This window comes from Burkholderia sp. GW821-FHT14F03 (assembly GCF_058803765.1).
On record NZ_JBXAPG010000001.1, the window covers coordinates 24,176 to 135,714 of the forward strand.

The following is a 111,539-nucleotide window of genomic DNA, read 5'->3' on the forward strand; positions in this document are numbered from 1 at the left end:
TAACCCGAACCCGAACCCGAACCCGAACCCGAACCCGAACCCGAACCCGAACCCGAACCCGAACCCGAACCCGAACCCGAACCCGGGACCGGCGGGCGTCGCCTCAGGAATGCTCAGGCAAAGCCGCATAGGTCCTCGCGGCCCCGCGCTGCGATCATCGCGCCTTGGATGCCGTCACAAGGAGAGGCGCATGCATGTCGAGCCGGCCGCGATCGTCGCGAGCGTGTTCCTGCTGGCGGGCCTCGTGAAAGGGCTGGTCGGGCTCGGGCTGCCGACCATCGCGATGGGCCTGCTGAGTTTCGCGATGCCGCCCGCGGCGGCGGCGAGCCTGTTGCTGGTGCCGTCGTTCGTGACCAATGTCTGGCAATTGCTGCTCGGGCCGTCGGTGCGCGCGCTGCTGCGCCGGTTGTGGACGCTGATCGCGGGCCTCGTCGCCGGGATGCTCGTCGGCGGGCTGCCGACCCTTGCCGCCGCACCCGCGTGGACCCACGCGGCGCTGGGCGCGGTGCTGGCCGCCTACGGCGCCTGGGGCCTCGCGGCCGCACGCCTGCCCGAACCGGGCCGCCATGAGATCTGGCTGTCGCCGCTCGTGGGCTACCTGACCGGCGCGGTCACGGCCGCGACCGGCGTGTTCGTGATTCCCGCCGTGCCGTATCTGCAGTCGCTGCGGTTCGGCCGGGACGATCTGATTCAGGCGCTGGGCCTGTCGTTTACCGCCTCGACGCTCGCGCTCGCGGTCCAACTGGGCCTGTCGTCGAGCCTGCAGCCGGTCGATCTCGGCCTGTCGGCGCTCGCGCTCGTGCCCGCGCTGGCCGGCATGGCGCTGGGCCAGGCCCTGCGGCGCGTGATCAGCGAACGCGCATTCCGGCGCTGCTTCTTCGCGGGGCTCGCCGCGCTCGGCGTATACATGATGCTGGCCGCGCGCGCATGACGGCGGCCGCGCCTCACTGCGGCGGGTTCGACAGGAATGCGATGAAATCGCGCGTATGCCGGGGCAAGTCCTCGAAGCGCCGCGCGCAGAGCGTGAGCTTGCGGTGCGCCCAGCTGTCCGTCAGTTCCACCAAGCGAAGTTCGTCCATGGTCGCGCGCGCCCGCAGCGCCGCGTGCCGCGACACCACGCCGATGCCGACGCCGCTCGCGACCAGCCGGCAGATCGCGTCGAAGCTCTTCAGCTGGACCCGGTAGTGGATCCGCTTGCCGAGCGCCTTCGCCTGCTCGGCGAGGTGCACCTGCAGCGCGCTGCCGTCCGTCATGCCGATGAAATCCGTGTCGATGAGATCCGCGAACGCGATCTGTTCGTGGCGCGCGAGCGGATGGCCGGCGGCCGCGATCCCGATCAGCCAATCCTCGCGGAACGGGATCTGTTCGAGCCCGTCGAGCCCGACCGAATCGGCGACGATGCCGAATTCGGCGACCCGGTTGCGGATCGCATGGACGATGTCCTGGCTGGAGCGCTCCTCGACGCTGATCGTCAGCTTGGGATGGCGGGGCAGGTAGGCGGCGAGGGCTTCGGGCAGGTATTCGCTCAGCGACGCGGTGTTGCACAGCAGCCGGATATGGCCGCGCAGGCCCTCGCCGTACTGCTGCAGCTCGCCGCGCATCTGCTCGATCTGCTGCAGCACCGCGCGTGCGTGGTGTTCGAGCGAGCGGCCCGCATCGGTAGGCTGCGCGCCGTTCCGGGTGCGATGCAGGAGCGGCACGCCCAGTTCGTCTTCCATGCCGCGAATCCGCTCGCTCGCGGATTGCAGCGTGATATGGGTGCGCTCGGCGCCGCCCGTGATGCTGCCCGCTTCGCAGACGTGCATGAACAGGCGCAGATCGGTCAGATCGAATCGCATGGTGTTGGGGCGGGATGAGTGTTGTTCGGCCGATACGGTAACAGGAATGCGCGCCCGCGCGTTCAGTCTGTGCCTGAGCGGCGCTTCGCCGCTTCCGCATGTTGCGCGCATCGACGCGGCCGCATGATGAGAACCGTTCGCCAGCCTGGAGCTTTCTATGCGCAACGATCCGTCCTGGTTCGCGTCGTTCAAGATCGCGCTGCACCTGTTCTTCCTCTGCGTGGGCGCCGCGGTCGCCTATTCTGTACTGATCGAGCCGTATTGCTGAGCGGGCGGCGTTCCTCCGCCCGCCGCCGCTCGACACATAAGCATTCCGATAATCTCGGGATGTGAAGTAAACCATAGCCGCTTGCCGGCGCGCTGCGCGATAATGCGCGCCTTTGCGAGCCGGCCCCCACAACGGCTCGTGTTTCTGAGACGGCCGCCCGCGGGCGGGCGCGGTGCGCATGGCGCGCCGCAGTAGGAGGATTCCATGAGAAAACACGGCCTGTCGCGGCGTGCTTTTCTGAAAGCCAGCGTGCTGGCTGGCGTGACGGTGTACGTCGCGCCGATCGGCAGCCGCGCATTTGCGGCGCTATTCGAAGAGAAAATCCTGACGCCGGTGCAATGGAACAGCGCCACCGGCCAAGCCAAATTCCGCATCGACGGCATCGCGAAAGTCACCGGCGCGAAGGTGTTCGCGCGCGACATCCGCGCGTCCGACATGCCGCACTGGCCGAAGGAACAGGCCCATGCGCTGGTGCTGCGCGCCACGCGGGCCGACAGTGTGTACCAGGGCTTCGACCTGACGTCGCTCGGCGACGACCTGCAACCCGACCGGATCGTGACGGCCGACGACCTGGCGCGCGACGGCCTCGCGTTTCCGGCGTTCTACGGCGACGACATGCTGCTGCCGGCCGGCAAGACGCCCGCGTATCTCGGCCATGCGGTCGCGATCCTCATCTATCACGATTTCGCGCGCTTCAGTTTCGCCAAGAGCACGCTGAAATTCCGTGACGACGTGATCCGCTACGGCGCGAGCACCGGGCCGCTCGAACGCGACCCGTGGGGCACCTTCCGCTACGTGCGGGTGGGCGGCGCGACGCCGTACGACGACGACGTGTTCTCGAGCCTCAAGGACGCGCCGATCTTTCCGAGCATGATGCGCAAGCACGAGCCCGTCTGGCCGGACGGCAAGGAACACGGCAAGCTCGACGAGCAGGGCATGTTCCACGCGGCCGGGATCGCGCACGAACTCGACCAGCCGGATGCCGGCTGGCTCGTGTTCGACCGCGAATACCAGACCCAGTCCGTCGACACCGCCGCGCTCGAACCCGACAACGCGAACTGCTGGTACGACGCGGCGACCCAGACCCTGCACCTCGTGGTGCCGACCCAGTCGCCGCTCGAAGTGGTCGAGAACGCGGCCGGCATGGCCGCGAAGTGCCGCTTCCCGGTCAGGCAGATGTTCGTGCACCCGTGCTACACGGTCGGCTACGGCTCGAAGGACCACTGCAACATGCCGTTCTACGGGCTCGTGGCCGCGCTGTATGGCGACGGGCGGCCGGTGCGGCTCGCGAACGACCGCTTCGAACAGTTCCAGACCTCGCTCAAGCGGCATGCGTTCAAGATGCATTACCGCATCGCGGTCGAGCGCGAAACCGGCTTGCTCAAGTCGTTCAAGGGCGACTTCGAGGCGAACGGCGGCGGGCGCTGCAATTTCTCGCCGTCGGTGGCGATGGTCGGCGCGACCGCCGCGCAATCGATCTATTACTTCCCGAAGAACGACTTCACCGCCGTCGCGATCGCCTCGCGCGCGATCGACGCGGGTTCCGCGCGCGGCTACGGCACGCTGCAGAGCATGGCGGCGACCGAGATGGCGATCGACGAGATCGCGGCGCAATTGCGGATCGATCCGATCGAATTCCGGCTGCGCAACGTGCTGCGCTCCGGGATGAAGAACACGCAGGGCGCGATTCCGGCCGGTGCGGTGCGCGCCGACGAAGTGCTCGAGCGCGCGAAGAAGCATCCGCTGTGGACTCAGCGCGAGAAGAAGAAGGCCGATTACGAAGCCGCGCATCCGGGGCGGCGCTATGGCGTCGGCTTCGCGTGCGTGCAGAAAGACTTCGGCACGGGCGCCGAGGCGTCGCTGGCGAAAGTCGAGTTCGACGAGAACGGCGCGATCACGCTGCATCACACGGGCGCGGAGATCGGCACCGGGATGTCGACCTCGCAGGCCGTCGCGGTCGCGAAGTGGCTTGGGCGGCCGGCTGCCGAGGTGCGCGTCGCGGTGACCGAATGGCCGGATCTGCCGGTCGTCACGAGCGGCGATCCGTACCTGATGTCGCAGGCCGATCAGGACCGGCTGAGCGCGAACCCGCGTTGGACGCCGAGCTATGCGTCGCCGTCGAGCGCGACCAATTCCGCGTTCTATTTCACGCACAGCACGCAGGAAGCCGCGCGCGCGGTGTTCCGCTACGGCCTGTGGCCGGCGGCGCTCGCGATCTGGGGGCAAGGCATCGGCGGCGGCCAGGCCGCGCCGCTCGTCGTGCGCTTCGAGGACGCGCGCTGGGTCGACGGCAGTCTGACGGCCGCCGGGCTCGAGGCGCTGCCGTATGAGCGGCTCGTGAAGAAGGCCTATGAACTGGGCCTGCCGACGGGCGCGGTCGTCCACGTGTTCAACCGCTGGCAATGGACCGAGGCCGAGTTCGAGGTCGGCGGGACCGTGGATCGGCTGCCGATCGACGGGCTGTCGCTGCGCTATGGCGCGGGCGGCGGGACGCCGGCGGGTGCCGCGGCGAGCGGTGCGGCGGCGGCGCCTGCGCCTGCGTCGCGCAAGCCGGCCGCGGCGGTTGCGAAGTCCACGTTGCCGACGACTGCGAACGGTTATCACGTGCTCGACCGTCGGCGTGTGTTCATTCCGCCCGTGCAACGCAACAACGCGGCCGTGACCTATTACACGGCGGTCGGCACGCTGGTCGAGCTGACCGTGCATGAAGCGAGCGGGCAGGTCGAGCTGCTGACGCACCACTCGATCATGGAGTGCGGCAACCAGATTTCGCCGCAACTCGTGTCGGGGCAGTTGCAAGGCGGCCTCGCGATGGGCATCGGTCACGCGCTGCACGAATATCTGCCGCTTTACGAGGACGGCCCCGGCAACGGTACGTGGAACTTCAACCGCTACCAGCTGCCGCGCGCGAAGGACGTCGCCGTCTGGTCGCAGACCGGCGAAACCCTGCCGCCGCTGTCCGAAACCGATCCGCCGAAGGGCGTCGCCGAGGTCGTGATGATTCCGGTCGTCGGCGCGATCGTCAACGGCATCGCGCACGCGATCGGCCACCGTTTCACCGATTTGCCGGTGACCCCGCAGAACATTCAGGAGGTACTTGCATGACGGCCGCCCAACCTGCCGCATCGGCGACCCAGGGCGCCGCCGGCGCGCCGACGGCTTCCCAGGTTCAAAACGCTTCGGCCGCGAGTGCGGCTGCGGCCGCGCCGGCCAGCGGCGCGTCTGCGGCCGCGCCGGTCGAGCGTCCGCTCGTTCAGTATCGGCCGCAGCCGCTCAGCATGACGGTCAATGGCCAGTCGGTCGGGCCGATGCCGGTGCCGGCCGGGATCATGATGATCGATTTCCTGCACGAGTATCTCGGCCTGACCGGCTCGCGGCTCGGGTGCGGGCAGGGTATTTGTCACGCGTGCGTCGTGATCGTCGATCAGCCGGACGGCAGCAGCGAGGAAGTGCGCACGTGTATTACCGGCGCGCATTTCTTCGACGGCCGACGGGTGCGGACGGTCGAGGGGCACGCGAAGCGCAACGACGCGGGTGACGTGGTCGAACTTTCGCCGATCCAGCAGAAGTTCCTGGAGCACTTCAGTTTCCAGTGCGGGTACTGCACGCCGGGGTTCGTCAATGCGGCGACCGTGCTGCTCGAACGGCTGAAGCTCGCGCCGATCGCGCGCGCCGATGTCGAGAGCGTGATTACCGAGGCCTTGAATCCGCATCTGTGCCGTTGCACGGGGTATGTGCGCTATTACGAGGCGGTGAAGGATCTCGTGCTCGGCACGCCCGGACTCGTGAAGGACGCGGCATGAGCACGATGACGACACTGGGGGCCCGGTTCGCGCGCGCGGCGCGCCATGCGACGCTGCTTGGTCTGTGCGCGGCGGCGCTCGCCGCGTGCGGCTCGCACGATACGCCGAGCGTTGCGGCCGTGCCGACGCCCGAATTGATCGCGCGCGGCCGATATCTCGTGAAGGCGGCCGACTGTGCGGCCTGTCACACCGCGAAGGACGGCGCGCCGTTTGCGGGCGGGGTGAAGCTCGATTCGCCGTATGGCGCGTTTTATGGCTCGAACATCACGCCGGACAAGGATGACGGGATCGGCAAGTGGAGCGCGGCGGAGTTTTATGCCGCGCTGCATGATGGGAAAGCGCCGGGCAAGCAGTTGTATCCGTCGATGCCTTATACGTCGTATCGGCAGCTGAGCCGCGCGGATACCGACGCGATGTATGCGTATCTGATGACGGTGAAGCCGGTGGCGGTCGAGAGCCGCGCGCACGAGCTGAGCTTCCCGTACAACATGCGCTTCGGGATGGCGGTCTGGAACATGATGTTCCTGTCGGACACGCTGCCCGATGCGTCGCGGGGGAAGTCGGCGGATTGGCAGCGCGGGCGGTATCTGGCGAATGCGCTGGGGCATTGCGCGGAGTGTCATACGCCGCGCGGGGTGTTCGGGCAGCTGGATAAGGCCAAGCCGCTGCATGGCGCGGCGCTCGGGCGCGTGATCGCGCCGGATATCACGCCGACGGGGCTGGCCGCGCGTGGCTGGACCGGGGCCGATCTGCAGACGCTGTTCGGTGTCGGGATCGCGCAGCAAGGGTCGGCGTTCGGCGAGATGTATCCGGTCGTGCATCTGAGCACGCAATATATGACGCAGGATGATTTGCGCGCGTTGTCGGTGTATTTGATGGGCGATACGCCGCCCGCGCCGGAACCGCTCAAGGCTGTTTCGGCGGATGCCGCGCAGCTCGCGGCGGGGCGTTCGGTGTATCTCGCGGTGTGTGCGGGGTGTCATGGACTGTCCGGCGAGGGCAAGCCGCATGTGGCCGTGCCGATGCGCGGGAATTCGACGCTCAGACAGGCCGATCCGCACAACCTGCTGGTCGCGATGCTCGATGGGATCGAGGAGCAGCGGTTCGCCGGGGTCGAGAACATGCAGGCGATGCCGGGGTTCGCGCGGACGCTCGGCGATCAGGATCTGGCGTTGCTCGCGAATTACCTCAGGGCAAGCTGGGGCGGGCAGCCGGCGAATGTCAGTGCGGGGGATGTGAAGGCGTTGCGCTGAGGATGGGGTGTAGGGCTGGTTGGATTGAGACGGCGGGGTCCCGGTGGGGGCTCCGCCGTTTTTGCTTTAGGGGGATTGGCGGTTAACAAGGTAAGCCGTCTCGCTTCCAAGCGCGTTTGTGCGACAGCAATCAAAATTAAACGGCGCGAAGAAGTAAATTGGCGATTTATTAAAAATTAGATATCCGAAGTGCATAAAGTCGCAATTGGAAAGAAGTGTGTCGTATTGCTTATGCTTTCTCGGGTGATTAGAAATTATTTTGAAATGGTGTTGAGGCGTATTTGAAAGTGTTTTTGCGCCCCCTTCACAATCGCGGTGTCATTCGTTGTGATGTTCAGGAATTATAAGGGCCATGAAAGTATAATTCAAGGAGTGTTTAATCATGCCGAGGCTATCGTCATTGGTGTCTGCTCTGGTTTTTTGGGGTGCCCTGCTTTTTGGATCGACGGCGGCAATGGCAGGTCCGCCCATTTTTGCTCAAGATGGTCCTCCGGCCAATGCTGGCGGAGTGCCTGGTCAAGTATTATTGGTTAGCGTCAAATATAAGCTGACCGTTCCCGGCTCGGATCCCATTCATTTTGGACGGGAGCCTTTGGATGTGATATTCACGGCGCCTCCCAATACGTTTACTTTCTTGCCTCAATACACGGTTGCTGTTGTGAGCAACAGTATCAGCTTGGCGACCAATTGCAAGACAAATGCCAGCAATACCGAGTTGCAGTGCAAGATTGATCCTCAGGCAAATGGCGTGGTTAACGTAAAAGGGGATATCGAGTTTCGGCCATTGGTCCAAATCTCGCCAAAAAGCACGGCTGGGAGTATCTTTTTGGGCGGGAGCGTCATTTATTATCAAGACCCAAGCCTTCTTCCGCCTAATACGCCTCCAAGTGTTCCTATCCCGGTGCTGACAGGTAGCGTCAATTATTACGTGACGGTGAAATGACGCCTTCCTGCTGAATTGCGGCGAAGGTGCCGCGAAGAACCATGGGCGAATTAATTTCGACCGGAAGACTTGAATTTCCCGTCGCCGGGCACTCAATTCAAAATTTGCATGGGTAGCGGGATTCTTTGAGCCGCGAAGAAGGCGCATGCCGCCGCCGGGCGGCCAAGGTGTTTTTTAATAAAAAGGGATCGATATGAATGACGTAAAAATTGCCTTTTCGGCATTGATTTTTTCTCAATTATTTATTTTCGATGTGATGGCTGCCTCAAATTTTTCCACCTCGAAGTTTGAGGATATCGGCCTGGCATGCGCGGACGCGAATAAACTGGCGTCCCAGAATAAAGGAAAAATGGCGTGCTCGTATACCAGGACATCGATTGCATCATCTCCCTCCGATGACGGAGTGCCAAACAACGGAAAGAATCTAAATTACGCCAGCATGTCTGGCGAGATTGTCAGCGTTATCTGGAAGGGTAGCGACGGTATCCCAAGGTTGGCCGTTCAAGTTCTTGGAAATGCCTACAAGCAGTGCAGTGGAGATGTCCTCTATCAAAAAAGGGGTAATAGCGCGGGTCAATCAAATCCGAAAGGTGAGTGCAATGCGTCAAACACACTCTCGAAATCTGTCGGCATCAGAGTTTTCGCGCATGATTCCGGCCTGGATAAATTGCGGGTCTATAGTGATTCATCCGACGAGAACACATACAAGGATCCGAAATTTGCTTGCTTCGTCAGTGGCGGAAGAGCGCCGTCCTTGCCATACGAATGTACAAGTCTTGGCGGCGTATCTGTCTCTACAGTCACGCCATCAAGTTCGGTGGGGACGATTGGCTACAATGACGGATTCAGTTTTGGCGGGTCGATTGATCCCAAGGGCGCGGTTAGCCTGTCTCCCTCGTTTAGTTTCGGTTCGTCGAGATCCATGCCGAATCTGAGCGTTGACCAGCGCCAAAATGGCCAGGCGAATGTCTCGTGGATTTATACGGCTGACAAATACACTGGAAGTATTCCAAATGGTGAGTTTGTCGTTTTTCAGCTTCCGGTTTCGGTGATCGAGGCTGAAAAAGTTACGGTCGGATTCGGTATGGAGTACACGATGTGGATGTACTCGACAACGGGGAAGCCGTTTATGAAAACGCTCTTCAGCACCATTCCAACCAAGGGCCTTTGATTGATGGATGGGGCACTCGGTTTGATTTGATCGAGGGCCCCATATCGCAAGCTGTCGCCGGCTGCGCGGCAGCGCTGCGCGCCGGACAATCATGCCGAAGCTGGCCGGTCTGGTCGCGGTCAACGGCTTGGTCACGCCACGAAACAGGTCATCGACGATTTTCGCCCGGCGGGCAGTTCGCAATTCATGGACGGCCGTCATATCGATGACAATCGCTTCGATGCGCCCGGCCGCCGTCGGGATGGCGATGTCGCGTGCGTGGCTCTGATCGATCCAGAGCATTTTAGGACCGGGAACTCGGCAACAACCCGCACGCTGGCGGGCATCGGCAAGATCCCGCAAGCCCAGGCAAACCGTGCGGTGGCCCAATGGTCGCGCCCCGGTCAGTCCAGTTTCATCAACTGGTGGGGCCACAGTGTTCGCACCGGAATGAACCGCACCGGGAATCGTGGAGGCTGGTTGGTTTAAGTTAATGCGGACACGTCAGCGGCATTTCTGAATTGCCTGTAGTAGTTTGCCTCAGCTTCAGCAGGCGGGATATAGCCGAGCGGTTCCATCAGGCGATGATGGTTGTACCAGGCCACCCATTCCAGCGTTGCCAGTTCGACGGATTCCCTCGTTTTCCAAGGGGCGCGCCGATGAATCAGTTCCGTCTTGCACAGGCCGTCGATCGTTTCAGCCAGCGCATTGTCGTAGCTGTCGCCCCGGCTGCCAATGACACGGCCCGTGCTCAGAATGACCGCGATGGCGTCGTCCGTCAGCTCCGCGTAGCGGATCGCGGTGGATGTCAGCGATGTCTTGCATGCCTCGCGTGCGAACTCGATATCGGCGAGGCCGAGGGGGCCCGGCCCATAGCTGAACGGCATTACCGTGTTTACCCCATTTTACAGATCGGTCGGCACATCGTATCTTCCGCACATGGTAACGATGCCACATAAAAGACTGACGATCCGTGATATTGCGACGCTCTCTGGTGTATCGACGTCGACGGTTTCGCGGGTACTGAATAACTCCGGATATGTGAAGGCCGAGGTGCGCGAGCGCATCGAAGCCGTGATATCGCAGACGCATTACACGCCGTCGGAACTGGCGAAGCAGCTAAAATCCCATCGGTCCGGGCTGATCGGCGTGATCATTCCAAAGATCAACTCGTATACGACGGGGGAGGTCGTCGCCGGCATTTCGTCGACACTCGAGCCGCTACGGTACCAGATGCTGCTGGCCAACACGGACAATTCGGTGGCGGAAGAAGAGGCCGCCTACGATCTGTTCCGCAGGCAGCGGGTCGCGGGCGTGCTGCATCTGGCGACGACCGTCAACGGCGGTCTGATCAATGCGATCCGCGAGGCGGGCCTCCCGATCGTGATGATCGGGCAGGACGCGAGCCATCTGGGCGTCACGAGCGTGATTCAGAACGAACGCTCGGCGGCACGCCAGATGACCGAGCATCTGCTCAATTGCGGGCATACGCGGATCGGGTTGGTGACGGTGGGCGAAGAGGATTTTCAGGTCGGCGGAGAGCGAACGGCCGGCTATGTCGATGCGTTGCAGGCGCATGGATTACTGGTCGATCCGGATTTGGTCGTCCGCGTGAGCTTCCGGGCCGAAGCAGGCGAGGAAGCGGTGGAGCGTCTCTTGCGAGCGACGGGCAAGGCGCGCTGCACCGCGATTCTGGCCGTGACCGACCGGCTCGCGGTTGGCGTGATGGCGTGTTTGCACGACCACGGCATCCGGGTACCCGACGGCATGGCGGTCGCGGGAATGGGCGATAGTGACATGGCGCGGATGGTGCGTCCTGCGTTGACGACCGTCCATTACAACTATGCGGACACGGGCGCGAAGGCTGCCCGCCTGATGCTGGACATGCGCGAAGCCAAGAGCGGCGACGTTGCGCGGGTGGTGATGCCGTATCGGCTCGTATTGCGGCGGAGCACCTGAGCCGGTCCCATTACGATGGTGTTTGACCGAAGATGCGGGTCGCGAACGAGCCGGTTGAACTATTCGGTAATGTGGTATCGATACCATATGGCACCGATACCATGACAACCAGGAAGTGGAGGAGACAAATGACTGAAATCGACACCGCACAGGCGCTGCTGCCGTTGGTGGGCGGTCCCGCGAACATTGCGCGGCTCTCGCACTGCGCGACCCGACTGAGGCTCGTCGTTCATGACGCCGAGCAGGTCGACCATACGGCGATCGGCGCGCTCGGTCTCGTGAAAGGGTCGTTCAGCGGCGCCGGACAGGTGCAGATCATCATCGGCCAGGGCACCGTCGAGAAGGTTCACGATGCGCTGCAAGCGCTGCTGGGTGCGTCGGCAACCGGATCGCTCGAGGACGTGAAGCAGGCCGCCGTCGCCCAGCAGAACGCCGCGCAGAAGCTCGCGCGCACGCTGTCGAACATCTTCGTGCCGATCATTCCGGTGATCGTCGCATCGGGCTTGCTGATGGGCCTGCTCGGCATGCTGAAGAGCATGGGGTGGATCACCGGCGACAGCGCCGTGTTCCAGATCCTGAACATCTTCGCGAGCACGGCGTTCGTGTTCCTGCCGATCCTGATCGCATTCTCGGCGGCCCGCGATTTCGGCGTATCGCCATTCCTGGCGGCGGCACTCGCCGGGATCATGATCCACCCGGACCTGCAGAACGCCTGGACGCTCGGCAGCGGCGTGCACGAATACTGGGATCTGTTCGGCCTGCACGTGGCGAAAGTCGGTTATCAGGGCACGGTGCTGCCGATCCTGCTGGCGGTCTGGATGATGTCGTGGATCGAGCGTGGCGTGAAGCGATTCATGCCGAACGCGATCGATCTGATCTTCACGCCGTTCCTGACGCTGCTGATCTCGGGCGCGATCGCGCTGACGGTGGTCGGCCCGATCGGGCGCGCGCTTGGCGATGGCCTGTCGTTCGGCCTGCAGGCGATCTATCAGCATGGTGGCGCGCTCGCCGGCGTGGTGTTCGGTGGCCTCTATTCGTCGATCGTCGTCACGGGCATCCATCACAGTTTCCATGCGATCGAGACGGGTCTGCTCACTAATCCGTCGATCGGGGTTAATTTCCTGCTGCCGATCTGGTCGATGGCCAATGTCGCGCAAGGTGGCGCGGCGCTCGCCGTGTTTTTCACGACGCGCGACGAGAAGATCCGGCAAATCGCGGTGCCCTCTGCGCTGTCGTGCCTGATGGGGATCACCGAAGCCGCGATTTTCGGCGTCAACCTGCGGTTCTTCTGGCCGTTCGTGTTCGCGGCGATCGGCGGTGCGGTCGGCGGCGGCTGGGTGGTTGCGACGCACGTCGGCATGACGGGCATCGGCCTGACCGGCCTGCCGGGGCTGGCAATCGTCCGCCCGGACGGCATTCTGAACTACCTGATCGGCGGCGTGCTCGCATTCTCGGTTGCATTTGCCGGTACGTGGCTGCGCGGCGTCAAGGCGAAGGTGGCATACGGAGAGATCGCCGGTGCCTAACGTGACCGATCTCGATGTCATCGCCGATCGCTGGCGGCCGTCGTTCCATCTGTGTCCGCCGCAAGGGCTGATCAACGATCCGAATGGACTGATCTACTGGCAAGGCGCGTATCACGTGTTCTATCAATGGAATCCGAGTGGTTGCGTGCATCTGAACAAGCACTGGGCTCACGCGAAAAGCACGGACCTGATTCATTGGGAGTCCATGCCGATCGCGCTCGCGCCGGACATGCCGTACGACGCGCAGGGCTGCTATTCCGGCAGCGCGATCGACGACGGCGGTGCGATGGTGCTGATGTATACCGGCAACGTGCGCGATGACGCGGGCGGCCGCTCGAGCTATCAGTGTCTCGCACGGTCGTCCGACGGCGAGCGGTTCGACAAGCTCGGGCCAGTGATCGACGGCGCGCCACCCGGCTATACGGACCATTTCCGCGACCCGAAGGTGTGGCGGCAAAACGATGCATGGTACGCAGTGATCGGTGCGCAGCGGGACGATCTGACCGGGACCGTCGTGCTCGCCAAGAGCGCGGATCTGCGTTCTTGGCGCATCGTCGGTGAACTGGTCGAGTCGGTTGCATCCTGCTACATGGTCGAGTGCCCGGATCTGTTCGAGCTCGGTGGCAGCACGGTGTTGATTGGCTGCTGGCAGAGCGAGGAAACCCGTGGCGGCGAGACGCGCCGCGATGATGTTGCTGGTTATTTGGTCGGCGACGTGGACTTGGACGCGCCGAAATTTTCGTATGGCGCCTTTCGCGTGCTCGACCGCGGCTTCGATTTTTACGCACCCCAGACGCTGCTTGCGCCGGATGGGCGACGGCTGATGATCGGCTGGATGGGGCTGCCGTTACAGCCGGATACGCCGACAATCGCGTCTGGCTGGACTCACTGCTTGACGATCCCGCGCGAACTGAGTCTCGAAGGCAGGCGGCTACGGCAGCGGCCGCTGCGCGAACTCGAGCGTCTGCGTGGGGCGGCCGTCACGATGCCTGAGACCGCCCTCGCGGCGGGCGAATCCGCGGCGCTGCCGCGGGCGCCGGGCGCGGCATGGGAACTGGACGTGTCGATCCACGCGGGCTCCGGAGCGGACTGGGTGCTGCACGTCTTCGAAAGCGACGAGCAAACTCTGCGCATCGTGCACGACGGACGTCGCGGCACGCTCACGCTCATTCGGCATTGCCCGATGGCCGGGCATTTCGACGACCTCGCGGAGTGCGAGAGCGCATCGGACGTCACGCGGCTTCGGCTATTTGTCGACAGTAGTTCGGTCGAGATCTTCGTGAACGATGGCGAAGAGGTGTTCACGACGCGCTGTTACCCCACGTCGGAGCTGGCTTTGCCACGAGTGAGCGCCATGCATCCGCTGACGCTGCATCGCACCTGCATGTGGCCTTTACAAAAAAGAGACGCGTAGCGAAGACGTTCTCGAATATTTAAATCAATAATTATTTGGAGACTTTCATGAAAACGTGGATCAGCACGCTGATCGCGGTGGCTTCGCTTTGCCCGTGCACAAGGGCTTTCGCGGTGGATCTCGGCGACGACTTCAATTTCAACGGCTACGTTCGCGCGGGCTTCGTGTCCGGGCACAAGACGGATACTGGCGGTGTCAACAAATACGCGCTCGGTAACGGTGCCGAATTGTTCCGCCTCGGCAACGAAGGCGACACCTACGCGGAACTCACTTTCAAGAAGACGTTTCATTTCGACGGCGGTATCACATGGTCGGCGGCCTATACTGCGACCTACTGGAACCCGCAGGCGAACTTCCGCGGGATGCAGGGCCAGGGCCAGTATTTCGGCAAGGAAATGTACGTCGCGACGAGCGGCTACGCATTCTCGCCGCAAACGGAATTCTGGGCTGGTCGGCGCTATATCGAGCGCGAGGACGTGCATATCGTCGACCACTTCTTCTACAGTGTTGGCGGCCCGACGATCGATCCGGGCATCGGCGCGACCAACATCCCGTTCATCGGATCGAGCAAGCTTGGCGTCAGCCTGTTCCGCAGCGAACAGCATTACAGCCCGACGCTGAACCGGAAGGACGCGACCCGGATGAACGTCGACGTCTACGACATTCCCGTCACGCAGGGCGGCAAGCTGCGCGTAATCGGCGAAGTGATGCGCGGAGATTTCCCCGGCGGCAGTTCGGGCGCCGCACTGACGTTCAAATATGACCACGCGAATTTCCTGCTGCCCGGCGTGACGAATTCGGTATGGCTGCAGGGCAGCACCGGTTATGCGTCGCTTGAGACGGGATTCGGCGGGCTCGAGAACCCGAGCGGCACGCGCAGCGTGCGCTTGGTCGATTCGGTAAACTGGCAATTCGGACGCTTCGGCGGTCAGGCGCTGGCGGTGTACCAGCGTAGTCAGGGTCAGCACGATTCCGGCAGCGCTACGGGCACGTCGTTCGGAGGCCGCCTGTCGTATGCGGTCGCGCACAACGTAAAGCTATTGACGGAATGCGGCTGGACGACGCTGCGCGCCAACGGTGGGCCGCTTCAGAAGCTAGACAAATATACAGCGGCGCTTGCATTCAGTACGGGGCCCGAGTTGATGACGCGCCCCGAGCTGCGCCTTTACGCGACCCATGTCGCGTGGAATCAGGCGGCGCTCGACGCGCAGGGGATGAACTGGGGTTCGTGGTCGGCGGGCCGGAATTCGACGAACATGATCGGTGCGCAAGTCGAAAGCTGGTGGTGATCCGGGGCTTCCAGCGTGTCGTTTTCAACGTTGCGATTTTCAGGAGTGCGTATGTTGTCTAAACAAATTCAGATGAGCGTGCTTGCGCCGCTGTCGGGCACGGTCGTGCCGATCGAAGCGGTCCCGGATCCCGCGTTCGCGCAGAAGATGGTCGGCGACGGCCTGTCGATCAATCCGCAGACCAATATCGTGCTGTCGCCGATCGCAGGGCGCGTGATCGATCTTCACGCATCGAGGCATGCGGTCGTCGTCGAGGGCGAATGGGGCGTCAGGGTGATGGTGCATGTCGGCATCGACACGGTCATGCTCGACGGCGAGGGCTTCGACGCGCTCGTCGCGAAGGGGGACGACGTGCTCGCCGGTCAACCGCTGCTGCGTTTCGACTTGGCGCACGTGGCCGCGTATGCGGCGAGCATGCTCACGGAAATCGTCGTCGTGAATAGCGAGTGCGTGTCGCGGATGGACAAGAGCGTGGGCGCCGTCGAAGCGGGAAAGAGCGTGCTGCTGACGCTGCATCTCGCATCGCAGACCACCGGCGGTGCAGTGCCCGAGCAGGACGGGGAGTGGTTGTATTCCCCGTTTATCCTACTGCCGAACCCCGCGGGCTTGCATGCTCGGCCTGCCTCGGTACTCGCGCGGGAGGCGCGGCAGTTCTCCGCGCACGTCGTGCTGTCGTGCGGGGCGCTCGACGCCGATGCGAAATCGGCGGTCGACGTGATGGCACTCGCAACGGGGCAGGGTGACGAAGTGTGCGTGAGCGCGCGCGGCGGCGATGCCGCGCAGGCGCTCGAGCGCCTCGTGGGTGTGCTGCTGGATGGGTGCGGCGAGCGTATCGACCATGTCGCCGCGTCCGGTCCACGGTGGCAGGACACGGCGCGCGCCGCAGCCGCGGATGCGGCGGTGGGAACGTTCGCGGGCGTCGGCGCGTCGCCTGGGCTCGCCGTCGGCAGTATCGTACAGTGGCGCGGAGCCGAGCTCGAGTTCGACGAAGCGGGCGGTACGTTTGACGACGAGCGTCCGCGCCTGTCCACGGCGCTGCGGCTCGCGGGCGAGCAGATTCAGGCGCTTGTGGCCGGTGGCGGCGAATCGGCCGCGTGTCGGGCTGAGATCATGGATGCGCATCTCGCGTTGCTCGAGGATCCGGTGCTGCTTGATGCCGCGGAAGCCAATCTGCGCACCGGTGCGAGCGCACCGGGGGCGTGGTACCAAGCGTGCCAGGCCGTCGCCCGGCGGCTGGCCGGCCACCCGAGTCCGTTGCTGCGCGAGAGGGCGACGGACATCCGTGACGTCGGCACGCGCGTACTGTCGTTGCTGACCGGCGTTCGGCGCGCAATGCCAGTCTTCGGAGACCGGTCGATCGTTCTCGCCGATGACCTGACGCCATCGGACACGGTATCGTTGGACCGCAGCAAGGTCATCGGCCTGTGCACGGTATCCGGCGGCCCGACGAGCCACGTGGCGATCCTCGCGCGGTCGATGGGGATTCCGGCGATCTGCGGAATCGACGCGGAGGCGCTGTCCCTGAGCGACGGTGCGGCCGCGGTGCTCGACGGCACGGCGGGGCTGCTACGGATCGATCCCGATCCCGAACTGCTCGCCGACGTGACGCGGCGCATGGATGCCGAAGTCGCTGAGCGGCGGGCGAACGAGCAGGCCGCACATCGGATCGGCAGCACACGCGACGGTCATCGCGTGGAAGTTGTCGCGAACGTGCGGGATGTGGTGGAAGCGAAGGAGGCGGTTGCGTCGGGCGCCGAAGGAGTCGGACTGCTGCGTTCCGAATTCCTGTTCGAAGATCGCGCGACCGCGCCCGACGAAAACGAGCAGGCCGCCGCCTACGAGGCCATTGCGGCCGAACTCGGGCGAGCGCGGAAGTTCGTCGTACGTACGCTTGACGTCGGCGGCGACAAGCCGCTGCGCTACCTGCCGCTCCCGAAGGAAGCCAATCCATTCCTCGGCCTGCGCGGCATTCGCGTCAGCCTCGCGTATCCCGAGCTGTTCCGCAATCAGTTGCGCGCGATGCTGCGCGCGGCGCCGCACGGAGACCTTCACATCATGTTCCCGATGGTTTCGGATCTCAACGAGGTGCTGGCCGCGAAGTGCATCCTGCAGGACGAGCAGCAGAAATATCCGCATCCGGTCAAAATCGGCGTGATGGTCGAAGTGCCTGCGGCGGTGGCGATCGTCGAGGCGCTGGCGCGGGAGGTCGACTTCTTTTCGATCGGCACCAACGATCTCGCACAATACACGCTTGCGATCGATCGTGGGCATGCGAAGCTGTCGTCTCAGGTCGATACACTGCATCCGGCCGTGCTGAAGATGATCGACCTGACGGTGGCGGGCGCGCACGCCCACGGGAAGTGGGTCGGCGTATGCGGCGCGATGGCCTCCGATCCTGCCACGACGGCGATTCTCGTCGGGCTGGGCGTCGATGAGTTATCGGTGAGCGTGCCCGCGATTGCCGCGATCAAGGCGGAACTGGCGAAGCTCGACTTCGACGCGTGCCGCGCATTGGCCCGGCGCGTGCTGAAGCTCGGCAGTGCTAGGCAGGTGCGCGACGCGATCGTCGGCGGGCCGGCTGACTGACTGACGCCGCGAACATCGACGATGCGCCTGTTAGGCGTGCCGGTCCCCCGGTTTGCCAACCATTGATTCACCAAGTAGACGATGAACACGCACGCCTTTTCTTCCGCGCCCGAGCGGCCGCTCGACATGGTGATTTTCGGCGGCGCCGGCGATCTGGCCGCGCGCAAGCCGCTTCCGGCGCTCTACATGGCGCATCTGCACAGCAGCCTGCCCCCCGAGACGCGCATCATTGCCGTTGGCCGCAGCGGCTGGACGCGTGAACGGTATCTGACCTTCGAATTGAAACATGGCGATTGCGATATCGATTGTGCGAGTATCGAGCGTCGCTTGTCTCCACATTGACCCACCACGGGAAGAAAAATGAAAGAAGCAACATCAGACAATACAGCCCGGTTATGGCAGGACATCACGGTTGTCGATAATTTTTTGCCTGGCGCAGAGCAATCAGCGATCTACCACACGCTGTCCAACGGAGCATGGACTCACGGGTGGCGTTCACGCAGTGGCGAGGGTGCACAGCCATTCTGGCATCAACATTTTGTTGGCCCGAAAGGCTCCTTGCAAACCGGGCAGGAGGAACAAGGCGAGGAGAAACTCGCTCGTGACGCGCCGCTGTTGCACGCGTTCTGGGGGAGGTTGTCAACGTCGTATCTGAGCGCGCATGACCTGCATAGCTGCTATGCAAATGGTTTGCCATATGGCACCGACGGTGCACTTCACACTGACTCGCTTGCTCCAGGCGCCTGCACGGCGGTGTACTACCCGCACACCGAGTGGGATCCGGATTGGGGTGGCGAGACCATCCTGTTTAACGAGCAGAAGGACGACATTCTGGCAGCGATCTATCCAAAGCCAAACCGGTTGCTGATTTTTCCGGGATTCGTCCACCACGTTGCGCGTGGCGTGTCGCGAACCTGCCCGGTCATGCGGATCACCTTGATGTTCAAGACACAGATCAATGCTGCCTCGATCCGGTAATCTGAAACATCGTCTGCCAGGGAACGCCGCTCGGTCAAGGCCTGTTGTCTGCGACCGCCATCGATCATCCATTGTCGAAACGGCTCAGGCCCAATTGTGTCGATTCGCGACATTTCTCGACATTTCTTGACGCCAGTCATCATTTTGATCTCTTAGCTTCTCAGCAGCCCTCGCTATTTGATGCCGGGTGTTACAGGGGGAGCCTCCCCTTGACAGATGATGGGGTAAAAGATCAAAAATGAATAACTTAGCTCACCATAATATATCATTTAATAATTCGGGGTTGCGTGCGATTTCAGTGGGCGTGATGGCCTTGTTCGCCATTATTACTCCCGCGGCGCACGCACAAGGCTACGTTGATCCGGGGCGACTCGGAGATCCGGGTAGCTGGAAAACACCGGAATTCAAGGCCGATTGGGGATTGAATCAGATGAATGCCGAGTACGCCTACGCCCAAGGCTATAACGGAGGAAACGTCAAGGCTGGCGTGCTGGATTCCGGGATTTATATTCAACACCCTGAATTTTCATCAGATCGCTTCCATCCTGTTTCGACAGTCGGCACCTACTCTTCCAATGGGTCTTTGAGTGATGGATCGGATGACGCCAATGGTTTGAGCTACGATCCGAAATACACCAAGGATGATATAACTGGCGCGTTTAAAAAGGGACAACCATTCAATGTTCCTGGAACGTTCATTGATGAAGTCAACAACACGCACGGAACTCATGTGAGCGGTACCATTGGCGCGACGCGCGATGGTGTTGGGATGCACGGGGTCGCCTTTGGATCGCAGGTATATGTCGCGAATACCAATGGTACGGACGACAATGCCATGCAGGGGCCAGATTTTCTTGATTATGGCTATTTCAAGGCGGCCTATCAGGCGCTTGCCAGTCAAGGTGTCCGTATGGTTAATAATTCCTGGGGACAAAATTCGGCAAATCCTTTGGACAACGACATGAGCAGTGTCCAGAGTATGACGACTGCATACCGTCGGTTCTGGGATAAAAATCAGGCAGGACAGAAAACGTGGCTGGAGGCCATGACCGAAGCGGTCAAGGAGCACGGATTTATTCAGGTCGTTTCGGCGGGCAACAGTGGCGATGGAACGTCGAGTGCAGGTATTGGCGCCAACCCGGACATGAATGCCAGCATTCCATATTTCCGGCCCGATGTGGAAGGTCGCTGGCTGGCGGTGGCGGCATCAGACCCGCCTCCGTCAACGTCACCCGGTGGACAGACGGCTGACTCGACGATTGCATCGTATTCGAATCGCTGCGGTGTTGCCAAATACTGGTGTGTGGATGCACCGGGGAGTCGCATCAAAAGCACAGTCAATCCCAATTATCCATTTGATGGCTCGCATAAAGGGAGGCTGTATGAATCAGTTGACGGCACATCGATGTCGGCACCGCATGCATCGGGAGCCCTGGCCGTCATCATGCAACGATTTCCCTACATGACGAATGAGCAGGCCCTCAGCGTTCTGCTGACTACTGCGGGTCATAACGGAGTGCTCACGCAAAAGCCGAACGAAATCGATGGGTGGGGGAATATCGATCTTCGTGCTGCGATGAAAGGCCCGGGGCAGTTGACCGGCCTCTTTGAAGCAAAGCTGGACAAGGGCGTCAGCGATACCTGGTCTAACAACATCACGGACAACGCACTCGTTCAGCGCAAGCAGGAAGATGGCGCGGAACACGCGCAGTGGGTGGAAACGCTCAAGGACAAGGGCTGGCAGAATGGTCTCCCCGCCAATGCCAGCGCCGACGACCGATTCATATTCGAGGTCGGTACGATCCGTGAGTATGCGTATCAACATCGCGCCTACGAGGGCAGTTTGACGAAGTCCGGTGATGGCCTGCTGACACTCTCGGGTGCCAATACATATCGCGGGTTGACGACGGTCAATGGCGGAGAGTTGAGAATCAACGGGTCCGTCACTTCGGGCACGGTAGTCAATCCTAACGGCCTCCTGACTGTGAACGGCACGAGTGCCGATGTCGCGGTCAACGGTGGGCTGGCATCGATCTCAGGCACGAGCGCGAACGTATCGATTACGGCGCAGGGCACTGCGAGGATCACTGGCAAGAGTGCGGACGTCACCGTGAACGGCGGACGGGCGTGGCTGGACGGAGCGAGCGGTGCGGTATCGGTGGGCAACGGCGGAGTCGTCAGCGGCAACGGTTCACTGCAGTCGCTGAGCGCGCAAGCCGGCGGTACAGTAGCGCCGGGCCACTCGATCGGCAGCCTGAACGTGGCGCATGACGCCAGCTTTGCGCCGGGTTCCACCTATGCGGTGGAAGTATCGCCGAACGGAAGCAGCGACCGCATCGATGTAGGCGGCCGCGCACGCCTCTCGGGTGGCACGGTGAACGCAGCGCTGGAGAGTCTGCCTCCGCCGCTGAGCCTGTCGCAGATGGGCACGCTGCTGGGCCGCAGCTTCACGATCCTGAACGCGGCCGGCGGTATCGATGGCCGGTTCGACGCGATGCCGCAGCGTTACCTGTTCGTCGGCACGGCGCTGACCTATGGCCCGAACAGCGTGAATCTCTCCGTGAACCGCAACGCGACACCGTTTGCGAGCGTGGCAGACACGACCAACGGTCGCAGCGTGGCAAACGCGCTGGAGACGGTGAACGGGAACAACGCGGTGTACCGGAGCGTGCTGCTGGCTTCGGACGCGGCAGTGCCGCAGGCGGCGTTCCATCAGCTTTCGGGTGAGATTTACCCGGCGGCATACGGGATGCTGATCAACGAGAGCCGCAAGGTGCGCGATGCAGCGCTGGACCGTCTGTGGACGGTAATTCGCGATGCGGTACCCGGGGCGAGCCGTACGGGGGCATGGGCGCAGGTACTGGGCTCGTGGGGCAGCACGGGAGGCAATGGCAACGCAAGTGGTTATAAGAGCTCGACGGGGGGCTTCCTGGCCGGGGTCGACGGTGCGGTTCGCGAGGACCTGCGCGTGGGGGCGCTGGCAGGATATAGCCACAACTCGGTGAGTCTGGACGACCAGCCTGCATCGGCTTCGTTCGACAGCTTCCATCTCGGGGCGTACGCGGGCTGGCAGCCGGGGCCATTCGGCCTGCGGATCGGCGCGATCCATTCGTGGCACCGGGGCGGGGTGGACCGGGCCGTGCAGTACGGCGCTGCGCCGGAGAGCGAGACAGGGACGCTGGAAGCCGAAACGACCCAGGTATTCGGCGAGACAGGGTACAGGCTGAACGTGGGGGCTGCCTCGGTGGTCGAGCCGTTCGCGCGGGTAGCATTCGTGCATCTGAACAACCACGGAATGACGGAGAGCGGCGGAGCGGCGGCCCTGCAGGTGCAGGGCGGCAACAACGACGTGACGTTCTCGACGCTGGGGTTGCGGGGGACGACGCAGCTGGACCTGTGCGCGAAGGTCCAGCTGACGCTGCGCGGATCGGCGGGCTGGCAGCATGCGCTGGGCGATGGGAAGCCGGTAGGCACGCTGTCGTTCGTGGCGGGCAGCTCGCCGTTTAGCGTGTCGGGCGTACCGGTGGCGAAGGACGCAGCGGTGGTGAACGTGAGTGCGGGACTGGCCCTCGGCAAGAACGGCATGCTGAGTGTGGGATATGCAGGTTCGCTGGCGAGTCGTGAATCCGATCATGCCGTGACGGGCAATCTGAACTGGAAGTTTTAAAGGCAGACACCCGGTTCGGCCAGTTTTATCGGCCGGACCGGTTGGCCGGTTATCTTGACGTACAGCGCCCCGACATCGGTGATATTGCGCAGCGCCAGCCAGATGAGCTTCGCTGCTGCGTCATCGGTCGGGAAGTGCCCGCGCGTCGTGATGATCTTGCGCAGTGGCGAATTGATATTCTCAATGGCATTCGTGTGTATATAACCTTGCGGATATCCGGCGCAAATGCAAGGAACGGAATCCCGCGATCCCAGGCCTTGCGCCAGGCGATACTGACAGGCGGAATTTCTGGCCCCAGGGACCTTCAGCAAACGCATCAAGCGGCCTGAGCGGCTTTCGCACTGGGGGGGCCGTGCAGAGATGGTTTGATCGCGGCAGCCAGCCCCTTACGGTCCTTCCAGCTTGCGTAATCGAGGCTGTTTCGAATCAGGTGGACGATGCAGGTTTGCAGCGTGGTCGCCGGGAACACGGCAGCCAGGGCCTCGGGCATCCCTTTGAGACCGTCGGTCACCGCGATCAGGACATCGTGGACGCCGCGTGTTTTAAGTTCGTTGAACACCTTCATCCAGAGCGCGGAGTTGGAGCTCACCGCCCTCCGCCAGAAGATATGAGTAGGCGCGATGCAAACTATAAGACGCACCCGCTACCAAATCCAACGCACGCCACCGATGTTTGCCCAGGCGTCACTTTCTGAAACGCAACGCTATTGTTCCGCGATCAACGCGATCGCAACCATCAAGTCATCAACGACCCGGTCGAATGCGTCGGCGCTGGGTCCTCGCGCGCCGGCGTGCGCACGTAGCCGACCAGCACTTTGCGCTTGACGCGCTCTAGCGCACGGGCCCGGCCGCTTCGGCTCGATGTGCAGCGTCACTAGGCCGCGCGGCAGCGTCGACTCCTTGAAAAGGATGCATCTTCTGCTCGATGATCGAAGATCGGCATCAAAAAATAAAGGCGGCGTGTTTTATATTCCGTATCAGTGGCGATCATAATTTTCTTTAATTTGTATATTAATGTACTGGAAATTTATACATTTCTGCACAATTAAATTGCGGATCAATAATTTATTGAGAACTACTATCACACGTGCATAGCTGCTTCTGCCATACATCGGCGTTGTTGCATAAATCCTTCGTGATGACGAGGTGGAGCCTTTGTTCATGATTTCATGTGATGCGTACGGAGTGCAGGCGGGCGAGCTCAGTCATGCGATTGAGTACGCCCACGCGGATCGCGACGTCGGCCGCCTGCGAGTCGGTTCGGCGTGCCTACAGATAAAAACCCGTGAACGTTTTGAGCCGAGGCATCGCATTCTCGGCCAACGAACGACAGTAATAGCCGCCGCAGCCCTTCTTCCATTCCCGGCGGCCGAGCCGTACGATCGCGTCGCTCGCTCCGTTGCACCTTGCGGCGCCCGACACGGTCGCCTTCCAGTGACCGGCGCCCTCGCGCGGCATGGCACGGCTTCGAGTCGTACGCACCATCGCCTCGTGCGCTATCAAATCGTTCGTCGGCCGGAATCCAGTCGATCGATTGGCCAAGACATTGCCGTCAGCAACGTCATGATGCGTCATCAGCGCGGCCTGCACCTGACGGGTGCGTGTGTCGAGCGCGAGATACACCTCGCGCCACGTGCAGCGTTTCGAATAGCCATACTGGCGGACCTCATTCGCCTTCGCCGTGTCGACCTCCAAATGAATTGGGTCGCCGTCGCGAACGATCGGCAGTTGTACATCAAGCGTTTGTGCGCGGCGAGTCGGCGTTGCGTAGTTCGGTATCGGCAAGGTGGCGAAGGCCAGGTCGTGCAAACTTTGCGCAAAACCCTGCAGGGCGCGCAGTGGCAAGCGAAACACGGTCTATGAATCAGAGGCATCGTCCCAGTCGTTGCGCGAAAACGTCACCGCCACGTGTCCGGATTGATATAACACTGCCATCCGGCGGTGGGCGTATTTCGTCAGTGTTAATTTTGGAGCGAGTGCGCCGTCTGCAAAAATATATTGACCGTAGAGATGGGGGTTGAATGTTTAAAGGTCGAATTCATCGTCGGTATTTTTATTTGGTTAAATATTTTCTATTTTTGGGTTTTGCTATGCTGCCGCCGAGCGACGTGATGGCTAAATTTACTTCATTTTTAAAAAATCAGCAGCAAATAAATTCTGCGAAAGTGATTATCGTTGATCCGAGTTTGAATTTTCGGGTGCGTATAAGCGAAGAAAAAATGCAGGAAGTAGGTAAATTGTATGGCACGGAAGATCGCGATCGAATTTCTGGTCTTATAAAAATCATTGAGGAGTCCGATGTTCATGATCGCGTTGGTTCCGGTGTCGCTGCATCCGATATTTCGAGTAATGATTTTGAGCCGAGAGAGGGGATTTATTTATTTTCAAAAGATGGTGAAATTTATAAGTTTCTTTTTTCAAAAAAATATGAAGGCGCTTCGACGGTGCAAGGGTCGTTTAATGGAAGGCCGATTACGGCAAGAAGTTCGATTCCGCGCGCACTTCAGTCTTGGGTGGATGAATAATCTCAATCATATGAATTAAATCAGATTATTTGATTTGCGAGTATGCAAATTTGAGTGCGCAAGAAAGGCTGTGCACTCAACTGGCGTCACTCGATCTCAAGTGAATCGAGTGATTTTTTTGGCCAACATGAACTTTGGCCAGTTTATGTCGAAGGAGCATTGCCTTGTTGACGACCAAAGATTTCGAAGCGACTGCTTTCTCTCTGGAAGATTTCCTCAAGAGCCATGGGAGATCAGGTTTTCCTCCGAAAGTGTCAGAGGGAATTTTTCCGAAGGCGAATCCAATCAACCTCGAGCGAGTAGCGAACACAGCAGCAACGGCTATCACTGCTGATGATTTCGTGGTGAAGGGCGCTACAGCCCAAGACATTGCTGATCTAAATACCAGTCTCGCTTATCTCGAAACCAGTGCGAATGCCCTAAAAATCATTCAGGGTATGAAGGCCAACAAGGTGGCAATCGAGATTATTCACAACGGCGACGATCATTATTCCCCTGACAGCAATACTATTGCCTGGGATCCCCACTCGGCACTGACGGTCCAAGATAACGCAACAGGACAGGCCGTGGGCGTCCAATCCGCAGCGCTCGGTCTGGCTCATGAAGGTGCGCATTCGACGGATCCCGATCTGGCAACGCATAGTGGGACCCTTAATGCGCAGTACGACAATGATGCCGAAAAATACGCGGTGGCCAAAGAGGATCTCATCGCCACCGACCTGGGGGAGACGTTACGCTACAACCATCTCGGGTTCGGGTTGCCAAACGAAGTGAACCCGACAGAACACAGCACGCCCAAGGGTGATGGAACCTACACCTATGCCGAATGGAGCGGCGGCAAGATCATCACGGGTGACACTTACCAGATGGGAATGTCGCCCGCCAATCTCCCTGACGTCAGTGCTGGCCAGACATTGGCCGCCCGGACGCTCAGCAACCTGATCAGCGCGATGGGAGCTTTCGAGCCTCAAGCTGCAGTTGTCAGCCACCTGAGTGCGATAAATGATTCGCACGCAACGCTGCAATTGGCAGTTGGCCGCTAAGCCGGTCCGGTAGTTATGCAGCCTCCCCTGTATCGGCAGGGGAGGTATTGTCCTCCTGAAACGCTGACGCGATTTCCACGCATGTATGCTCCTCAGCAAGAATTGCCGCAGCCGCCGGACGATCCCGGCCTGTCGGCGCTTGTATTGATTGCACAGTTTCACGGTATCGCGGCAAACGCCGCGCAAATAAGGCATGCCTCGGGATCAACGGGCGATCAGCTTTCAGTCAGCGATCTCCTATTAGCGGCACGCAGCCTTGGTCTCAAGATCCGCCAGGTTCGGATCACTGAAAGTCGGTTGCCCAAGACCCCGTTGCCTGCCCTGGTGATCGACGAGCGCGGCAAACATTTTATTCTCGCAAAATGCGATGAGAATAAAGCGCTGGTTCTCGATGCCGGGGCGTCCGGGCCATCAATTTGCGAGCCCGCCTCAGTGATCTCCCGATCCGGCGGCCAGATGCTGCTGTTTGCGTCGAGGGCATCGCTTACCGGGGCGTTGGCGCATTTCGACTTCTCATGGTTCGTCCCAGCTGTCGTCAAGTACCGGAAGCTCCTGCTGGAAGTTCTGCTGGTCTCGGCCGTGCTGCAATTGTTTGGCCTGGTCTCGCCGCTGATGTTCCAGGTCGTGATGGACAAGGTATTAGTCAACCGTGCCTTCACTACCCTCAATGTCGTCTGCATTGCCTTACTGGTAAGCGCGATCTTTGAGGTGGTGCTGTCGGGCGTACGCAATTATGTGTTCGCACACACCGCGAGCCGCATCGACGTCGAACTTGGCGCGAAGCTGTTCAGGCATCTGCTGACGCTGCCACTTGCCTACTTCGGTGTGCGCCGCGTCGGGGATACGGTCGCCCGGGTCAGGGAACTGGAGAACATCCGCAGCTTCCTGACGGGACAGGCAGTCACTGCCGTAATCGATCTATTCTTCTCGATCATCTTCCTCGGGGTCATGTGCCTGTACAGCGTGTGGTTGACGCTGGTCGTAGTCATTTCATTGCCGGTGTATGCAGCGATTTCCATGACGATCACGCCGATTCTGCGCACCAGGCTGAACGAGAAGTTCGCCCGGACCGCCGACAATCAGTCCTTTCTGGTGGAAACCGTGTCAAGTGTCGAAACCGTGAAGTCGATGGCTGTCGAGCCGCAATTCACACGGCGCTGGGACAATCAACTTGCCGGCTATGTGTCGGCGGGGTTTCGTGTCAGTGCGCTTGGCAACGTCGGCCAGCAGCTGATCCAACTCGTCGGAAAGCTTGTTACGCTGGTGACGCTTTATCTCGGTGCGCGCTTTGTGATCGAAGGCAAATTGTCGGTCGGTCAGCTCGTTGCCTTCAACATGATGTCGCAGCACGTCGCGGTGCCCGTGCTGCGGCTCGCCCAGCTCTGGCAGGATTTCCAGCAGGTGGGTATTTCGATGGGGCGGCTGGGAGATATTCTCAATACCCGGACCGAACTGCCTCAAAGTCGCCAGGCCCTGCCCACGGTTCGAGGCGACATCAGTTTCCAGAACATCCGATTTCGTTATCGCCCCGATGGTCCGACTATCCTCAATGACATTTCACTCGACATTTCTGCGGGTGAAATCGTTGGCATCGTCGGACGATCCGGCTCCGGCAAGAGCACGCTGACCAAACTGGCACAGCGGCTCTACTTACCCGAACAGGGACGCGTGCGGGTCGACGGCATCGATCTCGCACTTGCCGATCCTGCCTGGTTGCGCAGGCAGATCGGCGTCGTGTTGCAGGAGAACCAGCTGTTCAATCGGTCGATTCGCGAGAACATCGCCGTCACGGATCCGGGTATTGCCCTCGACGTCGTCATGCACGCAGCGCAGCTCGCTGGCGCGCACGATTTCATTTCCGAGATGCCAGAAGGTTATGACACGATCATCGGCGAACATGGTTCGAATCTGTCTGGCGGCCAGCGCCAACGGCTCGCGATTGCCCGCGCACTCGTCACCAATCCGCGCATCTTGATTTTCGATGAGGCGACTAGCGCGCTGGACTTCGAAACCGAACACATCATCCAGAGGAACATGCGGGCGATGTGTAACGGCCGGACAGTGATCATCATCGCCCACCGTCTCAGTTCCGTACGGCACGCCAATCACATCGTCGCGATGGACAAGGGCCGCATTGTGGAGCGCGGCACGCACGACAGCCTGTTGGCGCAACAAGGGTACTACGCACATCTGGTATCGCTCCAGAACGCCTGACTCTTCCTCTTCTTCCGGTTGCTGTCCATGAAATCAATACTCCCAGGGGTCAGCACGCTGCTGGGCCGCTACGTCGCGGTTTTCCGAGAATCGTGGCTGATTCGCCGCGAGCTCGACACCCAACCACGCCTCGAACACGAGCGCGCCTTCCTGCCCGCCAGTCTCGAGCTGGTCGAAACACCGGTTCACCCGCTGCCACTCTGGACGATGCGCGTCTTCGTGGCGCTCAGTGCGGTGGTGGTATTGATCGCGTTTTTCGGGAAACTCGATATTGTCGCCACCGCGCCGGGCAAGCTGATTCCCCGCGAGGAGGTCAAGACCATTCAACCGGCGTTGACGGGCGTTGTCCGTCAGATCATGGTCCGTGACGGACAACGGGTCGAGGCCGGGCAATTGCTGATGGAGCTTGATACGACCCAGGCGGCGGCGGATTCCGACAAGGCACGGCTAAGCCGGATCGATGCCGCGCTAACAGCGGAGCGGTCGCGCGCGCTGCTATTGGCACAGGTCCACGCACAGGCGCCGACGCTCGGCCTGGTGGAGGGTGCCAGCGAACAGCAGCAATCGGAGGCCCAGCATTTCGCAGAGGGTTTCTATAACGAATATCGCGACAAGCTGAATAGTGCTCGGGCAGAACTGATGAAACGCGAGGCCGAATTCGGCACAACGCAACAGCAGATTGCCAAATTGGTCGCGACCGCGCCTTTGGCACGCCAGCAAGCGGATGATTATCGCGCGTTGGCATCGGACAAATATGTCGCGCGGACGGAGTATCTCGATAAGGAGCAAACCGCATTGGGCCAGGAACACGAACTCGCTGCCCAGCGCAGCCATGCCCGGGAACTGACGGCTGGTATTGCGCAGCAGCGTGCAGAAATCGCCTCGGTCACATCGGATTTCAGGCGCGCGCAGCTTGATCTGCTGGACAAGGCCACGCAGCAATTGGCGCAAAGTCGAAACGACGAAACCAAGGCCGATACGCGGCAGAAGCTGCTCAGTCTGACCGCGCCGGTTGACGGGACCGTCCAGCAGTTGCGGGTTCACACCCTCGGCGGTGTCGCGACGGCGGCCAATCCAGTCATGGAGATCGTGCCGGATGACGTGCTTGAAGTCGCGGCCAATATCGAGAACAAGGATATCGGCTTCGTGAAGGTCGGGCAGCTGGCGATCGTCAAGATCGAGGCGTTTCCGTACACCCGCTATGGCTATCTGAAAGGTACGGTCGAGACCGTGTCGAACGATGCCGTGCAGGAAAGTAAGCGCGGGCTGACCTTCGTCACGCGGATTCGGCTGGAGACCAATCGGATCCGAGCAAACGATACCTGGATCAACCTCACGCCGGGGATGACGGTCACCGCCGAAGTCAAGACCGGAAAGCGCAGCGTCGCACACTACTTCCTGGATCCCGTCATCCAGACGGGGCAGGAGAGTTTGCGTGAGCGTTAAGTCCATCGATGAACATGTCGGCGTGTGGTGGACAAGATGCGTGCTGGCGCTTGTTGGCCTGGCTTCCACGGGCGCATGGGCATTGGACCCGCTGCTGACAAACGGCGCGGTTCCGGCAACCGCGGCTGTCGACATGCTGGCCGCTTCCGCGAAGCTGTGCACGTTCACTGATCTGCCAACGCCGCTGCGTTTGCAGGATGCCGTCGAGCGGGCACTTTGCAATCATCCGAAAACGCGGCAAGCATGGGCGAACGTGAAAATTCAGGCGGCGGCGGTCGGCTTGGGCCGGGCCGCGTTCCTGCCTACCGTGAACGGCAGCTGGCAAGGTACGCGCGACAACGCGACGAATCACATCACGGGCTATCCACAATACGATTCGAACTATCAGGCCAACCTGCAGAATGCCAGCGTTTCGCTCAGCTGGGTGCTCTACGATTTCGGCGGGCGCTCGGCGGCGTTGCGCAACGCCGCCGAATTGCTGGCGGCAGCACAGGCGAACCAGCAAGCCGTCCTCGAAACGGTTTTCGCGTCGGTCGCGAAGGACTTCTATGCAGCCCAAGCCGCCCAAGGCGCACTCGCGGCCGCGCGTGAAATCGAGCGGACCGCACGTACGAGTGCTGATGCGGCGACTCGACGAGTCGACCGCGGTGTGGCAGCAATCAGCGATCAACTTCAGGCGCAGACTTCGTATGCCGAGGCGACCGTGAGCCGCACGAAGGTGGAGGGCGAATGGCTGGGCGCGATGGGTACGCTGGCGTCGGATATGAATCTGGCGCCGACGATCGCGATCGTGCTGCCGGATGTTGGTGATGGCGTTACGCCGACGCCGGAGTTCAGCGATTCGGTAGTGGCCTTGATCGACGAGGCGAAACGCACCTATCCCGGCGTCGTGGCGGCGCAGGCGCAGGTCGCTGCTGCGCAGGCCAAGGCGGCCCAGACCCGGGCCGAAGGCCTGCCGCGTTTGAGCCTCGTCGTTCAATATAACTACAACAACCAGCCAACCAGCCTGCAACTGGGATACCCCGTGTTCCCCGCGACGCATCGAGAGTGGTATCTCGGCTTTCAGGTGACGATCCCGATTTTCGAGGGTTTCATGCGGACTTATCAGGTCCGGCAGGCCGAAGCTCAGATTGAACTGCAGCGGAGCATACTGGATGAAATTCGGCAACAGGTGGGACTTGATGTCTGGACCAGCTACCAGACGCTGCAAAGCACCACGAAAAATCTCGACAACAGTGAGAGGCTACTCACGCTGGCGCAACGATCTTATGACGCAGCAGAGCGCCGTTATCGGACTGGGATCGGTCAGATTTTGGAATTGCTCAACGCGCAGTCGTCAATGGCCAGCGCGAAGCGGCAGCGGATTCAAGCGCTGACCGATTGGCGTTCGGCTCGCCTGCAATTGGCGTCGAAGCTCGGTAAGCTGGGAATGTGGAACCTATCGAGCGACGAATCGAAACCGTGAATGAACGGTCTGACGACGGCACGTGCGGTGCCAAGCCATCAGGATGTTCGAGAGCGGTGTCAATGCCGATAACTGGATCAATCTCCACCGTCGCGGTAGCTGCTGCCTCTCCAACGGGTTCGCGTCGATCGCCGGAATTGCCACACGCCACGCTGACCGCACGATTGGTGGCGGCCGCCGGGGCTTGTCGACGAACCACGTCGTCAGCTGTCGCGGTGGGGCTGTGTGCAAAGCCCGCGCAGGCGTCGCGTCGTCCGTTGCACTGCAGGCGGCCCGATTAACGGTGATCGCGCCCGCATGCTCGTACGTCTCCGCTACCGAATCGCTTCCCGCGCCGTCGCGACGAATCGATCGAAAAATGCGCGCAGCTTGGGCGGCATGTTGGACCACATGTTCCAGCGCAGCGTGACCTTTCCGTCGTCGGGCGCAAGTTCGATTGGGGTGAGTGAGCAGGCTGGAGAGGGCGGGAGATACCTTTTCAAGTGCTCGCTGGAGCGTTTGCGAAGCTGGAAACAGCCGACATGGGTGCCTCGATGTTCGGCTGTTTCTTTGCCGCTGAATGTGGCTGGCGTCGCAAGCGCTGGTTCAGCGTGGTGGAACTCCGGCTCAACCTTGAGCTTCCGGGGCGAGTGCGTGTTGCTCCAGGACAGCGATCACCACCCCTGCTAGATCCCGATTTTCCCGTAATCGCTCGATCGTTATTTCCTGTAAGCGGCGTAGCGCAGCATTTCGCGTTTCGTTTCCGTGCGCCATCACGTATCTCATGGAGGCCTGCGCGTTCTCGTGGCTCAGTTCCTTGATTGCGTCGAGAATGATGGGCAGGCGCATGCAGATTTCCACGACGACTTGATCCTCCGGGAGCCCTCGTCCCATCATGTCGTTCCCGATGATCGCTGCAGATTTTTGAAAGCCAATGCCAAGTGCATTGGCCGCGTGCCGGATCATGGTATGGACATTGGGGTCTGCTCCGGCCTGAGATAAAGAGCACGCCGCGCTAATCGCGGCGAGTATCAGTGCGATCGCGCTTTCTTTTGTGAGTTTCGTTCTGCGAGGGGGATTTGTTTTTCGCTTTCGTGGTCTGTTATTAGCCATTTTGATGAAGTCGTCGTTGAACAATCGGAATTTATCGGATTGAGACTCAATCGGGACAGCCTTCGGGGAAAACAATCTCAGTTTCACACGGCTCGATGGCTACCGTCACGCAGAAATGCTTCGAGCGTTGGAGCTAAGTAGGCTTCCCTGATTGAACGGCGGCCGCCTATTCGCTCGTGTCGAATCATGAGTGCGTGTTAGTTGAGCTTTTGATCACAGTCATCACCCTGTTCGACGCATCGCCCCGATTCTTACCACTTCCATCAACCCAACCCCACGCAAACCGGCAAAACTGACCGCCCCGGCCTAAAGTTTTCCCTTCCCGGGCCGTACTTACATCCACGGGGCGCGCTCCGGAGGGGGCTTGTCACCAATGCTTTCATCCGGTTACAGGCGGGCCGGCCTAATTTTGAGATGCTTGGCGGGTTGCACGCGGGGAGTTGGATCGAGCATGAAGAAAGGCGGAATGACGAAGCGCGCGGCATGGCTGCCGGGCATGGCGGTTGCGTTTGTCCTCGCGGGTTGCGCGGGGCCGCAGACCACGACGCCGCCCGACGAGGCGAGTGCGTCGGCGGCGCAGCCCGCCTCGGCGGCTGCGCCGGACGCCGCCTCGGCCGCCGGCGTCGCAGCAGCGGCCAAACCCGCGCCGATCCGCTATGTGATCAAGCGCGGCGACACGCTGACGACGATCGCGAAAGCCAACAACTGCAGCGTTCAAGACCTTCGCGCATGGAACCGGCTCGGCCGTCGCAGCCGGCTCGCGGCAGGGCAGGTACTCAGGATCGTCCCGCGCGTCCAAGTCCAGCAAACCGCGCAAGCCACCCCCGCAGCCGCCCCGACAACTACACCCGCCACCGCCACCGCCACCGCCACCGCCACCGCCACCGCCGTCCCCGTCGAGCGCGGCGCCGCGCGCCGCATCGCGCAAGATGCCACCCGTCACGCCCAGCGCGTCGCACTCGCGTGGCCGGCGCAGGGTTCGGTCATCGAAGGTTTCACACCGGGCCGCAATCGCGGCATCCAGATCTCCGGCCGCCCCGGCGATCCGATCCGTGCGGCGGCGGCCGGCCGGGTGATGTACGCGGGCGTGGGCCTGAACGGCTACGGCACGTTGATCCTGGTTCAACACAACGCGGATTTCCTCACGGCCTACGCGCACAGCCGCAAGCTGCTCGTAAAAACCGGCGACGTCGTGCGCCAGGGCGACGCGATCGCCGAAATGGGCGACGTCGACAACGGTCAGGTCGCGGTGCTGTTCGAAGTCCGTCGCGACGGCCGCCCGGTCGACCCGATGCCGTACCTGCCGGGCAAGCAAAGCCAAAGCTAGACGCCGCGGCACACGCCGGCTCGCGCAATCTTTTCGTTTCGCTTATCGTGACGATCCAAGCGCGCCCACCCGCACGCGTCCCGCTTCACGTTTTCCGCTTGCCGCCATGCGTCGTCTTCCTCCGCTGAACGCCCTGCAAATCTTCGTTGCGGCGGCGCGCCACCGCAGCTTCACGCGCGCGGCCGATGCCCTGTGCCTCACACAGGGCGCGGTCAGTCGGCAGATCCAGTCATTGGAGGCGCATTACGGTTTCCCGCTGTTCCGCCGCCAGGCGAAGGGCCTGACGTTGACGGCGGAAGGGGAGCAACTGCTGCCGGTCGTCGCCGACAGCTTCGCGCGCATCGAGGAGATTTCCCTGCGGCTCACGCGTCAACACGCGGGCCTGGCGCTGAAGGTGCCAACCTGCGTGATGCGCTGGATCCTGCCGCGCATGACGCGCTTCCAGGGCGAGCATCCCGATCCGCAGGTGCAGATGACCACCAGCTGGCAGCACGAAGTCGACTTCCAGCGCGAGCCGTTCGACGCGGCGATCGTCTATGGCGTGTCGCCCGGCGCCGGCGTGCGCGCGGTGCCGCTGTTCGACGAGCGCCTGACACCCGTCTGCACGCCCGAACTGCTCGCCGAAAAGCCGCTCGTCGGCCCGGCCGACCTCGCGCAACACACGCTGCTTCACCCAACCCGAGACCACCGCGACTGGCGCATGTGGCTCGACCACGCCGCCGTGACGAACGTCGATCCCGCTCACGGGCCCAGTTTCGAAACGCTGGACCTGGCCACCCAAGCCGCCCTGCAGGGTTTCGGCGTGGCGATCAGCGACGTCACGCTGAGCGACGACGACGTCATTGCTCGGAGGCTCGTGAAGCCGTTCGACATCGAACTGCGCACGGGCGCGCGCTATTACTTCGTCTATCCGGACAGCGCCGCCCGCTCGCGCCAGGTCGCGCTGCTCAGCGAGTGGCTCGCCGCCCACCGTGCATAGCAGGCGCCGAGCCGTCGAGATTACTGATAGGTAACGACCGCGATCAGGCGTTGGCCGCGATCGTGCTGGTTCGCGGGCACGCCGATCGGCTGGCTGGCTTCGGTGAAGCGGACGGTGCGCAGGACCTTCTGATTGTCGTTGTCGACGAACGCGACGTTGCCGGAGGCGGGGCGCGGGCACGCCGAGCGCAGTTGAAGCCGATCCGCCGGCGCGGCGGCGAGGCTGAAGTTGCAGGGCGGTTCGACGATCATGCCGGAGAAGCGGATCATGCCGCTTTGTGCGAGTGCCGCGCCGCACAGGCTCAGCAACGTGGCGGCAACGGCGAAAGACGCGAGGGTCGGGCGGCGTAGCATGTGTAGCTCCTTCGATTGTGCGCAGCGCGGCCAAGGTTCTCGACGAACAGCAGTCCGATACGCCACGGTGCTCTCTGCGTAAACGACATTTCCCGGAGAAACTTAAGCAGTATTCAGTGAAGCTGACGGTTCGATCATACTTGTCCGAATCACAAGTGAAAGATAGAAATGCGAATGATCGAGGGCAAGTCAGGAGACTACGTACGCGTTTAAGCGGATGGTCGGCGTCGACGGATGGCGTTGTGCCGAGACAGGCAAAAAAAACGGCCTTCCGAACAGGAAGGCCGCGGCTTGCAGCGGTATGCGCGCGAGGCGCGCCGTGCTTCAGCGCATCACGTCGCGCGCTTGCGGATCGCGCCGTAGGCGAACAGCAGCACGATCGCGCCGATGATCGACGCGATCCAGCCCGCGCCCTGGCCGGGCTGATACCAGCCGGCCGCACGGCCGAGGTAGCCGGCGATCACGGAGCCCGCGACGCCGAGCAGGATGGTCGTCAGGAAGCCCATCTTGTCGTCGCCGGGCTTGATGGCGCGCGCGAGCAGCCCGACGACGAAGCCGACGATCAGTGTTTCGATGAGTTGGATCATGAAAAAAAGCCCCCCATTGTTGACAACAGCAGATCATCATAGACCGTTGCGCGGCCGCGGAGTTCAGCGGCGCGCATCGCGTCAGGCGGCCGATGCCGCATGCCGACGGTAACCCTGGGTCGCGCGCAGCAACCCGCGCGTGTAATCGCTCGCCACGCGCCCCGCGCGAATCGCATCGACGTCGAGTTGCTCGACGAGCGCGCCGTCGCGCATCACCGCCACCCGCCCGCACAGAAACCCCACCACCGCGAGGTTGTGGCTCACGAGCAGCATCGTCAGCGCGCGTTCGCGATGCAGGCGTCGCAGCAGGTTCAGAATTTCCGCTTGAACGGAAACATCGAGCGCGGATGTCGGTTCGTCGAGCAGCAGCACGCGCGGCTCGACGATCAGCGCCCGCGCGATCGCGACGCGCTGCCGCTGCCCGCCCGACAGCTGATGCGGATAGCGGAACCGGAACGACGGATCCAGGCCGACTTCCTCGAGCGCGCGCCCGATGCGCGCATCCGGATCCGGCAGGCGCTGGATCGCGAGCGGCTCGCGCAGCGTGGTATCGACCGTGAAGCGCGGATGCAGCGACGCATACGGATCCTGGAACACCATCTGGACGTCGCGCCGTAGCGCGCGATCGCGTGCGCCGTCGGGCGTGCGGCCGTCGATGGCCAGGGTGCCGGCCGACAACGGCGCGAGGCCCGTCAGCGCGCGCAGCAGCGTCGACTTGCCGGAGCCGGATTCCCCGACGAGGCCGAATGCCTCGCCGCGCGCGATGTCGAGGCTGACGTCGCGCACTGCGTCGACGTGGCCGCCGCGGGTCGGGAAGCGTACCGAGGCATGGCGGATTTCGATCATCGCGGTTCTCCCGTGAGCCAGGCCGGATCGCGCCGCAGCACCGGCAGCGCGTCGGGCGGATCGACGAGCGGCGGCGTCGCGGCGAGCAAGCCGCGCGTATACGGATGGCTGGCATGCGCGAGGTCGCGCGCCGCGCAGGTCTCGACGACGCGCCCCGCATACATCACCGCCACCCGATCGCAGAACGACATCACGAGCGGCAGGTCGTGGCTGATGAACAGCAGCCCGGTGTCGTGGCGCGCGACCAGCGCGTCGAGCACCGCCAGCACCTGCATCGAGACCGCCACGTCGAGCGCGGAGGTCGGCTCGTCGGCGACCAGGAGGCGCGGCCCGGTCGACACCATCATCGCGATCATCACGCGCTGCCCCATGCCGCCCGACAGTTCATGCGGATACGCGGCCGCCACCCGGCGCGGCTCGCGGATCTCGACGGCGGCCAGCGCGTCCTCGATCCGCGCGCGCAGCGCGACGCCGCGCAGGCGCGGCTCGCGCAGCCGGAACGCCTCCGCGAGCTGCGCGCCCACCGTCATCACGGGATTCAGCGAGAACTTCGGATCCTGGAGGATCATGCCCATTTCACTGCCGCACAGCCGGCGGCGTTCGCGCGGGGAGAGCGCGAGCAGGTCGCGGCCGGCGAAGCGCAGGCCGCGCGCGCGCCAGTGCGCGCTGTCCGGGAGCAGGCCGAGCAGCGCGCGGCCGGTCAGCGATTTGCCGGAGCCCGATTCGCCGACGATGCCGAGCCGTTCGCCGGGCGCGAGCGTGAGCGACAGGTCGCGCACGGCCTCGATCTCGCGGCCGTCATGGCCGCGAAAGCTGACTTGCAGCCCGTCGATCTCGCATAGCGGCGGCGGGGCGGGCGTTGATGGATGCGTCATGTCAGGCTCCATGGCGCGGGTCGAGGACGTCGCGCAAGCCGTCGCCGAGCAGGTTGAAGGCGATGCTCACGAGCAGGATCGCGCAGCCGGGCAGCGTCGCGACCCACCAGGCGTCGAGCAGCACGTTGCGGCCCGAGGCGACCATGAAGCCCCATTCGGGGCTCGGCGGCTGCGCGCCGAGCCCGAGGAAGCCGAGCCCGGCGACGGTCAGGATGATGCCCGCCATGTCGAGCGTGGCGCGCACGATCACCGACGACAGGCACAGCGGCATCACGTAGCGCAGCAGCAGGCGCGGGCCGGACGCGCCTTGCAGGCGCGCCGCGTGCAGGAAGTCGGCCTGCGCGATGCGCAGCGTCTCGGCGCGCGAGAGGCGCGCATAGGCGGGCCACGCGGTCAGAGAGATCGCCACCACCGCATTGAGCACGCCCGGCCCGAGCGCGGCGGCGAACGCGAGCGCGAGCACGATCTTCGGGAACGCGAGCGCGATGTCGGTGAGGCGCATCAGCACGCTGTCGATCCAGCCGCCGCACAGGCCGGCCGTGGTGCCGATCAGCAGGCCGATCGGCACCACGATCGCGACCACCAGGAAGGCGATGCCGAGCGTCAGCCGCGCGCCGTCCATCAGCCGGGACAGGATGTCGCGGCCGAGCTGGTCGGTGCCGAGCCAGTGCGCGGGCGTGCCGGGCGGCAGGAGCCGATCGGGCAGCACCTGCTGGAGCGGGTCGTGCGGCATCGCGAACGGCGCGATCAGCGCGACCACGACGAGCGCGGTGAGGATCGCGAGGCCGAACAGGTTGAGCGGGTTCGCGGCGAAGCGCCGCCAGCGCCGGTAGGCGAGACCGAGCGCGGCCTGGCGGCGCGAGCGCGGCGCGTCGGTGAGCAGCCAGGCGCGCAGGCCGGGAGGCGCGGGCGGCGGGACGGGGGAGTCGGGAAGCGTGGCCATGAGGGTCGACGTAGGCGGAGAGGCGGGCGCGGCCGGTTCAGCGGGCGCGCGGATCGAACACGCGATACAGCGCGTCGGTCAGGAGGTTGACGGTGATGAACATCGCGCCGATCACGAGCGTGGCGCCGAGCACGGCGTTCATGTCGGCGTTCAGCAGGGCGCCCGTCAGGTAGGAGCCGATGCCGGGCCACGCGAACACGATCTCGGTCAGCACCGAGCCTTCGAGCAGGTTGCTGTAGGTGAGCGCGATCACCGTGAGCAGCGGCACCGCGATGTTGCCGAACGCATGACGCCAGATCACGCGGCGCTCGGATACGCCTTTCGCGCGCGCGGTGACGATGTATTCCTGGCTCAACTGGTCGAGCATGAAGGAGCGGGTCATCCGGCTCAGGTAGGCGACGGAGTAGTAGCCGAGGATCGCGGCGGGCAGCGCGATGTGCGACAGCGCGTTGCGGAACACCTCCCACTCGCCGGCCAGCGCCGCGTCGACGAGCAGGCCGCCGGTGCGCGGCTCGACCATGCCGTCGTACAGCGGATCGAGCCGGCCGGGGCCGCCGACCCAGTGCAGTTTCGCGTAGAACAGCAGCAGGCCCATCAGGCCGAGCCAGAACACCGGCACCGAATTGCCGATCAGGCCGACGAACCGGGCGACGTGGTCGAGCGGCCGGTTGTGGCGGACCGCGGCCGCGACGCCGAGCGGCACGCCGAGCGCGATGCCGATCAGGGTGGCCAGCGTCGCGAGTTCGAGGGTCGCGGGGAACACGCGGCGGATGTCGTCGAGCACCGGGTTCGCGGTCAGGAGCGAGATGCCGAGTTGGCCGTGCAGCACGTCGCGCGCATAGATCATGAACTGCGTCGCGAGCGGCTGGTCGAGGCCGAGCGCGATGCGCTGGGCCGCATAGGCGTCGGCCGACGCGCGATCGCCGAGGATCGCGAGCACGGGATCGATCGGCACCTTGCGGCCGATCACGAAGGTCAGCGCGAGCAGGCCGGCGAACGTGACGGCGAGCGTCAGCGCCCAGCGCAGCGCGCGCAGCAGCGCGCGCGCGGCGGGCCGGCTGCGCGGCGAGCGGGGAACCGGGTCGGGCGCGGGCGTCATGGCTGCTTGTTCAGGTTGCGGTACGAGACGAGATCGTTGATCGGCCCGATCGCGAGGCCGCCGACGCCGGGCCGGGTCGCGACCTGCGCGACCTTCTGGAACAGGATCACGAACGGCGAGTGCGCGAGCACGTCCTGCTGCATCGCCTGGTACAGCTGCGCGCGCCGCGCGGCCGACGGCTCGGCGAGCGCGGCCTGGGTCCGCGCGGTGAGCTGCGGGATGGCCCAGGCGTTGCGCCACGCGAGCATCCGGTAGCTCGACCGGTCCGAGTTGTCCGGGTTCCAGGCGAAGCCCTGCGCGTTGCTGTGCGGGTCGATGTAGTCGGCCGACCATTCGCCGATGTAGATGTCATGCTGGCGGGCGCGGTACTTCGCGAGCGTCTGCTTGTTGTCGCCGGGGATCAGCCGCACCTTCACGCCCGCCTGCGCGAAATTCGCCTGCACGGCCTGCGCGATGTCGGTGTACGGGTAATCGTTGCGCACGTCCATCGTGACCGTGAAGCCGTCCGGCACGCCGGCCTTGGCGAGCAGCGCCTTGGCCTTCGCGACGTCGAGCCGGTATGGATTGCGCGCGAGCGCGCCGAGGAAACCGTCGGGCAGGAAGGTCTGGTGCACCTGGTAGGTCGTCTCGACGACGTGGCTCTGGATGCCGCTGTAGTCGACCAGCCACTTCAGCGCCTCCTGCACCTCGGGTTTCGCCAGCGTCGGGTTCTTCGTGTTCAGGCCGAGATAGAGCAGCGTGGCCTGCGGCGAGGGCGTGACCTTCGCCTTGCCGCTTTTCTGCACCGCGAAGAGATCGTCGGGGCTCAGGTCGCGCGCCGCGTCCACGTCGCCGTTTTCGAGCAGCAGGCGCTGGCTGGCCGCTTCGGGCACGTGGCGCAGCACGATGCGCTTCATCGCGAGCGGCAGCCGATAGCCGTCGAAGCGCTGCAGCACGAGGCTGTCGTTCGCGGTCCACTTGACGAGCCGGTACGCACCCGAGCCCGCCTCGTTGGTCTTCAGCCAGCCGCTGCCGAAGTCGCCGCCCTGCTGGTGCGAGAGCAGCAGCTTGCGGTCGAGCACCGACGCGGGCCAGGCGCCGAGCACGTTGAGCACGAAGGTCGGCGCGTATTTCTGGTCGGTGGTGATCGAGACCGTCGTGTCGTCGAGCTTCTTCACGCGTTGCAGCACGTTCGCCTTGGTGAGCCCGAGGCCCGCCAGCACCGCGGCCGGCCCCTTGTCGAGCAGCACCGTGCGCTGGATCGACCAGGCGACGTCGTCGGCCGTGAGCGGGTTGCCCGAATGGAACGCGAGGCCCGGGCGCAGCTTGAACGTGTAGGTGAGGCCGTCGGGGCTCACCTGCCACGATTGCGCGACGTCGCCGTTGAATTTCGCCGGGTCGGCGAGATCGACGCGCACGAGGCGGTCATAGGTGTTCGCGACGTATTCCTCCGGCACCAGCTCGTAGATCTCGCCCGGATCGAGCGAGGTGAATTCGTCGAGCAGGGTCGCCATCACGAACATGTCCTTCGGCGTGGCGGCGCGCGCGGGGGGCGGCGCGGCAAGGCAGGCGGACGCGACGGCCAGCGCGAGGGCGAGCCTGGGCAGCAGGGGCTTCATGCGAACTCCGGAAGTCGGTGAATCATGGGCGGGACATGGCCGGGGCGGCGCGGCTTCACATCAGCCGCCACGGGCCGCAGTCGGCATGGCCGATCTGCGGCAGGGCGCGCGCGTCGGGCAGTTCGTAATGCCACCACTCGCCGGCGATATGCGCGAAGCCGGCCGCGCGCATCACGCCGAGCAGCAGCAGGCGGTTGCGCTGCACGGCCTCGGGCAGCCCGTCGCGGAAATGCTGCGAGTCGGGCGTCATCTCGTCGAAGCCGGTGCCCATGTCGAGCGCGTGGCCGTCCGCGCCGACCAGCGTCAGGTCGAGCGCCGCGCCGCGGCTGTGATTGGAGCCGCGCGCGGGATCGGCGATGTAGGCTGGATCGGGCAGCCAGTTCCACAGGATGCGTTGTGCTTCGGGCGGGCGGTACGCGTCGTAGAGGCGCAGCCGGAGGCCGGCCTGCGCGGCGATCCGCACCGCGCGGCGCAGCGCCGCCGCGGCGGCGGGCAGCAGCAGGCAATGCGCATGCCGGTAGATCGGCCGGCCGGTCAGGTTGCGGTCGGTCGCGTAGACGAGATCGAGCTCGACGTCGTGCGCGGCGGGGGTGATTTCGACGAGGCGGGATGGGGTCATGGCGCGGTGCCTCAGGATTCGAACTGATCGAAGGCGCGCTGCAACGCGCGGTTGCGGGCGACCCGGGCGTCGACGGCGGGACCGAGCCGGTCCACCACCGCCGTGATCAGCAGGTTGAAGAGACAGGTGAGCGGCGCGAGCGAATCCCAGAACTGGCCCACGTCGGTCTTGACCTGCAACAGGTCGCAGCGCAGCTCGCGCGCCCAGGCGCAGTACGGGTCGGTGACGAGCGCGAACGGCACGCCGCGTTCGGCGGCCGCCGTGCAATAGCGCCGCGCGATCCGTGCGTAGGCGCGGATGTCGGTGACGATGCAATAAGGCTGCGCGAATTCCGAATTCAGCGCATCGACGTAGGCGCCCGACAGGCCGTCGACATAGAACACGCGCGGGCGCAGGTATTCGAGGTAGCTCTGGAACGCATTGCTGACGCCGCGCGTCGACTGGATGCCGAGGATGTATACCGCGTCGGCCTGCGCGATGCGGTCGGCGACGCGCGCGAAGACCGGGCCGTCGGCCAACTGGTAGACGTGGCGGATCGCGTCCAGCTCGCGCGCGAGCGAGGCGTCGAGCGTGCGGGCCTCCATCGCGGGCGCCGTGCGCCGGTGAGCGTCGAGGCGGTCGGTGATGAGCCAGGGCCGCTCGGCGTCGCCGCGCAGCTCGCGCTTGAGGTGATCCAGGTTCCGGTAGCCCACGCTGCGCAGGAAACGGCCGACCGAGATGCCGCTGGTGCCGGTTTGCTGCGCGATCTGGTCAGCCGTCTCCAGACCGAGGCGATCCAGGTTCGCGAGCATGTAGCTCGCGATGCGCTTCGCCGTGGGCGTCAGGTCGGCAAAGCGGGCTTCGACGGTCTCGGCGAAGGCGGGCGGCATGAGGGTGTGTTAGATATTTGTCGTGTGTGGCGAAAATGTCATTCATCTAACGAAGTCAAAATAATGCGCGCCAGCTTAAAAAAACTATGGTGCGGGGACGATGATAGCGTCTCGCGTGTGCTCGCGGGCGACGGGGGCGCTACAGCAAGGGCATCTCGCCCATGCGGGGCGGACGCCGGCACAGCTCGCGGCGGCTGCCGCGGCCGCGCAGCACGATCTGGATGAATCCGCTGTGCGGCGCATAGGGCGCGAAGAATTCGTCCATCACGACGGCGAACGTATGCAGGCTGCTCGCGACGAAGGCGGCTTCGTCGAGCGTGAGCGTGATCTCGACGCCGCGCACGAAGGTGGAAACGGGCTTCACGGCCATCCACTGCATGACCGCGCGGTGCGTGAGATCGACGATGCCCTCGATCTGCGGCGCGTCGCCCGCGTTGCCGCGCAGCAGCAGACCCTTGAGCGCGGCAAGCCCGGCGGGCAGCAGCATGACGACGTGCGGCGCGAGGCCGGCGATGAGCCGCCAGTGCGCACCGCGGCCTTGGCGCGGCGACTGCCGGGGCGAGGCGGGGCGCAGCATCGCGATGCGCGCGGCGAGGTTGTCCTTTTCGTTGAGCAGGTCGCCGTCCGGCGCGCCGTAGGGCAGCGTGCGCGGCCGGTCGCCGTTGGAGCAGGTCAGCCTCAGGCTCAGTTGATCCGCGTCGGGCGCGGTCGGTTTGCCGTCGAGGTCGACGAGCGTGATCGCGAGCGCGCAGTCCGCCGGCCCTTGTGTTTCGGCGATCCAGAAGCACGCGCTGCGCGACGCGGCGCGGCCGTGCCCGAGCGACCAGTAAGGCGGCACGGGCGTGCCCGCGTCGCTGCCGGGCGCGCTCCGGCGCAGCATGCCGACCGCGTCGACCGAATGCACGTCGACGCCGCTCGCGCGCAGCGTCTGCGGCGCCACCGGGTAGTGTGCGACGCCCGGCTTGACGGCGATCGGCGCGCCGTCCAGTTCGAACAGGTTCACGATCGGCGTGCAGAACAGGTTCAGGTGCGCGGCCGCGACGGCGTCGAGCGCGCGCAGGGCGGGCGCGTCGTCGGCCGCGCCGCTGATCGGCAGATGCAGCGTGAGGTGGCGGCACGGGCCGGCCGCGCGCGCGAGCCGCGCGAAATCGAGATCGACGAAGGCGAACTTGGCCGGGAAGGCGAGATATTCGCCGAGCAGGCGCGCGGCCGGGTGCGAGTACTCGGGGGGCGTCGCGAGCGCGTCGTGCGCATCGAAGCCGGCCGCGGCGAGCGGCACCTTGGCGAGGGGCTTCCAGCGGCCGTCGCGGTCCACCTCGATGAAGGAGGCGGAGGCCCTCAGCAGCAGCGCATCGTTGAGCGCGGCCACGAGCATCGGGTCGCCGTGCAGATGCAGGCGCACGGTCGGCGCCACGCTCGCGGGGAACGGGCGTTCGGCCTGCGACGGCGTGAAGCCGATCGACAGGATCCCGGCGGTGCGCTCCGGCAGGCGTGCATGCGAGGGCGCGTTCGAGGGCGGCCCGTAACGCGCGTCGGCAACCGTCAGCGCGGTCAGCACGACGTCGTAGGCGGTGCGGAAACGGCAGGCGCCCACCCGGCTTTCGAGCTGCGTGCCGCGCGGCACGGTCATGTCGGTCGTCAGTTGGCCGGCTGCATCGCCGGGCTCGAACCGGGCGATCGAACAGGCGGGAAACGGGCGCAGCGTGGCGGGATCGAGCGTGCCGAGCAGGGCGTGGGTGAAGGCGGGGATGTCGTCGTCGAGCACCTCGCCGATGCGCGCGCCGAGCAGCGCGAACGATTGCACGAGGCGCTCGACATGGATGTCCTCGGCATGGCCGTCGCTCACCGCGAAGCGCGCGGCGATCTTCGGGTGCCGCAGCGCGAACGCGCCGAGCGACTCGCGCAGCAGCGCGAGTTCGCGTTCGTAGTAGGGCAGCAGGTTATCCATGTGGGCGTTCGCGGATCGGGGCGGGGTGGTGGCTTCGGGCGCGGTCGACGTCAATGGCCGCTCATGCGCCGCGCCGACGGTTCCCATTCGCACGGCGGCGCGTCATGCCGACGCCGACGTGGAACGCGCAGCCGGCGACGGTCGCCCGACGCGGCGCGCCCGGCGGGCGGTTGCCGGGACGCTCGGGCGCGGCGGCGTGGGGCACACGATCCGTCATGGGGCGTTTCCAGGGGGAGGGCTGAGCCCGGCGCGGAATCGCAGCGGGCGGCGCGCAACGGGGCGCGCCGGACTGCGGCTGCTCGGGCGCGTGCAGGTACGCGGGATGAGGGGGAGCCTGGGATCGAGCGGCCGCCCGAGGTTCGCGCCGGCGGGGTGGTCGATTCGAGGCGCGCGGCATTCACGCCGTCGAACTCAAGCGCGCCGGATTGACGGCTTGCGACGCGCGCGGCGCAATTCGATAAATGGCATTCCGCTTTGAAACGGCGGCAATACGATTCCCGGAAAGCGGGGGACTTCGGCATGATTCGAACGTAACCCGGTGAAAGGTAAATGTCGGCGCGGCATGCATCACGTTACGGCTCATCAATATAATGCGCGGTTCAATTTAAGGCCATTCGGTCGATCGAGGTTCGGATTTCCGGATATTTTGCGGAATTAATGTTGCCAGGCAAGAAAGCTTGAATTATTTACCTTTCCGAAAAATTATGATCTGGCTCGATTTGTCGAATTTACCGGATCGTATCGGCTGGTGCTGGCGGTTGCGTTGCTCGACGAAATGGCAGTGGTTTTAAAGGCGGCGCGGCGCTATGATGCGTCGTCTTAATCGGCGCCAATAATTCGATATTCGGGGGCGATAATGCAAATGTCAGATATTGCGGGTTTCCTGAATCTGCAAAGCAGTCGCCCGCTGACGATCAAGACATGGCTTTCCGGAACCGTCGCATGGGAGTTCGGCGATTTTCAGTGCGCCGAGGGATTATCGACGCCGTTCGACGTGCGGCGCGGTCCGGTTCCGCGCGATTCCAACATAACGGTGAAGCCGTTGATCGGGCCGCCCGCGACGGTTTCGCCGCAAGCATCGAGCGGCAGGTCCGGCGGTTCGGCGCGGCATTGTCACGGCTGCGCCGCGCCGTTCACGCACGAAGACGCCGAGGGCGGGCCGCGCGGCTTTGATTCCTCCGGTCGGGGCGACGAACCGACGTGCTTCCGGTTCGACGCCCCGGCCACGAGCGCGGCAAGGCGACGCTGATTCTCGACAGCAGCGGCCCTTTTCCCGCACGGGGCGCGCATCGCGTTCGACGGGGCGGCGCCGATCCGCATCAACGGCAACAAGGTGGACATCCATTCGCAGCACCGACGGGCGACGGTCCGGACAACGGGGAGAGGTTCCATGGGCAAGATCGAGAGACTGCACGTGCTGGACGAACACGCGGAGGCGCGTACCGATGGCGACATCGCGATCGGTACGATCACGTGCGTCGATGCGCTGCGCGGCGTGTACGTCGACTACCCGGGCAATCCAGCGGGCACGCCGCTCGCGGCGCTGTGCGCCGCGGCGCTCGATGCGGCGGCGGTGGGGCGTCAGGCTGCGCTGCTGTTCCAGCAGGCGGACCCGCTGCGCCCGATCGTGCTGGGCCTGATCCGACGATCCGTCGAGCCGGCGGGCGCGCTCGCGGGGTCGCTCGCGTTCCAGTCCGCGCATGACCTGTCCTTGCGGTGCGGGGCCGCGAGCCTGTCGCTGAGCCGCGACGGGCGCATCGTCTTGCGCGGCAGCACGATCGCGAGCTATGCCACCGGCACGCAGCGCCTGCGCGGCGCGACGGTCGAGATCAACTAGGCGCGCGCGTGCTGCAGATCGTCAACGCGACGCCGTTCGCTGCGGAGCGCGCGGTCGTGTACAACGCGGCCGGCGACCACATCTGGGTGGTCGTGATCAAGGCGACCTACCGCGTCGAACCGGATGGTTCGATCGAGCTGGCCGACGCGCAGGAGCCGGTGATGCGCGCGCCCGAGTACTTCGGCGAGGCCGGCGCTTCCACGCTGCGACGCGACGCCGAACTGGTCTATGCGCATCCCGGGACGGCCGTGATCGTCAACGCATCCGCTCATGCGCCGGACGGTGCGCCAGTGCGGCGGCTCGACGTGGGTGTCGAGGTGGGGCCGCTCGCGCAGCGGCTGCGCGTGTTCGGCAGCCGCCGCTGGGAGCGGCGCTTTACCGGAGTGCGCAGCTCCGAGCCGGAACCGTTCGCGCGGGTGCCGCTGCGCTACGAACAGGCGTTCGGCGGCGTGTGCGCGGACGACGACAGCGTCTACGAACCTAATCCTGTCGGGTGCGGCTACTATGCGAACGCTGCTTCCGCCGTCGATCGGCCGTTGCCGCAGGTCGAGGCGCCTGCGTCGCTGATCCGCAGTTGGCGGGATCGACCGCCCCCTGCCGGTTGGGCTGCGATTCCGCCGGCATGGGCGGCGCGCAAGCGGCTGGCGGGTACGGCGGACGAACAGTGGATGCGGACCCGCGCACCGTTGGTTCCGGACGACTTCCAGCCCGCCTTTTTCAATGCGGGCGCGCCGGGCATGCGCACCGACGCGCCCCTGGTCGGCGGCGAGCGGGCGGTGCTGTCGCACCTCGCGCCGCAGGCGCGGCTTGCGTTCACGCTGCCGCGGGTGTTCTTCAATATCCAGTCCTACCTCGGGAAGCAACGCGTGCGGCAGGATGTGCAGCTCGATCGCGTCATGCTCGAACCCGACGATGCGCGCCTGATCCTCGTGTGGCGCAGCACGCTCAATTGCGGACGCGACGCGCGCATCGTGGACGTCACGCACATCGACACCAAACGCCATGCCTACGATCGCACCCGCTTCGGTATCTGAGCCGGCGTCCACGGCGACCGCGCCGGTGGCGTTCGCCGGATTCGGCGCGATCTGCGCGGCGGGCTTGAACGCGGCGGAAGCGGCCAACGCCGTATTGGCCGGATGCCCGCGCATCGCGCATTCACGGCGTCATCCGAGCGCGTGGCTCGGCGCGGACCTCGTCGTCGCGAAGCTCGACTGCCTGGACGACGACCTGCCGGTCGGCGAGCGCATCGTCGAACTCGGCCGGACGGCGCTCGCGCAGGCGCTGCGCGAGGGCGCTGGCGACCTCGACGCCGCGCGCGCGCTGCGCGCCGGCGTGCCGTTGCTGCTGGCCTTGCCGCCGCATCGCGTCGGCTTGCCGAAGACGAGCATGGGATCGATCGCGCGCGCGATCATCGCAGCTTACGAGGGCGCGGATCGCGAGGCGAGCCGTGTGTTCGATACGGGGCATGTCGGTTTCATCTCGGCGCTCGCGCTGGCCGCGCACTGGATCGGCGAGGGGCGATACGAGGCCTGTGTCGTCGGCGCGGCGGATTCGCTCGTGGATCTCGACTATTTGCACTGGCTGGAACAAGGGCGGCGCGTGAAGGCGCGCGATACGCCGCATGGCTTCACGCCCGGCGAGGGCGCCGCGTTCGCCGTCGTGCGACGGGACCAGGGCGTCGCGGGCAGCGGCCGTCCGGGCGTGGTGCTGGGCGGCGTCGGCTTCGGCGCCGAGCCCGATCTGTGGTTCGAGGGCAAGGCGACGCAAGGGCGCGGCTTGACGCTGGCGCTGGCTCAGACTCAGGCGTCGGCGCCTGCCGGGGCGGCGCGCATCGATTGCTGCTACGCCGACTTGAACGGCGAGACATGGCGCAGCGCGGAGTGGGACTTCGCATTCCTGCGCAATGGGCATGCGTTCCGCAGTCCGCTCGACTTGCGGCACCCGGCCGAGGTGTGGGGAGATACCGGCGCGGCCTCGGCGGCGCTGAACTGTCTGCTCGCGCACCACGACCTGCTGGATGGGCTGGACGGCTATCGCCGCGCGATGGTGGCGGCCTCGTCCGATGTCAAACCGTGGCGCGCGGCGGTCCGGCTGGACTTGCGAGGCGCGGGAGCAAGCGATGATTCCGACAGTGATTGTCAATAACCTCACGATCGTGCATCAGCACAGCGACGGCTCGGTCATGAGCGCCGGGCCGGATTTCTGCAAGACGCCGGGCGCGGGCGTCGTGCCTTACGTGAATACCGCGTTCTCGAAGGATCTCGTGAACGGCTCGCGAACCGTGACGACGAACGGCGTGCCTGCCGCGCTGAAGGAATCCGAGTTCCGGCCGAGCTATGGCAACGAGCCGGGCGCGGGGGGCGGCGTGGTGTCCGGGGTCAACCGGGGCTGGGCGAAGTTCACGAACTACAGCTTCGACGTGAAGATCGAGCAGCGCAATGCGGCCCGCCTGTCCGATCCGATGATGATGAACGGCAATGGGCCGAACACCGGTAGCCCGGCAGAAACGCAGGGCAACCTGCTCGCGCAGGGTGGGTTGCTGTGCCGGATTTTTTGCTGGTGCGATCAGGACAAGGCGGACGAGGCCATGGGGAAGGATTTCGTGCAAAGGATGGGCGGGATCAGCGGCAGTATGGAAGCCTAGGAGAACATGATGGTGGACGACGAAGACAAGCCGCAAGGCAAGATGTCGGACAAGGAAAAGTGTTTCCAGGCGGCGTGGGAGGCGGTCAAGGGGGTCACGGACGTCGGCGGAATGAAGGTGGCGCCGCAGAGAGCGTGGGGGCTGGAAAGCGGCGGCTGGGTGTCCGGCTATGGCAACTGGTGGCAGGCGATCCGGAGCCTCATGGGCAAGGTCGCGAAACAGGTGCGCCGGCCCGACCTGACGATCACCGAGAACGGCAACACGAGCGTGGTGGATCTCAAGTTCACACGGGCCGACAAGACGCCGGACAAGTGGGGGACCAAGGTGGGGGCGAATGGAAACACGCAGCTCGATGACTACAACGACATCAATACCCAGGAAAACGGCGGCAAGGATCCTTATGGTGGGAAGCCGGAGCTGAGCGCAAAAAGCTGCGGATGCGGCGAAGGAACCAAAGTGGAGGCGCTCGTCGTGGCACCCGATGAGTCTTATGCGAAAGACAAGCTGCTGTTCCAGGGCATGGACCCACGGACGGTGGAGGCGATGCAGCAGGGGCTTGCAGCGGCAGGGCGCGGACTGCAGGGGCTCGGCGAGTTGCTGGGCGGGATGGGCGGGCGCGGCGTGATGGAAGGCGAGCCGATATTCGAGCTTCCCTGAAGAACGGACGAGTGAGATTCTCTATTCGATACCGATATGACGATTCTGGAAAACCTGACTTACGAAGAAGATGGCCTACGGCTTGCGGGGCCTTGTTTATGGTTCGAAATATTTTTCGAGCATGCTCAAGGCCCGGAAGTCCTCGACTTCTACGAGAAAGCGCGAGCACTGCTCGGCACGCGCCTGTCGCACTACGATCTCGGTGACGGCCGCACGAAGCGCTGGTCGGCGCGCGCGGAAACCTTGGTGCCGACCTGGTGCGGCAATCCGACCTATGCGCGCGGCAAGCAATATTTCATGTTGCTCGGCGGTGCGCCGGAGGGGACGAGCGACGCGCAAATCAAGATCGCATTCTGGCCGCGCAAACCGGATACGGAGCCTGAACCGGGCGATGTCTATCCCTATTCGTCGGTGGCGTGCTCGATTCCGCTGGACCATCCGCTGCTCGTCGAGGACGGGGTGATCGACTGGCTCGGCGAACTCGACATCGTGGCGAATCAAGCCTTCATTTCAGGGTCGTGTGGAATCGCCATGAATTTCTCGATCGACCTCCCTACGATGGAGCAGACCAACGAGGCGCGACGGCGTGTTGCCGCCGCGATCCAGCGTTACCCGGGCCTCGATGTGCCGGGCTACGGGATCGGCATCAAGAACCGCTTGCTGAGAATCGAAGCCCAGACCGGCGGCGATGCCCCACGATATGCGCGGAGAACCTTCGTCAAGCGTGTGAACTGGCTGACCTTTCTGAACCGGGATCAGGTCGCGTTGCTGGATGAGCAGAACCAATTCAGCAGCCGGATAGCAAACCTGCCGGATGTGATGGTCCGCGAGCTGAAGCACGGCATAGCTATCCGGGCGGGGGAACGGCCCAGCATCGGTGACACGGCGAAGGGCGACTGGGTGTCGGTTTACCAGTCGGTCGGCGCGTTGGTGAGGCCGGTGCGCGTCGAATCGGTGACCGGATCGACACTCGTTTACGCGCTCGAGCAGGATGGCGTCGCGCGATGGCTTGGCGCATTCGACACCCCGCAATGAATCCGGCCCCTTCCTGACGGAGGCAAGACGTGAAAGTCGATGTGCACGCAACGGGCGCGAAGCTCGGCGAGTTGCTCGAAGTCGATGACCTGCCGGTCGACGTTCGCGATCCGGTGCGGATGTTCGTGGATCTGGTCGACGCGGGATTTTGCATTCCCGCCACGCAGGGCGCTGCGACCCCGGGCACGCCCGCGCCGCGCGTAGGCTGGCTCGCCGAGCGCAGCGACGACGCGCCGCACCGCATCGCATGGCGTCTCGATGTCCCGGACGGCCTGCTCGGGCATCTGTTGATCGCGCGGAATCTGCTGCGCATGCGCGGCGTCGATGCCGCGTTCCTCGACGGCGACGCCGCGCACGGGACGCCGCTGACGATCGGGCGGGACTACCCGCGCTTGCCCGCCGCGCCGCCGTACCCGTTCCAGCTCGAACTCGACGAGTCGGCGCCCATTCCAGGCTGCACCGTCTCCGTGCAGTACCATGCACCGCTCGACGCGGCTCGAGCGCGCCAGCTGTGCGAGCAATTCTCCGTGTGGGGCAAGGTCGCGATGTGCGGCGGCTTCGCGCCCCCCGACGTCGATCCGTCCGCCGCCGGAACCCTGTTCGTCGCCGCGTTCCAGCAAGATCCGCGCACCATCGCGCTCGAATTCGACGTGTGCTTCGCCGTGGATTTCGCCTGTTTCGACCTGCTCAACGCCCGCTTGCTCCACGGGCATGCGGCGGGCGAAACCGTCGTCGACGTGATTGCCGAGTAGGTCATGACGGCGCTGTCACACGACGCCTTCGCGCAGGGCTTTTGCGAGGATCACTTCGACGAGCTGTTGCATCTCGCGCCGATGCGGATGCGCGGCTTGGAGACATGGGCGGTTCCGTCCGCGGAGCGCTTGCGCGTCGACAAGCGTTTGCTGGGCCACCTGCGCGGGCTGGTGTCGAGGCCGGAGGCCGCGTGGCGCCGCCTGGACGCATGGGTCGAGCAGAACGGTCCCGGCGAGGTTCCGATGCTCGTCGCGGGATTGCTGGTGGGTTTCGACGCCCGCGCTGCCTGGCGCGATGCGCTCGCCGCGTGGCTCGATCATTGCGCGTCGCCGTATGCGCTGGCGCGGGAGTGGCAGCGCTGGGCGCGGCATGTGGCGAAGGACGCGGTATTCCAGCCGCCCGCCTCCGACGATGCCGCGATCGCGACCCAGCTCAGGCTGGCGGCCGCCGTCACGCCCGAGGCCGCGGACGCCGCGGTCGCATCGATTCCGCATGTGTCGCCTGACAGTGTGCTGGAGGCGGTCGCGCGCACGGTCCTGGCCTTCGGCCTGCCGCGTTTCGAGCCGGACCTCGTCGCGCTCACGCGCGCGGACGCCGCGCCGGTTCGCGAAGCGGCGCAAGCCGCGCTGCTGCGTATCGCGCCGCACCGTGCGGCGGCTGCCGTCGATGCGCCGGCATGGGCGCATATCGACACGCCGGAGTGGTTCCTGCGCGCGGCGCTGGCGTTGCCCGGCCACCGGGTCGAAAGCTGGGTCGCCCGGCTCGACGCGGACGACAGGGCGCGCGAGGCGCTGTGGTGCGCGGCGGCCTCAGGATGCGCGTCGCTGCTCGGCTATGTGGAAGGCAAGACCGCAGACCCGGTGCTCGGGCCGCTCGCCGTACTGTGTCGCACCGCGCTGGCGGGCGAGGCGCCCGGGTCGGCGCGCCGCGAGAGCAGGGCGGACGCCGCGACGGAACACGCGCCGGCGCCCACCCACCTGCTCGATGGCCGCCCGGCCAGCGTCGCGCATGCCTGCGCGCTGCTGCGCGACGGCACGCAGTTGCAGCGCGTCATCGCCGGTTACTGGCTCGAAAGCCGGCACCCGGGCTATCACGCCGATCCCTGCGCCCCGGCCTTTGCCCGGCCGTCGCCGCCGCGCGCGCCCGTCACGGCTTGGCCAGCGTCCGATACGACACGAAGTCGTTGATCGGCCCGATCTCCGGCCCCGTCACGCCGGGCCGCGTCGCGACCTGCACGACCTTCTCGAACATCACGATGAACGGCGAGCGATCGAGCACGTCCTGCTGCAAGCCCTGGTAAAGCTTCGCGCGCTTGGCCGGCGACGGCTCGACGAGCGCGGCCTCGGTCCGCGTGGTCAACTGCGGAATATCCCAGCTGTTGCGCCATGCGAGCATCTTGGTCTTCGACTGTTCCGAGTTGTCCGGATTCCACGCGAAGCCGCGCGCGTTGCTGTTGGGATCCATGTAGTCCGGCGACCACTCGCCGATGAAGATGTCATGCTGGCGCGCGCGATACTTGCCGATCGCCTGCTTCGCATCGCCGGGAATCAGCTGAACCTTGATGCCGCCCTGCGCGAAATTCGCCTGGAGCGCCTGCGCGATTTCGATGAACGGATAGTCGTTCGGCATGTCCATCGCCACCGAGAACCCGTTCGGCAGCCCGGCCTTGGCGAGCAGCGCCTTCGCCTTCGCGACGTTCTGCCGGTACGGGTTCGCATCGAGCGCGCCGAGGAAGCCGTCGGGCAGGAAGGTCTGGTGAACCTTGTACGTCGTGCTGACGATGTTGTGCTGGATGCCGTCGTAGTCGACCAGCCATTTCATCGCCTGCTGCACCTCGGGTTTCGCGAGGTTCGGATTCTTCGTGTTGAGGCTCAGATACAGCAGCGCGGCGACCGGCCACGACGCCACCTTGATCTTGCCCGCCTTCGACAGCGTGGCCAGGCTGTCGGGGCTCAGGTTGCGCGCGGCGTCGACATCGCCGTTCTCGAGCAGCAGGCGCTGCGCCGACGCCTCCGGCACATGACGCAGCACGACGCGCTTCATCGGATACGGCGCGCGATAAGCCTCGAAGCGCTGCAATACGAGACTTTCGTTGGGCGTCCACTTGACCAGCTGATACGGACCGGAGCCGGCGTCGTTGCTCTTGAGCCATGCGTTGCCGAAGTCGCCGCCGCTTGCGTGCGACATCAGCAGCCTGCGATCGAGGACCGAGCCGGGCCCCGCGCTCAGCACGTTCAGCACGAAGCTGGGCGCGTACTTGCGGTCGGTTTCGAGCGACACGGTGAGGTCGTCGATCTTCTTCACCTTGCGCGCCACGTTGTCCTTCGCGAGACCGAGGTCGGCGAGCACGCCGGCCGGGCCCTTGTCGAGCAGCACCGTGCGCTGCAGCGACCACGCGACGTCGTCGGCCGTCAGCGGATTGCCGGAATGGAAGGTGAGCCCGGGGCGCAGCTTGAACGTATAGGTGAGGCCGTCGGCGCTCACGCTCCACGCCTGCGCGATGCGGCCTTCGAACTTGGTCGGGTCGCGCAGGTCGACGCGCACCAGGCGTTCATAGGTGTTCGCAACGTACTCGGACGGCACCAGCTCGTAGATCTCGCTCGGATCGAGCGTCGTGAATTCGCCGATCTGGGTGGCGATCACGAAGATGCCGGGGGGCGTCGCGGCGCGCGCGGCCAGCGTGGGGACGAGTGCGGCGCACGCGGCGGCCACGAGCAGTTTGGACAGCAGGTGCTTCATGCAGGCTCCGACAGTCATGAGAAATCGTTTCGCGATTCTCTCATCCCGGCGCGCGAAATCGAAAATCGGCGCGGGCGTCGCCGCGCGCCGCCCGCGCCGCGAAGATTACATATTTAAAGGAAATCACATTAACTCATCGGTTTATCTCGACAAATCATTTAAATAAGTACTGATTTTGTATTTAACTTGTCGGGCGGCGCGGGTGATCTGAAGAAAATCGAATCGACGCGCCGGGAAATCATTTCAATTAACCGATGGAGCATGATCCATGACGAATCTTTCCCGACGCAAAATGCTGGCGGGTACGGCCGGCGCGCTTGCCGCGGCGGGCGTGGCGATCTCGGCGCGGGCCGCGTCGTTCGGCAATCCCGATCAGCCGCCCGAAGGCGCGGTGAATGCCCGCAATCCGCAAAGCCTGACGGACCCCGGTCCGAAAAACCAGGCGGTAATGAATCAATTTCCTTCATTCCAGGATCCACCAGCCACTGATATCAACGGCATGCCGTTATTCTGGGCCTCGTTCAATAATTCACATAAACGCATCCAGGACGGCGGCTGGGCGCGCGAGGTGACCCAGGACGATTTCGCGATTTCCGACACCATTTCGGGCGTCAACATGCGGCTCACGCGCGGCGGCATCCGCGAGATGCACTGGCATCAGCAGGCCGAGTGGGCGTTCATGCTCGACGGCCGTTGCCGGATCACGGTGCTCGACGAGGCGGGGCGGCCCTCGGTGCAGGACGTGAAAGCGGGCGACCTGTGGTATTTCCCGCCCGGCCTGCCGCATTCGCTGCAGGGCGTCGGCGTCGACGGCGCGGAATTCCTGCTCGCCTTCGATAACGGCCGCGCCTCCGAATTCAACACGCTGCTGCTGACCGACTGGATCGCGCATACGCCGCCCGAGGTGCTCGCGCTGAACTTCGGCGTGCCGGCGAGCGCGTTCGCGAAGATCCCGCTCGAGAACCTGTGGATCTTCCAGGGCGGCGATCCCGGCCCGCTCGCGGACGCGCAGCGCGCGGCCGCGTCGCCGAAGGGTGAGCCGAAGCAGCCGTTCATCTTCTCGATGGGCGACATGAAGCCGCTGATCCGCACGCGCGGCGGCGAGGTGCGGATCGTCGACAGCGGCAACTTCGGCGTCTCGAAGACCGTCGCGGCGGCGCTCGTCACCGTGCATCCGGGCGGGATGCGCGAGCTGCACTGGCATCCGAACGCCGACGAATGGCAGTACTACATCCAGGGCGAGGCGCGCATGACGGTGTTCGACACCGGCCCGAAGGCGCAGACCGCCGATTTCCGCGCGGGCGACGTCGGCTACGTGAAGAAGAGCCTCGGACACTACGTGCAGAACACCGGGAAGACCGATCTCGTGTTCCTGGAGATCTTCAAGGCCGACCACTACGCGGAGGTCTCGCTGACCGACTGGCTCGCGCATACGCCGCCGCGGCTCGTCGAGGCGCACCTGAATCTCGCGCCCGGGATCCTCGCGGGCCTGCCGCGCACCCGCCCCGACGTGGTGCCGCTGTGATGCGACGCGCGGCCGGCGCGTCGCCGGCCGCGATTTTTCTTCCCCGCACGAAGGAATCCGCCATGCCTCCTGTCTCGAATCCCTCCGCCGACGGCTTCGCCCTGTCGGGCGCGTCGACGACGCGCACCGAAGCGGCGGCGCGCGCCGCGCTGGAAGGCCGCCGCACCGGCATCGCCGCGCTGCTGCCGTTCGTCGGTCCTGCCGTGATCGCCTCGATCGGCTACATGGACCCCGGCAATTTCGCGACCAACATCCAGGCGGGCGCGGCTTACGGCAACCGCCTGCTGTGGGTGGTGCTGGCCGCGAACCTGGTCGCGATGCTGTTCCAGGCGATGTCCGCGAAACTCGGCATCGTCACGGGCCGCAATCTCGCGGAGCTGTGCCGCGAGCATTTTCCCGCGCCGCTCGTCTGGACGATGTGGGGCGCGTCCGAGATCGCCGCGATGGCGACCGATCTCGCCGAATTCCTCGGCGGCGCGCTCGCGTTCGGCCTGTTGTGCCATGTGCCGCTGCTGGTGGGCATGGTGGCGACCGCGCTTGCCACCTGCGCGATCCTGATGCTGGAGCGGCGCGGCTTCAGGCCGCTGGAGGCGGCGATCGCCACGCTCGTCGGCGTGATCGGCGCGAGCTACCTCGGCGAACTGCTGATCGCGCCGCAGGACTGGGGCGCGGTGGCCTATCACCTGGTGGTGCCGCAGCTTGGCGATCGCACGGCGCTCACGCTCGCGGTCGGGATCATCGGCGCGACCATCATGCCGCACACGCTGTATCTGCACTCGGGGCTCACGCAGGGGCGCACCGCGCCGCGCAACGAGGCCGAGCGGCGGCGCCTGCTGCGCTTCTCGAATCGCGAGGTCGCCGTCGCGCTCGGGCTCGCGGGCTTCGTCAATCTCGCGATGGTGATGACCGCGTCGTCGGCGTTCCATCGTACGGCCCCCGGGATGGCCGATATCGGCGAGGCCTATCACGCGCTGATTCCGGTGCTCGGGCCGGCCGCGGGCGGCTTGTTCCTGGTCGCGCTGCTGACGTCGGGGGTGTCCAGTTCGGTGGTGGGGACGCTGGCGGGACAGGTGGTGATGCAGGGCTTCATCCGGCAGCGGGTGCCGGTGTGGGTGCGCCGCGCGGTCACGATCGCGCCCGCGTTCGCGGTGGTCGCGGCGGGCTGCGACGTGACTCGGGCGATGGTGCTGAGCCAGGTGGTGCTGAGCTTCGTGCTGCCGATGCCGATGATCGCGTTGTGCGTGCTGTCGGCGCGCGTCGACGTGATGGGCGCGCACGTGCAGCATCGCGCGCTGCGGGTCGTGGCCGGGGTGGCCGCGGCGGTCATACTCGCGTTGAACGCGTACCTGATCCGGGCCGCGTTCCAATGAGCGTTGATGCGCGCCGCGGCGGCGCGCATCAGGCGATCAGGCGATCAGGCGATCAGGCGATCAGGCGATCAGGCTGCGATGACGTCGATGCGCAGCGCCGGCGCGCCCGCGGCGATCGCGAGCAGGCGGTCGACGTTCGGATGCGCGCCCGGACGGTTGCGCGCATCGGCGGTGTGCTCGCCGAACACCGCGAGGCCGTGCTCGGCGGCGCGCGCGTCGAGCGTGCCGAAGGCCTGCTGGAGATAATGATAGAGCGCGAGCGAGCCTTGCTTGCCCGGCTGGTTCTCGATGCTGGCCACCACCGCGCCGGCGGCGTCGACGAGATCGATGCGCGCGATGGCGTCGATCGCGGGCAGTTGGGCGAGGTTGTCCTTGAATACGGGGGTCGGTTGAATCACGGGAATCACTCCGGTAAGCGGAAGTTGCGAGGCGGGCGTATCTTAGCCGATCAGGCGGGCCGGGCGTGTTTCTGCCAGGGCCAGGCAGGACGGCCCGGCGGCTGTCATCGACGTTTCATCGCCCGTGCGGCAGAGTTTTCGTGGTGTCCTTCACTCGACGACAAGGAGCGCGCTTTCATGGTCACGCAACGAATCCGCGTCGCGTGCGCGGGCCTTCTGATCGGGGCGGCGGCGCTCGCGCCGGCCTGCCGCGCGCAATACGCGACCGACTGGCTCGCGAATACCTTCGGCACGCTGGCGACCCACGTCGGCAACGGCGCGCGCGCGTTGTGGGTCGCGCCCGACGGCGCCGTCTACACCGCCTCGTTCTGGGATGAAAACGAGGGCGGCGTCGCGATCTACCGGAACGGGCGCAGCCTGGGCTCGATCGGCACCCACGCGGAATTCCAGGGTGGGGCGATCACCGGCAACGCGACCTCGATCTTCGCCGCGTTGCAGGTCAGTACGAAGCCGGGCAGCGGCTCGGTCGGGCGCTACGACCGGGCCACGCTCAAGCGCGATCTCGTGATTCCGGTCAGCGTGTGGAACGCGGTCAGCCGGGCGGACGTGATCACGGGCCTCGCGACCGCCGGCACCCAGCTGTACGCCAGCGATTTCTTCGGCAACCGCGTGCGCTTGTTCACGACCGACGGCGTCTGGCAGCGCGATCTCGCGGTGACGGGGCCGGGCGCGCTCGCGCTCGACGGCGCGGGCAACCTGTGGGTCGCGCGCCGGGCCGCGGCCGAGATCGACGGCTTCACGCCGTCCGGCGCGCCGCTCGCGACGATCAGGATGGATCCCGCCGCGCGGCCGTCCGCGCTCTACTACGATGCCGCCGCCGGCCTGCTGATGGTCGGCGACCAGGGGCCGGACATGAACATCAAGCGCTACGACCTGCGCGCCGCGCCCACGCTCCTCGACACCTTCGGCGTGACGGGCGGCTATCTCGACGCCACGACCGGGATCCGCGGCCAGGTGGGCGCGCGCCGCTTCACGCGGGTGGCGGGGATCGGCAGGGACGCGACGGGCACGTTGTACGTGCTGAACAACCCGTGGGGCGGCGGCTGGGACCTCGGGCGCAACGGCACGACCGACCTGCATGCCTACGACGGCGCGGGCAACCTGCTATGGACGCTGCAGGCGCTCAACTTCGAGGGCGTCGCCGCGCCCGACCCGGTGACGGACGGCGCGTATTTCTACAGCGGCATGAATCTCTATGCGGGCGGGGCGGGCGGCGGATTCGTCGCCAATACGGTGGATCCGTTCACCTATCCGCGCGATCCGCGCCTCGACATGAACGACTACCAGCGCGGCCAGCATTTCGGCCAGCTCGCGAGCGTCGGCGGGCGGCGGATCCTCGTGGCGTCGGGCCAGAACCCGGGCAACTTCAACTTCTATCACTTCAATGCGGCGAGCGGCTATATCGCGATTCCGGACGCCTCCCTGCCCGGGCCGGCGTTCGGCACGCAGCTGCAGGTGACGAACGGCTTCTGCCTCGACGACAACGGCGACGTATGGGCGGGCCTCGCCGGCACCAACGCGCTGACCCGCTATCCGCTGGCCGGCTTCGACGCGAACGGCGTGCCGTCATGGGGCGCGCCGCAGACGAGCGCGGTGCCGGCGAGCGTCGCGCCGCTCACGCGCGTGATCTATCTGGCCGGACGCGACACGATGATTCTCGCGCAGGGGCTCGCGAACAACTGGGACTGGACCGCGATGAACGGCCATATCGAGGTGTATCCGGGCTGGCGCGCGGGCAACACGACCACGCCCGGCGTGGTGATCCAGCTGGCCAGGCCGAATCCGAAGTCGATCGCGGCGGCGGGCGGCTATCTGTTCGTCGGCTATGTGCATACGGTGCCGGACGTCGACGTATTCGACCTCGCGACGGGCAGCCTCGTGACCACGCTGGCCAACTCGAACCCGGCGGCGCTCGACGTCGGCAACGACGTCGATTCGATGTACGGCCTGCGCGCCTATCAGCGCGCGAGCGGCGAATACCTGATCACCAAGGACAACTACAACGGTTCCAGCCTCGTGGTCTATCGCTGGACGCCGGCCGCCGCGCGGCGTCAGTGAAGGCGGAAGTCGGCGTCGACGCGGATCTCGCCGGGCAGCGGCTCGCCGGCCGTTTCGAGGATCGAGCGCTCGATCGTGCGGGTCAGCGCGTCGAGCGGCAGGTGGTTCGGCCCGGGGCCGAACGGCTCGGCGATGTCGCCCGAGATCGCGTCGAGCCCGATCAGCGTGTAGGCGACGAACATCGACACGAACGGCGTCGCGTAGCCGATCGAGTCGACGAGCCCGAACGGCAGCATCACGCAGTACACATAGACGGTCCGGTGCAGCAGCACGTGATACGCGAAGGGGATCGGCGTCGACGCGATCCGTTCGCAGCCGGCCAGCTTCGCGCCGAGTTCGTTGAGCTGCGCGTCGAGCATCCACAGCTGCGTGTCGCTGAGCGCGCCGGCGCGCTGCTGCTCGGCGAGCATGCCGCGCAGCGCGTGCAGCACGGCGACCGGCCGGTAGTGGGCGGCGGCGAGCGCGGGCAGGAGCGGGGCGGGGAGGTAGCGCGCGAGATCGGCGGCGGGATCGGTTCCGCGCAACTGGTGCTTGAGCGCGTAGGCGAAGGCGATCGTCAGGTTGACGAAACCGGGGCGGTCGAAGCCGGCGGTGCGCGGCGAAGTTGCGGTCGACGTGGCCGCCACACCCGGCGTGGCGACGCTCGACGTGGCGACGCCCGGCGCAGCGACGCCCGGCACGACATAACACAGCGCCTGCGAGGTCAACGCGCGCGCGGCGGTCAGGACACCGCCCCACAGCTTGCGGCCTTCCCAATAGCGGTCGTAGCTCGCGGTATTGCGAAAGCCCGCGAACAGCGCGAGCGCGAGGCCGGCGAGCGTGAACGGCGTCGGGTTCAGCGTGACCTTCTCGCCGAAGATGCGGCCGCCCGTGCGCAGCGCGAGCAAGCTGATCGCGGTCAGCAGCACGAGCTGCGGCAGGATCTGGCGCAGCACGGAGCCGCGCCAGACGAACAGCATCCGCAGCCAGTGCTCGCGCGGTCGGACGATCATCGGGGCCTCCCGGGGTCAGGCGGCCGTCGCCAGGGCCGCCGAGCGGTGCATCAGCACCGGAATCGATTTCGAGGTGGGCGTGTTGCAGATGTCGCCGACGCTGTCGAGCGGCACCAGCGGGTTGGTCTCCGGATAGTACGCGCCGAGGCAGCCGCGCGGAATATCGTAGGCGACCAGCAGGAAGTCGTTCGCGCGGCGCTCGACGCCGTCGTCCCACACGGTCTCGAGGTCGACCCGTTCGCCCGCCGCGAAGCCGAGCATCGCGAGGTCGTCCGGGTTCGCGAACACCACGCGCCGCTGGCCATACACGCCGCGGTAGCGGTCGTCGAGCGCGTAGATCGTCGTATTGTACTGATCGTGCGAACGCGTGGTCATGAGCGTCATCAGGCGCTCGCCGTGGCGCGCGCGGGCGCGCTGGATCGGCGTGTCGGCCGGCAGCGGGTGCGCGATGAAGTTGGCCTTGCCGGTCGGCGTCAGCCACTCGCGCTCGCGCGACGCGACCCGCAGGTGGAAGCCGCCCGGCTTCGCGATCCGCTCGTTGTAATGCTCGAAGCCGTCGAAGGTCTGCTCGATCGCATCGCGCACCTTCGCGTAGTCGTTCATGTAGCCGGGCCAGTCGATCTCGCCGCTGCCGAGCACCGCGTCCGCCAGACGCGCGACGATCGCCGTCTCCGACAGCAGGTTCGGCGAGGCCGGCCGGTTCATGCCGTACGACACGTGCACCATGCTCATCGAATCCTCGACCGTCACGCCTTGCGCGACGCCGTTCTGCAGGTCGATCTCGGTGCGGCCGAGGGTCGGCAGGATCAGCGCGTCGCGGCCGTGGATCAGGTGGCTGCGGTTGAGCTTGGTCGTGATGTGCACGGTCAGGTCGCAGCGGCGCAGGCCTTCCCAGGTGCGCGGCGTGTCGGGCGTGGCCATCGCGAAGTTGCCGCCGAGCCCGATGAACACCTTGACGTGGCCTTCGCGCATCGCCTCGATGGTCTCGACGACGTCGTAGCCGTGATGGCGGGGCGGCTCGAAGCCGAACACGCGGCCGAGCCGGTCGAGGAACGCCTGGCTCGGCTTTTCCTCGATCCCGACCGTGCGGTTGCCCTGCACGTTCGAGTGGCCGCGCACCGGGCACAGGCCCGCGCCCTCGCGGCCGATGTTGCCGCGCATCAGCATCAGGTTCGACAGCATGTGCACGGTCTGGACCGAGTGCTTGTGCTGCGTGATGCCCATCCCCCAGGTGGCGATCGTGCGCTCGCCGCGCACGTAGACCTGCGCGAGCGCGTCGATCTGCGCGTAGGACACGCCGCTTTCGGCGGTCAGCGCGCCCCAGCGCTCGGCGCGCAGGTCATCGGCGAACGCGTCGAAGCCGTGCGTGTGGGCTTCGATGAACGCGACGTCGAGCACCCGGGGCGCATCGTTCTCGCGCGCCGCGTCGTCGAGTTCGAGCACGCGCTTGGCCACGCCCTTGATCAGCGCGAAATCGCCGCCGAGGGTCGGCTGGATGAACATCGACGCGATCGCGGTGCCCGACATCGACATCATCTCCAGCGGGCTTTGCGGATCGGCGAAGCGCACGAGGCCGCGTTCCTTGAGCGGGTTGATCGACACGATCGTCGCGCCGCGCTTGGCGCATTCGCGCAGCTCGCCGAGCATGCGCGGGTGGTTCGTCGCCGGGTTCTGGCCGAAGATCAGCAGCGTGTCCGCGTGCTCGAAGTCGTCGAGCGTGACGGTGCCCTTGCCGACCCCGACCGTGGCCGGCAGGCCGCGGCTCGTCGCCTCGTGGCACATGTTCGAGCAATCGGGGAAGTTGTTGGTGCCGAAGCGGCGCACGAACAGCTGGTACAGGAACGCCGCCTCGTTGCTCGCGCGGCCCGAGGTGTAGAACGCGGCGCGGTTCGGATCGTCGAGCGCGCGCAGGTGCCGCGCCATCAGCGCGAACGCCTCGTTCCAGGCGATCGGCACGTAGCGGTCGGACGCCGCGTCGTAGACCATCGGGTCGGTGAGGCGGCCGTGCTGCTCCAGTTCGAAGTCGGATTGGTCGAGCAGCGCGGTGACGGTATGCGCCGCGAAGAACGCGGGCGTGACGCGCTTGCCCGTCGCCTCGGCGGCCACCGCCTTCACGCCGTTCTCGCAGAACTCGAAGGTGGACGCGTGCGCGCGGTCCGGCCAGGCGCAGCCCGGGCAGTCGAAGCCGTCCGGCTGGTTCTGCTTGAACAGCAGGCGGTAGTCGCGGCCGGGAACCTTCTCCTTGATCAGGTTGATCGCGACGTACTTGAGCGCGCCCCAGCCCGCGGCGGGGTGGGTGTACGGCTCGATGCGGGCGTTGGCTTGCTTCTTTTTCATGATGCGGTGAGGTTGGGGCGACGATGACAGGCACAGGGTACGTGCAGGTCGGCGCGCCCTGCGTGCACACCTTGCGGTGCAAAAAAAGAGTACAGTTCGCGGTTTGGATGAGCCGGATCAAGGAACTGTGTCTCTGAAAGATATTCGACAGGGAGCGGCGTGAAGCGCTACGAGAAACTGGCCGACGATATCGACGGGATGATCCGGCGCGGGGTGTACCAGCCGGGCGAGCGGATTCCGTCGGTGCGGCACACCGCGCGCCAGCAGCAGCTGAGCGCAACGACGGTGGTGCGCGCCTATCTGGTGCTGGAGAGCCGCGGGGCGATCGAGAGCCGGCCTCAGTCCGGCTATTTCGTGCGCGCGCGGACGGCGGAGCCGGCCGCATCCGAGCTGCACGCGTCGGCGCCGCTCGCGGTGTCGGCGCGGGTGGACGTGAGCCGTCTCGTGCTGTCGACGCTGCGTTCGATCGCGCGCGACGACGCGGTGCCGTTCGGCTCGCCCTATCCCGACTCGACGCCGTTCCCGTCGGCGCGGATCGCCCGCCACGCGCAGGCGATCGCGCGGCAGCGCAGCCGCTGGGGCGTGATCGACGACCTGCCGCCGGGCAATCCCGAGCTGATCCGGCAGATCGCGCGCCGTTACCACGAGCATGGCGTGCCGGTCGAGCCGGACGAGATCGTCGTGACGATCGGCGCGACCGAGGCGATCAATCTGTGCCTGCAGGCGGTGGCCAGGCCGGGCGATACGATCGCGGTCGAGTCGCCGACCTTCTACGCGATGCTGCATGCGATCGAACGGCTCGGCATGCGCGCGATCGAGGTCGCGACGCATCCGTCGGACGGCATCGACCTCGACGCGCTCGCGGAGATACTCGGGCGCGAGCGGATCGCCGCCTGCATGGTGATGCCGAACTTCCAGAATCCACTCGGCTTCCAGATGCCGGACGCGCGCAAGCGCGCGCTGGTCGAGCTGCTTGCGCGCCACGACGTGCCGGCCATCGAGAACGACGTCTATCACGAGCTGTACTACGGCGACGCGCGGCCGAGCGCGTTGAAGACCTACGACCGGCAAGGGCTGGTGCTGCATTGCGCGTCGTTCTCGAAGAGCCTGTCGCCCGCCTACCGGATCGGCTGGGCGATGCCGGGGCGCTACCGCGACGAAGTCGAGAAGCTCAAGTTCCTGAACACGCTCGCGACGCCCGCGATCGATCAACTGGCGATCGCGGAATACCTGCGCCACGACGGCTACGATCATCATCTGCGCCGCATCCGCCGCGCCTATGCGCAGCAGGCGAAGCTGATGGCCGCGATGGTGCGGCGTTTCTTCCCGGAAGGCACGCGGCTGTCGCAGCCGATGGGCGGCTACGTGCTGTGGGTCGAGCTGCCGCCGACGGTCGACGCGATGCGGCTCTACGAACTGGCGCTCGCGCAGCGCATCACGATCGGGCCGGGGCGGATGTTCTCGACCACCGACGGTTATCGGCATTTCATCCGGCTCAACTACAGCGCGCCGTGGTCGGCGCAGATCGAGCAGGCGCTCAAGACGCTCGGCGAACTGGCCGCGCGCTGCGCGCGCATGCACGCATGAAGGGGAAGGAGAGGATGAACGATCAGGCGGATGCGCCGCCCGAAGGCGGCGACGAAGACGGACTGGACCCGGCGCTGGCGGCGCTGCTCGCGTGCCTCCACGAGGCGGCGGCGGACGGCGCGGGCAAGCCCTGGTCGCTCGCGAAGCTGAGCAAGCGCGCGCGGGCGCCGATGAGCAGCCTGCGGCGGATGCTGACCCAGCTCGACGCAGCGGGGCTGACCGTCACCACGCTGCGCGACGACGGTACGGGCAGCGCGGCGCTGACCGACGAAGGGCGCGCGCTGTGCGCCGCGCTGTTCGACGCGGGCTGACGCGCCGCGTCGAGCCGCGCCGGCAACGCGCTACCAGCGCGCGGTCACGCCCGCCATCAGCGAGTGATTGTAGGTCTGGTCGTTGAGCCCGCGCCGGTAGCCGACGTCGAGATCGAGCCAGGGGCGCGGCGTGTAGATCGCGCCCGCGATCAGGAACGCGGGAGAGGTGTGATGGTCGCGATCCGGATTGCGCGACGCGCCGATGTCGAGCGCGAGCTGGAGCCGGTCGGTCACGCGGTACAGCATCGCGCCCGACACCTGCCATAGCGAGGTCCGGTCGTCGTGGCTGTTGGGCTGGTAGGCGACGCCCGCGTTGACGAGGAACGTGAACGCGGCCACGTCGTACTGCGCGAGCAGCGTCGCGCCGGCGTTCACGCGGCCGTTGCCGAGCCCGTGATGGTCGTCGCCGGTCGGCACGTTGATGCGCGGTTTCAGCGCGATGCTGAGCGGGCCGCGCTCGAGCACGCGCCACTTCGCGCCGATCTCGACGTCGCCGAAGCCGGAGCTGGCCTCGTCCGAGCGGGTCTGCACGTGCGTGTAGGGCGCGTTCACATAGAGATCGAACGACGGGCCGAAGCCGCGCGTGAGCGTGGTGTTCCAGAGCTGCTGGCGGCCGGTGTCGGACTGGCGCGAGGTCTGCTCCATGTTGAGTTCGTATTGCCAGTTGCCGTCGCCCTGGGTGCCGGTGTCGTCGGAAACGAGCGGATGGGTGGCGTACGCGCCGGCCGGTGACAGCAGCGAGCAGGCGGTCGCGAAACGGAGAATCTTTTTCATGTCGATGACTGCAGGAGAGGAGCGGGGTCGCCCGCCCGCGCGGCGTGCGCGGACGGGCCCGGAGTCAGCGGGCGCGGTTCAGAACCACTGCCGGTAGCGCTTCACGTAGATCGTCTTCACGACCTGCGCGAGCGCGATGTAGCCGATCATGGTGGCGATCAGCCACATCCAGTAGCTGCTCGGCAGGTGGATGAAGCCGAGCGACTCGGCGAACGGCGAGAACGGCAGCCAGCAGCCGATCCCGATCGCGACCGCGGTCGACAGCAGCACCGGCAGCGCCGCGGTGCTTTGCAGGAACGGGATCTTCTGAGTGCGCAGCAGATGCACGACGAGCGTCTGCGACACGAGCCCTTCGATGAACCAGCCCGAGTTCATCACGACCTGGCCGGCGGCGCCGCCATGCAGGTGGTACAGCGCGCCCGCGCCGAACACCGACCACATCAGCGCGTAGGTGGTGATGTCGAACACCGACGAGGTCGGCCCGATCCACAGCATGAAGCGGCCGATATTGCCCGCTTCCCACTTGCGCGGCTTCTTCAGGAACTCGGGGTCCATCTTGTCCCACGGCAGCAGCATCTGCGAGGTGTCGTAGATCAGGTTCTGGATCAGCAGCTGCGTCGCGAGCATCGGCTCCCACGGCAGGAATGCGCTCGCCACCAGCACCGAGAACACGTTGCCGAAGTTCGAGCTGGCCGTCATGTTCAGGTACTTGAGGATGTTGCCGAAGGTCTCGCGGCCCTTGATCACGCCTTCCTCCAGCACCATCAGGCTCTTTTCGAGCAGGATGATGTCGGCGGTTTCCTTCGCGATGTCGGCGCCGCTGTCGACCGAGATGCCGACGTCGGCGTCGCGCAGCGCGGGGGCGTCGTTGATGCCGTCGCCGAGGAAGCCGACCGTGTGGCCGTTCGCCTGCAGGGCCTTGACGATGCGCGCCTTCTGCAGCGGCGTGAGCTTCGCGAACACGGTCGCGCGTTCGACCACCTGCGACAGCGTCGCGTCGTCGAGCGTGTCGATCTCGGGGCCGAGGATCGGCTTGCCGGGATTGAGGCCGACCTGGCGGCACACCTTCATCGTGACGGTCGGGTTGTCGCCCGTCAGCACCTTCACCGCGACACCGTTCTCGCGCAGCGCGGCGAGCGCCGGCGCGGCCGATTCCTTGGGCGGATCGAGGAAGGTCAGGAAGCCGCGCACCGTGAGGTCGCGCTCGTCGGCGGTGCGATACTGCTCGCGCTCGTCGCCGCGCGGGATCGCGCGCGTCGCGAGCACCAGCACGCGGAAGCCGTCCTCGTTGTACGCATTCGCCTGTTCGAGCAGGCGCTTGCGGGCCACGTAGTCGAGCGGCCGCACGCCGTCCTCGTCCTGCACGTGCGTGGACACCGCGAGCATCTCCTCGACCGCCCCCTTGCAGACGAGGAGATGCTCGCCGCGCGGATCCTCGACCACCACCGACAGACGGCGGCGCACGAAGTCGAACGGCAGTTCGTCGATCTTCTTGTATTCCTTCGGCTTCACCCGGTCGCCCAGCTCGTTCGCGCGATTGACGACCGCGATGTCGATCAGGTTCTTCTGGCCGCTCTGGTGATAGCTGTTGAGCCAGCCGAGGCGCAGGATGTCCTCGTTCTTCTGGCCGAGGATGTCGAGGTGATGCTCGAGGATGATCTTGTCCTGCGTCAGCGTGCCGGTCTTGTCGGTGCACAGCACGTCCATCGCGCCGAAGTTCTGCACCGAGTTCAGGCGTTTGACGACGACCTTGCGGCGCGCCATCGCGACCGCGCCGCGCGCGAGGTTCGCGCTGACGATCATCGGCAGCATTTCCGGCGTGAGGCCGACCGCGACCGCGAGCGCGAAGGTGAGGGCGCTGAGCCAGTCGCCCTTGGTCAGGCCGTTGATCATGAACACCACCGGCACCATCACGAGCATGAAGCGGATCAGCAGCCAGCTGACGCTCGATACGCCGCGATCGAAGCTGGTCTCGATGCGCTTGTGGCTGACCACGTTCTTCGCGAGCGAGCCGAAGTAGGTGTCTTCGCCCGTCGCGACCACGACCGCGATCGCGGTGCCGCTCACGACGTTGGTGCCCATGAAGCAGACGTTCGCGAGATCGAGCAGCGCGCCTTCCGGCTCGCGCGCCTCGGCGCTCGCCTCGGTCTCGGTGGCCGGATGATGCGCGGACTTCTGCGCGACCGCGCCGAGCGTGTCGTACTTCTCGACGGGCAGCGCTTCGCCCGTCAGCACGGCCTGGCTGATGAACAGGTCGCGCGACGACAGCAGCCGCACGTCGGCGGGAATCATGTCGCCCGCCGACAGGTGCACGATGTCGCCGACGACGACCTCGCGCATCGGCACTTCGGTGCGCGTGGGTTCGCCGGCCTCGGTGATGCGCCGCTGCACCGTGGCGGTGGTGCGCACCATCGCCTTCAGCTTCTCGGCGGCGCGCAGCGAACGGAATTCCTGGAAGAAGCGCAGCAGCGCGCTGATGCCGACCATCGCCATCAGGATCGAGATCTTGACGTAATCCTGGTCGCCGGGCTCGGCGAAATAGATGTCGGTGAAGTAGCTGATGGCGGCGAGCACCAGCAGCACGTAGATGAACGGATTGTTGAACGATTGCAACAACTGCCGGGTCCAGTGCGGCGGCTTGTCGTGCGCGATCTCGTTCGGGCCGTCGAGCAGCAGGCGGTCTTCGGCCTGGGCGAAGGTGAGACCGCCGGTGGTGGTGCGCAGGTTCTTCAGCGTGGCTTCGAGCGGCTGGGCGGCTTCGCGGACGATGCGCATGGACTGCGCGTCGTCGTCGCGTTGACGCGCGCCGTAATTGAGAAAACCGCGCTGCTTGTTCTTCGGGTTCGTGCGTTGTGTCATGGGACGCTCCATGGCCGGGCGGACCGGCGAGGGGCGTCCGTCGCGTTAACGCGGCGCGAGCGTCCCCCGCCGCGTCGCGTCTGGCGCGTTCGGCTGAGATTCGAGGTCTATGGGGTCGCTCGCCGGCGCGCGACGATCGGCAGGCACACGCTGGAGGTGCGCGCCGGCGAGCCATAATCGGCTACTGTCGTCTGCTTCCATCAGAACTCCTGTCGATTGCGGGCAAAGGCGCAAGGCCTTCGCGATCGGGGCGCAAGCCGCTGCGCGTGCGCGGTCGCGCACGCGCCAGGCGTCGTGCGGGCGCGTTCGCCGGGCGGCGCAAGGCCGCACGGCGCGGACGAACACAGGCGCGCGCATGGGGCGCGTCGTTCGTTCAATGAAATTCGGGCGGGAAGATCGGGCCGGGAAGGCCGGAAGGACACCGCATCCTGCGATCGAGGATGCGGCAGGAGATGAAGCTCTGCGCGTTTCCTCAGTCAGCAGTCAAAGTTGGTGCAGGACCAACTACAACTCGCATCGGTGTTCACAGAACACTCCATGTATTTAGACGGGGCCGATGGTAAAGGCCCGGCAAGCAAAACGTCAACCCCTTTACGCAAGGTTTACGCAGATTCGTTCCGGTCCGCCGCGCCGGATGCCGCGCGCGCCACGCAGGCGCGGCGATATCGATACGCGAAATGCGGATTTGTGGAGCGGAACGCGGCCGATATAGTCGCCGTGTTTCGCCGTCCGCCACAGTGCGAGGGAGTGTGCGGCATGTCTATCGTGATTCTCGACCCGGCGGCGTCCGCCGCGCGCGACGTTCCGTCCGGCGCGCCCGCCGTGATCCGCTCGGCCGCGGACGTCGCGCGGCTCGCGAACCAGGGCGCGCCGTTCGGCAAGGCGCGCGCGGTGATCGTGATCGCGCTCGGCGGCGTGTTTCTCGATGCGTACGACCTGACCTCGCTCGCGTACGGCATCAAGGACATCGCGAAGCCGTTCGCGCTCACGCCGGCCGAAGTGGGCTTCGTGTCGTCGGCGGTCGTGTCGAGTTTTTCGGCCGCGCTGGCGCTGGCGCGCGGCGGCCGGTTCGTCGCCTGCGTGCCGGGGCGCCAGACCCGTCAGGGCCGGGACGGCCTGCATACGTTCGAGCTGCCGGTCGAGACCGAGGGCGTCACGGTGTCGATGATGTGGCATCCGCGCGTCGAGCACGATGCCGCGCATCGCCGGCTGCGCGAGCGGATCCGGATGGCGTGCGCGGCGTGAGCCGGTGCGGCGGACGCGGTGTCGGGGGCGCGCCCTCGGACCGATGAGCGGCGCGTTGCGCCTGCGCCAGGTTGCGGCGCGCGCGTCATGCAACGGTTCTCCCGACGCAAAAACGGCGGCGCATCACGCGCCGCCGCCGTTCATCTCTCCCGCAAGCATGACGCGGCGACCCCGTGCCGGAATCGCCGCACCACGCGTCCTGCTCAGTTCGACGTCGCGGCGGTCACCGCGGCCTTCGCATCGAGGATCCCCGCGCCGGGCGGCAAGGCGCTGCATGTCGCGGTGGCGGCGACGGGCGACGGACGGGCCGTGGCCGCGAGCTTCTGCGCGATCTGCGCGGGCGTCAGCGTCGGGTTCATCGACAGCATCAGCGAGATCACGCCCGCCACCTGCGGCGCGGCGAGGCTCGTGCCGCTGTCGGTCGCGTAGGTGTCCGCCACCGGCGAGGTGGTGCCCGTGTTCGAGGTCGACAGGATGACCGAGCCCGGCGCGCTCAGGGTGATCTCCGAGCCGAAGTTGCTGTACCACGCGCGACGGCCGGTGTTGTCGGTCGCGGCGACCGCGATCACGCCCTTGCAGTTCGCGGGGCGATCCTGCGCGGTCGACTGACCGTTGTTGCCGGCCGCGACCACGACGCTCACGCCGACCGCATTGACGTCGTTGATCGCCTGCTGGAAGGTGTCGCCGCACGGGCCGGTGCCGCCGAGGCTCAGGTTGATGACCTTGGCCGGATGCGTGTTGTTCGGCACGCCGGCGACCGGGATCCCGGCGGCCCAGCGCATGGCGTCCGCGATGTCGCTGGTGGCGCCGCCGCACTTGCCGAGCACGCGCACGGGCAGGATCTGGCTGTTCCAGTTCACGCCCGCGATGCCGATGCCGTTGTTGGCCGACGCGCCGATGAGGCCCGCTACCTTGGTGCCGTGCCAGCTGCTGTTGTTCGGCGACGTTTCGCAGTTGTAGAACGGGCCGGTCGAATCGTTGATTTCGGCCTGCGTGACCCAGTCGCCCGGATCGGTGGCGTCCGGGCCGCGCGTCTTGCCGTTGTTGCTGGTCGCGACGCTCGTGATGAAGCTGTAGCCGGGCAGCAGGTTCGGCGTGATGTCGGGATGCGGGCGGTAGCCGGTGTCGAGCACGGCGGTCACGAGGCCGGGCGCGCCCGTGGTCAGGTTCCAGGCGAGCGGCAGGTCGATGCCAACGGACGGGTCGGTCAGGTTCCATTGTTGCGAGAACATCGGATCGGTCGGCACGGTCCGCGTGAACACGCGGCGATCCGGTTCCGCGTAGGCGACGTCGGGGTCGGCCGCGAAGGCTTGCGCGAGCGCGGTCGCGTCGGCGGCGGCCATCCGGCGGCCGAGCGACAGCAGCGAGGAGCCGTCCGACAGCGTGCGCTCCATCTGCACGGCGGCCGGCTGCGCGGCGCTGGCCGCGTAATTGCGCGCCTGGCTGTTCTGCGCGCTCGGCGCGTTCCAGTTGGTCATCACGCGCTGGATCACGGCGCTGACGCGGGCCGGATCGCTGACGCTCGCCGCCATGATGCGGGCTCCGGAAGCGGACGACATGGTGGTCGGCTGCAGCTTGATGATCACGTGGTCGACCGGCACGTCCTGCGCGGTGGTGCCGGGCGTCGTGCTCGACGACGCGGACGACGAGGTCTGGGCGGCGCAGGACGCATTCGAATTCGGCGAGGTCGACGTGCCGGGCGTCGGCGTCGGCGTGGTCGGGGTCGGGGTGGTCGGCGTCGCGGTCGACGGGGTGGGGGACGGAGTGCCATCACCGCCGCCGCCGCCGCCGCCGCAACCGGCGAGGGGAATCAGCAGGGAAACGGAAAGGATGCCTGCGAGCGTACGCGTCTGGCTGAGCCGTGCGGGGGGGAGGTTGAAACGTTTGACTCTCATGTTGGCTCTCGGTCCTATGGTTCGAAACCGCTATCCCACGGTTAAGGCGGGCGGAATCCGATGGAATCGGCGAGCCGGAAGCGCCCTCGTATTAATTCGCAGTCCGACACATCCAACGGATTTTTCCCGTGTCCCCGCCGGATTTGGTCCTGCTTCGGCGAGGCTCATGGATGTGGGTAACGGCTGCTTTTAACAATTCTTAATAGTTGGCCGGAAATGATTTGATGGGGGTCTATTTCCGAGAGGTCGGCCCGGCGCGGACGGGCGGCGTTGAGAGGGATTAAGTCTGAGGTTTAGTGGGGATTATCTTTTGGTGGTGGTTAATCAGATGTGGACGTAAAAAATTAACGATCGGGACGATCGTAAAAATGTGAACGCATGCGTGGTCGTGTCGCATGCGAGGAGTGAAGTGGCCCGTGCGCGTCGAGAGGGCGCGTGTGGGTTGGGGATGTCACGCGTCACGGGCGTTTCGTATCGAAACGAGGGGTAACATCACGACCATGGTTCGATTTTTTTGCGAAGTTTTTCTATTAATTGGCTGTAAATTCCATAATTTATGAATTTACGAAATTTAAATTTCACTCACTCGAACCCGGGTACCTGGCACTTTCCCTGCAGCTACCTCCGGGCCGCATCTGCGGCACAACCTGGAAAAGGTCAAACATGGAACGCGTCTTCAAACGGAGGCATCTGGCGCTGGTCGTCCTGACGGGATTCGCGCTGGCGGCGAGCGTGACCGCCCGGGCGGGGGCGAGCGGAGATCGTGCAACGGAGGTGCCCGGCCTGGGGCTGACCGTGTATGGGATCCCGACGCCGGCGGCAGGGAGCGGAACCGGAGGCAATCCGCTCGCGCCGGTGAGCAAGGTGGTGAACGAGATCATTGGCGCCCTGGCGACGCCGCCGGCGAATCCGGTCATGCCGATCAGTCCGATTGCCACGCTGCATGGCGTGATCGGGTCGGTGACGGAAATATTGGGCGAGGCAGGCGGTCTGCTTGGGCGGTCGACCGGGGGGAGCGGACGCGCGGCCGGGCTCGCGAAGCCGGCCGGCCGGCTTGAAGGCGTGAGCGTGGTGTCCTTGGCGGGGGCCGGCGGCAGCGACGCGGCTCAGACGATCACGGTAGTGACCGGAGGCCCGGGAACGGCGGCGAATGCGGGCGCGCACGGCGTGGGCCCGCTCGGACCGGTGACGTCGCTGATCTCGAATCTGGCCAAGAGGCTGCCGAAATGAGCAACTGATCAAGCAATGAGCATTAAACGAGGCGGAGAAGCGTCGCTTCGACGTGATGGGGCAAGCGCGCCGACGCGGGATGCCTGCGCCAGGGTCTCGATACCGCGCTCATCCCCGCGCGCGACCACTCGGCGGCGGGCGCGCCCCGCCCCGGACCTTGCCGGCTGGCCGCTCAGGTCAGCCGGATCTTTGGCTGCACCCAACTGTTGATCCGCTCGGCGGTCCACAGCAGCGTGGCCTTGGGAAACCCGTGCAGCGCCTGCTGGTGGTGGCGATAGAGCATCGCGTGGCTCAACTGGGCGAAACGGCCCTTGATGAACGCGCCGCGGAAGAAGCCGAAGCGGCCGAGCGTGCCGAAGGCGTTGTAGTCGCTGATCGACACGAGCGAGCCGAAATCGTGAAACGCGAAGTCGGGCAGCGGCCGGCCGTCGAGCCAGGCGGGCAGATGTTTGGCGAGGAATTCGGCCTGCTGCGTCGCCACCTGGGCGGTCGGCGCAAGCGGGCGCTCGGCGCCGTCGGGCGTCAGGCTCGATGCATCGCCGAGCGCGAAGACCGCGTCGTCGTCCTGCGCCTGCAGCGTCGGCCGGATCAGGATCTGGTTCGTGCGCGTGCTCGCGAGGCCGCCGAGGCCGTTCGCGAAATCCGCACCCTTGACGCCGGCCGCCCACACCATCAGGTTGGCAGGCGCGAAGCCGCCGTCGCCGTAGTGAAAACCGCTCGCGTCGGCGGACGTGACGCGCGTGGAGGTCAGCACCCGGAACCCGATGTTGCGGAGCTGCTGTTCGGCCGACGCGGAGATCCCGGGCGGAAACGCGGCCAGGATGCGCGGGCCGCTTTCCAGCAGGGTGAGGTCGAGGCGCTCGCGTGCGCGCGGATCGCCGTAGCTCGACGCGAGTTCGAGCAGGCGGCTCAACTCCGCCGCAAGCTCGACGCCGGTTGCGCCGCCGCCGACGATCGCGACGCGCAACGGCTCGTCTTCCGCGACGCTGCGGAAGATGCGCGTGCGCAATGCGACATTGAAGGTTTCGGCTTCGGACTGGCTGTCGATGAAATAGCAATGCTCGCGCACCCCGGGCGTGCCGAAATCGTTCGCATGACTACCGATGGCGAGGATTAGCACGTCGTAGCCGAGGCTGCGCGCGCCGAGGATCAGTTCGCCGTCGGGCGTATGCAGGTCGGCGAGGTGGATTTCACGCCGCTCGCGATCGAGGCCGCACAGTTCGCCGGGTTGGTAGGCGAAGCCGTGTTCGCTGGCATGCGCGAGGAAGACGACCTGCTGCTGCTGGATATTGCGCGTGCCGGCCGCGATCGTGTGCAGCATGGGTTTCCAGATATGCGTGGGACTTTTATCGAGCAGCGTGACCGAGGCGCGGCCCGAACGCCCCAACTGGTTGCCGAGCCGCGTGGCCAGCAATAAACCGGCGATGCCGCCGCCGACGATGACAATTCTCGGGGGATGCGCGCTCATCGATTCAGTCCTCCGTGTGGCGTGATGGCTGCGGACGATGGTAGGGGGCGGGTTGGACGGGTGTCAATGTCGGCCGGGGCATCGGGCGGGCCAGAGCGGGTTCGGCGCGAGGAGGCGGGGCCAGGCATGGGCCGTCGCCGCGGGATTACGTGCAATACGGCCGGGATGCTTGCGCCGACCTCCTGTTTTACCGCGCTGGACGCAGGCAATCGACGCGGAATGTGGATAAGAGACGCAATGCTGTATTTCTGTTACGAGCCAAGACCGGTCCGAAGCGGTTCGGGCATGCGCGGCGCGTCGTGCGGGCTAGAATGCCGGCACCTCCGCTCCCGCATCCCACGCGCGCCGTTCTCCATGCACCTGCCAGTCTTCTCGTCCGAACACGAACTGTTCAAGCCGGTTGCGCGCGACTATCCCGACGGTTATGCATTGAGTGACCACTGGCACGACGCCGCGCAGCTGATCTACGCGCTTCACGGCGTGATGGAACTGAAGTGCGGCGACGCCTGCTGGATCATCTCGCCCCAGCAGGCGCTGTGGATGCCCGCGCAACTGCCGCATGCGCTGCGCGCGCGGGGGGCGGTGACGCTGCGCAGCGTCTATGTCGCGCCGCGCCTGTGCGCGAAGCGCCTGCCCGACGCGCCGCGCAGCCTGGCGGCGACGCCGCTGCTGCGCGAACTGATCCGGCAGGCGCAGGCGGTGACCGACGACACGCCCGCGTCCGGCTACGACGCCCACCTGATGCAACTGCTGCTCGACGAGATCGAGCGCGCCCGGGTGATGCCGCTCGACATCCCGCTGCCCGGCGACCACCGTTTGCGCAACGTCTGCCTGCGTCTGCTCGACGATCCGGCGGACGACCGGGGGCTCGATGCATGGGGCGCGCTCGTCGGCGCTTCGGCGCGGACCTTGTCGCGGCTGTTCCGCGCCGAACTGGGCACGAGCTTCCTGCTGTGGCGCCAGCAAGTGCGCGTGGCGGCCGCGATTCCCCGGCTGGCGGACGGCGAACCGGTCACGCGGATCGCGGCCGATCTCGGCTACGACTCGCCGGGCGCGTTCATCGCGGTGTTTCGCCGCCTGACCGGTCACACGCCGCGCGCGTTCGCCATGCAGGCCGAATGAGGCGGGGCGGCCTCGATGCGCCCGCGCCGCGCTGCGAAGACATGCCGCTTTACTGCCACACGCGCGTCACGCAGGCGGCGCGCGCCGCGGCATGCTCGACGCCTTGCGCGCCGCGCATGCAATCCGCGTAGCGCGTGACCTGCGCCTCGAAAAGCCGTCCCGCCTCGTCAGGCGATGCGCGAGCCAGCCGTTGCGCGAAGCCGCGCGAGCCGATCTCGAAGTGCTGGTAGTCGATCGGGAAATTCCAGTATCCGCCCCAGCCGATGAAGCCGTTGTCGGCGAACACATCGACGACGGCCTCGGCCATGCCCGGTCGTTTCGGCTTGTCGGGCCGATCGTCGAAGCGGTTGACCGAGGTTCTCGCGGCAGCGGGCGGGCGAACCGACGCGACGCCGTCGGTTCCGAGCACGATGTAGGGATTCTGGATCGGATTGAGGTCGATCGCGGCGCCGAACGCGTGCAGCGACCATGCGCTGCCGCCTGAGATCGGCCGCGCATTGAAGGCGGACGTGTTATTCGCATTCATCGACGCATCGTCGTCGCCGGAGAAATGCTCGATCGGTACGGCTTGCTGAAGCGGGAAATCCAGCTTGCGGAGCGCGTCGAAGATCGCCTGCACGCGCGGCGCAAGCGCGTCGAGCACGACGATCGTCCCCATGCGCGGCTCGTTCTCGAAACCGAGGTACTGGAACGAGACGTTGCGCAGGCGATCGCAGCCCACCGGCGCGTCGGCGGGCATCACGCCGCTCGCCTGCATCTGCCGGCATTGGTCGCGGGAGACGGGCGCGATCTCGGCGCGGGCGCCGCCGCTCAGCAACGCGAGGGACATCAGCATGGAGAGTGTCATCCGGCGCGGGCGCGGCTGTCGGGCGGAGGAAATCGGGTGGAGGGGCATGGCGAATGGGCTCAGGTCGAGAAAGACGCGTTCGATGGCGGGTGCAGGGGCTGTCGGTGATTTCCGGGATCGGGACGCCGATGCGAGGCCGCCGGACGACGGGATGGAATGAGGTAGCGACGTATCTATGAAAGCGATATGCGCCGGTGGTTCCATGATGAAGACATGGCGGGTCGCGTCGAGCGGCGAATGACGGCCGTCGCGACGGCCGTCCGGGCGGCCGGAGGATGACGGCCTGACCGTCCCGCGGCATGCGTCGCGCCGTTCCCGGGCCGGCGCGCCACCGTCTCGCGCCGCCAACCTGTCCGATGCGCGCGATCCACTGGCGTACCGGAGGCGGCGCGGGCCGCTCGCCCGCGCTACGCTTCGCCTCTTCCGAACCCCTCTCCAGATGGAGCATGGCATGAGCGACGACTATGTACGCGTATCCCGCCGTATCGCGGCGGGCGGTGTCGAACTGGATGGCTGGCTGTACACCCCGACGCGCCCCGGTCCCGCGCCCTTGATCGTGATGAGCCCCGGCTTCGCCGCGCTCAAGCGCCACTACCTGACGGATTTCGCCGAACGCTTCGCGCAGGCGGGCTTCGCGGTGGTGCTCTACGATCATCGCAACTTCGGCGCGAGCGGCGGCGACGTGCGCGGCGAAATCGATCCTCACCAGCAGATCGCGGACATGCGCGACGTGGTGAGCTGGGCCGGCACGCTGCCGGAAGTCGACGCCGACCGGATCGGCGTATGGGGTTCCAGCTACAGCGGGGGCCACGCGATCATGATGGGCGCGCTCGATCGGCGCGTGCGCTGCGTCGTCAGCCAGGTGCCGACCATCAGTGGCTACCAGAGCCTGTTGCGCCGCGCGGGCGAGCGGCTGCACGCGGTGCGCGCCGATTTCGAGCGCGACCGGGCCGCGCGCTATGCGGGCGAGGCGCCGGGCGAACGGCGGGTCTGCTCGGAGGACGGTGTCGCCGGCCTCTACGCGGGCGACGATGCGCGCGCGTTCTATACGATGGCGGCGGCGCGCGACGCCGGCTGGGAAAACCGCGTCACGCTCAGATCGAGCGAACTCGCGAGCGCGTACGAGCCCGGTAGCTGGATCGACCGGGTCAGTCCGACGCCGCTGCTGATGCTGGTCGCCGAACGCGACACCGTGACGCCGGCCGACCTCGCGCTGGCCGCGTATGAGCGCGCGCTCGAACCGAAACGGCTGGAGATCCTGCCGGGCGGGCACTTCGATCCCTACGTCGCGCAGGCGGAGCGGGCGATCCAGGCGGCCGTCGGCTGGTTCGCCGCGCATCTGGGCGACCGGGCCTGAGCGCCGCCCAGGCGACGGCGCGGGGCGCTCAGCCGGATTCGACGAGACGCAGCACGATCGCGCGCGCCGAATCGAGATGCGCGGCGGTCAACGCCTGCGCGCGGCGCGCATTGCGCGCGCGGCAGGCGTCGAGGATCTGCGCGTGTTCATGCTGGAACGCCGGTGTATCCGCAAGCAGCGTATGGTGCAGGCGCTCGTAGCGCTCGACCTGCGCGCGCAGTTCATGGATCGCGACGAGCTGACGCGCATTGCCGCAGGGCGCGTAAAGCAGTTCGTGGAATTCGCGATTGAGCGCGCCCTGGCGCGCGGGGGTGTCGGCCGTGCCGAGCAGTTGATGCACGAGCGTGGCGCGCGCGAGCGCCTCGTCGTCCATCCGTTTCACGGCGCGCCGGATCGCGTCGCCTTCCAGCAGCACGCGCAAGTCGTAGATTTCGCCGACGTCGGCGGCCGAGAGTTCGCGCACGGTCGCGCCGCGATTGCGCTGCAGGGTCACGAGCCCCTCGCGCGCGAGCTGCTGGATCGCTTCGCGCAGCGGAATCCGGCTCACCTCGAAGCGGTCGGCGAGATCGCGCTCGACGAGCCGCTCGCCGCTCGCGAGCGTGCCGTCGACGATCAGTTCGCGCAGCGAGGCGGCGATCGCGCCCGCCGTGGAGTCGAATGAGCTGTTCATGGTCGATGAAGGTTGATTGGAATAATGGTATACCAAATTGCCGATCGCTGGCAGAATCGCGGCGGGTCGACATTCGACGGAGGACTCATGGGATACGGCGAACACCACTATCGCGTGACCGTGCGCTGGACCGGCAACCGGGGCAGCGGCACGTCGGGCTACCGGCAGTACGGGCGCGACCATCTGATCGAGGCGGACGGCAAGCCGCCGATCGCGGGCTCGTCCGATCCCGCGTTTCTCGGCGACGCCGCGCGCTGGAATCCCGAGGATCTGCTGCTCGCGTCGGCGTCGGCGTGCCACAAGCTGTGGTATCTGCATCTGTGCGCGGAGGCCGGCGTGACCGTGCTCGACTATGTCGACGAGGCGCAGGGCACGATGCTCGACGGCCCGGAGGCGGGGCGCTTCACCGACATCGTGCTGCGGCCGCGCGTGACGATCCGCGCCGGCGACGATCCCGCGCTGGCGGAGCGCCTGCATCACGTCGCGCATGCGCGCTGCTATATCGCCAACTCGGTCAATTTCCCGATCCGCTGCGAGCCGCGCATCGACGATTCGGGCGCGTGAGAATTTTGGCCGGATTACGATGCGGGCCTGTTCGACCACTAGACAGGAGGAAGACATGCATCGTCGTCTTGGCTGGCTCGCCGCGGCCGCCGCACTGTGTTTCGCGGGCGGCGCGGCGCACGCGCAGGCGCTGACCGGCACGCTGAAGAAGATCAAGGACACCGGCGTCGTGGGCCTCGGCATCCGCGAATCGTCCGTGCCGTTCTCGTATTCGGACAACCAGCAGAAGAACATCGGCTACTCGCGCGACATCGCCGCGCGCATCGTCGACGCGCTGCGCACGCGGCTGAGCCTGCCGGGGCTGGTCGTCAAGGAAATCCCGATCACCTCGCAGAACCGGATCCCGCTGGTGCAGAACGGCACGATCGACTTCGAATGCGGGTCGACCACCAACACGCTGGAACGGCAGCGGCAGGCGGCCTTCTCGAACAGCATCTTTCTCTATGGGAGATTGCTTTCTGGATGCCGCCTTATCTGAAGCGGATCCCCGCGTGTCGTCCAAAATTCGTCCAAAATTCGTCCAAAACTAGCCGCGATTTGAGACTTTGATTTCTGTCCAATCTTGCCCCCTGGAGTCTCGGTAGACTGCCGTCATAGCGGCCGATTTGTGACCGAGCAACGATTGAGCAAAGTCCTTTCCATACTGATCTGAATACAGCCGCGCAGCCAACGAGCGAAGCTCATGGAAGGTTGGCGGCGTCCGATCCTTCAGTGCCCCTATCCTTGCATCATCGCGAACCGCAGTGAATGCACGACTCAGCGTAGATGCCACGACTGCCGATCCTGGCTTCGCTTTCGAGATGGCATGTGAGAAATGGATGAGATGCTTCGATACGACTCGATCTCGGCATTGCTTCACCACATCGCCCAGAACAAGGCCTACGATTGGCAGCGAAAGCGTGAGTGGAATGCATAGCTTGGGCTTATGCGGACCGCGTCCTTTGGTTTGCTCGACCCATAGAAATCCATCATGCACGTTGTCGAAAGTCATCCGGGACACGTCCTCCAGTCGCTGACCGGTTACAAGCGCAAGCTCGATAGCGTTGGCTACCCATTGACGCTGCGGATGACTCTTGGCTTCGGCGAGAATGGCTCGATAGGTTTCGATCGTTAGCCGGCTTCTCTTGACGATTACTTGTGGCTTGTACGTGACTTCAACTGGATTCCTTCCTACCTCAATAGCGCCTCGCTCCATTGCCAGACGAAAAACGTCTCGTAGCCGCGAGCGAATTTTGGCGGCCATCGGCGCTCCGCGATTTTGTTCGCAGCGCTCGATGAAGGAGACCACATCGCGCGGAGTAATGTGGACGAGGATCATCGTCCCGATCCCTTCGTCGTTGCGAATCGCAGTGAGTTGCGATTTCACCGATCTCAGCGAATTCGGCTTAAGGCCCATCGCACCTTCTTCGTATAGGTCACACCATCGCGAAAGAAGATTGTCGCCGCCATCCATGCGTGCGAGCAACGTGGTGTCACCGCGGCGACGTTCGATGTCTGCGTTTGCCGTCTTGGCTTGCGAGATAGCCGCCTCCTTATTCCTCCCAAGACCGAACGTTTCCTTTGTGATGGGATTTCGATACCAGAAATAGCCATCCTTCTTCTGGTACAAATTCGAAGGCAATGGTCGGTTACGCGCGTTTCGTGGTCTGGCGGCCATAGATCATCCTGTTGATTCGCTCAGCAGTCTCGTCGACATATTTAGCGTCTGGCTGGCAGAAATATCCGCGCCCGACTTTCATTGGGCGCGGCAGGATCTTTCCTCCATGCACCCAGCGCATGAGCGTATTTTGATGTGGAGCGTGTTCACCAAAAACGCGCTCGGCCCATGTGGCGATAGGGATCAGTTGTGCAGCCATCTCAGCTCCTTCCGCTAGCGATCTCAATCTTCCTGAACTCGACAACCCACACCCACGGATTAGCGTCCCAGCCTGTACCGGCCGCAGCGTTCAATCCATCCCAAAGCTCGCGGAACGCACGAATGCTCGGCGGCCGATCGGCACCGTGACCGGGCCCCAGGCAGTAGCCGACTTTGTGGCGTTCCTCGATCGTGACGCCTTCCTGGCGTGCGTCTGACTCGTTGATGCTCTGCAGGCGCTCGACGCGTACATCGGCCACTTCGAGCAGCGCTCGCGAAGCGCTGCGCGGCATGAAGATAGATGGCCGACGCCACCAGGCCGGCGTCGCGGCATCACGTGCCACGTTCGGCACCGCGCCATCGAATCGGTACTCGTGGCTGGTCTCGAGCGTCATATCAACGAAGTGCCACTGGTCGCGGCCTTTCTTCTCGCTGAAGCGCATTTCCCATCGGCCAAATGCGATATACATCTCGCGTACCCACAGTCGGTCGCCAGGCTCTCCATAAGGTGATTTACATCCCCATTCTCCGTCATCGCTGAACGCGCCGAAGATTTCGGCTCCGGGTGCTTCTTCGCCGCAGCGGTCGATGATCGTCGGGTGATAGCGTGAGACGCTGATTGACGCGACGTCGTCTGGCGGCTGGCACTTCACGACGCGTCGCGTCTGCGTCTTGCGACCGTCGAAGATGGCCCGTACCATCAAGGTAGATAACAAAATCGGGAATTCGCGCATGAGCTGGCACCGTGGAGATTGGTTTTCGTTTGCGCAAGCCGCTGTATCGGTGCTTGCAATTGCTGGCGCATATGGAGTTGTGTTCTTCCAACGCAGCCTTGAAAAATCGCGCAGTCGACATCGACTCAATTCAGTCCGAGCAGCGATTGTCGAAGTGACGAAAAAATGTCGTGATCTTACTTACGAGGTCTACGATCCTATGTATGTTTTCGAGAAGGTCGGAACATGGGACCAATACCGATCTTTCCGATCGCGCCAATTCAGTGAATATCGAGATATTGTCGGAGCGCTATCCACTCAAGATATTGTGGATTTGAAATTGCTCGATGTTGCCATGAAGTTACGTGTTAATTTGAGCGATATGGCATCAGTCATCGGAAAGTCCAACTTCCATTCAACCGATGATTGGATCAACTCACGACGCATTATTACGCAATGCAAGAATAACTTCGATGCGATTTCAGAAGTGCTCGACACGCCTTAATCTGATGTAGATGTGGCTCGCGAACGGTATCGCGACGCAATGACTTGTTCGATCCATTCAACCGTGTCATCCGGAGACCCGAGCGCACCAATAACGCGGCGCCGCTTGTTCATCGCGCCTGAGGCGATCGCCGCCGCGCTTGCTGATGTCATCAGCGATCTTCATTGCCATCTCCAACCAGCAGATACACACCAGCAAAAGCCAGCGACAGTGCGCAGAGAACGGACCCGAGCGTAACGACCGGATGGACCCAATACATCACGCCGAGGGACGAACCGATCAGCCCGACGGGGAGCAGCTTGTCACGCATTACCGTCTCCCGTACCAATTTCCCGTGCCACAAATAAATCCTTGTTGTCTCGAATTAAGCGTGCTACATTTAAATCAACGCAGCGCCGCGCCTCGGGATCCAGGGGTAGGAGATGAAAATGTCGATCGCTCAACAAATCGCCTCGCAATTCGCTGACTTCGCTGACGCAACGAATGAGGCCGATCGCGTTGCGACGGAGCGGGATCAGGACTGGGAGTCCGAGACAACGGTGTTCAAGTTCGGTGACGGATCGGCACTGAAGGCATGCCATCCGTTCGTCGAAGTGATCACGGAGTAATAGCGATGAACGCCGAAGCCCCGCGCCGCGGGCGCCCTCCGTTGCCACCGGACGCCCCGCGTTCGCCGAAGACGGAGGTGTACCGAGCACGGCTTGAACCTCAGCACAAGGCGAAGCTCCAGCGCCTCGGGACCGACTGGCTCGTGCAGCAGATCGAGCGCGCGAAAGAGCCGTCATGATTCCTCTCCCGCGCGAGCGGCATCGTATTTGGCCCGAGCCTCGCGATAGTGCTCATCGCAGCAGAAGCCTTGCCCCATCCAGAGCGACGACGATGGATTTCCGCAAAAGCATGCCGGCATCGGATTCGCCTGATGTGCGTTGAACCAGAACTGCGCGTTCTTGCCGTGTGGCGCGTCGAAATCCGGGAGGTGTCCGGGGCCCTCCAGTGTGTTGACGATCCAGCTCATACCCGCTTCGACGCCATTGCCATGCCGCCACTCGATAATCGCTGACTGCATAGCGACGGTCTGATCGTGGATGATGTCCGACAGCGTTTTGATGAGATCCTTCGTCTCGTCTCGCTTGTCTTTGTCCGTCGCCTCGGCACACGTTTCCATCAGCTCTTTGAGCATCCGCGTCACGATTCCGATTTTCTCGGCCGAGTTTCCGCCATCGGCTCGTGTGTCGCCGTATGCCTGGACTGCGTAGATGATGTCGGTCAGCTTATCGTTCATGTCCATTCCTCACGCGAGCGGCATCGACAGGGCCCGCAGGTTTGCGCTTCCAGTGCGTGTATTCCGGAAATCTGTCGGTGACGTAGCGGGCTTCGACAAACCCCGGGAAGCCCTCGACGTTCCACGTGAGTACGCCTTCACCATGCGCGATCCCGGCGTCGAGAGGCCGCTGAACGCTGACGGGGATCCAGTCGTCCGTCGCCTCGGCGCGCGCCTCCCCATTGAGCCACTCCCGGATCTCCGCTGCCCGACATGCGCGCACACGATCGTCACGCGAGCTCTCGGCCATCGTGATGTTGATCTCGTCGCGGTTCGTAGGGGCGCGTTCATCGGTCAACCGGTAGAGAAGTCCGCCCGACTGGAGCCAGCCCCCTGTGCGGTTCTCCGCAGCTATCTCTTTTGCCAACTCCGGATTGCAAACTTCGCAGCCATCCCCGACGAGTCGAGTTCGAATGTCGCAGCTGCATATCGGTTCGCTTTTGAGCACGTAGTCGAGGATCTTCGCGGCCTGGTCGTCGGTGATGGCGAGGCCGTCACATTCACCCTCGACAGCCGCTTTCAAGCGATCGGTCAGCTTGTCATTCATGGTGGTCTCCATCATTCGCTCTGTTCACGAAGTATCCGACCGCAGCAAGCAACCAGCGGGGTAGATACCATTCCCGAATTGCACGGCCGTGGTCGACTTCCAGAAGCGGCATTAAATAGCCCGGAACCCAATAGCACTTGCTGGTGTAGTCGATGCCATTTATTTCTTGGCCGCACGACAGGATCACCGTGGTAGTCGGCTCAAGGCGCTTGTCAGCCATCGCGGTCTCCGTCTGTGGGTTCGAGATCGCTGGCATGGATATAGCCGGGGAAATGAAATTCGAGTTTTCTGCCGTTTTTCGGGAACGTGACGAAAACCCGGTTGGGGTTTCTTCCTGCATGTCCGGTGACAAGTCCTTCGCGGCCGCGCAAGCGTGCTTCAAGCGACTTCGGGTAGCCGTCGAGCGCGCTTTCCTTCACCCGCACGCGGTCGCCCTTGTTGAACGTGTTCATGCTGCATCTTCCTCAATCGCATGCAGTTGCGGCCAAGCGCCCCAGCCGTATGCCCGTTTATCCCCTGTCGGGTGCTTGTCTGTGCGCGGTCGGCTAGGGCAATCCCACGAGCGGCCACGGACGTCCCATAGATGGACCCAGCCGGCCGCGCGCAGGCTGGCTCCGTCCTCGCTTGAGAGGATGTAGGTCAGCCCGCGTCGGAATCCCTTGTCGATCGCCACGCGCCGAGCAGCTGCGTAGAGCATCGAGCACGCGTTCGGCGTTCCATCCGTGCAGAGCCGCGTAACTTCGGCCGTGAGGCCGTCGTCGAGCGCGCGAGCGACGGGGCGCCCAGTGATCGCGACACCCGCTAGGCGGCCGCCGTCGTCATGAACTGCCTGCCACCATAGGCCGCCAACCGGTACGTCATGATGACGATGCTCGGCTCGGATGAAATCGAACGCTTCTTTCTGTCCGATCGGTCGGAGTTCGATCACGCTCCACCTCCTGCACTGCCTTGCTGAGCGCGCGCATAGTCCGCGATCTTCTTCGCCAACTCCTCGTCGTCCATGCCGATCGCGTTCGCGATTGCCCGGCAGATCTGGCTCGCGTCGCAACGTGAAAGCGTGGGGAGCGTGATCCCGAGTCGATCGTCGTACGTGCCGCCGAACTGACGTATGAAATCGCAAGCTTCGGTGTACGGGTAGCGGCTCATTTGCTGTCTCCCTGGAGAATGGCGCGGAGGTGCGCAAGCAACCCATCGTCGCAAATCGTTTTCTCTTTGAATAAAGAGATTGCGTATTCAAGCGCTCTGCGCTGCTCGTCGGTCAGGCTCGGCACCTTCGCTGCGGCCGGTTCGCGCGCTGCGGCAGATGCAGCAGCCGGCGCGGGCCAAACTCCAGTTCCTCCGCATTCAATACAGTCTGGACCGCTATGTGCTTGGCACTGTATCGTGTCGGCCTGCGCGGCCGGCTGCGGGGTGGCGAATAGATCGCGCACTTCATAGTCGTCATCCGTGTCGTCAGGAACTTTCGTCACTTCGAACTCGCGATCCGCATACCATGCAGCCTTCAGCGTGAAGTGTTCGCCAAGCTTGCGCCCGGATACGATTTCCATATCGTCGGGGCACTCGAAGCCGTGCTCGTGATCACCGAAGAAATACAGATCCGGCGATGCCATTGCTTCCGCCGCCGGAGCGGGCGATTGCGGGGCGGCGAATACCGGCACCGTGAAAGTACCCTTCGAATTGATCCGGCACCTATCCCAATACTTCGGTTCGGTCGATAGATAGGCGATCGGTTTCGCCTCGTCCGCCGGCGCGGAGGATGCGGCCAGCGCGCGCTTCGCCGCCTTGAGCAACGCGCAAAGCTTCTCATGCGACCCACCGACTATCAAGCCGGGAATGCCGATGGACTTCAGCGTGTCGATGACTTGCTGGGCGAGTGCAGGCACTGCTGCCGTTTGATCGACAGATGCAGCGCGGGCTTCGTCGCGCTCGTTGATGAGGTCGCTCACGATTTCGACCGGGGATTCGTTCCAGCAATAGTCGGGCGCCATCCGCGTAATCTGTTTGAGCAACGCCGCCCGCTCGTCCGCCGGCGCGGGGGCCTCGCTGCCCGCAGGAAGGCCCAGCAGCGAGCGTAGATAGTCGGATCGGAACAGCTCGACCGGCGCTGCTGCGGGCCACTCACTGGAGTAACCGCCGAACACATGCGCGATGAACTCGGTGATGATGAAACGATCCTCGGCGGTCGCTTCGCGCGAATCGTTGTTCTCGCCGACGATTTCGAACGTCTCGATTGCGGCAAGCGCGGCTTGCGCGGTCAACCGTGCGGGCGCGTCGGCAGGGGCCGCCGAGAATGACGCGCACTTGAAAGCGTTGCGGATCGCTTTAACAACATTGTCGATAGTCGCAGCCTTTTTCCAACTGCCACTAGCCCATATTTGGACGTCGCATGCATTTTCGGCGATCGCACGAAAATGTTCGTCCGTCGGCATACTCAACGCATCGGTACAAACTGACCCATCCTCGTCGATTCGCATGGCGTCGCTAACAGCCAAGGCATCTTCACTGACGACGTGCTCAACCGACGCTGATACTGCCGACTGATCGGCAGGGGATGCGGCGAGAAGCAATCGCTGCGCAAAATCCAACGCAGCGGGTTCATATTCTGGAGGGATGTGGCATTCGTAGATCAAATCGATGATCCGCTCGTCCGTCAGCGCATCAGCGCGGCTATCAGTTGTCATTGCTGTTCTCCGTGGTTTCAAAAACGAGCTCGCTTTGTTGCAGGCGTATCTCTTGCATCTCGTGGCAGGCCGGATCAAGCTCGCAGCCGATCCAGTGCCGACCACTTCGCAACGCTGCGAGCGCGGTGCTTCCGCTGCCCATGAACGGATCGAGCACGCAGCCGCCCGGCGGCACGCTGTAGCGGATAAGCGGATCGAGGATGTCGACGGGTTTCTGTGTCGGATGGAGCGCGCGGCCGTGATCATTCGGTACGGCGATAACGCTGCGCATCAGTCGAGGTCCGCCGTCCTCACTGCTGTAATTTGCCGCCCCGATCGCGCCGGTATGCATCGGCTGCGCAGTGCGTCGCACCCGCTTCGCTATCGCATCGAGCGTGACCTGGGGTGACTTATAGACGTCCGCCCACGCACCGCGATAGAACAGCACGGCATGCTCGTGGACGCGGCGGAACCGATCGTTCTGGAAGCCGGTGCCATTTTGCTTCTGCCAGACGATGTCCTGCGAATACTGGAAGCCATTGCGCTCCATCGCATCGAACAGCGGTACGAGAGAGCGCATGCTGCCGAATACCCAGATCGAGGCGGTTGCTTTCAGCACGTGGCCGACTGTCTCGATCCAGCCATCGACGCGACGATCCCACACGAGCGACGTATCGCCATATGGCGGGTCTGTCACGATAGCGTCCGCGACCGCCGCGGGAAGCGTCGGCAGAATCTCGCGGCAATCGCCGAAGTGGCAGCGATCGATCCAATCATTCATCGTTTGTCTCAGTAGGTCGCCGCATTGGCCGGGGCTCGAACGCAGTGGATGAATCAGCATGAAGCAGCCACGTGCTGTATTGCCCGAGCACCCGCCGATGCAGCGAAAAAATGGGCGTCGTGAGGACCGCCCCAAAAGCCCCGATCCGAGGAAGTGACCCGGGGCCGGCCAATTCAAACGTCTTTTCACCCATCCGGTATGGAGCGGATCATGTGCCTTCCTTTTTCCGGAAGGTTTTCGTGAAATCGTGATCAATCGAATGGCCCCGCGAACGCAGCACGTTGGCAAGCTGTGCGCGGTCTTCATGACTAGCGGTGGCTTGACGGAGAAGCCCGAAATACGAATTAGCGACCGGCATCAGATCGGCCGCTGGTGCCGCGGCGACACGGCGCAGAGCTTCGTTGCGGGTTCGTTTCCGGGTCTCTCGTCGCCACGGTTTGATGACCTGGCCCACAAAGTCGATGCCACGGTCGACCGGCTGCAGGATCGTCTTGCGCGGATTGAGACATGCGCCGAGGCGCGCCGGCAGGAATGCCGTCACGTCCGCTAGGATTTCGTTCAGACGCGCCGGTGATTCGTGCAGGAACAGAAAGTCGTCGACGTACCGAATGTAATGTCGCGCGCCGAGCACATGCTTCACGCGCTGGTCGAGCACATCGAGATAGACGTTCGCGAAGAACTGGCTAGACAAGTTGCCGATTGGAAGTCCGAAGTGCGGATCTTGCTCCATCAGCCGTTTGTGAGGCGGCACGAGCTGCATCATCACGGGATCGCCGTGGTATTCGAAGTCGGCCCGTGGATCGTGCATCAGCACGCACTCGGCCAGCGCGCGCCAGAACGGCTCGGAGATCTTCGGGAGCAGCAGGTCGAGAAGAATGCGCTTGTCGATGCTGACGAAGAAGTTCGCGAGATCGCATTTCAGATAGAACGCGCGCTTCGACCAGTTTTGCGTAATCGAGCGTACTTTCGATTCGAGGCGCTGCGCGGCGTACAGCGTGCCGCGACCTTTGATACACGCGCACGAATCGGCGATGAACGACTGCTCGAAACGAGGCCCGATCCGGTTGTAAAGGAGGTGGTGCACAATGCGATCGCGGAACGCTGCTGCCCACACCTCACGCGGTTTCGGTCGCGTCACGACAAAGCATATCGAGCGGCCCGGATAATACGAGCCGTCGACAAGTTCATCGTAGAGGTGACCAAGGCTACGCTCGAGTTTCTGTTCGAAATCGAGCGCGTTGCGCGTGTTGCGTTTCGTGCGTCGGCAATCGAAATAAGCCGCGACGAGTTCTTCGAACGAAAGGTGATCCTCTGCATCGAACTGATTTGCGGAAGGCGCGAACCCGACCGTTGTTGTCCTTGTTCGTGTTGTTCTGGTCGCCATCACCGAAGTAATGGCCCCAGGCGTAGCAGGCCGAGTACTGCGTCGAATCTCGCTATATACGTCACCGCACCAACGGACAAAGCCAATCAGAGCGGCAACTGCGCAGGACCTCTTTGCACGCCGGCAGTAGGTTTCCTTGTTGCGCGTGGCGGTTTCCTTGTGAGAAAGCGGCGAGACCAGATCAATTAATCACACAGGCATCACGGCCGTGACCGTGATGCAACGGGCGACGATGCGGAGTGCTTACGCCAACCGCCAGCCTGCTTCCCAACCTGATCCGTGAGCGCAATCGCAGCGGCATACTGCTTCGTCGAGATCAAGCGCTTGTCACGCGCGAGACGCAGAAGCAGATTGATCACTTCAAGACGCTCTAGTAATTCGCTCAGGTGCGGCACCTTGTTGGCTGCTGCGTTCGCACGGAAGATCAGGGTTACGATGTCCATCGCTTCCGTCGCGACTCGCGAGCCCACCAGCTGTTTCACGTCGCGCGGCATATTGCGAACCGCGTCGGTGACTACACCGAACAGGTCATATGCGACCTTGTAAATGGGAAGATTGTTGGCGGCGACCATGGTTAATTGTTAAAGACTAAATGCGAATCTGCGGAAGGCGCGAACCCGACCGAGGCAGTCCTTGCCCGCGCAGTCCTGGCCGCCACCACCGAAGTCCTGGCCCCAGGCGTAGTCGGCCGAGTACTGCGTGCTCGACCAATACCAGGCAGATGCGAACTTGCGTGCACACGTGGCCCCCGCGAGGGCCAATTCGCGTTGCGCCGGCAGGAAGAAATCGCGATGGCCGTCCTTCGTGTATGCTGACGCCCACTCGGCCGCCGGATGCGACGTGCTGGCCGCCAGCAGAGCGAGCGTGTTTGCGCGGCCGTCGAGCTTGTCGTCGGCACCATCAACGCATGTGCCGTATGCACCCCACGAGAGATCTTCGGCTTCATCGATCGATGCGATCAGATGATGCACACCGCCGTTCTTCTCATCCGGAATCGGACCCACATAGATGCCGCCTTGGCCGGGCCAGTACTCGCCGAATTGCACCGGCAGATTCGCCGACGCGATGGATTGCCCCTGCGGCGCAAGCACTTTATCGAGCCATGCGCGCGCAGCTTCTTCTTGCGGCACAACCAGTTTGCCGCCGTGAAACGGAATGGTGATTTCGCTCATCTGATTCTCTTGGATGTGATCGGTGGGTCGATGCCGTCGAAATGATTGAATGATTAAAGTTTGATGCTGCGGAAGGCGCGAACCCGACCGTCGTAGTCCTTGCCCGTGCCGTCCTGGTCGCCATCACCGAAGTAATGGCCCCAGGCGTAGCAGGCCGAGTACTGCGTGCTCGACCAATACCAGGCAGATGCGAACTTGCGTGCACACGTGGCCCCCGCGAGGGCCAATTCGCGTTGCGCCGGCAGGAAGAAATCGCGATGGCCGTCCTTCGTGTATGCTGACGCCCACTCGGCCGCCGGATGCGACGTGCTGGCCGCCAGCAGAGCGAGCGTGTTTGCGCGGCCGTCGAGCTTGTCGTCGGCACCATCAACGCATGTGCCGTATGCACCCCACGAGAGATCTTCGGCTTCATCGATCGATGCGATCAGATGATGCACACCGCCGTTCTTCTCATCCGGAATCGGACCCACATAGATGCCGCCTTGGCCGGGCCAGTACTCGCCGAATTGCACCGGCAGATTCGCCGACGCGATGGATTGCCCCTGCGGCGCAAGCACTTTATCGAGCCATGCGCGCGCAGCTTCTTCTTGCGGCACAACCAGTTTGCCGCCGTGAAACGGAATGGTGATTTCGCTCATCTGATTCTCTTGGATGTGATCGGTGGGTCGATGCCGTCGAAATGATTGAATGATTAAAGTTTGATGCTGCGGAAGGCGCGAACCCGACCGTTGCCGTCCTTGTCCGTGAGGCCCTGGTAGCCATCATCGAAGTGCTGGCCCCAGGCGAAGTAGGCCGAGTACTGCGTGCTGGTCCAGTAGCGATCGTCATCAAACGCTTCGGCGCCATCTTTCCGGAAGAGTTCGACGGACGTCTGGCCGGGCAAATGGATCGTGTACGGGTAGCCGGGCGGCAGACTGCTCGGGTTGTCGCCGCTGCGATAAACCCAGTTCTCTTCGTCGGTCGGTTTGAAACCCCGATATGCAAGTTCGAGTTGATCGCGAGCGGGGATGAACCAGTCATTGAAGCCACCGATGCGCAAGTCGAGCACCAGTTCGGCGATCACGAGCCCAGCTTCGGCCATTGCCTTCGTGTTCGAGTGACCATCGAAGAAGCTGGCTGCGCCCGCGATCTCGGTGCCGTACTTGCCCCACTGATGACGGCCGGGCAGCTGGCCGGCAGCCTTTGGTGCGACCACTTGGGCGTATACGTCGCCGTTGTAACTGATCAGGCCAATGTAGTGGCCGCCTTCCCAGGGCGTACCGAATGCGGTGGGGATGTCATTGCTGATTGCTGATGCATTGGTGAGCGTGCTCATTTCAGCTTTTCCTTGTGATGTGATCTCTCGATCGGACTATTGCGTTGTCGGAATAGATGAATAAATCAAAGAATGAATCTGCTGACGGCGACGCCGCGGATCGCGACGCTCTTGGGGCCGTTGTACTGGCGGCCGTGGTAGTAGTTCTGACACCAGGCGTAAGCGGAATTCCACTCAACGTCGTCGTCTGTCCAATACAATTCGGGCTTCACGAGATCGCGATGCTCGTTGTAGACATAGAGGGCATCGATACGGTTGTAGAGCACGCCACCGACGCTCTTTGCCCACTTGCGCTGCAAATCGCGCGGCAAACATTCATCGTTCACAGCGATGATCACGGTGTGCTCGATGTCTCCATTCCTGTTGGAGCTGCCACGTAGGTATGTCTGCCCTTCGGCGATCGGGGGAAGCTGGATCTGTTGCATGTCGATTTCCCAAAAAAATCGCTGGCCCATACAGGTACCAGCAGAAGAAGCCGCGCTATCCGAGGGTGAAATTTGCGCGGCAGTGGAGACATGTTCGGGATCAGCGCGCTCTATGCCCGTTTTACGGACGCTGCGCGCTCAATCTGTTCAGAGTGGTGCTGAATGACGCCTTGGAGGCAAAGGAAGATGACGAGTGCAACGAACGCCCCGAGCCAGATTTTCAGAATGACCATGTCAGCGCTCCAGCGCGATAAGCGACGCATAAAAACCAGAGCACCCCGACAGCTGCGCCGTAAGCCGCGGCGGCCGCAGCTCCGATCGGGACATAACTGCGAGTAGGGCCACAGGATGCGAGCAGGGGGTTGTCACGCGGAGCATGCTTGAGCGGCTTCATGTTGTCATGATCCAAACTCAGATCCCGCCGAGCAGGCTTGCGACGCCGGGCGCGATGATGTTGAGCGCGTATTCGCGCAGGAGAAGTTCGACAAGACCGCCGAGCTTGCCGTCGTCATTGCGCGGCATCGACAGCAGGTCCAGCAAATCGCGTGCTGCTTGGCTCATGATGTGCCCCATGTGATGCCCGCCGTAGCGGGCGCGGTTGGTCAGTAGTCGCCCGCAATGAGCAGGGTGCCCATTGCACGCAGACAAGCGCGTTCTTGCTCCCATTCGGCTTTCAATGCGTTGTAGCTCCTCATCGAACGCTCACCGAGCCGATCGAAAAGGTTCGTCACTTTTGCGCGCTGCATGGAGATAATTAGCGACCAGTCCATCGTCGTTCCCCTTCGCGATTGCGCTGGTCAGGCCGCTTCGTACTTCGCGATCACTGCGAGCGCTTGCCGTGCAACTGCGTCCCGCCCCGCGAGTTTTGCGATGAGCAGCACAGTGCGCGCCTGCTCTGCGTTTGTGACTGTGTAGCCCATCAGCGTGTATGCGGTTTGCATCGTCGATCCCCTTCGTGATTGCGTATATAGAAAAGGAGTACTAAATTAATCCCCGTCTTTCCGGGGTGTCCGATGAATCACGCTAACGGAGAACATGCGGAGCGAAGCGCTTCATCTGCCGGTGTTTTGCGCCACCGCCGGCCGGGCGAACTGCACTCAAGGAATGGCGCTGTTTCCAACGCCATTCGATCAACGCAGTTTTCACCGGTGACGCCTCGGAGGATCGAAACGCCACCGGTCAAAACTGCAGGGCGCCACGTTTTGGTGCGGCGCCCTGATCGGCTCTGTCGCGTCCCCGGCTCCTTCGCCGGCTCATCCGGTCCACCCAGTTTCAGCCTGGGCTAGGCATTCCCTTCTCACGCGGGCAGGCTTCACGGGCGATTTGTTCTGCGCGGCCATGCGCATTACTTCTGAGACTTCCCCGGGAGAACCCCCGCCGGGGCGGTGGCGCAGCTCGTTGTGTGCTGCGTTGAGTTGAATATTAGGCTGCTAATTTTTCCATGTCAATAGAAAACTAATAGATGAGGACGAACGAAACTGCTGTCTTTGATTTCTCGTACATGCATCCCCCGTCTCCCAGGCCAAACACTGTATGCGCGTACAGTAGTTTGCCAAGAATGAAGTACCTGAGCAACAGGTTATGCGGCTGCTTAATTTGTCTAACGAATGATTGGCCTCTGACCGGTGTTAGGGTCTGAGGTCGCTTGCTCCGGTTTGAGCGGCGGCACACCGGTGACGGCGATAGGCATACGCTCTGCAGCGTGAAATTCGCAGCGTGAATTTGTCACAGCAATTTCGACATAGGTGCCGTTACCCCCTTGAAATCGCGCCTGTGATGCCGATAATTGACTCGCAGGCTCTGAAATTTCGGTGCCTCGCCTGCACGTGCAGAAATTCGCGGGTACAATTCGCCGACACAGTTTCGCAATGCAACAATCCCGTTGCGCCTCTTGGAGAGTCCATATGAGCATCAAGGGTAAGACCGGGACCATCCACGGAGTGGAGGTTCGGGCGCGCCAGTCCGTCCAACAACCGACCGTGAAGGTGACCACTCAGTCGCCGGCCGGCCGGAAAGCGATCCTCAACGCCGCTAAGACCGTGTACGAACAACACCACTCGGTCATCCAGGCTCTCGCCAATCGATGAACCTAGAAGCGGATATGGTCGTATTGGTACACGACTACATCCTTTCTCGCGAGCCAGGCCTGACCGGCCACACGAACAGGGGCGCCTTAGAGGGCGCCCTTGGTCGTATTGAGAATCTATTACGAAGGCCTTGGCGACGTGTTCGAAATCGCTGGCATGTATGCGGAAGCGATCGCCCGTGGGCATGCTTTCTCGGACGCGAACAAGCGAACTGCCCTCGTTTGCGCGCTCGCTTATCTCTTCATCGAGGGATATGGGATCGCCCGCACCCAAGCCCTCGAAGAAATCATGGTCGACGTCGCCGAGGGGAAACTCAACTATCTCGACCTCGCGAACATCTTCTCGTCGCTTGCGCAACCGGCCCAAGCCTAGACGTCCAGGGCAGCCGTCGCGGGGTTTTTCATTTCCGGCGACGTTAGAACGCAGTCACGTTCTTGACTTTGACTGTGTCAACGTCCTGCTGCAACAACGGTGACTTGAACTTCCAATGCCCGTGCGCCTCTAGGTTGTTGATATTTACTATATCACTTCCGATTTGCGCGCCACTCTTGTCATATACGTTCAGTTCGATCTGAACATATGTCTCATCGGGTGATAGCGAGGCGATCCGAGGAGGTGAAGAACCTATGGTATGAGAGATTTCGGAACTTCGGGGGTGAAGGTCGGGATGTCGGACTTCTTGAAGTCGGGGCACGATCCAGAGATGTATCGAGACGCTACATACCTCGCATCGCTAGTGCCGTCATGTGCAAAATCAAGAAACATGACGCCAACCCAGCCATCTGGCGTCGCGATTTCACCAGCCCGCCGCCGCTTGAACGTGAAGCCCCGCTTTGGGTCAGTCATAAGGGAACATCCCGATTCGTGAAGAATCTGCTTGTTATATGACTCATTCATCTTTGCCGTATTGAGCCCGAATGCCTTATATGCATACGCAGCGCTCTTGGCGTCTTGGCAGAGGATGATGGTGGAAGCGGCTACGTGGCACTCGGCCGATGCGGGCGGCATAGCAAGAAGGCATGTCGAGGCGAGAGCGCCCAAGACGCCCACGCGGAAAATCGTGTTCCGCAGCTGCTTTGTCATGTTCTTCCCCGTTTATATGCGCTCAGTTTGTGCGTGGACAATGCGTCCAAGGATGAATGTGTTTTCATGGCACCGCTTCCTCGGGAAGCGGCGAGAATCTATGTTGTCCGACGAAAGCCACCACTCACCGCTGTCGCGGATGAGGCGCTTTACGACGAACTCTCCCTCGTAGTTCACGGCAAACGCTTCGCCGTCTCTTGGTTCGACATCCCCCGTATTGACCACAATCACGTCACCATCTTTAAGGGTTGGCTCCATGCTGTCTCCCGCAACTTTCGCAGCATAAAGCAAGTCGGGATCGAAACCCCTTTGGCTGAACCATCGAGACTGGAAAAAGAGTGGCGCGCCGTCGCCGTCGTCCAGAAACTCGATAGCGAACCCCGAGACCCCAGCGCTAATTCTAAAATTCACCTTGCGGATTGCAATGAAGTCGCCTGTCTCACCAGGCAAGACGGCGGGGTTTTTTATGCGGCCGCGTTCGCCAATGCCGGTGCCTAGCCAATCGACGGAAACGCCGAGGGCTCGTGCAATAGCAGGTAAGTACTTGGACGATTGTAAGGGATTGTTCTCTAACTGGCTGATAGTACCTTGAGATATGCCAGCCCTTGCCGCGAGCGCGGGCTGCGACAGTTTGAGTTCCGTGCGGACCTCACGGATTCGGGTTCCGATGCTCATAGCTGCGAAGATTATTAGTTTTCTCAATGAGATAGCTATTGACTTGATCCATTAGCCTGCTAATATTCAGCAATGGACTGGAAAACCATCATCGCCGACTGCCTCGCCACGGGACTTAGCCAAGCCGACATCGCTCGCCAGATTGGGGTGACGCAGTCGGCAATCAGCCACGTCGTGAAGGGGAACCAACGGGGGTTCTTATATGAGCCTGGCCGAAAACTCATCGAGTTGCGCGAGCGCTTGACGAAGCATGGGGGCGCAATTGAGGCATCCGACGACGTCCAACCGCCGACCGGAACGGCAGATCGAATGGAGGGAGCATGAGGCGTTTGATTGCGGCCGTCGAGCGCTGGACCTGGCGGAGCTTGCTCAACAGAGGGATGAGGCATGAATGACACCGGCAACTTTGTGCGGAAATCACTTCCCGGAGGCATCGTTGCGCTTCCGGGAAGCGGGGCGCCAGACAACCTCGTATATCGCTCGGTCAAGGTGGTCATGTTAGTTGACGGCGCCATTCCCTCGGTTGGGATCGAGAAACGAAACATTTCTGATCAGCGAGGTGATTTCGGTTGCAATCGTACGTGCGTCACGAGGGGCGATTTCGTAGGCAAGCCAGCCGAATCCGGGGTGGCGAAGGGCAAGCGTTACAAATCCATCTGGCGTCAGTTGTTCACCAAGGCCGATTCTCACGCCGCCTGCTGCAGTCCAAGGAACTTCGGGGCAAGTCGCTGGAATAGGCGGGTTCATTTCGTGACGCGCTTGCGCGAGCTGACGAAGCAACTCATCAACCTCATTCGCCGAAAAGGTTCCGCTCGGAATTGACAGCGTTCCATCTTCGTTGATTTTTAGTTTCGATTCAGAAGTTTTCATGAGGGTTTCTTCCGTGAGTGGAACTGAAAAGCTTGGTGTGAGAACCATTGATTCTGTGACGAAAGCTGAGGCCTTCGCCCCAAAGATCGGCCCGGAACTCGCCGGCAAGGGGGCTCGCTGATGACGGTTCCCATCAGGGCTTCACGATCTGGGCTCACTACGCTTACGAGCGAGTTGGCGTGCCCGGATCTCTGGGCGCAAAGGGATGTTGGCTCTCTGCAAGATCCGCCCATTGCTGAAGAGCGACCGCAAGTTGTTGGACAAGTTGTTCGTCGGCACCGTTTTGTCCGCGCAGCGATGCGTTTATTGCGCGTCGGTCCAGCACGTCGGCCGTAGCTTGAGCCGGCAGGATTCCATGGTCGTGAAGCGCTCGTATTAGCGCCATGACGGTAAGCATTGTTGCATCGCGTGTAGGTTGTTCGGTCATGCGAACCCCGTTGTGTGATGGTTGAAGAGGTCAGAGGCTTCGATTTTCTCATGGTGGTGGTTCGCATCCAGGTTGGTAGGTGACTTCAGATTACGCAGCTTGATCTGCAATAGCACTCAGGCATTTTTGATTCGTATGGGGATTGAATGAGCACGATTGAAGTGGTTCGAAGGCCCAGCATTGAGCGGGCGTTTCGTGAGGGGTTGAGTGACCCGCGCACGCGTGGCCCGATAGCCGAGGCACTCGGCTGGGACGACTCGCAGGTCAGCCGGTTCCAGTCAGGGCAGTTGGGTATTCCCATCAACAAGATCGACGCGGCGATCGCTGCTCTTGAGCTTCGCGTCGTTTCGCGTGAGTACCTGGACGGGTTGTCGACGATGAGCAAGGTGGGTGTGAACTGCCGTTGCGCGCGCGAGGGGCTCGGGGAGTGCGGCGGCCGTTGGTGAAGTAGGCGGTAGGAGTCACGTCACAAGCATTTTCGCTGAAAGTGTTTATGTCTTGATTTCGTAGTCCTAAGCGGTTATGCCGCGAGGAGATACCGCATGTCCGATTTCTACAGTCCGCGGAGCGGCCATCGCGTCGCGGAGACGCAGCAGGATTCATTTCACTCGATCCCGGTGCGCCAGCTTTGCGCGACGCAACAGATGGTGATGGATTGCTTCGGATCGCGCGATCTGCTGTTGACGCGCGAGGACATCTCAGCGCGCACGAACCTCAAACTTTCGAGCGTGTGCGGTCGCGCACGTGAACTGCTCGATGCCGGGCGCCTGGTGAAGCGTGGGCGCCGCGATTGCGCCGCGACGGGCAAATCCCAGGAGCTGTTGGGTCTTCCGGTCGCCTGATATGGCGCGCTATCACTGCCGCTGTCGCAACTGTGGCCGCCGTCGAGTGCTCGTCGATAAGCCTGACGTGCTCGAGCAAGCGGCGTATCCGGCATGCGCGTGTGGCTCAAAGAACTGGCGCATCGACAAACACATGATGCGCCGCGACACCGGCGCAACGCGATGCGACTGCCCGGGTTATTGGTTCCCTCATCGCATGGGTTGCTTCTACTGCCAGCATCGCGCAGATGGGAGCGATCGACTGCCTGGCGATCCTGATTTTTGGGACCGCGACATGACGCAAGAGCAGCATGACGCGCTTGTTGCTCAGCACCGGGCGTGCGGACAAGAAAATCTCGTGCCGCAACTCGCGGCCGCATAGGAGAAATGTATGGCGAAGGATTCAGTAGAAGCCTATCGCGCGACGGGGAAGTGTGCCGCGCTGTTCTTCGATCCCGATGATTTGGTCATCGTCACGGACCCGAATCATGCGTTGTTCGATCGTCGTGCACTCGTGCCGTTCGAAGAACCGATGGTGCTCAACATCATGGTCGAAGGTGTTCATCAGTCGATCACGGTGACGAAGGACGTGGAGACGGGCCAGACGATCGTAGTTGACGGTCGGCGCCGCGTCATCAATGCACGTGAGGCAAATCGGCGCCTGCGTGAAGCTGGGAAGGATGTGCGTCGCGTTCCGGCGATCCCGCGGCGCGACGGCATCGCAGCGCTGACGAGTGTGATGGTCAGCACGAACGAAATTCGCCGGGCCGATTCGCCGATGAACCGCGCGGAGAAAATGGCGGTGATGCGTTCGCAGGGCAGAACGAACGAGGAGATCGCGCTGTCGTTCGGCATGGAACCGTCGTCGATCGACGGACAATTCCGCTTGCTGGAGTGCTGCGCAGACGTGCGTGACGCGCTGGAGCGCGACGAGATCACCGTGACACACGCGTTGCGCCTGTCCAAGCTCGAACCAGCCCTGCAGCGTTTGAAGGTGGCTGAGTTGCGCGCGGCTGCGGAAGGGAAAACCGGTCACGCGAAGTCCAGGGCTCAAAGGGCGGCGCTTGCCGGCGATGGGTTCAAGTCCAAGACGAAGGCTGAAATCAAGCGTGAGTTGGCGATCTGCACGGGCGAGCGCGCGGCAGCGCTCCGGTGGGTGCTTGGGTTGGATGAGGACGATACAGCGCCCGAGGTTGATCCGCGGCAATTGACAATCATCGAGGCGCAATGAGCACGATGATCATGTCGCAGTGCTGGCCGCTCGATGGAATGTCCATCGCGCAGAAGGCAGTGCTGATTTCGCTCGCCGACAACGCTAATGACCAGGGCGTTTGCTGGCCGTCGATCCCGACGATCGCGAAGCGTGTCTGCGCATCCGAACGGGCTGTTCAGAATGCAGTGAAATGGCTGGAAGACGCGAGGATCGTAACTGCAAATCGCAGCAATGGCCGCCACACCAGCTACACAATCACCCCCGCAGCATATTCACCCCCGCAGCATATTCACCCCAGCACCAAATGCACCCCCGCAGGAGATGCACCCCCGCACGGCGTGCACCACACCCCCGCAGGAGATGCGGGGGACCCCCGCACGGCGTGCACCACACCCCCGCACCATGTGCCGTCTAACCGTAAAGAACCGTCAGAAGAACCGTCATTGAACCATCAACCCGCGCGGCGGCCGCCGCGAGTTGCGTTGCTTGGCGAACTGCGTGCAACGACTCGACCCTCCTGGCTGCCTGAGGACGCATGGCTCGATTGGTGTGAGCACCGCGAAGCGAAGGCTGGCGACAAGCTTGCGCCATGGACCGCGGGCGCTGCCAAGGCATCGATCAATTGCCTGACGAGATTGCGCGAGAAGGGGCATGATCCGGCCGCTGTGATCGAGGCATCGGTGCTGCGCGGATGGACGGGATTGTTCCCGCTCAAGCCCGAATCGCAAGACTCGGGGGGCACGCAGGCCGTGCCGTTCGATTGGTGGAAGACGGCGCCTGGGATTCGTGAGCGCGGCAAGCAGCTTGGCGTCGAGGAGAGGCCCAATCAGGTATTCGAGCAATTCAAGGCGCGCGTGTTTAGGGCGGCTGGCCCAGGTGAGTGGATGGAAGACATGCTCAGCACGGTCAATCGCGAGAGCCCGGAACGTTACGCAGCGCTTTTCGCATACTTCAACGACATTCCGCGTGACCTGGTCACGGAAGCGGCGCCGGCATGACGAAGCGGACGCCTTGGCCGATGCGCATCGACTCCGGTACGAAGACTGTCGGAACTGCACGTGTGCGTGATGAGTTGATCCCGGCGATGACTGCTGCGCAGCGCGCGATCTATAAGGCGACGGGCAATCCGCCGCAAGCTAGCGCCCTGGATGACGTGGATCCGCTCGACCCATTCACGGCAAAGCCAGTGATCCAGCAACCTCAAGTACCGGCCATCGCGGCGAAGAAGCCGCCGAAATATCGAAACACTCGATGCGAGCACGAGGGAATCAAGTTCGACAGCCTCCGAGAGCGTGATCGCTGGATCGAGCTGAGCCGTCTCGAAGCGGCGGGCGACATTTCGGATTTGGAGCGTCAAGTTGTATTTGTCCTCGCCGATCCGGTCATGATCGATGGGCGCAGGAAGCCGCCGCTTCGTTACATCGCCGACTTTGTCTATGAGCGCGCTGGTCAGACGGTGATCGAGGACGTGAAGGGAGTTGTTACCGCAGGCTACCGAATCAAGAGGCATCTGATGGCTGCTCGTGGGCTACAGATCACGGAGGTCAAATGAATAAGCGCCCTTGGCATAAGTGGACCGAGAGCGAGGATGTGGATCTTGAGCGCGTTTGGACGGCTCCTGGCCCAATGAAATTGTATGTGCACCTCTTTAATGGGCGGAGCGTCGAGTCGGTGCTTTCGTATGGATATGCGCGTGGGCTCGGCACCCGTCCAAATCGAAATTCATTCGTCGGTCGACCCAGTATGTCCGCGATTCTGAGGGTATTGGCTGGGGCAGCCATGGATTCTACGGAAATCGCAGCAAAAACAGGCCTATCGCGCCGCGTGGTGATGAAGCACCTCAACGTGCTGCATGCAAACGGTTCGATCTATATCGAGCGCTGGGAGCGATTTGGCGTGAGCGGCTATCCCGCGCGCTTGTTTGCCATCGGGAGCCGGAGGGATGCTCCCCGACCAACTGCACGTTCGCCGGGCCAGAAGTGGCGCGACAGGATGGAAGACCTCAAAAAAAATCGCCCCGACGAATATGCCCGACTATTGACTCGCCGTCGCGCGAATGCTCAGCGTCGGGCCGGGCGCAAAGCCATGCGAGACATCGCCGCTCAGGCTTTATTTGGGGAAGCTGCAGCATGAAACGATCGGGGTTCGGTCCGAGGAAGGCACCAATGGCCCGGGGCTCATGGTCCCGCAAATCCTCACCTTTCTCCATCGCAGATCGGGCGACGATCGAGCGGCGAAAGACGCTCAAGAGCCGGATTAAGAAGCCAACAGTTGCTGAGGGCGCGAAATATCTAGCGGCTTGCAGGGGCGAGCCATGCTATCTGCGCGTGCCTGGCCTCTGTCGGCTCAATCCAGTCGACGACACGGTAGTGCCGTGTCATTCCAACCAGTCGCGTCATGGGAAAGCGGGCGGCCTGAAAGCGAAAAACGAATTTACGGTTCCTGGATGCAACCCGTGTCACGCATGGATCGATCAGAACCAGGTGGGCACGCCGCGACAGATCAAATTCGACGTTTGGGATCGAGCATTCGAGGAATGGGAGCCCGTCCGGGCTAGAAAATTGGGAATGACGGAGGTGGTGTGCGACTGATGGTTCGAATCACATTACCGGGAACGTTCAGCGGCCGCTTCTACCGCGAGAATTACGAGACGTTCGAGTGCAGAGTTGTTCGATTGCGTGGCCCAGTCAGGTCATGGCGCGGCCGCAATACACATTCGCGCCCGGATTGGATCTACGCCGACGCGATCTTGCCGGAGCAATACAGGGAGTACGCGCGCGAGGGCGCGTGGAACCAAGACGGCACATATCCGGTAGAGGTCGTAATCAACCACAACTTGAAATCGCTGACCCCATTCCTTGCTAGCGGGGATCTCGAATGGGATGTGAGAGGTCAAGAATGAGTGCACATGCATACATACTCTATGTCGACGTACCCGAAAGGCTTGTCGATTCGGCTCTCCGGCATTACGACGCCGTGACAGGCGCCGACCTTATCGCATTCGACGAATGTCCCTTCAGTGGCGAGTTTTCCCAGACTGAGCGCGGTGCTCTAATCGAATTTCCATGGCCGCACAACCAGGTCCTTCGCTCCTCGCTGAGCGACTGGCTTACGCACCACGGAATCAACTTCACGGTGGTCATGTGACAGCGACGGCACCCCATCCGAAGGGTGGCCCGCTCGCTAGGCTTTCCGGGCTATGGGCGAACGAGTCGGCATTCCTGGAATGGATGTGCTCGATCGGACAGCCGGCAAACAACACCCGCGACGCAGCCGAATTCATACGCGCGCGCTGCTGCATTGAGAGCCGGGCGCTGCTCGATCACGACAGCGCCGCAAAGGCCAGATTCGAGAAGTACATCCGAGGCCCCTACTCAAAGTACCGCGCTGCGGCAGGATTGCGCTGAATTCTATTTACCAGGACAGGAAGATCATGACGGACGGTCAGAGCAAACAAATCGAAGAACTCTTGTTGACCTGGTACGACTGGCAAATCCGCCAGTCTCTCGCGGAGGTCGAGCGGCATCGTTCACACGAGAGTCGAACATGTCGTGAATACGTGACACCTGCGGGCGCAGATGACGACGAGGAGATCGTATATCAATGGGCGGACAGCCGGCAGTCCGAGCAGGTGCAGCTTTGTATTGATTTGCTCCCGATCGAGCAGCGCGCAGCGATCTCGGTGAGCATGCGAAACAAGGTATGCGGTCGCAACGTATGGAGCAGTTGCCGGGCTGGCGATCAGCATACGACATACCAGGCGGCGAAGGAGTCCCTTCTGCCGATGTTGATTTCGAGGCATCTTATAAAGGTCGGGGAGGTTGCATGACCCAGTTGACAGGAAACACTCGCTATCGTCTTGGGTGGTTCGGGAAGGTGATTCTTGAAGTGTCGGAATGGCAACGCCGACCGACCCAAGGTCACCCGGATACGTGGCCTTGGGTCGAGGGTTGGCGCGATGCCACGTTTCGCGACCTGCTCGACCTGGTGGAGCGGAACTGGACATTCTTCCCGCCACCGCCGAAAAACGATTAGAAGAGGTCGAAAATATTTCGACAGAGGGGTTGTAAACCCGAAAAGTTCTGCGTATAGTTCTCCTCACGGACAGGTACGTCCTGGGAAAGCCCGGTGATCACTCGATCATCGGGCTTTTGCTTTTTGGGAGCGAGAATGGCACGACCGATCAAGAAGATCGACGCAGCTGCGCTGATCGGGGAATGCGTGCTCGTTCGCGCGGCGATCTGGCAGAACGGCCGCGCGATCGTCGCAGCTCTCATTACAGAAGCTACGAACGACCCGGCTCTCGTGCCGCGCGACGCGATTGCGCTGGTCTCTTTGACTGCCTTTCCGGCGGGCATGCCGTCGCGCTTCATGCGCGACGTTCCACTCTATGCCGCGCCACGGGATGAAAGTGCTCTTCCGGCCGTGTGGTTGAAGCCGTTGCGCGCTTGAAATGTTGAAGCTCAGCGTCAATGCGGATGTCAAGGGAATTTCGGCGGGGCTGCAACGTTACGTCGGCGAACAGCAAAAGGCGCTAGTGCGCGCGCTCAACAAGACGGCGATTCAGGCGCGGGCGGCCGCGCCGAAAGCGGTACGTTCTGCCGGATACAACATCAAGGCAAGCGCAATCAAGGGTCGCTTCGTCATCGATAAAGCGCGGCCTGTGCGATTAGTGGTGATGCTTAAGGCGACAGGGTTACCGATTGCGCTGATCAATTACGGCGCGCGCCAGAATAAGGGTGGTGTCTCGGTGCAAGTTAAAGCGGGCAGGCAAGTCCTGCGGCATGCCTTTATCGCGACAATGCGAAATGGTCATCGTGGCGTTTTCCAGCGCGTAGGGACTGGGCACAAGACGGTCAAGCGAAATGGCAAGATGGTGCGAACCGGCCTACCGATAAAAGAACTCTACGGCCCATCTATCCCGCAGTCGCTTGCGAATGATGTAGTTGAGAAGGCGATCACGGCGAAGATACGAGAGAAGTTTCCGCAGATCCTGCGGCATGAACTGGCATTCGCGATTGCCGGGAAGCGATGAGTTTAGGCACCTCTTTGGTGCACTTTTGCTGCGGGTCCTTCCCTCGAAATTGCAACAGGGCGGGAGCGAAGACGCGCGAATTTCGCCCAGCGCTGAGATTCCAAATTTGGGTAACAGGTAACAGATCACGGGATGAATCAAAGCGAGTTCGCGGCACTCCACGGCGTCAGTCGAAAGACTGTGACGAAGTGGAAGGAGCGCGGCTGGCTTGTGTTTGCGGGCGATGCGATCGACGTCAAGGCGTCGAATGCGAATCTAAAGAGATACCGCCGCGACGGCCTTCCTGATGTTACCCAGCCAGCAGCAAAAACCGGCAAGGGTAACAAGAGGCAGTCTGTTACCCAGGCCGCGAAAGGGGTAACGCTTGAAGCCGGCGAAAGCGCTGGCGAGATAGCAAATCAAATTCTGTCGAGCGGCGTCGAGTTGTTGAATTTCGATCAGGCGCGGTGCCTGAAAGAAAACTATCTCGGGCTGATGGCTCAGCTCGAATATGAGCGCAAGTCCGGGTCGCTCGTTGAGCTGGATACCGCAACAGCCATTCTCTTCGAGGAGTTCCGGGCTCAGCGCGATGCGTGGCTCAATTGGCCGTCAAGGGTCGGGCCGATCCTGGCTGCTGAGCTCGGTCTGGAGGCCGATCGTGTAACTGAGGTCTTGACCGCGCATGTCTACAAACAGATCGCCCAACTTGGCGAGCCAGAAGCCAACTTCTCGGAGCGAGAAGGTTGACTGGCTACGTGCGGCGATCCGGAAGGCATGGACGCCACCTCCTCGGATCAGTGTACCGGACTGGGCTGATCAATTTCGGAAGCTTGCCCCTGAGGCGGGCCGCATTTCCGGGAACTGGTCGACCTCCACGGTTGAGATCGCGCGCGGCCCTATGATGGCTGTGACGGAATCGGGTGTGCACGTCATCACGATGATGGTGAGCACCCAGATGATGAAGACCGCGTTCCTTGAGAACACATTCGGCTACTTCGCCCATCTCGACCCGTGCCCGATGTTGCTCCTTCAGCCGAAGGAAGCCGCGGCCGAGCAATTTAGCAAAGAGCGGATCAGTCCGATGGTCCGCGTCACGCCGGTGTTGCGTGAGCTTGTCGGCACGAGCAAGACGCGCAACGCCGATGAGACACTATTATTCAAAGCGTTCCCGGGCGGCTTTCTGGCGCTTGCGGGGGCTGGTAGCCCTGACAACCTTGCACGTCGTCCAGTGCGCGTCATTCTTGCGGACGAGGTCGATAAATATCCCGTGACGCGCGAAGGTGAACCGATCGGGCTGGCCGAGGAGCGGACGGCTTCGTTCGACACCAACTGGCTGTCGATTCGTGCATGCTCGCCAACGGTTGAAGATGAAAGTCGGATCGAGGGCAGCTACAAGGATTCGGATCAACGTCGTGCGTCAATCGCGTGCCCGCACTGCGGGCATCGCATGTTCCCGGATTTCTTCAAGCACGTCGACTGGGATAAGCGTCGCGATGACAGCGGAAACGTTGTCGAGCACTTCCCTAAAACCGCGCGTATCTCGTGCGAATCGTGCGGAGAGATCTGGTCCGAAGGTGATCGACTGCGCGCATTGCAGACCTCGCGCTGGCATCAGACGCGCCCATTCGAATGCTGCGGCGCTAGACATTCTCCGCTTGACGACTATGAGCGCGCTTGGCGAGGTCCGGAAGACTCGCGCGAGGCGACGACCGAGGCCGCGATAGGCGCCGTCTGGGACTGGTGGAAGAGTGACCGTCACGCGGTATATCGCGCCAAGTGCCCGGAGTGCGGCGAATGGAAGGTCGACAACGAGCATGCCGGCTTCCAGGCGAGCAAGCTTTACAGCCCATGGCAGAAGGACAAGCCGTCCGACATCGCTAAGAAGTGGCTTGACGCGGGCAGCGATGAAGAGAAGAAGCAGACCTGGTGGAACACGCAGGCCGGCCTGCCTTATCGGCCGAACTCCGGAAAGGTGCTGAGCCTCGAGGCGCTCGTTGCGCGCGGCGAGAAGTGGGCGGCGCAGGTTCCCGATGGCGTCGCCGTCGTTACTGTCGGCGTCGACGTGCAGGATTATCGCTTCGAGCTGGAGGTCGTCGGCTGGGGGCGCAACGAGGAAAGCTGGTCGATCGACTACGAGGTCATCGAAGGCGATATGGAAACGCCGGAGCCGTGGGAGCGGCTCGACGCGTTCCTCGACCAGGTCTGGCGCCGTTCGGATGGTCGGCCGTTTGAGGCAATGGCAGTTTGCATCGATTCGGGCGGCCACCACACGCAGAAGGTGTACGACTTTTCGAAGGCGCGCCTAGGTCGGAAGATATGGGCGATCAAGGGCGATTCGGCTGTCAGAGGGAAGCGCAACCCGGTGTGGCCGGTGAAGAAACCGTCGCGACGCACAAAAGCGTCGTTCCGACCGGTGATCATCGGCGTCAACACGGCGAAAGACACCATTCGCAACCGGCTTCACGTCACCGACACGGGACCTGGCTACATGCATTTCCCGAGCGATCGTGACATCGGCTACTTCGAGCAGCTGACGTCGGAGCGATCCGCCGTGAAGGTTTCGGGCGGCCAGAAGTATCGGGTGTGGGAATTGCCGCCAGGGCGCGCAAATGAGGCGTTGGACTGCCGCGTTTATGCATATGCCGCCCTATGTGGACTGACTCACCTGGGGCTCAAGCTGAACAAGAGGGCGGACATCGCCGCCAATCCGGTTGGATATGACGCCTCGCAGCAGTCATATGTGCCTGCGCGAGCAGCGCATAACGACGTGATGCCCGCACCGATTGTACCGACGTCAGAAGCCAAACCCGTCAGAAAGAAGTTGACGAACCGCCTCGCATAGGAAAGCAATGGCTATCACGGACGGAATGAGTACTGCGGACATGCAGTCGAGGTTGGCCGCTCTACAAGCGGCTCTCTTCGACTTGTCCGCGGGACAGAAGGTTGTGACGGCCACATATAACCAGGGTGACGGAACGAAATCGGTTACATATCAAACGACCGACATCATGCAGATCCAGCGCGGCATTCTAATGCTGCAAAAGGCACTCGGGATCATCACTCACTATCCACGCGCACGCAGAGCTATTTTCTGATGTCACTGATCGTCGATTCCACCGGCAAGCCGTTCTCGGACCTGCCGGCCGGAGGGCGTGCGCGCGCAGATTCTGGGTGGGGCGGCCCTGGGATTACCCAACCTCCGTACTCGAGCCTCTTTCCATACGAGGCTGCAAGCGTCCAGACGCAGGAGATGGGCAGTTGGTTTCCATGGATTCGCTCGCCGGATTCGGAGATCAATTTCTCGCGCGACCGGATGGTGTCGCGTTCACGCGACCTCGCGCGAAATGATGGATGGGCGAGTGGCGCGATCACGCGCATTCTCGACAACACCGTCGGCGCGCATCTGCGCCTTTCGGCAAATCCGGACTGGCAGTATTTGAGGCGCTTCAACAAGCGCTTCGATGCGGTGTGGGCCGATGAATTCCGGAAGGCCGTCGAGGCGCTATGGCGCGGCTACTCGGAAGACATGGGTCGGTACAACGACGTCTCGCGTCAGTTGACCGTGTCCCAGCAACTGCGCCTCGCTCTCCGGCACAAGCTGATCGACGGCGAGGATTTGCTCGTCGCTCACTGGCTTCCTGGGCGTGTTGGCCGTGGTGCGGCGCAATATGCGACCGCGTTTCTCGTGGTCGATCCTGATCGATTGTCGAACCCGTATCAGATGGTCGATACGAAGTATCTGCGCGGCGGCGTCGAGATCGATGACGACGGCGTGCCGATCGCATACCACATCCGCAAGGCCCATCAGAACGACTGGTATAACGCTGTCGAATCGATGGAGTGGGAGCGCGTAGAGCGCGAGGATGAAGACGGCTGGCGCCGCGTGATTCACGATTTCGAGCGCGATCGCGCGGGCCAGAACCGCGGCATCGGCGTGTTCACACCCGTGCTTGCGCACGCGAAGATGCTCGCGCGCTACTACGGCGTCGAGCTGCAGGCGGCCACCGTCGCGACGATCTTCGGCACGTATGTCACAAGCCCATACGATCCGGCAATGATCGAAGCCGCGATGGATACGTCGGGCGGTGAGCAGGAGATGGGCTATTACCAGGAGATGCGAGCCGACTGGGCGAAGGATCGGCCGGCCATGCTCAACGGCGTCCGAGTGCCAACGCTGGCGCCTGGCGAAGAGATCAAGCAAGTCAACGCGGCGCATCCGCATACTGGCTTCGAAGACTTTGCACATGAGATGTTGCGCTCGATGGCGGCGCAGCTCGGCGTGTCTGCAGAACAGATTACGCAGGACTGGAGCAAGACGAACTACTCGAGTGCGCGTGCTGCGCTACTCGAGAGCTGGAAGACGCTTACGCGCCGCAGCAGTGAATTCAAGACCGGTACGGCCACGCCAGTCTATTCCTCCTGGCTAGAGGAGGCGATGGAGCGGGGCGACCTCGACGACGTTTTGCCATTCGGTGGCATGACGCCGGACTACGTCGAAGCCCGTACGGCGTATTCGCGGTCCGAATGGCTCGGCGTTGCACGGGGTTGGATTGATCCAACGAAGGAGGCCGCCGGCAGCGTTATGCGCATGGATGGCGGACTGTCGACGCTTAAGAAGGAGTGCAGCGAACAAGGGCTCGATTGGGAAGAGGTCATCGCTCAACGGAAGATCGAGGTTGCTGCGTTCCGGAAGGCGGGTCTCGCGCTGCCTGATTGGGCTGGAGACGTTGCTGTTGCAGAGGCGGGAAAGCCGGAAGAAACCCCTCAGCCCAGGTGAAAGGCTTTTACTCCTCTGAAACCTCATGAAGTGCGATACCAAGATCTAAGTCTTTCTGGATCCCAAACCGGACGAAGAACTACAGGCTCAATGAAAAGCTATCCATTCGCAGCGGCACGCGTGTTCGATACTCCGCTAGCTATTCATCCAGCAAAAGGCCAGGTGATCGCCAAGGTTTTAGCGGGACGGTTCGGTATCGGCGAGGTTTCTTTCGCTGGATCCGATCCGGTCGTCATCAAGCCGATGGCGTATGACGACTGGGATGATGGGCCGTCGGCTGTTGTGCAGGAAACGCCATATGACATGGACCGCGGCGTCGCTGTTATCGATGTATCGGGGACGCTGGTCCAAAAGAGCAGCTACCTGCGCCCATATTCGGGCATGCTCGGATACAACGCGATCCGTCACAACTTTCTCGCGGCACTCGATGATAAGGCGGTCAAAGCAGTCGTGCTGTCGATAGATTCGCCGGGCGGTGAAGTCGCGGGGTGCTTCGATCTCGCTGACTTGATCTATGAATCGCGCGCCATCAAGCCGACGCTAGCCATTCTCAGCGAATGTGCATATAGCGCGGCATATGCGCTCGCTAGTGCATGTGAGCAGATAACCGTGCCGCGCACCGGCGGAACAGGATCGGTGGGCGTGATTTGTATGCATATCGACCAGAGTAAGGCCATCGCCAACGCCGGGATGGCGGTCACGATCATCAAGTATGGCGACCGCAAGGCCGACGGAAATCAGTTCAACCCCCTTTCGAAAGAGGCGCTCTCGAAATTCCAGGCCGACGTCGACGAGATGGGTGAACTGTTCGTCAAGACGGTCGCGCGCAATCGAAATCTGTCTGTGAATGTCGTCAGGAAGACTCAGGCAACGACATTCCTCGGCGCAGCCGGCGTCGAAATAGGCTTCGCCGATGCCGTGATGGCGCCCGATGAAGCGTTCGAATCCCTGCTCGCTGAGCTGGGCTGACATTCCCCAACCCCATGGAGTATCTATGAACATTCGTTCCCTTGCGGCGCGCGGGCTGTCGTTCGCCCATCTCGCCGGCCTGTCGTCCCGTGCTTCGAAAGCTGAAGATGAGGAAGACAAGAAGGACGCGCGCGCCGAAGGCGATAGCGACGACGAGGAAGACAACACCGATCGCAACCGTGATGATGGCGCCGCCAAGAAGGGCAAAGCCAAGTCGAAGGCTCGCGCGGAAGGCGAAGACGAGGACGACGAAGACGATCAAGGTGACGACGGCCAAAAGTCGGGCAAGCGCGCCAAGGCCGAGGACGGCGACGAAACGAAGGACTATGCCGAAGACGAGGACGAAGACGACGAAGACGACCAAGGCGACGATGGTCAAAAGTCGGGCAAGCGTGCCAAGGCCGAAGAAGACGATGACGATGAGGATGAGGAGATGCGCGGCAAGAGCGCAGTTGCTCGTGCGCGTCGCCGTGAGCAGGCACGATGCGCTGCGATCATGGGCTGCAAGGCTGCCGGTCGTAACGTCGTGCTAGCCGCGAACCTCGCGTTCAATACGCGCATGGGTCGTCGTGAAGCAATCGCAGTGCTGAGCAGCACGCCGGCTGCTTCGAATTCCAACTCGGGCCGTCAGGCTCGAAATCCCAACCTCGGTGCTGGTGGCGAAGCAAACCGTAACCCTGCTGCCGCTGCGGCCGCGAGCTGGGACCGCGCATTCTCGAAGGTCAGCGGCCAGAAGGCCTCGGCCGGCTGGGACCGTGCGTTCGCGAAGACGCGATAACCAGCGCGGGTAACTCTCCCATCCACATCAAGGATCATAGATCATGAGCTACGTTTCTCGCGCACCACTGTATGAAGTTTGGCATCCCGGTGGGTTCTTGGTGTCGCAACCGCGCGGCCACCGTCACATCGACCGAGGCCTCTTCACCGGTGCGGTGAAGTATCTTCCGGGCACAGTGATGGGCCTGCAAACGACGGGCGCTACCGCTGTGGCTGCTGCGCTGGGCACGAATACCGGAAACGGAACGTTCGGTGCGATCGCGCCGGTCACGGTGCCGACCCAGATCGGCGTCTATTCGCTGGTCTTCACGTCGGCGACTGCGTTCACTGTCACGGCGCCGAGCGGCGCGACCGCAAACGGCACGACCGGCGTCGCGTTCTCCGCTCTCGGCATCGGCTTCACGATCACTGCGGGCGGCACGGCATTCATTGCAGGCGACTCGTTCGCGATCACCACGACGGCGGTGGTCGGCAAACCGACGGCGGCTGCGGTCGCGGGCGGCACGAACACCGGCAACGGCACGTGCAGCGCAGTTACGACGACGGGCTATGCACCGAAGCTCGGCAACTACACGGTCGAATTTGATTCCGCGACGCAGTTCGTCGTGTCGGATCCGACCGGCGCCGAGATCGGTCATGGAGTCACGGGTACTGCCTTCTCGGGCGGTGGCCTGAACTTCACGATCACTGCGGGCGGCACGGCATTCGTGCCTGCTGACAGCTTCGTGATCACCGTCGCGGCCGGCACGGGCAAGTGGGTGGCATGCACTTCGACTGCGGTCGATGGCTCGCAAAATGCCGCCGGTATCTGCTTCGGCGTGACCGATGCATCGCTGAACGATACCTACGGGGCAATCGTGACGCGTCAGGTCGAAGTGAACATCTCCGAGCTCGTGTGGGATCCGTCGATGACGGCAGCCAATCAGGCCGCTGCTCTCGTGCTTCTGCAGGCGCAAGGAATCATCGGTCGCTAATCCACCCCATCCACGACATCAGGGCCGCCTTCGGGCGGCTTTTTCGTTTCTGAAGGAGCCGTTCAATGGCATCGCTTGATATTTTCAATCAGGATCCGTTCTCGACCATCACGCTGACGGCCGCGGTCGACAAGTATCCGTACCAGCCGCAAGCGCTCGGCGAGCTCAACATCTTCGACGATGATCCCATCCGCACGACGGCGCTCGTGGTCGAGCAACGCCAGGGCAAGCTCGTCGTCATTCCGCTGAGCGAGCGCGGCGAAGAAGGCACGCAGCGTACGACCGAGAAGCGTCAGGCGCGGTACTTCGAAATTCCGCGTCTGCGTCACGCTGACACCG

The 111,539-nt window shown here is 63.6% G+C and carries 112 protein-coding genes and 5 pseudogenes (1 of these 117 cut by a window edge); 66 read left to right on the top strand and 51 right to left on the bottom strand.

Annotated elements, in window-relative coordinates; translation table 11 throughout:
- The first annotated feature begins 190 nt into the window (after positions 1-190).
- A complete protein-coding gene (locus AC1RQF_RS00110) occupies positions 191-931 on the top strand; it encodes a sulfite exporter TauE/SafE family protein (RefSeq protein ID WP_492870957.1) in 741 nt (246 codons plus the stop codon).
- Between the two features lie 13 nt (positions 932-944).
- On the opposite strand, the gene AC1RQF_RS00115 is transcribed toward AC1RQF_RS00110, so the two are convergent.
- Entirely contained in the window at positions 945-1,838 is an 894-nt protein-coding gene (locus AC1RQF_RS00115; protein WP_273995737.1) for a LysR family transcriptional regulator, read from the bottom strand.
- A 472-nt stretch (positions 1,839-2,310) separates the two neighbouring features.
- Between AC1RQF_RS00115 and AC1RQF_RS00120 the strand changes: the two genes are divergently transcribed.
- The 6 genes from AC1RQF_RS00120 (at position 2,311) to AC1RQF_RS00145 (ending at position 9,744) form a co-directional block, all read left to right on the top strand.
- Positions 2,311-5,211: a xanthine dehydrogenase family protein molybdopterin-binding subunit gene (locus AC1RQF_RS00120; RefSeq protein ID WP_273995738.1), complete on the top strand. Its 2,901-nt coding sequence runs from the start codon at positions 2,311-2,313 to the stop codon at positions 5,209-5,211.
- Positions 5,208-5,909 (top strand): (2Fe-2S)-binding protein, encoded by a 702-nt coding sequence (locus AC1RQF_RS00125; RefSeq protein WP_273995739.1) that lies wholly within the window; start codon positions 5,208-5,210, stop codon positions 5,907-5,909. Before AC1RQF_RS00120 ends, AC1RQF_RS00125 begins: the two co-directional genes overlap by 4 nt.
- Positions 5,910-5,914: 5 nt before the next feature.
- Positions 5,915-7,162, top strand: a complete 1,248-nt coding sequence (locus AC1RQF_RS00130) for a cytochrome c (protein ID WP_492871136.1) — start codon at positions 5,915-5,917, stop codon at positions 7,160-7,162.
- A gap of 382 nt (positions 7,163-7,544) precedes the next feature.
- Positions 7,545-8,105, top strand: a complete 561-nt coding sequence (locus tag AC1RQF_RS00135) for a hypothetical protein (RefSeq protein ID WP_273995740.1) — start codon at positions 7,545-7,547, stop codon at positions 8,103-8,105.
- Positions 8,106-8,298: 193 nt separating this feature from the next.
- On the top strand, positions 8,299-9,276 hold the full coding sequence (locus tag AC1RQF_RS00140; RefSeq protein ID WP_492870958.1) for a hypothetical protein: 978 nt from the start codon (positions 8,299-8,301) through the stop codon (positions 9,274-9,276).
- Positions 9,277-9,462: 186 nt separating this feature from the next.
- Entirely contained in the window at positions 9,463-9,744 is a 282-nt protein-coding gene (locus tag AC1RQF_RS00145; RefSeq protein ID WP_273995743.1) for a hypothetical protein, read from the top strand.
- On the opposite strand, the pseudogene AC1RQF_RS00150 reads toward AC1RQF_RS00145, so the two are convergent.
- Positions 9,741-9,992: pseudogene (locus AC1RQF_RS00150) on the bottom strand (integrase core domain-containing protein); the annotation flags it as partial. The gene AC1RQF_RS00145 and the pseudogene AC1RQF_RS00150 sit on opposite strands and share 4 nt — an antisense overlap.
- A 211-nt stretch (positions 9,993-10,203) precedes the next feature.
- Here AC1RQF_RS00150 and AC1RQF_RS00155 point away from each other — a divergent pair.
- From AC1RQF_RS00155 to AC1RQF_RS00190, 8 genes and pseudogenes are all read left to right on the top strand, one after another.
- Positions 10,204-11,214, top strand: a complete 1,011-nt coding sequence (locus AC1RQF_RS00155; RefSeq protein ID WP_492870959.1) for a LacI family DNA-binding transcriptional regulator — start codon at positions 10,204-10,206, stop codon at positions 11,212-11,214.
- A 128-nt stretch (positions 11,215-11,342) separates the two neighbouring features.
- Positions 11,343-12,740: a sucrose-specific PTS transporter subunit IIBC gene (locus AC1RQF_RS00160; RefSeq protein WP_273995747.1), complete on the top strand. Its 1,398-nt coding sequence runs from the start codon at positions 11,343-11,345 to the stop codon at positions 12,738-12,740.
- Position 12,741: 1 nt separating this feature from the next.
- On the top strand, positions 12,742-14,154 hold the full coding sequence (locus tag AC1RQF_RS00165) for a glycoside hydrolase family 32 protein (protein ID WP_273995749.1): 1,413 nt from the start codon (positions 12,742-12,744) through the stop codon (positions 14,152-14,154).
- Positions 14,155-14,201: 47 nt separating this feature from the next.
- Positions 14,202-15,443 (top strand): maltoporin, encoded by a 1,242-nt coding sequence (locus AC1RQF_RS00170; RefSeq protein WP_273995750.1) that lies wholly within the window; start codon positions 14,202-14,204, stop codon positions 15,441-15,443.
- Between the two features lie 51 nt (positions 15,444-15,494).
- Entirely contained in the window at positions 15,495-18,029 is a 2,535-nt protein-coding gene (ptsP, locus tag AC1RQF_RS00175; RefSeq protein ID WP_492870960.1) for a phosphoenolpyruvate--protein phosphotransferase, read from the top strand.
- Between the two features lie 81 nt (positions 18,030-18,110).
- A pseudogene (locus AC1RQF_RS00180) lies at positions 18,111-18,299 on the top strand (glucose-6-phosphate dehydrogenase); the annotation flags it as partial.
- 90 nt (positions 18,300-18,389) lie between these two features.
- Entirely contained in the window at positions 18,390-19,007 is a 618-nt protein-coding gene (locus AC1RQF_RS00185; RefSeq protein WP_492870961.1) for a 2OG-Fe(II) oxygenase, read from the top strand.
- A 238-nt stretch (positions 19,008-19,245) separates the two neighbouring features.
- On the top strand, positions 19,246-22,674 hold the full coding sequence (locus AC1RQF_RS00190) for an autotransporter domain-containing protein (RefSeq protein ID WP_492870962.1): 3,429 nt from the start codon (positions 19,246-19,248) through the stop codon (positions 22,672-22,674).
- Here AC1RQF_RS00190 and AC1RQF_RS00195 read toward each other — a convergent pair.
- Together AC1RQF_RS00195 and AC1RQF_RS00200 are read right to left on the bottom strand one after the other, a co-directional pair.
- A pseudogene (locus tag AC1RQF_RS00195) lies at positions 22,671-23,245 on the bottom strand (IS256 family transposase); the annotation flags it as partial. The gene AC1RQF_RS00190 and the pseudogene AC1RQF_RS00195 overlap by 4 nt on opposite strands.
- A 595-nt stretch (positions 23,246-23,840) precedes the next feature.
- Positions 23,841-24,530: pseudogene (locus tag AC1RQF_RS00200) on the bottom strand (transposase); the annotation flags it as partial.
- Between the two features lie 254 nt (positions 24,531-24,784).
- Here AC1RQF_RS00200 and AC1RQF_RS00205 point away from each other — a divergent pair.
- The 5 genes from AC1RQF_RS00205 (at position 24,785) to AC1RQF_RS00225 (ending at position 31,366) form a co-directional block, all read left to right on the top strand.
- A complete protein-coding gene (locus tag AC1RQF_RS00205; RefSeq protein WP_273995754.1) occupies positions 24,785-25,198 on the top strand; it encodes a hypothetical protein in 414 nt (137 codons plus the stop codon).
- A gap of 164 nt (positions 25,199-25,362) precedes the next feature.
- Entirely contained in the window at positions 25,363-26,241 is an 879-nt protein-coding gene (locus AC1RQF_RS00210; RefSeq protein ID WP_273995755.1) for a hypothetical protein, read from the top strand.
- A gap of 81 nt (positions 26,242-26,322) precedes the next feature.
- On the top strand, positions 26,323-28,455 hold the full coding sequence (locus tag AC1RQF_RS00215; RefSeq protein WP_273995757.1) for a type I secretion system permease/ATPase: 2,133 nt from the start codon (positions 26,323-26,325) through the stop codon (positions 28,453-28,455).
- A gap of 27 nt (positions 28,456-28,482) precedes the next feature.
- Positions 28,483-29,901 (top strand): HlyD family type I secretion periplasmic adaptor subunit, encoded by a 1,419-nt coding sequence (locus AC1RQF_RS00220; protein ID WP_273995759.1) that lies wholly within the window; start codon positions 28,483-28,485, stop codon positions 29,899-29,901.
- Positions 29,891-31,366, top strand: a complete 1,476-nt coding sequence (locus AC1RQF_RS00225) for a TolC family protein (RefSeq protein ID WP_273995761.1) — start codon at positions 29,891-29,893, stop codon at positions 31,364-31,366. Before AC1RQF_RS00220 ends, AC1RQF_RS00225 begins: the two co-directional genes overlap by 11 nt.
- A gap of 606 nt (positions 31,367-31,972) precedes the next feature.
- On the opposite strand, the gene AC1RQF_RS00230 is transcribed toward AC1RQF_RS00225, so the two are convergent.
- Complete coding sequence (locus tag AC1RQF_RS00230) at positions 31,973-32,545, bottom strand: hypothetical protein (protein ID WP_273995762.1); 573 nt, start codon at positions 32,543-32,545, stop codon at positions 31,973-31,975.
- A 364-nt stretch (positions 32,546-32,909) separates the two neighbouring features.
- On the opposite strand from AC1RQF_RS00230, the gene AC1RQF_RS00235 reads away from it, so the two are divergent.
- A complete protein-coding gene (locus AC1RQF_RS00235; protein ID WP_492871137.1) occupies positions 32,910-33,785 on the top strand; it encodes a peptidoglycan DD-metalloendopeptidase family protein in 876 nt (291 codons plus the stop codon).
- Positions 33,786-33,891: 106 nt separating this feature from the next.
- Complete coding sequence (locus tag AC1RQF_RS00240) at positions 33,892-34,764, top strand: LysR substrate-binding domain-containing protein (protein WP_273995764.1); 873 nt, start codon at positions 33,892-33,894, stop codon at positions 34,762-34,764.
- Positions 34,765-34,784: 20 nt separating this feature from the next.
- Here AC1RQF_RS00240 and AC1RQF_RS00245 read toward each other — a convergent pair whose 3' ends face one another.
- The 10 genes from AC1RQF_RS00245 to tssF all read right to left on the bottom strand — a co-directional run bounded on the left by AC1RQF_RS00245 (position 34,785) and on the right by tssF (position 44,501).
- On the bottom strand, positions 34,785-35,117 hold the full coding sequence (locus tag AC1RQF_RS00245; protein WP_273995765.1) for a type 1 fimbrial protein: 333 nt from the start codon (positions 35,115-35,117) through the stop codon (positions 34,785-34,787).
- A gap of 332 nt (positions 35,118-35,449) precedes the next feature.
- On the bottom strand, positions 35,450-35,704 hold the full coding sequence (locus tag AC1RQF_RS00250; protein WP_492870963.1) for a GlsB/YeaQ/YmgE family stress response membrane protein: 255 nt from the start codon (positions 35,702-35,704) through the stop codon (positions 35,450-35,452).
- A gap of 81 nt (positions 35,705-35,785) precedes the next feature.
- The gene (locus AC1RQF_RS00255) at positions 35,786-36,550 is read right to left on the bottom strand and encodes an ABC transporter ATP-binding protein (RefSeq protein ID WP_273995767.1); all 765 of its coding nucleotides are present in this window, start codon (positions 36,548-36,550) and stop codon (positions 35,786-35,788) included.
- A complete protein-coding gene (locus tag AC1RQF_RS00260; protein ID WP_492870964.1) occupies positions 36,547-37,425 on the bottom strand; it encodes an ABC transporter ATP-binding protein in 879 nt (292 codons plus the stop codon). Before AC1RQF_RS00260 ends, AC1RQF_RS00255 begins: the two co-directional genes overlap by 4 nt.
- 1 nt (position 37,426) lies before the next feature.
- On the bottom strand, positions 37,427-38,368 hold the full coding sequence (locus AC1RQF_RS00265) for an ABC transporter permease (protein ID WP_273995769.1): 942 nt from the start codon (positions 38,366-38,368) through the stop codon (positions 37,427-37,429).
- Between the two features lie 37 nt (positions 38,369-38,405).
- Positions 38,406-39,467 (bottom strand): ABC transporter permease, encoded by a 1,062-nt coding sequence (locus tag AC1RQF_RS00270; protein WP_492870965.1) that lies wholly within the window; start codon positions 39,465-39,467, stop codon positions 38,406-38,408.
- Entirely contained in the window at positions 39,464-41,065 is a 1,602-nt protein-coding gene (locus AC1RQF_RS00275) for an ABC transporter substrate-binding protein (RefSeq protein ID WP_492870966.1), read from the bottom strand. Before AC1RQF_RS00275 ends, AC1RQF_RS00270 begins: the two co-directional genes overlap by 4 nt.
- A gap of 55 nt (positions 41,066-41,120) precedes the next feature.
- Positions 41,121-41,684, bottom strand: coding sequence for a D-alanyl-D-alanine dipeptidase (gene ddpX, locus AC1RQF_RS00280; RefSeq protein ID WP_273995772.1), 564 nt, complete (start codon positions 41,682-41,684; stop codon positions 41,121-41,123).
- A gap of 11 nt (positions 41,685-41,695) precedes the next feature.
- Positions 41,696-42,553 carry a sap1 transcriptional regulator SapR gene (gene sapR, locus AC1RQF_RS00285; RefSeq protein WP_273995773.1) on the bottom strand — a complete coding sequence of 286 codons (858 nt, stop codon included), beginning with the start codon at positions 42,551-42,553 and terminating at the stop codon, positions 41,696-41,698.
- A 139-nt stretch (positions 42,554-42,692) separates the two neighbouring features.
- Positions 42,693-44,501, bottom strand: coding sequence for a type VI secretion system baseplate subunit TssF (gene tssF, locus AC1RQF_RS00290; protein ID WP_492870968.1), 1,809 nt, complete (start codon positions 44,499-44,501; stop codon positions 42,693-42,695).
- 862 nt (positions 44,502-45,363) lie between these two features.
- Between tssF and AC1RQF_RS00295 the strand changes: the two genes are divergently transcribed.
- The 9 genes from AC1RQF_RS00295 to AC1RQF_RS00335 all read left to right on the top strand — a co-directional run bounded on the left by AC1RQF_RS00295 (position 45,364) and on the right by AC1RQF_RS00335 (position 52,614).
- Positions 45,364-45,750, top strand: a complete 387-nt coding sequence (locus AC1RQF_RS00295; protein ID WP_273995775.1) for a hypothetical protein — start codon at positions 45,364-45,366, stop codon at positions 45,748-45,750.
- A 141-nt stretch (positions 45,751-45,891) separates the two neighbouring features.
- On the top strand, positions 45,892-46,338 hold the full coding sequence (locus AC1RQF_RS00300) for a DUF6484 domain-containing protein (RefSeq protein WP_273995776.1): 447 nt from the start codon (positions 45,892-45,894) through the stop codon (positions 46,336-46,338).
- A gap of 8 nt (positions 46,339-46,346) precedes the next feature.
- Complete coding sequence (locus AC1RQF_RS00305; protein ID WP_492870969.1) at positions 46,347-47,372, top strand: DUF2169 family type VI secretion system accessory protein; 1,026 nt, start codon at positions 46,347-46,349, stop codon at positions 47,370-47,372.
- Positions 47,341-48,483: a hypothetical protein gene (locus tag AC1RQF_RS00310; RefSeq protein ID WP_492870970.1), complete on the top strand. Its 1,143-nt coding sequence runs from the start codon at positions 47,341-47,343 to the stop codon at positions 48,481-48,483. The genes AC1RQF_RS00305 and AC1RQF_RS00310 overlap by 32 nt, the downstream gene beginning before the upstream one ends.
- Positions 48,470-48,982 (top strand): DUF4150 domain-containing protein, encoded by a 513-nt coding sequence (locus AC1RQF_RS00315; protein WP_273995779.1) that lies wholly within the window; start codon positions 48,470-48,472, stop codon positions 48,980-48,982. Before AC1RQF_RS00310 ends, AC1RQF_RS00315 begins: the two co-directional genes overlap by 14 nt.
- Before the next feature lie 9 nt (positions 48,983-48,991).
- On the top strand, positions 48,992-49,639 hold the full coding sequence (locus AC1RQF_RS00320) for a hypothetical protein (RefSeq protein WP_273995780.1): 648 nt from the start codon (positions 48,992-48,994) through the stop codon (positions 49,637-49,639).
- A 36-nt stretch (positions 49,640-49,675) separates the two neighbouring features.
- Entirely contained in the window at positions 49,676-50,674 is a 999-nt protein-coding gene (locus AC1RQF_RS00325; RefSeq protein ID WP_273995781.1) for a type VI immunity family protein, read from the top strand.
- 29 nt (positions 50,675-50,703) lie between these two features.
- Complete coding sequence (locus tag AC1RQF_RS00330; protein WP_273995782.1) at positions 50,704-51,426, top strand: hypothetical protein; 723 nt, start codon at positions 50,704-50,706, stop codon at positions 51,424-51,426.
- Between the two features lie 3 nt (positions 51,427-51,429).
- On the top strand, positions 51,430-52,614 hold the full coding sequence (locus AC1RQF_RS00335) for a hypothetical protein (protein WP_492870971.1): 1,185 nt from the start codon (positions 51,430-51,432) through the stop codon (positions 52,612-52,614).
- On the opposite strand, the gene AC1RQF_RS00340 is transcribed toward AC1RQF_RS00335, so the two are convergent.
- Positions 52,574-54,166, bottom strand: a complete 1,593-nt coding sequence (locus AC1RQF_RS00340; RefSeq protein ID WP_492871138.1) for an ABC transporter substrate-binding protein — start codon at positions 54,164-54,166, stop codon at positions 52,574-52,576. The genes AC1RQF_RS00335 and AC1RQF_RS00340 overlap by 41 nt on opposite strands.
- 268 nt (positions 54,167-54,434) lie before the next feature.
- Between AC1RQF_RS00340 and AC1RQF_RS00345 the strand changes: the two genes are divergently transcribed.
- Both AC1RQF_RS00345 and AC1RQF_RS00350 read left to right on the top strand, forming a co-directional pair.
- Positions 54,435-55,691 (top strand): oxalate decarboxylase family bicupin, encoded by a 1,257-nt coding sequence (locus tag AC1RQF_RS00345; RefSeq protein WP_273995784.1) that lies wholly within the window; start codon positions 54,435-54,437, stop codon positions 55,689-55,691.
- 62 nt (positions 55,692-55,753) lie between these two features.
- Positions 55,754-57,061, top strand: coding sequence for an Nramp family divalent metal transporter (locus AC1RQF_RS00350; RefSeq protein ID WP_273995785.1), 1,308 nt, complete (start codon positions 55,754-55,756; stop codon positions 57,059-57,061).
- A gap of 68 nt (positions 57,062-57,129) precedes the next feature.
- On the opposite strand, the gene AC1RQF_RS00355 is transcribed toward AC1RQF_RS00350, so the two are convergent.
- Positions 57,130-57,459, bottom strand: coding sequence for a DUF2322 family protein (locus AC1RQF_RS00355; protein WP_273995788.1), 330 nt, complete (start codon positions 57,457-57,459; stop codon positions 57,130-57,132).
- Between the two features lie 177 nt (positions 57,460-57,636).
- On the opposite strand from AC1RQF_RS00355, the gene AC1RQF_RS00360 reads away from it, so the two are divergent.
- Positions 57,637-59,577 (top strand): NHL repeat-containing protein, encoded by a 1,941-nt coding sequence (locus tag AC1RQF_RS00360; RefSeq protein WP_492870972.1) that lies wholly within the window; start codon positions 57,637-57,639, stop codon positions 59,575-59,577.
- On the opposite strand, the gene AC1RQF_RS00365 is transcribed toward AC1RQF_RS00360, so the two are convergent.
- Together AC1RQF_RS00365 and AC1RQF_RS00370 are read right to left on the bottom strand one after the other, a co-directional pair.
- A complete protein-coding gene (locus tag AC1RQF_RS00365) occupies positions 59,571-60,569 on the bottom strand; it encodes a bestrophin family protein (protein WP_492870973.1) in 999 nt (332 codons plus the stop codon). The genes AC1RQF_RS00360 and AC1RQF_RS00365 overlap by 7 nt on opposite strands.
- A 15-nt stretch (positions 60,570-60,584) precedes the next feature.
- On the bottom strand, positions 60,585-62,906 hold the full coding sequence (locus AC1RQF_RS00370) for an FdhF/YdeP family oxidoreductase (protein ID WP_492870974.1): 2,322 nt from the start codon (positions 62,904-62,906) through the stop codon (positions 60,585-60,587).
- Between the two features lie 159 nt (positions 62,907-63,065).
- On the opposite strand from AC1RQF_RS00370, the gene AC1RQF_RS00375 reads away from it, so the two are divergent.
- Both AC1RQF_RS00375 and AC1RQF_RS00380 read left to right on the top strand, forming a co-directional pair.
- Entirely contained in the window at positions 63,066-64,493 is a 1,428-nt protein-coding gene (locus tag AC1RQF_RS00375) for an aminotransferase-like domain-containing protein (protein ID WP_273995792.1), read from the top strand.
- Positions 64,494-64,507: 14 nt separating this feature from the next.
- Entirely contained in the window at positions 64,508-64,804 is a 297-nt protein-coding gene (locus AC1RQF_RS00380) for a transcriptional regulator (protein ID WP_492870975.1), read from the top strand.
- A 30-nt stretch (positions 64,805-64,834) separates the two neighbouring features.
- Here AC1RQF_RS00380 and AC1RQF_RS00385 read toward each other — a convergent pair whose 3' ends face one another.
- Together AC1RQF_RS00385 and mgtA are read right to left on the bottom strand one after the other, a co-directional pair.
- The gene (locus AC1RQF_RS00385) at positions 64,835-65,578 is read right to left on the bottom strand and encodes a transporter (protein ID WP_273995793.1); all 744 of its coding nucleotides are present in this window, start codon (positions 65,576-65,578) and stop codon (positions 64,835-64,837) included.
- 78 nt (positions 65,579-65,656) lie between these two features.
- Entirely contained in the window at positions 65,657-68,437 is a 2,781-nt protein-coding gene (gene mgtA, locus AC1RQF_RS00390) for a magnesium-translocating P-type ATPase (RefSeq protein WP_273995794.1), read from the bottom strand.
- A 756-nt stretch (positions 68,438-69,193) separates the two neighbouring features.
- Between mgtA and AC1RQF_RS00395 the strand changes: the two genes are divergently transcribed.
- Positions 69,194-69,682 carry a hypothetical protein gene (locus AC1RQF_RS00395; protein ID WP_492870976.1) on the top strand — a complete coding sequence of 163 codons (489 nt, stop codon included), beginning with the start codon at positions 69,194-69,196 and terminating at the stop codon, positions 69,680-69,682.
- Between the two features lie 203 nt (positions 69,683-69,885).
- Here AC1RQF_RS00395 and AC1RQF_RS00400 read toward each other — a convergent pair whose 3' ends face one another.
- Entirely contained in the window at positions 69,886-71,577 is a 1,692-nt protein-coding gene (locus AC1RQF_RS00400; protein ID WP_492870977.1) for a S8 family peptidase, read from the bottom strand.
- Between the two features lie 663 nt (positions 71,578-72,240).
- Here AC1RQF_RS00400 and AC1RQF_RS00405 point away from each other — a divergent pair.
- Positions 72,241-72,807, top strand: a complete 567-nt coding sequence (locus AC1RQF_RS00405) for a hypothetical protein (RefSeq protein WP_492870978.1) — start codon at positions 72,241-72,243, stop codon at positions 72,805-72,807.
- A gap of 172 nt (positions 72,808-72,979) precedes the next feature.
- On the opposite strand, the gene AC1RQF_RS00410 is transcribed toward AC1RQF_RS00405, so the two are convergent.
- A complete protein-coding gene (locus tag AC1RQF_RS00410) occupies positions 72,980-74,275 on the bottom strand; it encodes an NAD(P)/FAD-dependent oxidoreductase (protein WP_492870979.1) in 1,296 nt (431 codons plus the stop codon).
- Positions 74,276-74,629: 354 nt separating this feature from the next.
- Here AC1RQF_RS00410 and AC1RQF_RS00415 point away from each other — a divergent pair, with 354 nt between their 5' ends.
- Positions 74,630-75,397: an AraC family transcriptional regulator gene (locus AC1RQF_RS00415; RefSeq protein ID WP_273995797.1), complete on the top strand. Its 768-nt coding sequence runs from the start codon at positions 74,630-74,632 to the stop codon at positions 75,395-75,397.
- A 49-nt stretch (positions 75,398-75,446) separates the two neighbouring features.
- Here the strand turns inward: AC1RQF_RS00415 and AC1RQF_RS00420 are convergent, their stop codons facing one another.
- Entirely contained in the window at positions 75,447-76,232 is a 786-nt protein-coding gene (locus tag AC1RQF_RS00420; protein ID WP_273995798.1) for a M15 family metallopeptidase, read from the bottom strand.
- A gap of 463 nt (positions 76,233-76,695) precedes the next feature.
- Between AC1RQF_RS00420 and AC1RQF_RS00425 the strand changes: the two genes are divergently transcribed.
- Positions 76,696-77,601: an alpha/beta hydrolase gene (locus AC1RQF_RS00425; RefSeq protein ID WP_492870981.1), complete on the top strand. Its 906-nt coding sequence runs from the start codon at positions 76,696-76,698 to the stop codon at positions 77,599-77,601.
- 28 nt (positions 77,602-77,629) lie between these two features.
- On the opposite strand, the gene AC1RQF_RS00430 is transcribed toward AC1RQF_RS00425, so the two are convergent.
- Complete coding sequence (locus AC1RQF_RS00430) at positions 77,630-78,271, bottom strand: GntR family transcriptional regulator (RefSeq protein WP_492870982.1); 642 nt, start codon at positions 78,269-78,271, stop codon at positions 77,630-77,632.
- Positions 78,272-78,358: 87 nt separating this feature from the next.
- On the opposite strand from AC1RQF_RS00430, the gene AC1RQF_RS00435 reads away from it, so the two are divergent.
- Both AC1RQF_RS00435 and AC1RQF_RS00440 read left to right on the top strand, forming a co-directional pair.
- Complete coding sequence (locus tag AC1RQF_RS00435; protein ID WP_273995801.1) at positions 78,359-78,835, top strand: OsmC family protein; 477 nt, start codon at positions 78,359-78,361, stop codon at positions 78,833-78,835.
- A gap of 55 nt (positions 78,836-78,890) precedes the next feature.
- Positions 78,891-79,283: pseudogene (locus AC1RQF_RS00440) on the top strand (transporter substrate-binding domain-containing protein); the annotation flags it as partial.
- A 78-nt stretch (positions 79,284-79,361) separates the two neighbouring features.
- On the opposite strand, the gene AC1RQF_RS00445 reads toward AC1RQF_RS00440, so the two are convergent.
- From AC1RQF_RS00445 to AC1RQF_RS00455, 3 genes are read right to left on the bottom strand one after another with little or no spacing between them, the layout of a single operon-like run.
- Positions 79,362-80,492 (bottom strand): tyrosine-type recombinase/integrase, encoded by a 1,131-nt coding sequence (locus tag AC1RQF_RS00445; RefSeq protein ID WP_492870983.1) that lies wholly within the window; start codon positions 80,490-80,492, stop codon positions 79,362-79,364.
- Entirely contained in the window at positions 80,464-80,691 is a 228-nt protein-coding gene (locus tag AC1RQF_RS00450) for an excisionase (RefSeq protein ID WP_492870984.1), read from the bottom strand. The genes AC1RQF_RS00445 and AC1RQF_RS00450 overlap by 29 nt, the downstream gene beginning before the upstream one ends.
- A 1-nt stretch (position 80,692) precedes the next feature.
- Positions 80,693-81,424, bottom strand: coding sequence for a hypothetical protein (locus tag AC1RQF_RS00455; protein ID WP_492870985.1), 732 nt, complete (start codon positions 81,422-81,424; stop codon positions 80,693-80,695).
- Between AC1RQF_RS00455 and AC1RQF_RS00460 the strand changes: the two genes are divergently transcribed.
- On the top strand, positions 81,423-81,908 hold the full coding sequence (locus AC1RQF_RS00460) for a hypothetical protein (RefSeq protein WP_492870986.1): 486 nt from the start codon (positions 81,423-81,425) through the stop codon (positions 81,906-81,908). The two genes, AC1RQF_RS00455 and AC1RQF_RS00460, sit on opposite strands and share 2 nt — an antisense overlap.
- Before the next feature lie 151 nt (positions 81,909-82,059).
- Here the strand turns inward: AC1RQF_RS00460 and AC1RQF_RS00465 are convergent, their stop codons facing one another.
- Positions 82,060-82,218 (bottom strand): hypothetical protein, encoded by a 159-nt coding sequence (locus AC1RQF_RS00465; RefSeq protein WP_492870987.1) that lies wholly within the window; start codon positions 82,216-82,218, stop codon positions 82,060-82,062.
- Positions 82,219-82,336: 118 nt separating this feature from the next.
- Here AC1RQF_RS00465 and AC1RQF_RS00470 point away from each other — a divergent pair, with 118 nt between their 5' ends.
- Complete coding sequence (locus AC1RQF_RS00470; protein ID WP_492870988.1) at positions 82,337-82,516, top strand: hypothetical protein; 180 nt, start codon at positions 82,337-82,339, stop codon at positions 82,514-82,516.
- Positions 82,517-82,689: 173 nt separating this feature from the next.
- Here AC1RQF_RS00470 and AC1RQF_RS00475 read toward each other — a convergent pair whose 3' ends face one another.
- The 17 genes from AC1RQF_RS00475 to AC1RQF_RS00555 all read right to left on the bottom strand — a co-directional run bounded on the left by AC1RQF_RS00475 (position 82,690) and on the right by AC1RQF_RS00555 (position 92,454).
- Positions 82,690-83,190, bottom strand: coding sequence for a hypothetical protein (locus AC1RQF_RS00475; RefSeq protein WP_492870989.1), 501 nt, complete (start codon positions 83,188-83,190; stop codon positions 82,690-82,692).
- The gene (locus tag AC1RQF_RS00480; protein WP_492870990.1) at positions 83,180-83,776 is read right to left on the bottom strand and encodes a hypothetical protein; all 597 of its coding nucleotides are present in this window, start codon (positions 83,774-83,776) and stop codon (positions 83,180-83,182) included. Before AC1RQF_RS00480 ends, AC1RQF_RS00475 begins: the two co-directional genes overlap by 11 nt.
- Complete coding sequence (locus AC1RQF_RS00485) at positions 83,769-83,996, bottom strand: hypothetical protein (protein ID WP_492870991.1); 228 nt, start codon at positions 83,994-83,996, stop codon at positions 83,769-83,771. The genes AC1RQF_RS00480 and AC1RQF_RS00485 overlap by 8 nt, the downstream gene beginning before the upstream one ends.
- Entirely contained in the window at positions 83,989-84,228 is a 240-nt protein-coding gene (locus AC1RQF_RS00490) for a hypothetical protein (RefSeq protein WP_492870992.1), read from the bottom strand. Before AC1RQF_RS00490 ends, AC1RQF_RS00485 begins: the two co-directional genes overlap by 8 nt.
- Positions 84,225-84,704, bottom strand: a complete 480-nt coding sequence (locus AC1RQF_RS00495) for an XF1762 family protein (protein ID WP_492870993.1) — start codon at positions 84,702-84,704, stop codon at positions 84,225-84,227. Before AC1RQF_RS00495 ends, AC1RQF_RS00490 begins: the two co-directional genes overlap by 4 nt.
- The gene (locus tag AC1RQF_RS00500) at positions 84,701-84,922 is read right to left on the bottom strand and encodes a hypothetical protein (RefSeq protein ID WP_492870995.1); all 222 of its coding nucleotides are present in this window, start codon (positions 84,920-84,922) and stop codon (positions 84,701-84,703) included. Before AC1RQF_RS00500 ends, AC1RQF_RS00495 begins: the two co-directional genes overlap by 4 nt.
- Positions 84,919-86,457 (bottom strand): hypothetical protein, encoded by a 1,539-nt coding sequence (locus AC1RQF_RS00505; protein ID WP_492870996.1) that lies wholly within the window; start codon positions 86,455-86,457, stop codon positions 84,919-84,921. The genes AC1RQF_RS00500 and AC1RQF_RS00505 overlap by 4 nt, the downstream gene beginning before the upstream one ends.
- Positions 86,447-87,217 (bottom strand): DNA-methyltransferase, encoded by a 771-nt coding sequence (locus AC1RQF_RS00510; RefSeq protein WP_492870997.1) that lies wholly within the window; start codon positions 87,215-87,217, stop codon positions 86,447-86,449. The genes AC1RQF_RS00505 and AC1RQF_RS00510 overlap by 11 nt, the downstream gene beginning before the upstream one ends.
- A 208-nt stretch (positions 87,218-87,425) precedes the next feature.
- Positions 87,426-88,601: an RNA-directed DNA polymerase gene (locus AC1RQF_RS00515; protein ID WP_492870998.1), complete on the bottom strand. Its 1,176-nt coding sequence runs from the start codon at positions 88,599-88,601 to the stop codon at positions 87,426-87,428.
- Between the two features lie 200 nt (positions 88,602-88,801).
- Complete coding sequence (locus AC1RQF_RS00520) at positions 88,802-89,173, bottom strand: four helix bundle protein (RefSeq protein ID WP_492870999.1); 372 nt, start codon at positions 89,171-89,173, stop codon at positions 88,802-88,804.
- A gap of 9 nt (positions 89,174-89,182) precedes the next feature.
- Positions 89,183-89,773, bottom strand: coding sequence for a hypothetical protein (locus AC1RQF_RS00525; protein WP_492871000.1), 591 nt, complete (start codon positions 89,771-89,773; stop codon positions 89,183-89,185).
- Between the two features lie 53 nt (positions 89,774-89,826).
- Positions 89,827-90,411 carry an Lcl C-terminal domain-containing protein gene (locus tag AC1RQF_RS00530; protein ID WP_492871001.1) on the bottom strand — a complete coding sequence of 195 codons (585 nt, stop codon included), beginning with the start codon at positions 90,409-90,411 and terminating at the stop codon, positions 89,827-89,829.
- Positions 90,412-90,464: 53 nt separating this feature from the next.
- On the bottom strand, positions 90,465-91,088 hold the full coding sequence (locus tag AC1RQF_RS00535; RefSeq protein ID WP_492871002.1) for an Lcl C-terminal domain-containing protein: 624 nt from the start codon (positions 91,086-91,088) through the stop codon (positions 90,465-90,467).
- A 65-nt stretch (positions 91,089-91,153) separates the two neighbouring features.
- Positions 91,154-91,513: a hypothetical protein gene (locus AC1RQF_RS00540; protein ID WP_492871003.1), complete on the bottom strand. Its 360-nt coding sequence runs from the start codon at positions 91,511-91,513 to the stop codon at positions 91,154-91,156.
- A 411-nt stretch (positions 91,514-91,924) separates the two neighbouring features.
- Positions 91,925-92,086: a hypothetical protein gene (locus AC1RQF_RS00545; RefSeq protein ID WP_492871004.1), complete on the bottom strand. Its 162-nt coding sequence runs from the start codon at positions 92,084-92,086 to the stop codon at positions 91,925-91,927.
- A 29-nt stretch (positions 92,087-92,115) separates the two neighbouring features.
- The gene (locus AC1RQF_RS00550; protein WP_492871005.1) at positions 92,116-92,283 is read right to left on the bottom strand and encodes a hypothetical protein; all 168 of its coding nucleotides are present in this window, start codon (positions 92,281-92,283) and stop codon (positions 92,116-92,118) included.
- Positions 92,284-92,310: 27 nt separating this feature from the next.
- The gene (locus tag AC1RQF_RS00555) at positions 92,311-92,454 is read right to left on the bottom strand and encodes a hypothetical protein (RefSeq protein ID WP_492871006.1); all 144 of its coding nucleotides are present in this window, start codon (positions 92,452-92,454) and stop codon (positions 92,311-92,313) included.
- 963 nt (positions 92,455-93,417) lie between these two features.
- On the opposite strand from AC1RQF_RS00555, the gene AC1RQF_RS00560 reads away from it, so the two are divergent.
- A complete protein-coding gene (locus tag AC1RQF_RS00560; RefSeq protein ID WP_059973508.1) occupies positions 93,418-93,600 on the top strand; it encodes a hypothetical protein in 183 nt (60 codons plus the stop codon).
- Between the two features lie 99 nt (positions 93,601-93,699).
- Positions 93,700-93,972, top strand: a complete 273-nt coding sequence (locus tag AC1RQF_RS00565) for a type II toxin-antitoxin system death-on-curing family toxin (RefSeq protein ID WP_492871007.1) — start codon at positions 93,700-93,702, stop codon at positions 93,970-93,972.
- A gap of 43 nt (positions 93,973-94,015) precedes the next feature.
- Here the strand turns inward: AC1RQF_RS00565 and AC1RQF_RS00570 are convergent, their stop codons facing one another.
- From AC1RQF_RS00570 to AC1RQF_RS00580, 3 genes are read right to left on the bottom strand one after another with little or no spacing between them, the layout of a single operon-like run.
- Positions 94,016-94,294, bottom strand: coding sequence for an FxLYD domain-containing protein (locus AC1RQF_RS00570; RefSeq protein WP_492871008.1), 279 nt, complete (start codon positions 94,292-94,294; stop codon positions 94,016-94,018).
- The gene (locus AC1RQF_RS00575; RefSeq protein WP_492871142.1) at positions 94,225-94,683 is read right to left on the bottom strand and encodes a hypothetical protein; all 459 of its coding nucleotides are present in this window, start codon (positions 94,681-94,683) and stop codon (positions 94,225-94,227) included. Before AC1RQF_RS00575 ends, AC1RQF_RS00570 begins: the two co-directional genes overlap by 70 nt.
- A 12-nt stretch (positions 94,684-94,695) precedes the next feature.
- Entirely contained in the window at positions 94,696-95,358 is a 663-nt protein-coding gene (locus tag AC1RQF_RS00580) for an XRE family transcriptional regulator (RefSeq protein ID WP_492871009.1), read from the bottom strand.
- A 72-nt stretch (positions 95,359-95,430) separates the two neighbouring features.
- Here AC1RQF_RS00580 and AC1RQF_RS00585 point away from each other — a divergent pair, with 72 nt between their 5' ends.
- Positions 95,431-95,682 carry a helix-turn-helix domain-containing protein gene (locus AC1RQF_RS00585; protein WP_492871010.1) on the top strand — a complete coding sequence of 84 codons (252 nt, stop codon included), beginning with the start codon at positions 95,431-95,433 and terminating at the stop codon, positions 95,680-95,682.
- Positions 95,683-95,856: 174 nt separating this feature from the next.
- Here AC1RQF_RS00585 and AC1RQF_RS00590 read toward each other — a convergent pair whose 3' ends face one another.
- Positions 95,857-96,228 carry a hypothetical protein gene (locus AC1RQF_RS00590; RefSeq protein ID WP_492871011.1) on the bottom strand — a complete coding sequence of 124 codons (372 nt, stop codon included), beginning with the start codon at positions 96,226-96,228 and terminating at the stop codon, positions 95,857-95,859.
- Between the two features lie 573 nt (positions 96,229-96,801).
- Here AC1RQF_RS00590 and AC1RQF_RS00595 point away from each other — a divergent pair.
- On the top strand, positions 96,802-97,101 hold the full coding sequence (locus AC1RQF_RS00595; protein WP_492871012.1) for a DNA-binding protein: 300 nt from the start codon (positions 96,802-96,804) through the stop codon (positions 97,099-97,101).
- A 96-nt stretch (positions 97,102-97,197) separates the two neighbouring features.
- Entirely contained in the window at positions 97,198-97,497 is a 300-nt protein-coding gene (locus AC1RQF_RS00600; protein ID WP_492871013.1) for a hypothetical protein, read from the top strand.
- 106 nt (positions 97,498-97,603) lie between these two features.
- On the opposite strand, the gene AC1RQF_RS00605 is transcribed toward AC1RQF_RS00600, so the two are convergent.
- Positions 97,604-97,825, bottom strand: a complete 222-nt coding sequence (locus AC1RQF_RS00605) for a hypothetical protein (protein ID WP_492871014.1) — start codon at positions 97,823-97,825, stop codon at positions 97,604-97,606.
- A 42-nt stretch (positions 97,826-97,867) separates the two neighbouring features.
- On the opposite strand from AC1RQF_RS00605, the gene AC1RQF_RS00610 reads away from it, so the two are divergent.
- From AC1RQF_RS00610 to AC1RQF_RS00690, 17 genes are all read left to right on the top strand, one after another.
- A complete protein-coding gene (locus AC1RQF_RS00610) occupies positions 97,868-98,707 on the top strand; it encodes a ParB/RepB/Spo0J family partition protein (protein ID WP_492871015.1) in 840 nt (279 codons plus the stop codon).
- The gene (locus AC1RQF_RS00615) at positions 98,704-99,687 is read left to right on the top strand and encodes a helix-turn-helix domain-containing protein (RefSeq protein ID WP_492871017.1); all 984 of its coding nucleotides are present in this window, start codon (positions 98,704-98,706) and stop codon (positions 99,685-99,687) included. Before AC1RQF_RS00610 ends, AC1RQF_RS00615 begins: the two co-directional genes overlap by 4 nt.
- A complete protein-coding gene (locus AC1RQF_RS00620; protein WP_492871018.1) occupies positions 99,684-100,241 on the top strand; it encodes a DUF1064 domain-containing protein in 558 nt (185 codons plus the stop codon). Before AC1RQF_RS00615 ends, AC1RQF_RS00620 begins: the two co-directional genes overlap by 4 nt.
- Before the next feature lie 191 nt (positions 100,242-100,432).
- Positions 100,433-100,822 (top strand): hypothetical protein, encoded by a 390-nt coding sequence (locus tag AC1RQF_RS00625; RefSeq protein ID WP_492871019.1) that lies wholly within the window; start codon positions 100,433-100,435, stop codon positions 100,820-100,822.
- Entirely contained in the window at positions 100,819-101,280 is a 462-nt protein-coding gene (locus AC1RQF_RS00630; RefSeq protein ID WP_492871020.1) for a hypothetical protein, read from the top strand. The genes AC1RQF_RS00625 and AC1RQF_RS00630 overlap by 4 nt, the downstream gene beginning before the upstream one ends.
- A gap of 842 nt (positions 101,281-102,122) precedes the next feature.
- Positions 102,123-102,518, top strand: coding sequence for a hypothetical protein (locus AC1RQF_RS00635; protein WP_492871021.1), 396 nt, complete (start codon positions 102,123-102,125; stop codon positions 102,516-102,518).
- Positions 102,515-102,724, top strand: a complete 210-nt coding sequence (locus AC1RQF_RS00640) for a hypothetical protein (RefSeq protein ID WP_492871022.1) — start codon at positions 102,515-102,517, stop codon at positions 102,722-102,724. Before AC1RQF_RS00635 ends, AC1RQF_RS00640 begins: the two co-directional genes overlap by 4 nt.
- Before the next feature lie 135 nt (positions 102,725-102,859).
- Positions 102,860-103,141 carry a hypothetical protein gene (locus AC1RQF_RS00645; protein ID WP_492871023.1) on the top strand — a complete coding sequence of 94 codons (282 nt, stop codon included), beginning with the start codon at positions 102,860-102,862 and terminating at the stop codon, positions 103,139-103,141.
- A 1-nt stretch (position 103,142) separates the two neighbouring features.
- Positions 103,143-103,724 carry a phage tail protein gene (locus AC1RQF_RS00650; protein WP_492871024.1) on the top strand — a complete coding sequence of 194 codons (582 nt, stop codon included), beginning with the start codon at positions 103,143-103,145 and terminating at the stop codon, positions 103,722-103,724.
- A gap of 132 nt (positions 103,725-103,856) precedes the next feature.
- The gene (locus AC1RQF_RS00655) at positions 103,857-104,450 is read left to right on the top strand and encodes a hypothetical protein (protein ID WP_492871025.1); all 594 of its coding nucleotides are present in this window, start codon (positions 103,857-103,859) and stop codon (positions 104,448-104,450) included.
- On the top strand, positions 104,386-106,545 hold the full coding sequence (locus AC1RQF_RS00660; RefSeq protein ID WP_492871027.1) for a phage terminase large subunit family protein: 2,160 nt from the start codon (positions 104,386-104,388) through the stop codon (positions 106,543-106,545). Before AC1RQF_RS00655 ends, AC1RQF_RS00660 begins: the two co-directional genes overlap by 65 nt.
- Positions 106,546-106,552: 7 nt before the next feature.
- The gene (gene gpW, locus AC1RQF_RS00665) at positions 106,553-106,798 is read left to right on the top strand and encodes a gpW family head-tail joining protein (RefSeq protein ID WP_492871028.1); all 246 of its coding nucleotides are present in this window, start codon (positions 106,553-106,555) and stop codon (positions 106,796-106,798) included.
- Positions 106,798-108,480 (top strand): phage portal protein, encoded by a 1,683-nt coding sequence (locus AC1RQF_RS00670; protein WP_492871029.1) that lies wholly within the window; start codon positions 106,798-106,800, stop codon positions 108,478-108,480. The genes gpW and AC1RQF_RS00670 overlap by 1 nt, the downstream gene beginning before the upstream one ends.
- A gap of 90 nt (positions 108,481-108,570) precedes the next feature.
- On the top strand, positions 108,571-109,449 hold the full coding sequence (locus AC1RQF_RS00675; RefSeq protein WP_492871030.1) for a S49 family peptidase: 879 nt from the start codon (positions 108,571-108,573) through the stop codon (positions 109,447-109,449).
- A 25-nt stretch (positions 109,450-109,474) separates the two neighbouring features.
- A complete protein-coding gene (locus tag AC1RQF_RS00680) occupies positions 109,475-110,227 on the top strand; it encodes a hypothetical protein (protein ID WP_492871031.1) in 753 nt (250 codons plus the stop codon).
- 43 nt (positions 110,228-110,270) lie between these two features.
- The gene (locus AC1RQF_RS00685; RefSeq protein WP_492871032.1) at positions 110,271-111,200 is read left to right on the top strand and encodes a head decoration protein; all 930 of its coding nucleotides are present in this window, start codon (positions 110,271-110,273) and stop codon (positions 111,198-111,200) included.
- Positions 111,201-111,265: 65 nt separating this feature from the next.
- A protein-coding gene (locus tag AC1RQF_RS00690) for a major capsid protein (protein ID WP_492871033.1) crosses the window boundary here: on the top strand, positions 111,266-111,539 show its 5' end (the start). 764 nt of this gene lie beyond the right edge of the window; 274 of the gene's 1,038 nt are visible here — the first part of the coding sequence; its start codon is at positions 111,266-111,268; its stop codon lies off the right edge, out of view.

Bases quoted from the DNA above. Each gene is read 5' to 3' on its own strand.
- AC1RQF_RS00110 (WP_492870957.1), top strand. From the start codon at position 191: ATGCATGTCGAGCCGGCCGCGATCGTCGCGAGCGTGTTCCTGCTGGCG.
- AC1RQF_RS00115 (WP_273995737.1), bottom strand. From the start codon at position 1,838: ATGCGATTCGATCTGACCGATCTGCGCCTGTTCATGCACGTCTGCGAA.
- AC1RQF_RS00120 (WP_273995738.1), top strand. From the start codon at position 2,311: ATGAGAAAACACGGCCTGTCGCGGCGTGCTTTTCTGAAAGCCAGCGTG.
- AC1RQF_RS00125 (WP_273995739.1), top strand. From the start codon at position 5,208: ATGACGGCCGCCCAACCTGCCGCATCGGCGACCCAGGGCGCCGCCGGC.
- AC1RQF_RS00130 (WP_492871136.1), top strand. From the start codon at position 5,915: ATGACGACACTGGGGGCCCGGTTCGCGCGCGCGGCGCGCCATGCGACG.
- AC1RQF_RS00135 (WP_273995740.1), top strand. From the start codon at position 7,545: ATGCCGAGGCTATCGTCATTGGTGTCTGCTCTGGTTTTTTGGGGTGCC.
- AC1RQF_RS00140 (WP_492870958.1), top strand. From the start codon at position 8,299: ATGAATGACGTAAAAATTGCCTTTTCGGCATTGATTTTTTCTCAATTA.
- AC1RQF_RS00145 (WP_273995743.1), top strand. From the start codon at position 9,463: ATGGACGGCCGTCATATCGATGACAATCGCTTCGATGCGCCCGGCCGC.
- AC1RQF_RS00155 (WP_492870959.1), top strand. From the start codon at position 10,204: ATGCCACATAAAAGACTGACGATCCGTGATATTGCGACGCTCTCTGGT.
- AC1RQF_RS00160 (WP_273995747.1), top strand. From the start codon at position 11,343: ATGACTGAAATCGACACCGCACAGGCGCTGCTGCCGTTGGTGGGCGGT.
- AC1RQF_RS00170 (WP_273995750.1), top strand. From the start codon at position 14,202: ATGAAAACGTGGATCAGCACGCTGATCGCGGTGGCTTCGCTTTGCCCG.
- ptsP (WP_492870960.1), top strand. From the start codon at position 15,495: ATGTTGTCTAAACAAATTCAGATGAGCGTGCTTGCGCCGCTGTCGGGC.
- AC1RQF_RS00185 (WP_492870961.1), top strand. From the start codon at position 18,390: ATGAAAGAAGCAACATCAGACAATACAGCCCGGTTATGGCAGGACATC.
- AC1RQF_RS00190 (WP_492870962.1), top strand. From the start codon at position 19,246: ATGAATAACTTAGCTCACCATAATATATCATTTAATAATTCGGGGTTG.
- AC1RQF_RS00205 (WP_273995754.1), top strand. From the start codon at position 24,785: ATGGCTAAATTTACTTCATTTTTAAAAAATCAGCAGCAAATAAATTCT.
- AC1RQF_RS00215 (WP_273995757.1), top strand. From the start codon at position 26,323: ATGTATGCTCCTCAGCAAGAATTGCCGCAGCCGCCGGACGATCCCGGC.
- AC1RQF_RS00220 (WP_273995759.1), top strand. From the start codon at position 28,483: ATGAAATCAATACTCCCAGGGGTCAGCACGCTGCTGGGCCGCTACGTC.
- AC1RQF_RS00235 (WP_492871137.1), top strand. From the start codon at position 32,910: ATGAAGAAAGGCGGAATGACGAAGCGCGCGGCATGGCTGCCGGGCATG.
- AC1RQF_RS00240 (WP_273995764.1), top strand. From the start codon at position 33,892: ATGCGTCGTCTTCCTCCGCTGAACGCCCTGCAAATCTTCGTTGCGGCG.
- AC1RQF_RS00245 (WP_273995765.1), bottom strand. From the start codon at position 35,117: ATGCTACGCCGCCCGACCCTCGCGTCTTTCGCCGTTGCCGCCACGTTG.
- AC1RQF_RS00250 (WP_492870963.1), bottom strand. From the start codon at position 35,704: ATGATCCAACTCATCGAAACACTGATCGTCGGCTTCGTCGTCGGGCTG.
- AC1RQF_RS00255 (WP_273995767.1), bottom strand. From the start codon at position 36,550: ATGATCGAAATCCGCCATGCCTCGGTACGCTTCCCGACCCGCGGCGGC.
- AC1RQF_RS00260 (WP_492870964.1), bottom strand. From the start codon at position 37,425: ATGACGCATCCATCAACGCCCGCCCCGCCGCCGCTATGCGAGATCGAC.
- AC1RQF_RS00265 (WP_273995769.1), bottom strand. From the start codon at position 38,368: ATGGCCACGCTTCCCGACTCCCCCGTCCCGCCGCCCGCGCCTCCCGGC.
- AC1RQF_RS00270 (WP_492870965.1), bottom strand. From the start codon at position 39,467: ATGACGCCCGCGCCCGACCCGGTTCCCCGCTCGCCGCGCAGCCGGCCC.
- AC1RQF_RS00275 (WP_492870966.1), bottom strand. From the start codon at position 41,065: ATGAAGCCCCTGCTGCCCAGGCTCGCCCTCGCGCTGGCCGTCGCGTCC.
- ddpX (WP_273995772.1), bottom strand. From the start codon at position 41,684: ATGACCCCATCCCGCCTCGTCGAAATCACCCCCGCCGCGCACGACGTC.
- sapR (WP_273995773.1), bottom strand. From the start codon at position 42,553: ATGCCGCCCGCCTTCGCCGAGACCGTCGAAGCCCGCTTTGCCGACCTG.
- tssF (WP_492870968.1), bottom strand. From the start codon at position 44,501: ATGGATAACCTGCTGCCCTACTACGAACGCGAACTCGCGCTGCTGCGC.
- AC1RQF_RS00295 (WP_273995775.1), top strand. From the start codon at position 45,364: ATGTCAGATATTGCGGGTTTCCTGAATCTGCAAAGCAGTCGCCCGCTG.
- AC1RQF_RS00300 (WP_273995776.1), top strand. From the start codon at position 45,892: ATGGGCAAGATCGAGAGACTGCACGTGCTGGACGAACACGCGGAGGCG.
- AC1RQF_RS00310 (WP_492870970.1), top strand. From the start codon at position 47,341: ATGCCTACGATCGCACCCGCTTCGGTATCTGAGCCGGCGTCCACGGCG.
- AC1RQF_RS00320 (WP_273995780.1), top strand. From the start codon at position 48,992: ATGGTGGACGACGAAGACAAGCCGCAAGGCAAGATGTCGGACAAGGAA.
- AC1RQF_RS00325 (WP_273995781.1), top strand. From the start codon at position 49,676: ATGACGATTCTGGAAAACCTGACTTACGAAGAAGATGGCCTACGGCTT.
- AC1RQF_RS00335 (WP_492870971.1), top strand. From the start codon at position 51,430: ATGACGGCGCTGTCACACGACGCCTTCGCGCAGGGCTTTTGCGAGGAT.
- AC1RQF_RS00340 (WP_492871138.1), bottom strand. From the start codon at position 54,166: ATGAAGCACCTGCTGTCCAAACTGCTCGTGGCCGCCGCGTGCGCCGCA.
- AC1RQF_RS00345 (WP_273995784.1), top strand. From the start codon at position 54,435: ATGACGAATCTTTCCCGACGCAAAATGCTGGCGGGTACGGCCGGCGCG.
- AC1RQF_RS00350 (WP_273995785.1), top strand. From the start codon at position 55,754: ATGCCTCCTGTCTCGAATCCCTCCGCCGACGGCTTCGCCCTGTCGGGC.
- AC1RQF_RS00360 (WP_492870972.1), top strand. From the start codon at position 57,637: ATGGTCACGCAACGAATCCGCGTCGCGTGCGCGGGCCTTCTGATCGGG.
- AC1RQF_RS00365 (WP_492870973.1), bottom strand. From the start codon at position 60,569: ATGATCGTCCGACCGCGCGAGCACTGGCTGCGGATGCTGTTCGTCTGG.
- AC1RQF_RS00370 (WP_492870974.1), bottom strand. From the start codon at position 62,906: ATGAAAAAGAAGCAAGCCAACGCCCGCATCGAGCCGTACACCCACCCC.
- AC1RQF_RS00380 (WP_492870975.1), top strand. From the start codon at position 64,508: ATGAACGATCAGGCGGATGCGCCGCCCGAAGGCGGCGACGAAGACGGA.
- AC1RQF_RS00385 (WP_273995793.1), bottom strand. From the start codon at position 65,578: ATGAAAAAGATTCTCCGTTTCGCGACCGCCTGCTCGCTGCTGTCACCG.
- mgtA (WP_273995794.1), bottom strand. From the start codon at position 68,437: ATGACACAACGCACGAACCCGAAGAACAAGCAGCGCGGTTTTCTCAAT.
- AC1RQF_RS00395 (WP_492870976.1), top strand. From the start codon at position 69,194: ATGTCTATCGTGATTCTCGACCCGGCGGCGTCCGCCGCGCGCGACGTT.
- AC1RQF_RS00400 (WP_492870977.1), bottom strand. From the start codon at position 71,577: ATGAGAGTCAAACGTTTCAACCTCCCCCCCGCACGGCTCAGCCAGACG.
- AC1RQF_RS00405 (WP_492870978.1), top strand. From the start codon at position 72,241: ATGGAACGCGTCTTCAAACGGAGGCATCTGGCGCTGGTCGTCCTGACG.
- AC1RQF_RS00410 (WP_492870979.1), bottom strand. From the start codon at position 74,275: ATGAGCGCGCATCCCCCGAGAATTGTCATCGTCGGCGGCGGCATCGCC.
- AC1RQF_RS00415 (WP_273995797.1), top strand. From the start codon at position 74,630: ATGCACCTGCCAGTCTTCTCGTCCGAACACGAACTGTTCAAGCCGGTT.
- AC1RQF_RS00420 (WP_273995798.1), bottom strand. From the start codon at position 76,232: ATGCTGATGTCCCTCGCGTTGCTGAGCGGCGGCGCCCGCGCCGAGATC.
- AC1RQF_RS00425 (WP_492870981.1), top strand. From the start codon at position 76,696: ATGAGCGACGACTATGTACGCGTATCCCGCCGTATCGCGGCGGGCGGT.
- AC1RQF_RS00430 (WP_492870982.1), bottom strand. From the start codon at position 78,271: ATGAACAGCTCATTCGACTCCACGGCGGGCGCGATCGCCGCCTCGCTG.
- AC1RQF_RS00435 (WP_273995801.1), top strand. From the start codon at position 78,359: ATGGGATACGGCGAACACCACTATCGCGTGACCGTGCGCTGGACCGGC.
- AC1RQF_RS00445 (WP_492870983.1), bottom strand. From the start codon at position 80,492: ATGGCCGCCAGACCACGAAACGCGCGTAACCGACCATTGCCTTCGAAT.
- AC1RQF_RS00450 (WP_492870984.1), bottom strand. From the start codon at position 80,691: ATGGCTGCACAACTGATCCCTATCGCCACATGGGCCGAGCGCGTTTTT.
- AC1RQF_RS00460 (WP_492870986.1), top strand. From the start codon at position 81,423: ATGAGCTGGCACCGTGGAGATTGGTTTTCGTTTGCGCAAGCCGCTGTA.
- AC1RQF_RS00455 (WP_492870985.1), bottom strand. From the start codon at position 81,424: ATGCGCGAATTCCCGATTTTGTTATCTACCTTGATGGTACGGGCCATC.
- AC1RQF_RS00465 (WP_492870987.1), bottom strand. From the start codon at position 82,218: ATGCGTGACAAGCTGCTCCCCGTCGGGCTGATCGGTTCGTCCCTCGGC.
- AC1RQF_RS00470 (WP_492870988.1), top strand. From the start codon at position 82,337: ATGTCGATCGCTCAACAAATCGCCTCGCAATTCGCTGACTTCGCTGAC.
- AC1RQF_RS00475 (WP_492870989.1), bottom strand. From the start codon at position 83,190: ATGAACGATAAGCTGACCGACATCATCTACGCAGTCCAGGCATACGGC.
- AC1RQF_RS00480 (WP_492870990.1), bottom strand. From the start codon at position 83,776: ATGAATGACAAGCTGACCGATCGCTTGAAAGCGGCTGTCGAGGGTGAA.
- AC1RQF_RS00485 (WP_492870991.1), bottom strand. From the start codon at position 83,996: ATGGCTGACAAGCGCCTTGAGCCGACTACCACGGTGATCCTGTCGTGC.
- AC1RQF_RS00490 (WP_492870992.1), bottom strand. From the start codon at position 84,228: ATGAACACGTTCAACAAGGGCGACCGCGTGCGGGTGAAGGAAAGCGCG.
- AC1RQF_RS00500 (WP_492870995.1), bottom strand. From the start codon at position 84,922: ATGAGCCGCTACCCGTACACCGAAGCTTGCGATTTCATACGTCAGTTC.
- AC1RQF_RS00505 (WP_492870996.1), bottom strand. From the start codon at position 86,457: ATGACAACTGATAGCCGCGCTGATGCGCTGACGGACGAGCGGATCATC.
- AC1RQF_RS00510 (WP_492870997.1), bottom strand. From the start codon at position 87,217: ATGAATGATTGGATCGATCGCTGCCACTTCGGCGATTGCCGCGAGATT.
- AC1RQF_RS00515 (WP_492870998.1), bottom strand. From the start codon at position 88,601: ATGGCGACCAGAACAACACGAACAAGGACAACAACGGTCGGGTTCGCG.
- AC1RQF_RS00520 (WP_492870999.1), bottom strand. From the start codon at position 89,173: ATGGTCGCCGCCAACAATCTTCCCATTTACAAGGTCGCATATGACCTG.
- AC1RQF_RS00525 (WP_492871000.1), bottom strand. From the start codon at position 89,773: ATGAGCGAAATCACCATTCCGTTTCACGGCGGCAAACTGGTTGTGCCG.
- AC1RQF_RS00530 (WP_492871001.1), bottom strand. From the start codon at position 90,411: ATGAGCGAAATCACCATTCCGTTTCACGGCGGCAAACTGGTTGTGCCG.
- AC1RQF_RS00535 (WP_492871002.1), bottom strand. From the start codon at position 91,088: ATGAGCACGCTCACCAATGCATCAGCAATCAGCAATGACATCCCCACC.
- AC1RQF_RS00540 (WP_492871003.1), bottom strand. From the start codon at position 91,513: ATGCAACAGATCCAGCTTCCCCCGATCGCCGAAGGGCAGACATACCTA.
- AC1RQF_RS00545 (WP_492871004.1), bottom strand. From the start codon at position 92,086: ATGGGGCACATCATGAGCCAAGCAGCACGCGATTTGCTGGACCTGCTG.
- AC1RQF_RS00550 (WP_492871005.1), bottom strand. From the start codon at position 92,283: ATGGACTGGTCGCTAATTATCTCCATGCAGCGCGCAAAAGTGACGAAC.
- AC1RQF_RS00555 (WP_492871006.1), bottom strand. From the start codon at position 92,454: ATGCAAACCGCATACACGCTGATGGGCTACACAGTCACAAACGCAGAG.
- AC1RQF_RS00560 (WP_059973508.1), top strand. From the start codon at position 93,418: ATGAGCATCAAGGGTAAGACCGGGACCATCCACGGAGTGGAGGTTCGG.
- AC1RQF_RS00575 (WP_492871142.1), bottom strand. From the start codon at position 94,683: ATGACAAAGCAGCTGCGGAACACGATTTTCCGCGTGGGCGTCTTGGGC.
- AC1RQF_RS00580 (WP_492871009.1), bottom strand. From the start codon at position 95,358: ATGAGCATCGGAACCCGAATCCGTGAGGTCCGCACGGAACTCAAACTG.
- AC1RQF_RS00585 (WP_492871010.1), top strand. From the start codon at position 95,431: ATGGACTGGAAAACCATCATCGCCGACTGCCTCGCCACGGGACTTAGC.
- AC1RQF_RS00590 (WP_492871011.1), bottom strand. From the start codon at position 96,228: ATGAAAACTTCTGAATCGAAACTAAAAATCAACGAAGATGGAACGCTG.
- AC1RQF_RS00595 (WP_492871012.1), top strand. From the start codon at position 96,802: ATGAGCACGATTGAAGTGGTTCGAAGGCCCAGCATTGAGCGGGCGTTT.
- AC1RQF_RS00600 (WP_492871013.1), top strand. From the start codon at position 97,198: ATGTCCGATTTCTACAGTCCGCGGAGCGGCCATCGCGTCGCGGAGACG.
- AC1RQF_RS00610 (WP_492871015.1), top strand. From the start codon at position 97,868: ATGGCGAAGGATTCAGTAGAAGCCTATCGCGCGACGGGGAAGTGTGCC.
- AC1RQF_RS00615 (WP_492871017.1), top strand. From the start codon at position 98,704: ATGAGCACGATGATCATGTCGCAGTGCTGGCCGCTCGATGGAATGTCC.
- AC1RQF_RS00620 (WP_492871018.1), top strand. From the start codon at position 99,684: ATGACGAAGCGGACGCCTTGGCCGATGCGCATCGACTCCGGTACGAAG.
- AC1RQF_RS00625 (WP_492871019.1), top strand. From the start codon at position 100,433: ATGTCCGCGATTCTGAGGGTATTGGCTGGGGCAGCCATGGATTCTACG.
- AC1RQF_RS00630 (WP_492871020.1), top strand. From the start codon at position 100,819: ATGAAACGATCGGGGTTCGGTCCGAGGAAGGCACCAATGGCCCGGGGC.
- AC1RQF_RS00635 (WP_492871021.1), top strand. From the start codon at position 102,123: ATGACGGACGGTCAGAGCAAACAAATCGAAGAACTCTTGTTGACCTGG.
- AC1RQF_RS00640 (WP_492871022.1), top strand. From the start codon at position 102,515: ATGACCCAGTTGACAGGAAACACTCGCTATCGTCTTGGGTGGTTCGGG.
- AC1RQF_RS00645 (WP_492871023.1), top strand. From the start codon at position 102,860: ATGGCACGACCGATCAAGAAGATCGACGCAGCTGCGCTGATCGGGGAA.
- AC1RQF_RS00650 (WP_492871024.1), top strand. From the start codon at position 103,143: ATGTTGAAGCTCAGCGTCAATGCGGATGTCAAGGGAATTTCGGCGGGG.
- AC1RQF_RS00655 (WP_492871025.1), top strand. From the start codon at position 103,857: ATGAATCAAAGCGAGTTCGCGGCACTCCACGGCGTCAGTCGAAAGACT.
- AC1RQF_RS00660 (WP_492871027.1), top strand. From the start codon at position 104,386: ATGTCTACAAACAGATCGCCCAACTTGGCGAGCCAGAAGCCAACTTCT.
- gpW (WP_492871028.1), top strand. From the start codon at position 106,553: ATGGCTATCACGGACGGAATGAGTACTGCGGACATGCAGTCGAGGTTG.
- AC1RQF_RS00670 (WP_492871029.1), top strand. From the start codon at position 106,798: ATGTCACTGATCGTCGATTCCACCGGCAAGCCGTTCTCGGACCTGCCG.
- AC1RQF_RS00675 (WP_492871030.1), top strand. From the start codon at position 108,571: ATGAAAAGCTATCCATTCGCAGCGGCACGCGTGTTCGATACTCCGCTA.
- AC1RQF_RS00680 (WP_492871031.1), top strand. From the start codon at position 109,475: ATGAACATTCGTTCCCTTGCGGCGCGCGGGCTGTCGTTCGCCCATCTC.
- AC1RQF_RS00685 (WP_492871032.1), top strand. From the start codon at position 110,271: ATGAGCTACGTTTCTCGCGCACCACTGTATGAAGTTTGGCATCCCGGT.